Source organism: Paenibacillus sp. p3-SID867, assembly GCF_025142895.1.
Taxonomy (GTDB): domain Bacteria; phylum Bacillota; class Bacilli; order Paenibacillales; family Paenibacillaceae; genus Paenibacillus_AQ.
Genome location: NZ_JAMBDM010000008.1, coordinates 288,358 through 391,544, shown reverse-complemented (window position 1 = coordinate 391,544; position 103,187 = coordinate 288,358). Strand labels below are relative to the sequence as shown.

The 103,187-nt window shown below is 44.6% G+C and carries 102 protein-coding genes, 3 pseudogenes and 1 other annotated feature; of the genes and pseudogenes, 21 read left to right on the top strand and 84 right to left on the bottom strand.

The window, feature by feature from the left end; genetic code table 11:
- Nucleotides 1–91: 91 nt before the first annotated feature.
- A complete protein-coding gene (locus tag M4D81_RS18785) occupies nt 92–871 on the bottom strand; it encodes a GNAT family N-acetyltransferase (protein ID WP_260067607.1) in 780 nt (259 codons plus the stop codon).
- Nucleotides 872–888: 17 nt separating this feature from the next.
- Complete coding sequence (locus M4D81_RS18780) at nt 889–2,061, bottom strand: GNAT family N-acetyltransferase (RefSeq protein ID WP_260067606.1); 1,173 nt, start codon at nt 2,059–2,061, stop codon at nt 889–891.
- 325 nt (nt 2,062–2,386) lie between these two features.
- Between M4D81_RS18780 and M4D81_RS18775 the strand changes: the two genes are divergently transcribed.
- A complete protein-coding gene (locus tag M4D81_RS18775; protein WP_071224141.1) occupies nt 2,387–2,926 on the top strand; it encodes an NADPH-dependent FMN reductase in 540 nt (179 codons plus the stop codon).
- 153 nt (nt 2,927–3,079) lie between these two features.
- Here M4D81_RS18775 and M4D81_RS18770 read toward each other — a convergent pair whose 3' ends face one another.
- Nucleotides 3,080–3,769, bottom strand: a complete 690-nt coding sequence (locus M4D81_RS18770) for an ArsR/SmtB family transcription factor (protein ID WP_260067605.1) — start codon at nt 3,767–3,769, stop codon at nt 3,080–3,082.
- A gap of 97 nt (nt 3,770–3,866) precedes the next feature.
- Here M4D81_RS18770 and M4D81_RS18765 point away from each other — a divergent pair, with 97 nt between their 5' ends.
- Entirely contained in the window at nt 3,867–4,487 is a 621-nt protein-coding gene (locus M4D81_RS18765) for a flavin reductase family protein (protein WP_260067604.1), read from the top strand.
- 235 nt (nt 4,488–4,722) lie between these two features.
- On the opposite strand, the gene M4D81_RS18760 is transcribed toward M4D81_RS18765, so the two are convergent.
- Complete coding sequence (locus M4D81_RS18760) at nt 4,723–5,592, bottom strand: LysR family transcriptional regulator (RefSeq protein WP_260067603.1); 870 nt, start codon at nt 5,590–5,592, stop codon at nt 4,723–4,725.
- A 126-nt stretch (nt 5,593–5,718) separates the two neighbouring features.
- Between M4D81_RS18760 and M4D81_RS18755 the strand changes: the two genes are divergently transcribed.
- Complete coding sequence (locus M4D81_RS18755) at nt 5,719–6,621, top strand: DMT family transporter (protein WP_260067602.1); 903 nt, start codon at nt 5,719–5,721, stop codon at nt 6,619–6,621.
- Nucleotides 6,622–6,903: 282 nt separating this feature from the next.
- On the top strand, nt 6,904–7,728 hold the full coding sequence (locus tag M4D81_RS18750; RefSeq protein WP_071224149.1) for a TerC family protein: 825 nt from the start codon (nt 6,904–6,906) through the stop codon (nt 7,726–7,728).
- 121 nt (nt 7,729–7,849) lie between these two features.
- On the opposite strand, the gene M4D81_RS18745 is transcribed toward M4D81_RS18750, so the two are convergent.
- From M4D81_RS18745 to M4D81_RS18735, 3 genes are all read right to left on the bottom strand, one after another.
- Nucleotides 7,850–9,586 carry an ABC transporter ATP-binding protein gene (locus tag M4D81_RS18745; RefSeq protein ID WP_260067601.1) on the bottom strand — a complete coding sequence of 579 codons (1,737 nt, stop codon included), beginning with the start codon at nt 9,584–9,586 and terminating at the stop codon, nt 7,850–7,852.
- A gap of 239 nt (nt 9,587–9,825) precedes the next feature.
- Nucleotides 9,826–10,737 (bottom strand): NAD(P)/FAD-dependent oxidoreductase, encoded by a 912-nt coding sequence (locus M4D81_RS18740; protein WP_260067600.1) that lies wholly within the window; start codon nt 10,735–10,737, stop codon nt 9,826–9,828.
- A gap of 195 nt (nt 10,738–10,932) precedes the next feature.
- Nucleotides 10,933–11,916, bottom strand: a complete 984-nt coding sequence (locus M4D81_RS18735; RefSeq protein WP_260067599.1) for a phosphotransferase family protein — start codon at nt 11,914–11,916, stop codon at nt 10,933–10,935.
- Between the two features lie 123 nt (nt 11,917–12,039).
- Between M4D81_RS18735 and M4D81_RS18730 the strand changes: the two genes are divergently transcribed.
- The 3 genes from M4D81_RS18730 (at nt 12,040) to M4D81_RS18720 (ending at nt 14,826) form a co-directional block, all read left to right on the top strand.
- A complete protein-coding gene (locus M4D81_RS18730; protein ID WP_260067598.1) occupies nt 12,040–12,780 on the top strand; it encodes a glycosyltransferase family 2 protein in 741 nt (246 codons plus the stop codon).
- Nucleotides 12,777–13,496: a glycosyltransferase family 2 protein gene (locus tag M4D81_RS18725; RefSeq protein WP_260067597.1), complete on the top strand. Its 720-nt coding sequence runs from the start codon at nt 12,777–12,779 to the stop codon at nt 13,494–13,496. Before M4D81_RS18730 ends, M4D81_RS18725 begins: the two co-directional genes overlap by 4 nt.
- Before the next feature lie 412 nt (nt 13,497–13,908).
- Nucleotides 13,909–14,826 (top strand): aldo/keto reductase, encoded by a 918-nt coding sequence (locus M4D81_RS18720; RefSeq protein ID WP_260067596.1) that lies wholly within the window; start codon nt 13,909–13,911, stop codon nt 14,824–14,826.
- Nucleotides 14,827–14,875: 49 nt separating this feature from the next.
- On the opposite strand, the gene M4D81_RS18715 is transcribed toward M4D81_RS18720, so the two are convergent.
- From M4D81_RS18715 to nirB, 6 genes and pseudogenes are all read right to left on the bottom strand, one after another.
- Nucleotides 14,876–16,207 (bottom strand): MFS transporter, encoded by a 1,332-nt coding sequence (locus tag M4D81_RS18715; RefSeq protein ID WP_260067595.1) that lies wholly within the window; start codon nt 16,205–16,207, stop codon nt 14,876–14,878.
- A 91-nt stretch (nt 16,208–16,298) separates the two neighbouring features.
- Nucleotides 16,299–16,379: pseudogene (locus tag M4D81_RS34840) on the bottom strand (FAD-binding protein); the annotation flags it as partial.
- A gap of 164 nt (nt 16,380–16,543) precedes the next feature.
- Entirely contained in the window at nt 16,544–17,299 is a 756-nt protein-coding gene (cobA, locus tag M4D81_RS18705; protein WP_260067593.1) for a uroporphyrinogen-III C-methyltransferase, read from the bottom strand.
- An 8-nt stretch (nt 17,300–17,307) separates the two neighbouring features.
- Nucleotides 17,308–18,183: a formate/nitrite transporter family protein gene (locus tag M4D81_RS18700; protein ID WP_260067592.1), complete on the bottom strand. Its 876-nt coding sequence runs from the start codon at nt 18,181–18,183 to the stop codon at nt 17,308–17,310.
- Nucleotides 18,184–18,249: 66 nt separating this feature from the next.
- A complete protein-coding gene (gene nirD, locus M4D81_RS18695) occupies nt 18,250–18,570 on the bottom strand; it encodes a nitrite reductase small subunit NirD (protein ID WP_071224386.1) in 321 nt (106 codons plus the stop codon).
- Between the two features lie 13 nt (nt 18,571–18,583).
- Nucleotides 18,584–21,016, bottom strand: coding sequence for a nitrite reductase large subunit NirB (gene nirB / locus M4D81_RS18690; RefSeq protein ID WP_260067591.1), 2,433 nt, complete (start codon nt 21,014–21,016; stop codon nt 18,584–18,586).
- 352 nt (nt 21,017–21,368) lie between these two features.
- Here nirB and M4D81_RS18685 point away from each other — a divergent pair, with 352 nt between their 5' ends.
- Entirely contained in the window at nt 21,369–21,992 is a 624-nt protein-coding gene (locus tag M4D81_RS18685; RefSeq protein WP_071224174.1) for an ANTAR domain-containing response regulator, read from the top strand.
- Entirely contained in the window at nt 21,989–23,059 is a 1,071-nt protein-coding gene (locus M4D81_RS18680) for an anthranilate phosphoribosyltransferase (RefSeq protein ID WP_260067590.1), read from the top strand. The genes M4D81_RS18685 and M4D81_RS18680 overlap by 4 nt, the downstream gene beginning before the upstream one ends.
- Before the next feature lie 56 nt (nt 23,060–23,115).
- On the opposite strand, the gene M4D81_RS18675 is transcribed toward M4D81_RS18680, so the two are convergent.
- The 4 genes from M4D81_RS18675 to M4D81_RS18660 all read right to left on the bottom strand — a co-directional run bounded on the left by M4D81_RS18675 (nt 23,116) and on the right by M4D81_RS18660 (nt 25,759).
- On the bottom strand, nt 23,116–23,229 hold the full coding sequence (locus M4D81_RS18675) for a sporulation protein YjcZ (protein WP_194542276.1): 114 nt from the start codon (nt 23,227–23,229) through the stop codon (nt 23,116–23,118).
- 134 nt (nt 23,230–23,363) lie between these two features.
- A complete protein-coding gene (locus M4D81_RS18670) occupies nt 23,364–24,155 on the bottom strand; it encodes a hypothetical protein (RefSeq protein WP_260067589.1) in 792 nt (263 codons plus the stop codon).
- A gap of 117 nt (nt 24,156–24,272) precedes the next feature.
- Nucleotides 24,273–25,238, bottom strand: coding sequence for a hypothetical protein (locus M4D81_RS18665; RefSeq protein ID WP_260067588.1), 966 nt, complete (start codon nt 25,236–25,238; stop codon nt 24,273–24,275).
- A complete protein-coding gene (locus M4D81_RS18660; protein ID WP_260067587.1) occupies nt 25,199–25,759 on the bottom strand; it encodes an RNA polymerase sigma factor in 561 nt (186 codons plus the stop codon). The genes M4D81_RS18665 and M4D81_RS18660 overlap by 40 nt, the downstream gene beginning before the upstream one ends.
- Before the next feature lie 353 nt (nt 25,760–26,112).
- Here M4D81_RS18660 and M4D81_RS18655 point away from each other — a divergent pair, with 353 nt between their 5' ends.
- The gene (locus tag M4D81_RS18655) at nt 26,113–26,550 is read left to right on the top strand and encodes an SgcJ/EcaC family oxidoreductase (RefSeq protein ID WP_260067586.1); all 438 of its coding nucleotides are present in this window, start codon (nt 26,113–26,115) and stop codon (nt 26,548–26,550) included.
- 152 nt (nt 26,551–26,702) lie between these two features.
- Here M4D81_RS18655 and M4D81_RS18650 read toward each other — a convergent pair whose 3' ends face one another.
- From M4D81_RS18650 to M4D81_RS18625, 6 genes are all read right to left on the bottom strand, one after another.
- Nucleotides 26,703–27,200: a hypothetical protein gene (locus tag M4D81_RS18650; RefSeq protein ID WP_071224189.1), complete on the bottom strand. Its 498-nt coding sequence runs from the start codon at nt 27,198–27,200 to the stop codon at nt 26,703–26,705.
- A 34-nt stretch (nt 27,201–27,234) separates the two neighbouring features.
- Complete coding sequence (locus tag M4D81_RS18645) at nt 27,235–28,005, bottom strand: DUF4367 domain-containing protein (protein ID WP_260067585.1); 771 nt, start codon at nt 28,003–28,005, stop codon at nt 27,235–27,237.
- Nucleotides 28,002–28,553, bottom strand: coding sequence for a sigma-70 family RNA polymerase sigma factor (locus M4D81_RS18640; protein ID WP_260067584.1), 552 nt, complete (start codon nt 28,551–28,553; stop codon nt 28,002–28,004). Before M4D81_RS18640 ends, M4D81_RS18645 begins: the two co-directional genes overlap by 4 nt.
- A gap of 202 nt (nt 28,554–28,755) precedes the next feature.
- Nucleotides 28,756–29,292 carry a GNAT family N-acetyltransferase gene (locus M4D81_RS18635; RefSeq protein ID WP_260067583.1) on the bottom strand — a complete coding sequence of 179 codons (537 nt, stop codon included), beginning with the start codon at nt 29,290–29,292 and terminating at the stop codon, nt 28,756–28,758.
- Between the two features lie 459 nt (nt 29,293–29,751).
- Complete coding sequence (locus M4D81_RS18630; RefSeq protein ID WP_260067582.1) at nt 29,752–30,345, bottom strand: DJ-1/PfpI family protein; 594 nt, start codon at nt 30,343–30,345, stop codon at nt 29,752–29,754.
- 182 nt (nt 30,346–30,527) lie between these two features.
- Entirely contained in the window at nt 30,528–31,382 is an 855-nt protein-coding gene (locus M4D81_RS18625) for a manganese catalase family protein (protein ID WP_260067581.1), read from the bottom strand.
- Nucleotides 31,383–31,568: 186 nt separating this feature from the next.
- Here M4D81_RS18625 and M4D81_RS18620 point away from each other — a divergent pair, with 186 nt between their 5' ends.
- The gene (locus M4D81_RS18620) at nt 31,569–32,081 is read left to right on the top strand and encodes a DUF3231 family protein (RefSeq protein ID WP_071224207.1); all 513 of its coding nucleotides are present in this window, start codon (nt 31,569–31,571) and stop codon (nt 32,079–32,081) included.
- Between the two features lie 91 nt (nt 32,082–32,172).
- Here the strand turns inward: M4D81_RS18620 and M4D81_RS18615 are convergent, their stop codons facing one another.
- Nucleotides 32,173–32,523, bottom strand: a complete 351-nt coding sequence (locus M4D81_RS18615; RefSeq protein WP_260067580.1) for a YndM family protein — start codon at nt 32,521–32,523, stop codon at nt 32,173–32,175.
- Between the two features lie 45 nt (nt 32,524–32,568).
- Complete coding sequence (locus M4D81_RS18610; protein ID WP_260067579.1) at nt 32,569–33,591, bottom strand: DMT family transporter; 1,023 nt, start codon at nt 33,589–33,591, stop codon at nt 32,569–32,571.
- Nucleotides 33,592–33,723: 132 nt separating this feature from the next.
- On the opposite strand from M4D81_RS18610, the gene pdxR reads away from it, so the two are divergent.
- Complete coding sequence (pdxR, locus tag M4D81_RS18605) at nt 33,724–35,121, top strand: MocR-like pyridoxine biosynthesis transcription factor PdxR (protein ID WP_260067578.1); 1,398 nt, start codon at nt 33,724–33,726, stop codon at nt 35,119–35,121.
- A gap of 67 nt (nt 35,122–35,188) precedes the next feature.
- On the opposite strand, the gene M4D81_RS18600 is transcribed toward pdxR, so the two are convergent.
- On the bottom strand, nt 35,189–35,848 hold the full coding sequence (locus tag M4D81_RS18600; RefSeq protein WP_260067577.1) for an FMN-dependent NADH-azoreductase: 660 nt from the start codon (nt 35,846–35,848) through the stop codon (nt 35,189–35,191).
- Nucleotides 35,849–35,987: 139 nt separating this feature from the next.
- On the opposite strand from M4D81_RS18600, the gene M4D81_RS18595 reads away from it, so the two are divergent.
- Genes M4D81_RS18595 through M4D81_RS18585 form a run of 3 tightly spaced genes read left to right on the top strand, consistent with a single transcriptional unit; the run spans nt 35,988 to nt 39,493 of the window.
- Nucleotides 35,988–37,322 (top strand): spore germination protein, encoded by a 1,335-nt coding sequence (locus M4D81_RS18595; RefSeq protein ID WP_260067576.1) that lies wholly within the window; start codon nt 35,988–35,990, stop codon nt 37,320–37,322.
- Nucleotides 37,315–38,409, top strand: coding sequence for a GerAB/ArcD/ProY family transporter (locus M4D81_RS18590; protein ID WP_260067575.1), 1,095 nt, complete (start codon nt 37,315–37,317; stop codon nt 38,407–38,409). The genes M4D81_RS18595 and M4D81_RS18590 overlap by 8 nt, the downstream gene beginning before the upstream one ends.
- Before the next feature lies 1 nt (nt 38,410).
- Complete coding sequence (locus tag M4D81_RS18585) at nt 38,411–39,493, top strand: Ger(x)C family spore germination protein (RefSeq protein WP_260067574.1); 1,083 nt, start codon at nt 38,411–38,413, stop codon at nt 39,491–39,493.
- 202 nt (nt 39,494–39,695) lie between these two features.
- Here M4D81_RS18585 and hisC read toward each other — a convergent pair whose 3' ends face one another.
- The 16 genes from hisC to M4D81_RS18505 form a co-directional block, all read right to left on the bottom strand.
- Nucleotides 39,696–40,808 (bottom strand): histidinol-phosphate transaminase, encoded by a 1,113-nt coding sequence (gene hisC / locus M4D81_RS18580; protein ID WP_260067573.1) that lies wholly within the window; start codon nt 40,806–40,808, stop codon nt 39,696–39,698.
- A 33-nt stretch (nt 40,809–40,841) separates the two neighbouring features.
- Nucleotides 40,842–41,147: a Dabb family protein gene (locus M4D81_RS18575; protein ID WP_260067572.1), complete on the bottom strand. Its 306-nt coding sequence runs from the start codon at nt 41,145–41,147 to the stop codon at nt 40,842–40,844.
- Nucleotides 41,148–41,366: 219 nt separating this feature from the next.
- Nucleotides 41,367–42,971, bottom strand: a complete 1,605-nt coding sequence (locus tag M4D81_RS18570; protein ID WP_260067571.1) for an alkaline phosphatase family protein — start codon at nt 42,969–42,971, stop codon at nt 41,367–41,369.
- 127 nt (nt 42,972–43,098) lie between these two features.
- Nucleotides 43,099–44,310 carry a Bcr/CflA family efflux MFS transporter gene (locus tag M4D81_RS18565; RefSeq protein WP_260067570.1) on the bottom strand — a complete coding sequence of 404 codons (1,212 nt, stop codon included), beginning with the start codon at nt 44,308–44,310 and terminating at the stop codon, nt 43,099–43,101.
- A gap of 137 nt (nt 44,311–44,447) precedes the next feature.
- Nucleotides 44,448–45,665: an MFS transporter gene (locus tag M4D81_RS18560; RefSeq protein WP_260067569.1), complete on the bottom strand. Its 1,218-nt coding sequence runs from the start codon at nt 45,663–45,665 to the stop codon at nt 44,448–44,450.
- 26 nt (nt 45,666–45,691) lie between these two features.
- On the bottom strand, nt 45,692–46,102 hold the full coding sequence (locus M4D81_RS18555) for a hypothetical protein (RefSeq protein ID WP_194542257.1): 411 nt from the start codon (nt 46,100–46,102) through the stop codon (nt 45,692–45,694).
- A 110-nt stretch (nt 46,103–46,212) separates the two neighbouring features.
- Nucleotides 46,213–48,720 (bottom strand): WG repeat-containing protein, encoded by a 2,508-nt coding sequence (locus M4D81_RS18550; protein ID WP_260067568.1) that lies wholly within the window; start codon nt 48,718–48,720, stop codon nt 46,213–46,215.
- Between the two features lie 175 nt (nt 48,721–48,895).
- A complete protein-coding gene (locus tag M4D81_RS18545) occupies nt 48,896–49,357 on the bottom strand; it encodes a DUF2269 family protein (RefSeq protein WP_071224228.1) in 462 nt (153 codons plus the stop codon).
- Nucleotides 49,354–49,980 (bottom strand): TetR/AcrR family transcriptional regulator, encoded by a 627-nt coding sequence (locus M4D81_RS18540; protein WP_260067567.1) that lies wholly within the window; start codon nt 49,978–49,980, stop codon nt 49,354–49,356. Before M4D81_RS18540 ends, M4D81_RS18545 begins: the two co-directional genes overlap by 4 nt.
- A gap of 29 nt (nt 49,981–50,009) precedes the next feature.
- Nucleotides 50,010–50,462: a DoxX family protein gene (locus tag M4D81_RS18535; RefSeq protein WP_260067619.1), complete on the bottom strand. Its 453-nt coding sequence runs from the start codon at nt 50,460–50,462 to the stop codon at nt 50,010–50,012.
- Nucleotides 50,463–50,640: 178 nt separating this feature from the next.
- Complete coding sequence (locus M4D81_RS18530) at nt 50,641–51,906, bottom strand: MDR family MFS transporter (RefSeq protein ID WP_260067566.1); 1,266 nt, start codon at nt 51,904–51,906, stop codon at nt 50,641–50,643.
- Nucleotides 51,907–52,245: 339 nt separating this feature from the next.
- On the bottom strand, nt 52,246–52,650 hold the full coding sequence (locus M4D81_RS18525; RefSeq protein ID WP_260067565.1) for an NUDIX hydrolase: 405 nt from the start codon (nt 52,648–52,650) through the stop codon (nt 52,246–52,248).
- Between the two features lie 33 nt (nt 52,651–52,683).
- Nucleotides 52,684–53,142, bottom strand: coding sequence for a DMT family transporter (locus tag M4D81_RS18520; RefSeq protein ID WP_071224238.1), 459 nt, complete (start codon nt 53,140–53,142; stop codon nt 52,684–52,686).
- Nucleotides 53,143–53,181: 39 nt separating this feature from the next.
- The gene (locus M4D81_RS18515; protein ID WP_071224240.1) at nt 53,182–53,883 is read right to left on the bottom strand and encodes a Crp/Fnr family transcriptional regulator; all 702 of its coding nucleotides are present in this window, start codon (nt 53,881–53,883) and stop codon (nt 53,182–53,184) included.
- Between the two features lie 51 nt (nt 53,884–53,934).
- Nucleotides 53,935–54,360, bottom strand: a complete 426-nt coding sequence (locus tag M4D81_RS18510) for a DMT family transporter (protein ID WP_260067564.1) — start codon at nt 54,358–54,360, stop codon at nt 53,935–53,937.
- Nucleotides 54,361–54,576: 216 nt separating this feature from the next.
- Nucleotides 54,577–55,518 (bottom strand): tetratricopeptide repeat protein, encoded by a 942-nt coding sequence (locus M4D81_RS18505; protein ID WP_260067563.1) that lies wholly within the window; start codon nt 55,516–55,518, stop codon nt 54,577–54,579.
- 201 nt (nt 55,519–55,719) lie between these two features.
- Between M4D81_RS18505 and M4D81_RS18500 the strand changes: the two genes are divergently transcribed.
- Nucleotides 55,720–56,583, top strand: coding sequence for a pentapeptide repeat-containing protein (locus M4D81_RS18500; RefSeq protein WP_260067617.1), 864 nt, complete (start codon nt 55,720–55,722; stop codon nt 56,581–56,583).
- 147 nt (nt 56,584–56,730) lie between these two features.
- On the opposite strand, the gene M4D81_RS18495 is transcribed toward M4D81_RS18500, so the two are convergent.
- The 4 genes from M4D81_RS18495 to M4D81_RS18480 form a co-directional block, all read right to left on the bottom strand.
- Nucleotides 56,731–58,413, bottom strand: a complete 1,683-nt coding sequence (locus M4D81_RS18495; protein WP_260067562.1) for a glutamine--tRNA ligase/YqeY domain fusion protein — start codon at nt 58,411–58,413, stop codon at nt 56,731–56,733.
- A gap of 77 nt (nt 58,414–58,490) precedes the next feature.
- Nucleotides 58,491–58,749: a binding site (T-box leader), on the bottom strand.
- Between the two features lie 96 nt (nt 58,750–58,845).
- Nucleotides 58,846–59,334, bottom strand: coding sequence for a translation initiation factor IF-3 (infC, locus tag M4D81_RS18490; protein WP_071224248.1), 489 nt, complete (start codon nt 59,332–59,334; stop codon nt 58,846–58,848).
- A 37-nt stretch (nt 59,335–59,371) separates the two neighbouring features.
- Nucleotides 59,372–60,115: a metallophosphoesterase family protein gene (locus M4D81_RS18485; RefSeq protein WP_311200681.1), complete on the bottom strand. Its 744-nt coding sequence runs from the start codon at nt 60,113–60,115 to the stop codon at nt 59,372–59,374.
- 411 nt (nt 60,116–60,526) lie between these two features.
- On the bottom strand, nt 60,527–60,970 hold the full coding sequence (locus M4D81_RS18480; RefSeq protein WP_260067561.1) for a GNAT family N-acetyltransferase: 444 nt from the start codon (nt 60,968–60,970) through the stop codon (nt 60,527–60,529).
- A 283-nt stretch (nt 60,971–61,253) separates the two neighbouring features.
- Here M4D81_RS18480 and M4D81_RS18475 point away from each other — a divergent pair, with 283 nt between their 5' ends.
- On the top strand, nt 61,254–63,200 hold the full coding sequence (locus M4D81_RS18475; RefSeq protein ID WP_260067560.1) for an elongation factor G: 1,947 nt from the start codon (nt 61,254–61,256) through the stop codon (nt 63,198–63,200).
- 182 nt (nt 63,201–63,382) lie between these two features.
- Here M4D81_RS18475 and M4D81_RS18470 read toward each other — a convergent pair whose 3' ends face one another.
- Both M4D81_RS18470 and M4D81_RS18465 read right to left on the bottom strand, forming a co-directional pair.
- Nucleotides 63,383–64,006, bottom strand: a complete 624-nt coding sequence (locus M4D81_RS18470; protein ID WP_260067559.1) for an MBL fold metallo-hydrolase — start codon at nt 64,004–64,006, stop codon at nt 63,383–63,385.
- Nucleotides 64,007–64,083: 77 nt separating this feature from the next.
- Nucleotides 64,084–64,665, bottom strand: a complete 582-nt coding sequence (locus tag M4D81_RS18465) for a TetR/AcrR family transcriptional regulator (protein ID WP_260067558.1) — start codon at nt 64,663–64,665, stop codon at nt 64,084–64,086.
- 279 nt (nt 64,666–64,944) lie between these two features.
- On the opposite strand from M4D81_RS18465, the gene M4D81_RS18460 reads away from it, so the two are divergent.
- The gene (locus tag M4D81_RS18460; RefSeq protein ID WP_260067557.1) at nt 64,945–65,814 is read left to right on the top strand and encodes a cation diffusion facilitator family transporter; all 870 of its coding nucleotides are present in this window, start codon (nt 64,945–64,947) and stop codon (nt 65,812–65,814) included.
- A 216-nt stretch (nt 65,815–66,030) separates the two neighbouring features.
- Here M4D81_RS18460 and M4D81_RS18455 read toward each other — a convergent pair whose 3' ends face one another.
- From M4D81_RS18455 to M4D81_RS34830, 25 genes and pseudogenes are all read right to left on the bottom strand, one after another.
- A complete protein-coding gene (locus M4D81_RS18455) occupies nt 66,031–66,561 on the bottom strand; it encodes a hypothetical protein (RefSeq protein ID WP_260067556.1) in 531 nt (176 codons plus the stop codon).
- Nucleotides 66,562–66,876: 315 nt separating this feature from the next.
- The gene (locus M4D81_RS18450) at nt 66,877–67,635 is read right to left on the bottom strand and encodes a DUF5694 domain-containing protein (protein WP_260067555.1); all 759 of its coding nucleotides are present in this window, start codon (nt 67,633–67,635) and stop codon (nt 66,877–66,879) included.
- Nucleotides 67,636–67,865: 230 nt separating this feature from the next.
- Nucleotides 67,866–68,015, bottom strand: coding sequence for a P-loop NTPase family protein (locus M4D81_RS34835; protein WP_397376705.1), 150 nt, complete (start codon nt 68,013–68,015; stop codon nt 67,866–67,868).
- Between the two features lie 416 nt (nt 68,016–68,431).
- On the bottom strand, nt 68,432–68,878 hold the full coding sequence (locus M4D81_RS18440) for a hypothetical protein (protein WP_071224268.1): 447 nt from the start codon (nt 68,876–68,878) through the stop codon (nt 68,432–68,434).
- 464 nt (nt 68,879–69,342) lie between these two features.
- On the bottom strand, nt 69,343–70,224 hold the full coding sequence (locus M4D81_RS18435) for a GNAT family N-acetyltransferase (protein ID WP_260067554.1): 882 nt from the start codon (nt 70,222–70,224) through the stop codon (nt 69,343–69,345).
- Nucleotides 70,225–70,566: 342 nt separating this feature from the next.
- Nucleotides 70,567–71,097: a chloramphenicol phosphotransferase CPT family protein gene (locus tag M4D81_RS18430; RefSeq protein WP_260067553.1), complete on the bottom strand. Its 531-nt coding sequence runs from the start codon at nt 71,095–71,097 to the stop codon at nt 70,567–70,569.
- 786 nt (nt 71,098–71,883) lie between these two features.
- A complete protein-coding gene (locus M4D81_RS18425) occupies nt 71,884–73,434 on the bottom strand; it encodes a hydantoinase/oxoprolinase family protein (RefSeq protein ID WP_260067552.1) in 1,551 nt (516 codons plus the stop codon).
- Nucleotides 73,427–74,053, bottom strand: a pseudogene (locus M4D81_RS18420) (DUF917 domain-containing protein); the annotation flags it as partial. The pseudogene M4D81_RS18420 and the gene M4D81_RS18425, both read right to left, overlap by 8 nt.
- A 382-nt stretch (nt 74,054–74,435) precedes the next feature.
- Nucleotides 74,436–74,624, bottom strand: a complete 189-nt coding sequence (locus tag M4D81_RS18415; protein ID WP_074961996.1) for a DUF4177 domain-containing protein — start codon at nt 74,622–74,624, stop codon at nt 74,436–74,438.
- 380 nt (nt 74,625–75,004) lie between these two features.
- Nucleotides 75,005–75,334: a DUF3024 domain-containing protein gene (locus tag M4D81_RS18410; protein ID WP_260067551.1), complete on the bottom strand. Its 330-nt coding sequence runs from the start codon at nt 75,332–75,334 to the stop codon at nt 75,005–75,007.
- Between the two features lie 219 nt (nt 75,335–75,553).
- Complete coding sequence (locus tag M4D81_RS18405) at nt 75,554–76,135, bottom strand: hypothetical protein (protein WP_260067550.1); 582 nt, start codon at nt 76,133–76,135, stop codon at nt 75,554–75,556.
- A gap of 324 nt (nt 76,136–76,459) precedes the next feature.
- A complete protein-coding gene (locus M4D81_RS18400) occupies nt 76,460–76,918 on the bottom strand; it encodes a VOC family protein (RefSeq protein WP_260067549.1) in 459 nt (152 codons plus the stop codon).
- 378 nt (nt 76,919–77,296) lie between these two features.
- Nucleotides 77,297–77,857, bottom strand: a complete 561-nt coding sequence (locus M4D81_RS18395) for a GNAT family N-acetyltransferase (protein ID WP_260067548.1) — start codon at nt 77,855–77,857, stop codon at nt 77,297–77,299.
- A gap of 225 nt (nt 77,858–78,082) precedes the next feature.
- Complete coding sequence (locus M4D81_RS18390) at nt 78,083–78,637, bottom strand: NUDIX hydrolase (RefSeq protein WP_260067547.1); 555 nt, start codon at nt 78,635–78,637, stop codon at nt 78,083–78,085.
- Between the two features lie 179 nt (nt 78,638–78,816).
- Nucleotides 78,817–79,410 (bottom strand): GNAT family N-acetyltransferase, encoded by a 594-nt coding sequence (locus M4D81_RS18385; RefSeq protein WP_260067546.1) that lies wholly within the window; start codon nt 79,408–79,410, stop codon nt 78,817–78,819.
- Between the two features lie 89 nt (nt 79,411–79,499).
- On the bottom strand, nt 79,500–80,075 hold the full coding sequence (locus tag M4D81_RS18380; protein WP_260067545.1) for a histidine phosphatase family protein: 576 nt from the start codon (nt 80,073–80,075) through the stop codon (nt 79,500–79,502).
- A gap of 203 nt (nt 80,076–80,278) precedes the next feature.
- Complete coding sequence (locus M4D81_RS18375) at nt 80,279–80,920, bottom strand: HAD family hydrolase (RefSeq protein ID WP_260067544.1); 642 nt, start codon at nt 80,918–80,920, stop codon at nt 80,279–80,281.
- Nucleotides 80,921–81,371: 451 nt separating this feature from the next.
- Nucleotides 81,372–82,187: a class I SAM-dependent methyltransferase gene (locus M4D81_RS18370; RefSeq protein ID WP_260067543.1), complete on the bottom strand. Its 816-nt coding sequence runs from the start codon at nt 82,185–82,187 to the stop codon at nt 81,372–81,374.
- Between the two features lie 71 nt (nt 82,188–82,258).
- Nucleotides 82,259–82,861: a hypothetical protein gene (locus M4D81_RS18365; RefSeq protein WP_260067542.1), complete on the bottom strand. Its 603-nt coding sequence runs from the start codon at nt 82,859–82,861 to the stop codon at nt 82,259–82,261.
- Nucleotides 82,862–83,007: 146 nt separating this feature from the next.
- Complete coding sequence (locus M4D81_RS18360; protein WP_260067541.1) at nt 83,008–83,844, bottom strand: phosphotransferase family protein; 837 nt, start codon at nt 83,842–83,844, stop codon at nt 83,008–83,010.
- A 210-nt stretch (nt 83,845–84,054) separates the two neighbouring features.
- Nucleotides 84,055–84,525, bottom strand: a complete 471-nt coding sequence (locus M4D81_RS18355; protein ID WP_260067540.1) for a hypothetical protein — start codon at nt 84,523–84,525, stop codon at nt 84,055–84,057.
- Between the two features lie 244 nt (nt 84,526–84,769).
- Nucleotides 84,770–85,327, bottom strand: coding sequence for a class I SAM-dependent methyltransferase (locus tag M4D81_RS18350; RefSeq protein ID WP_260067539.1), 558 nt, complete (start codon nt 85,325–85,327; stop codon nt 84,770–84,772).
- Nucleotides 85,328–85,685: 358 nt separating this feature from the next.
- A pseudogene (locus tag M4D81_RS34700) lies at nt 85,686–86,340 on the bottom strand (lysozyme inhibitor LprI family protein).
- Nucleotides 86,341–86,546: 206 nt separating this feature from the next.
- Nucleotides 86,547–87,326: an HAD family hydrolase gene (locus M4D81_RS18340; protein WP_260067537.1), complete on the bottom strand. Its 780-nt coding sequence runs from the start codon at nt 87,324–87,326 to the stop codon at nt 86,547–86,549.
- Nucleotides 87,327–87,705: 379 nt separating this feature from the next.
- A complete protein-coding gene (locus M4D81_RS34830) occupies nt 87,706–87,948 on the bottom strand; it encodes a GNAT family N-acetyltransferase (protein WP_397376709.1) in 243 nt (80 codons plus the stop codon).
- Nucleotides 87,949–88,118: 170 nt separating this feature from the next.
- On the opposite strand from M4D81_RS34830, the gene M4D81_RS18335 reads away from it, so the two are divergent.
- Nucleotides 88,119–88,256, top strand: coding sequence for a putative holin-like toxin (locus tag M4D81_RS18335; RefSeq protein WP_260067536.1), 138 nt, complete (start codon nt 88,119–88,121; stop codon nt 88,254–88,256).
- A gap of 406 nt (nt 88,257–88,662) precedes the next feature.
- Here the strand turns inward: M4D81_RS18335 and M4D81_RS18330 are convergent, their stop codons facing one another.
- From M4D81_RS18330 to M4D81_RS18305, 7 genes are all read right to left on the bottom strand, one after another.
- Nucleotides 88,663–89,244 carry an O-methyltransferase gene (locus M4D81_RS18330; protein ID WP_260067535.1) on the bottom strand — a complete coding sequence of 194 codons (582 nt, stop codon included), beginning with the start codon at nt 89,242–89,244 and terminating at the stop codon, nt 88,663–88,665.
- 177 nt (nt 89,245–89,421) lie between these two features.
- Entirely contained in the window at nt 89,422–89,925 is a 504-nt protein-coding gene (locus M4D81_RS18325; RefSeq protein ID WP_260067534.1) for a hypothetical protein, read from the bottom strand.
- Nucleotides 89,926–90,148: 223 nt separating this feature from the next.
- Nucleotides 90,149–90,712: a DUF6933 domain-containing protein gene (locus tag M4D81_RS18320; RefSeq protein ID WP_260067533.1), complete on the bottom strand. Its 564-nt coding sequence runs from the start codon at nt 90,710–90,712 to the stop codon at nt 90,149–90,151.
- Nucleotides 90,713–91,144: 432 nt separating this feature from the next.
- Nucleotides 91,145–91,300: an NUDIX domain-containing protein gene (locus M4D81_RS34825; protein WP_397376708.1), complete on the bottom strand. Its 156-nt coding sequence runs from the start codon at nt 91,298–91,300 to the stop codon at nt 91,145–91,147.
- Nucleotides 91,301–91,634: 334 nt separating this feature from the next.
- Nucleotides 91,635–92,204, bottom strand: a complete 570-nt coding sequence (locus M4D81_RS18315; protein WP_260067532.1) for a YdeI/OmpD-associated family protein — start codon at nt 92,202–92,204, stop codon at nt 91,635–91,637.
- Nucleotides 92,205–92,464: 260 nt separating this feature from the next.
- Complete coding sequence (locus M4D81_RS18310) at nt 92,465–93,373, bottom strand: AraC family transcriptional regulator (RefSeq protein ID WP_260067531.1); 909 nt, start codon at nt 93,371–93,373, stop codon at nt 92,465–92,467.
- Between the two features lie 324 nt (nt 93,374–93,697).
- Complete coding sequence (locus M4D81_RS18305) at nt 93,698–94,147, bottom strand: DMP19 family protein (RefSeq protein ID WP_260067530.1); 450 nt, start codon at nt 94,145–94,147, stop codon at nt 93,698–93,700.
- A 371-nt stretch (nt 94,148–94,518) separates the two neighbouring features.
- Between M4D81_RS18305 and M4D81_RS18300 the strand changes: the two genes are divergently transcribed.
- Both M4D81_RS18300 and M4D81_RS18295 read left to right on the top strand, forming a co-directional pair.
- Nucleotides 94,519–95,472 (top strand): tyrosine-type recombinase/integrase, encoded by a 954-nt coding sequence (locus M4D81_RS18300; RefSeq protein ID WP_248551631.1) that lies wholly within the window; start codon nt 94,519–94,521, stop codon nt 95,470–95,472.
- Nucleotides 95,469–96,440 carry a tyrosine-type recombinase/integrase gene (locus tag M4D81_RS18295; protein WP_169284721.1) on the top strand — a complete coding sequence of 324 codons (972 nt, stop codon included), beginning with the start codon at nt 95,469–95,471 and terminating at the stop codon, nt 96,438–96,440. Before M4D81_RS18300 ends, M4D81_RS18295 begins: the two co-directional genes overlap by 4 nt.
- Nucleotides 96,441–96,511: 71 nt before the next feature.
- On the opposite strand, the gene M4D81_RS18290 is transcribed toward M4D81_RS18295, so the two are convergent.
- The 4 genes from M4D81_RS18290 to M4D81_RS18275 form a co-directional block, all read right to left on the bottom strand.
- The gene (locus tag M4D81_RS18290; protein ID WP_169284722.1) at nt 96,512–97,537 is read right to left on the bottom strand and encodes a tyrosine-type recombinase/integrase; all 1,026 of its coding nucleotides are present in this window, start codon (nt 97,535–97,537) and stop codon (nt 96,512–96,514) included.
- Nucleotides 97,538–97,933: 396 nt separating this feature from the next.
- A complete protein-coding gene (locus M4D81_RS18285) occupies nt 97,934–98,992 on the bottom strand; it encodes a hypothetical protein (protein WP_169284723.1) in 1,059 nt (352 codons plus the stop codon).
- Nucleotides 98,992–100,641 (bottom strand): hypothetical protein, encoded by a 1,650-nt coding sequence (locus M4D81_RS18280; RefSeq protein ID WP_169284724.1) that lies wholly within the window; start codon nt 100,639–100,641, stop codon nt 98,992–98,994. Before M4D81_RS18280 ends, M4D81_RS18285 begins: the two co-directional genes overlap by 1 nt.
- A 475-nt stretch (nt 100,642–101,116) precedes the next feature.
- Nucleotides 101,117–102,346, bottom strand: a complete 1,230-nt coding sequence (locus M4D81_RS18275; RefSeq protein ID WP_169284725.1) for a hypothetical protein — start codon at nt 102,344–102,346, stop codon at nt 101,117–101,119.
- Nucleotides 102,347–103,187 lie beyond the last annotated feature (841 nt).

Here is a 103,187-nt window from a genome sequence, read left to right as displayed (position 1 = left end):
GTGTTGAATTAAATGTATAAAAAATAGCTGTCGAGACTTTCTCGACAGCCTGGAAGCCTGATAAATCAGGCTTCTTTCCCCTTGCTCCTAATTATAGACCGAATTCAACGATGTACTGTTTGCACACCGTCACATATCCCAGAGACTGATATAAACGTACCGCGCTTAGGTTATCCTCCAGCACATTCAGATAGACATGGGGAGTGATTGCACGCCCCTTACGGGTCAATTCCGCGCACACCTTTTTGCCGTACCCCTGTCTCCTCCACGCAGCATCCGTGCCGATATTCCCAAGCTCCACATAATCATCGCTATAAATATGGTATCCGCCGACAGCGATGAGCTCCTGATCCTGAACAACCCCATAGAACGGATTATGAAGCTCTTCCCTTGCAAAAGCCATTGAATGGAACTCAGCCATTTTCGACTCGATCATGTCAAAATACGAGGGGTCTAAACGAAACACCTCGTTATCCCCTACAGGCAAATCTTCAAGATGCCGATGCTTCATGAGAAGGATGCCTGCGGGAGGTTTCGTCACATCAACCTCAGGATTTAGAACCTCCCATTCATCCTCACTCACGATAAAGCTCCCTATTTCCCCATCGGGTAATTCCAGATCTCGTTTCATTCGGGTCAGCATGGACCGAAACCGAAACGATGTCTGAAGGGGATAAACCGAAAAGGCGTAGAAAGGCAGACCCTTCAGGAAAGCCGTAACACCCAGCAGCTCTCCGCATTCTGAGAACTGCCCATAGTGAACGGTTTGATTCTTCCGGAACGTTAGGTAGGAATAGTATAAGAAATGCTGCTCTCTATTTATTGTTTCCAAGAGACGCCCCAGTTCTTCAGCCAACAGTCTGCGAATCACCAAGTCTTCTCCCTCTCTCAAAAGAAATCCATGAGGTAGGTTTGACCAGCGGGAATCATCGTCTCCAATTGTGTTAGGGCCTTTGGATTCCCGGATAGCCGGTGAATGGCATGCAGCGCCTGTGGTCTTTTGTATCCCGTAAACAGCGCAGACAACGTCTGAATATCGGTGGTCAGATCAGCCTGCTCCCCTTGATCGGTCGGAAGCTCCGACAGCTCCGCTTTCCCCTCTTGATTAACGGACAACCTCCATCTGCCCGCATTCCAAGGCGCAACGGAATCTTCCACCTCTATGGTCATTACGGCTTCTTGGTGAGCCTCAAAAGCGTACTGCTCCACAAAGGATTTCAAATCTACGATTCGGGCCATGAAGTAAGGGACCACTTCCTGGGTAACGCGTGGATCCGGCAGCATGAATGGCAGCTGATCATCCCCAGGTACCATCGTCATCGTAACCTGCTCAATCCTGGAATCATGGTTTCCAAAAAAGGTCCAGAGTGCGCTTCGGGCTTCTTCATTCAGGTACACAAATTCGTCGCACACGAGATCTTTGTCCTTGAGCTCATATAATGCGTAGCCCGTCGGTTTGCCCTCCGCTGAATAATAAACAACGCTGTGGTTGTCGCCCTGCAGCACGAATCTTGTCCACCACGCTTCATCCCGCACAAGCGTACCGTTATAGCGGCTGGCATAGGCTTGATACATGCCGTCCAGTGTTGGAATATCGGTTACGCCTCTTACAATGCGGCCAGGCACTTCCACCTTACGCGGGAATTTAGATACCGGAATGGTGTACTTTTTGTATTCCGCGTAAAGTTCCCAGCCAAATTTACGATAGAACGGGATCGAAAACGGATGGAGGAAGGAAAGGGTCTGGCCTTTGCTCTTCATCTCTTGCAATGCATGCTTGAGCAAGGTGGATACATGTCCCTGTCTGCGGTTCTCGGGCCATGTTGCCACACCGGCAATACCGCCCATTTCGAATTTGTTTCCATGCACATAAACTTGCAGCGGGATGATGGTCAGTTTCGCTTGCAGCTCTTCTCCATCAAATATCCCCCAGAAGCGTTCAGGTTTAAAATGCTTTTGATTGGATTCTCGCTGCTCCGGTGTTAGCGTATATTGAAAGGCATATTCGGATAATTTGGTGCTGATCTCAAACTCATCGGATCTTAATTGTCTAAGTTCCATACTTGCTTCACCTCTCCAATCTTTATATGTACTTTTGTTTGCGGAATTACCGTTTATCCCGGTTCAGAATGTTGTTCCAGGACATATGATCAGTATAACATTGCTGCTGTCTATGCGGTACAAAACACCGTCTGTTTTCAGGACCATATCCTGCCGCATTGGGACCGTAATGAGAATATAATGGACACAAAAAAATCAGAATATTTTTCACGAACTTTTTGTAAGCTACTTGACAAAGATAACCCCCTGAGATTATGATTAGCTCATGCAAAATAACAAACACATCCAGATAAAATAAATTTATAATAATCAGGAGGTAACAACAATGTCCAAATTGAATATCGGTATCATTCTAGGCAGCACACGTCAAGGTCGTTTAAGCCCGCAAGTAGGTGAATGGGTTAAACGTATCGCTGATGAACGCGGAGATGCAAACTACGAAATCGTTGATATCGCTGATTACAAGCTGCCGCTTTTGGGCGAAGCTGATGCTACAGAGCAAGCTACCGCTTGGAACAATAAGCTGAACAGTCTTGACGGCTTTGTATTCATCGTACAAGAATACAACCACAGCATCTCTGGCGCTTTGAAAAATGCACTCGATTTTGCTCGTGAGCCATGGAACAACAAAGCTGCAGGTATCGTGAGTTATGGTTCGGTTGGCGGCGCTCGTGCTGCCGAACATCTGCGTGGAATTCTGGGCGAATTGTCCGTAGCGGATGTTCGTGTACACCCGGCACTTTCATTATTTACTGATTTCGAGAGTGGCTCTGTATTCAAACCGGCTGATCTGCATCTCGTCAACCTGAATGGCATGCTTGACCAAGTGCTTGCATGGAGCGGAGCTTTGAAAACACTGCGCTAATCTCTAATTCAAGGACTGCCTTTCTTCATCTTCTGATGAGGCGAGAGCAGTTCTTTTTATTTTTCTGCATTCATATTTCTGCATCCTTTTTTCTGCATCCATAAGTATATCTGCATCGTCGATCAGCATCATTCCTATGCCGAAGCCCCGTTCCTACTCCACGTCAATATGGAATATTTCCTTCAATCCCTTCTTGCCTTCGGGCGTGATTTTTATGGCTCTTGTGTTTGGAACGCGTTGTATCCAATGTAACTCGAGCAACCTTTCTAGCAGGGCATGTCCCAATGCCCCGGCCAGGTGATGGCGTCTTTCACTCCAATCCAGGCATCGATGTGTGAAAGAGCGGCGTTTGCGCTTAACACGGCCCAGATCGACCTGAAATGCCTTGAAAAAGTCCTCTCCTTTTTCTGTAACCGTATAATGATCTTCCACTTCGGATAGGACCCCTGCGCTGAGCAGTGAATTCGTCAATTGGATTCCCAATTTCCCCGCAAGATGATCGTAGCAAGTCCTTGCCTGACGTAAGGCTTCATTCTCCGCAGCCTGGTTTAATGATCTTATTTCGACAGGAGGCGTTATCGATAGAAGTGTCTCCATGATCTGGGCAACCTCCTGATTCTGTATCCCATAATAACGATGTCTTCCCTGTTGCTCAACGGTGACCAGATTCGCCGCTACCATTTTCGATAAATGGAAACTTGCCGTTTGCGGTTTGATGTTTGCCATGTACGCCAGCTCGCTTGCCGGATGATATCGCCCATCCAATAAGACGGTTAGAATAGCCGCTCTTGAAGCATCGCTTACGAGTGAGGCTACTTGTGCTATGTTCGAATTCGCATTCATCTCGATCCCTCCTGATGTAATCCATATTTCGATGAGCATCGAACCTTTTCTATTTTACAATGATTTGGGATAGAACAGTTAATGGGAGGAACATTTTATGAAGGAAATGAAAGGCATGATCAACTCGGACGTCATTAAACCGAAAATTCTGTACTATGGAACCCCGGTAATTTTACTCAATACGCTAAATGAAGATGATACCGTAAATATTAGTCCCATATCCTCTTCATGGGCGCTCGGAGATTACATTATTTTAGGAATCGGACTCGGGGGTAAAGCAATAGAGAACTTGGAAAGGCATCCGGAATGTGTCATCAACCTTCCTGATCCTTCCTTATGGGAAAATGTTGAACAATTAGCCCCTCATACAGGAAAATATCCAGTTCCTGACGGTAAGGCAAAGAACGGTTTTACATATGAAAAAGATAAATACGCGATTAGCGGTTTAACTCCTGCGGATTCTGTCACGGTAAAGCCTACTCGCATCATGGAGTGCCCCATTCAAATTGAGGCCGCAGTCAAAAACATTCGGATGCCTGACTATTCTTCCATGTTTGCCATTGTCGAAACACAGGCGATCCATGTACACGCCCATCGAAACATCATGTGGAATGAACATCACATTGATCCCGCCAAATGGAGCCCGATCATATATAATTTCAGGCATTATTATGGCCTTGGCAACCCGTTAGGCAAAACATTCCGAGCCGAAACATAGCGAGAATGATGAAGAATGAGAGAGAGCCCAATGGCTTCTCTTTTTCCTTCCGCTTCCCCGGGGATGGTTGGCTGCAAGCGAGCTCACCTCCTTCTTTGTTTACCTATATAACAATCCCAACAAGCGATTTTGTGACACCCATTATTTTATGTATAGAATGATCATGAACGAAGCTCCTGCCGTGTGATAGAGTCTGGATGTCGGGTATGAGTCACATTTAGCGCCCTTATCGAAGCTACAGCTTGGGATAACTCTTAACATAATTCAAGAATCGCTTCGTAGCGGGAGATATCTCCCGCATGGAGTTTACGGCAATGCCGAGCGATCTGAAGCTCTTCTCCTTCAATTCGATCAGCCGTATATTCCGCAGCTGCCCTCGCAGCACAAGTTCAGGAAGAATGCTAATGCCGAGCCCCTTCTCCACCATGGCCATAATGGCATAATCATCACCAAGCGTATATTTGATATCCGGCTTGATCCGGGCCTTCACCAGCATCCGGTTCACATCATAATCGGAACCTTGGCTTGGCATAATAAACGGTTCATTCTCAATCTGGGACAATGAAATAGAGTCCTCCGAACTGAGCGGATGTTCCAAGGGCAGCAATACAAGCATTGGGTCTTGATGCAGAGGAATCGCATCGAATGTATCCGACGTTGGAAGTGACAAGAACCCGCAATCAATCTTGCCCTCCGCGATCCAATCCTCGATTTCCCGGTAATCTCCTTCGACCAACCGAATCTCGATATGGGGATAATCCCGCTGAAAATCCTGAATAATCCCCGGCAGCCAGTGAACACCGACACTGGTGAAGGTACCGATGTGAATGGTTCCCAACTCGATTCCATGAATGGAAGCTACCTGCTGTTCCAAATGTTCGTTCCATTTCAATATTTCCCGTATCGTCTTCAGAATCTCTTCTCCATTGGTTGTCAGCTTCGCTCCTGATCGGTTCCGAATCAGCAACGAGAAACCAAACTCATCTTCCAGGCTGCTGATCATATGGCTGACACCGGACTGGGTAAATCCCATCACTTCGGCGGCTTGGGTCAAGCTTCCGAGCTCGACAACCTTTAATAAAACTTTGAATTTATTAATACTCAAGGGAATTCCTCCTGATCATTTATACATGAATTTTACTCATATTTATTATTAGAAACATTCGTTTTACTTGTCTATTGTACGTGAGTATACTGATTCTGTTCAATCAGTTGAAGGAGGAAATAGAACTTGAAACCGCTGAAGGCCGATCTCATGATTTTGTTCATCACCATTTGTTGGGGCTCGTCCTATCTTTTTATGAAAATGGGACTGGATTCGCTCGGAGAGTTTAATTTGATAGCCCTACGCTTTGGATTGGCCTTTATACTTGCAGGCGTGATTTTTCTCCCCCGCTTGCGCCAGGTTAACGTAAAGACGATTCGATATGCCATGCTTCTAGGCTTTATATTATTTATCATGTTCACCGCGCTTACCTTCGGTCTGAAGACCACGACAACATCCAATGCCGGATTTCTGGTCAGTCTAACGGTGGTGTTTGTCCCCTTATTACATACGTTTCTATTTAAGAAAAAAATAGAGAACAAAGTGGTTGTCAGTATTGTGCTAGCCTTAACGGGCATTGCACTGTTAACCATCCAGCTTCCTTTTACATTTAAGATCGGTGATCTGTTCTGCGTCGCAGCCGCATTATGTTATGCGCTTCATATCAATATGGTAAGCACTGCCGCACAGAAGGTCGATACGCTAAGCCTTGGCATCCTGCAGCTTGGATTCACCGGATTGTATGCGTTCATCTCGTCTCTGCTCTTTGAAGCTCCAGTATGGCCAAGCACGACCAACTCGTGGATTGCCGTCCTTGTTCTTAGCGTGGTGTGCACCGCGGTCGGGTTCATCGTTCAGACAATTGCCCAAAAATATACGACGGCTACCCGGACGGGACTTGTATTTTCTCTGGAGCCTGTATTCGCGGCGCTGGTCGGATTCTGGTTTGCTCACGAGATCCTGAATCCCAATCAATATTTGGGTGCTGCCCTAGTATTTCTTAGCGTTGTTATATCGAGCGTTAATGTAAACATGAGGAGTCGCTCTAGTCCCGTTCCAATGGAGCCGTATTCTGCTGAATTCAAGTAAAAAAAAAGCTTGACTAATCCCCCAAAAATATATATCTTTATATCACGGCTTAACTGATAACGATATCAGTTATGCAGGAACGTGATTAAAGGGGAGTAGCTGACACAACAAAGTCGTCATTCCGGGAAATTTCCCCGGCTTTGTTGGCAACGATACGTTGTTTGCGAGACCTTTACCACACACTCTGTGGTGAAGGTCTCTTTTTGATTAAGAGGGGCCTTCACCTGCCGGTGGAGGTCCTTTTCTTTTGTGCCTTCAATTAAATAACTGGGAGGAATTGGTATGGAGCTTTTATTGGAGTATGGGTGGGTACTGTTGGTGCTCATCGCACTGGAAGGGTTGCTCGCAGCAGATAATGCGCTGGTCCTTGCCATTATGGTAAAGCATTTACCTGAGGAGCAGCGTAAAAAGGCTTTATTTTACGGATTGCTCGGAGCGTTTGTATTCCGCATCGGATCGCTGTTCTTAATCTCGTTCCTGGTTGATGTATGGCAGGTGCAAGCCATTGGCGCACTCTATCTTCTCTACATTTCGATCAATCACACATTGAAACATGTGATCAAAGGCAAGAAACCGACGGAAGACGCCAAGCCTCTACCGAACAAACCCAAGAAGCAATCCGGCTTCTGGATGACGGTCTTCAAAGTCGAAGTTGCAGACATCGCGTTTGCAGTAGACTCGATACTTGCAGCCGTAGCACTGGCTGTGGCACTGCCTCCAAGCGGTCTGGCGAACATCGGCGGCCTGGACGGAGGTCAATTCATCGTCATCTTCCTGGGAGGATTCATTGGTCTGATCATCATGCGTTTTGCGGCATCCTACTTCGTGAAGCTGCTGCAGCAGCGCCCCGGGCTTGAAGTGGCGGCATTCCTCATTGTCGGTTGGGTAGGGGTCAAGCTTGCCGTCATTACCCTTGCGCATCCCGATGTTGCCCTTATCGACCATCACTTCCCTGAGAGCTCGATCTGGAAGGCATCCTTCTATATTGTTCTTGTGCTGATTGCCGTTATCGGATGGTTTAGTTCTTCGAAGGGGAAAGTCCAAGACGAGGACAATGCAATCAAGGAAGTGGAAGACCAGCAGCCTGGAAAAACGCTTCAAGGGTAAATTCCGATTTTCGATTGGAACAGGACAACGTAACAAACGCAATCAATAGATTGATCCAACAATAGGAAAAGGCGATTTGCTGACGGTGCATAAACCGTTCGCAAATCGCCTTTCTTCCTGCTTATATGGTTAATTGCATATTGTATAAATTCGCATACGCGCCTTGACGTGCAATTAATTCATCATGCGAGCCCTGTTCCTCAATTCCGTCCTCGGATAACACGACGATTCGCTGCGCATTCCGTACCGTTGTCAGGCGATGAGCGATGACAAGCGTTGTGCGATTATTGCTCAACCGTTCCAGCGAATCCTGGACGGCTCGCTCGCTTTCATTATCCAGGGAGCTGGTCGCTTCATCAAATATAAGGATCGGCGGATTCTTCAGGAACACTCGTGCAATGCTGAGCCGCTGCTTTTGTCCTCCGGACAGCTTGACGCCGCGCTGCCCGATATCCGTATCATAACCTTCCGGCAGTGCCATGATGAAATCATGGGCATTCGCTCTTTTCGCAGCTTCGATGATTTCTTCCTCGCTGGCCTCCATTTTGCCATACCGGATGTTATCGAAGACGGTTCCCGCAAACAAATATACATCCTGCTGAACAATCCCAATATGCCTTCTTAACGAGTGCTGCGTGATATCCCGGATATCGCGTCCATCCAGCATGATGCGTCCTTCACTTACTTCATAGAAACGCGGAATCAACGAGCACAACGTCGTCTTGCCGACGCCGGAGGGACCTACCAGTGCCACATACTCGCCAGGCTTGATGTCCAGCGATACCTGTTTCAGCACATATCCGTAGTTATCTTTATATCTGAAGCTGACGTTCTGAAATGTGATATTCCCCTGAACCTGCGTGATCACTGCAGCATCAACGGAATCCTCGATATCCGGCTCTACCTCCAGAATCTCCATGAACCGGTCGAATCCCGTGATACCCTCCTGGTACAGTCTGGCGAAATTAACGAGTCTCTGGATCGGTTCGATCAGAATGCCAATACACAAGAAAAAAGTGAGCAAATCCGCCAGTTCCAGGGAGGCATCCACGATTGCGGCTCCGCCAAACACAATGACCGTTATGGTAATGAGTTGTGTAAACCCAACCAACCCTTCGTAAAAGTAGGTTTCACTCTTATACCCTTCCCTTCTGCTGTCAACGAATCGCTCATTAGCGTAAGCGAACTTTTTCCTTTCTACGTGTTCGTTCGTAAACGACTTCACCACACGGATACCCGATAGAGAATCCTCCACCTGCGCGTTGATATCCCCGATTCGGTCCTTGCTAACACGCAGCGCCACATTCATCTTCTTATTAAAATAAAAAGCAAACACGGCCATGACCGGCAGAAAGAGAAACACAATCAGGGTAAGCTTCACGTCAATATACATTAAGATGATGAATGCACCTAGGAACTTCAGAACGGAAATGACAATATCTTCGGGTCCATGGTGATACAATTCGGTTAGCGACAGAATGTCATTGGTGGTACGTGTCATGAGCTGCCCTGTTTTATTCTCATCATAGAAACCAAAAGACAGCTTCTGAAAATGGTCAAACAGCTCCCGTCTCATGTCACTCTCCATATAAGCTCCCATCATATGTCCTTTATAGGAGATGAACATATCGCAGAAAGTATGAATAAGCACCATGGCCAGCATGACAGCACCCACTGCATAGATTTGATTCAGCGGATTCGGGGAATTCCCTTCCAACACGTTGATGGTGATATACCTTATACACAGCGGAAGCATCAGTGTAATTGCCGAAACAACAAAAGCACATGCCAAGTCAGCAAATAATAACCCCAGATACGGTTTATAATAGGACAAAAACTTCTTGGTTCGTGAATTCAAATATATCTCCTCCATAATGTCGGAGGGTTACATGTTCATATCCCTCCAAACTTGATTCATGATGTAATCCATCGTTTTTCTCATCCTAAACACCCTTCCTTTTACTTGATGATTCCATCATACCCAAAAACGTCACAACCGCGGAGTGTAAGAATCATTTATACTCAAAAAATCCCCTAAGGGCATAAAAAAAAGCAAGCATGGATCATAACCAAGCTTGCCTTTCGCATATTTATGCTTTACCGATTCCAACGTTCGTTAAGCAGCTCACCATTGATGGCAGCCGCTGCCATGGCTCCCATCGAAGCGGCGGCTATGGCCTGATACATTTCCGTGGCTGCATCACCGGCGCTGTAGACGCCAGGCACGCTCGTTTTACCGAAGGCGTCAATGACCACGCTTCCGGCTTCATTGATATCACATCCGATGGCGGACGGCAATTCAGAGCCGGAGACCAGTTTAGGTGCGAAAAAGATGCCTGTGCAAGGAATGATCTTTCCATCCTCCAGCTCGACTTGCCGGACCATACCCTCGTTCGATTCGATGCGATGAATCGGGGAGCTGAATACGGGGATGCCATGCTCCTTCAACTCTTGGCGCTGTTCATCCGTCAGTTCATCCGGCCCATGGGTACAGATCGTATAATGATCTGTCCAACCTGCAATGACTTTGGCAAAGTGCACTGCACCCGCACCCTTGGCAATCACAACAAGCGGCTGATCCCGCAGTTCCCATCCATCGCAATATGGACAGACGAAGGCGCTTTTTCCATAAACGTCTGCCAATCCGTTAATATCCATTGGGCTATCTTTCTTCCCGACGGCAAAGAGCAGCTTTTTACCGCGAAATACCGTCCCTTGTCCTGTTGTAATTTGAAAATCGCCATCAACACCTGTGACCGATGCGGCAGTATCCTCTACGAAACGGACAGAAGGATACGCGCTAATCTGTTCCCTTGCGATGCGCCGAAATTCCGATGGGCTGACACCGTCTCGGGTAAGAAAACCATGAGTCTCGCGGGTAACTCTATTACGCGGCTTCCCTTCATCGATCAGCACCACATCTTTTCTCGCTCTCCCCAATACCAACGCAGCATTCAAGCCTGCCGGCCCCCCGCCAATAATAAGGACATCATGCAATTGCTCACTCATTTATACCAACACCTTTCCGGATCTTTAATATCCATAATGAGAACACAAGAAGACATGACTTCTTGTTTATTTCTCCATGCCCAAGGAAGATTTCCATGGACAAATATTATTATAGACTTATGATATCCATTATAGACAGGCGAAGTCCATATTGCAACTCGAATTGTTATTTTAATTTACGAAGCGAAAATAACCTCAGCCATTCGTAACCTGAACGGTTTCCGCAATTAAACGCTGTAGATCATGCATTCGATTGGGCGTGGCCAAGCTGGAATGGGTTAACATATCGCACAAGGCAACAAGATCCTCAAGCTTGGATAGGATTTTCCAGTGATCATGCAGGACCGCTCCTTCCTCACGATATGCACGAATAAAGTTCTTTTCAAATACAGATCCTTCGCGTTCGTATCGAAGCATATTGGCTATATCTACGTATCGGTTCCATGAAAAAGCGTCCTCCCAATCAAGCACTGCCGAAACCTCACATCCTCCAGCACCATTTTGCATTAATATATTTAAACCGTTATAGTCCGAGTGAACAAGCACGGGCGTATCTTCTAGCTCCGACAATAAATGACTGTACGTTCGACTGAAGGACCATACCGATTGAGCCAGCTCTTCCCCGAGCCATTGGCCGCATGGATCCTGAAAGAGGCTTTGTTCAATAAATGCGAGAAACCGTTCCCCGTCCATCCTCGTCGGATCCTGGACTTTCATGTCCCCATTGAAGAATCCGGATTCCGTAAATGTGTGCTTGTGTATGTTGGCGAGAATGCGTCCAGCGGAGGCTGCAGCGGCAATGAGATCCTGCTCGCTTCCGCCCTGCATCACGTCACGAAGAAGATCGCCTTCCTTCCACTCCATTACCGCCCATGGCTTATCGAATACCCTGCAGCTCGTATCTGCATAGATATAATCGACAACAGGTACGGTTTGACGAACCCTTTGAATGATAGCCAGTTCTTTTTCCGCAATCTTCAGACCTTTCCTGAACAAACGCAGCACGTAAGGTTCTGCACTGCCTTCCAGACGAATTTTGTAGTTGGTGTTGCTAAGTCCGGTACCGATCCGTTCAGCGGCTACTACTTTTTTACGGGGAAATACGGGTGTAATCATGTCATGAATTTGTGTGATGTCTAGTTGCATCGGCGGCACTGTGCGTTCCCATCCCTCTTTCATCTCGATGCCCTCCTATTATAATTTTTTTGAGTTGACCATGCAGTAATGCCGTTACCACTATTTATAGTTTACATATTCTAATGTGATATAGGAATTATCTTCATAGATAAGGAGAGTGATGTAATGGCAGCAAGCTTTAACCATTCATCTAAAGCACAGGGCGTATCCGTTATTACCTGCACCAATCGCCCCAATTATATAAAAAACCTGTTCCACAATTTCACTAGACAATCTCACCCCAAAAAAGAGCTTATTATCGTTATCAACGATAGTTCAATCGCACTCTCTCCTTACCAACAGCTGGCCAATAAGCATCGAAATATACAAATTTATCGCATGCCCGAACATGTCACTCTAGGTGCGTGTCTAAATTACGCTGTAAGCAAAGCGAGATACGGCATCATTGCCAAATTCGATGACGATGACTATTACGCCCCTCATTACTTGTCGGACAGCCTGAAGTCATTAAGAAGATCGAACGCCGATATTATAGGGAAACGCGCACATTATATGTATTTACAAGGCTCCAAAACTCTTATTCTACGTTTTCCTAACGATGAAAACCGCCCCGTAACCAGACTGCCGGGTGCTACGCTCATGTTTAAAAAGAACCTCCATAACAAAATACGATTTCCAAATCAAAACGTCGGTGAGGACGATCTTTTTTGCATGAGAAGCAAGCGTAAGGGCTACAGGATCTATTCCGGTGATAAGTATAATTTTGCGGCAATACGAAGGAAAAATTCATCAAGCCATACGTGGGTCATCAGCGATAAAGAACTTACCGACAAGCACCCTAAAGTTCCGAATGTAAAAGACTACAAAACATTTGTTCAGAGGAAATCCGGAGGCGATCGAACTTGACGAGAACGTCATTATCTCCCTCACAGCCTGCCGTTTCGATCATCACCTGTACCAAAAGACCGGAATGCCTGCACAATCTGTTAGAAAATTACGCCAGACAGAATTACAGGCACAAAGAGTTAATCATCATATTAAATCATGACAGCCTAAGACTATCGGAAGTTCAACAGGCAGCCAAACCATATCGTAACGTGAGAATATATAGGAAGCCAGCTGAATTATCGCTCGGCAGCTGCCTCAATTTTGGTGTAAAGGTCGCTAAGCACAGCATCATTGCTAAATTTGACGACGATGATTATTACGCTCGCGATTATCTGAAGGATAGCGTCGGTCTCATGATCAAGACTCGTGCTGATATTGTAGGAAAAAGGGCACACTTCATGAAGCTTGCCGGTCAAAAGGATCTTCTGTACCGTTACCCCAACATGGCCAATCGATGGGCCCCCCTTGTTCAAGGGGCGACCATTCTGGTTAAACGGCACGTATTCAATCAAGTATCGTTTCCGAACCAAAATCGCAGCGAGTGCGTCAAATTTTGTGCTGATTGTATAACTCGTAACTTTAGAATATACTCTGGTAGTCCCTACCATTTCATAGCGAACCGAAGACGGAACTCCAAGAATCACACCTGGATCATAAGCGACAAGAAGCTATTAACTCAACATGTAAAAAAGCTGAAAGTAGATAACACTAAGAATTTCGTAAGCAAAGGTTAGACCCAGCATCCATATTTAATATACCGAAGCTGAAGAATGGTGACTCGAGCCTTCCCATAGAACCGGAGAGCTCGAGTCATTCATATAAACCGAGAGCCATCTCGGAAATAGGCAGCACGCTCCCCAGCGGTACATATCAAATATTAGGAATCACCGACTGCGCCTGCTTGGTCATCCCCGATCACAAGATCGTTGCCGTCCGGATCCTCTTCCCTCGCTCAATGATTCCCAAGCTCTCTTGGCAAATTTAAGCTTGTACACCTTGCACCTGCATGTCACAATAAACTAGAGACTGTCAGCATAGACAGACCTATTCATCTATATAGTTTTGCTTACAAGTTCTCAGCTGCCCCTGCAACTACAGCGAGGTGGTCGCACAATCAACCTATTTTTGAATGGGAGGACCGTAATCATGAAAACGATGAAGCTTGGAAGCAGTTCACTGGAAGTACCTGTTGTAGCCGTGGGTTGCATGCGTATAAATTCGCTGGAAAAAGCGGAAGCCGAGCGTTTCGTATTATCCGCACTGGAGGAAGGCGCTAACTTCTTCGACCATGCCGACATATACGGCGGCGGAGCTTGCGAGGAAATTTTTGCAGACGCGATACATATGAATGCAGAAGTCCGCGAGAAGATCATTCTGCAATCCAAATGCGGGATTCGTCAGGGCATGTTCGATTTCTCCAAAGAGCATATCTTGAATTCCGTCGATGGTATCCTGAAAAGACTCAAAACCGAGTATCTCGATGTACTCCTTCTGCACCGTCCCGATGCGCTGGTTGAGCCTGAAGAGGTGGCTGAGGCATTCGATAAACTCGAAAGCTCCGGTAAAGTGCGTCATTTCGGCGTATCCAACCAGAATCCGATGCAGATCCAGCTGCTGAAAAAAGCAGTGAAGCAGCCGCTCGTGGCCAACCAGCTGCAGCTTAGTATCACGAACACCACCATGATTCAGAGCGGGATCAACGTCAATATGGAGAATGACGCCGCGGTTAACCGTGATGGCAGCGTACTGGATTTCTGCCGACTTCACGATATTACGATTCAGCCTTGGTCTCCTTTCCAATACGGGTTCTTTGAAGGCGTATTCCTTGGAAGCGACAAGTTCCCTGAACTTAATCAGAAGATCGATGAGATTGCGGAAAAATACAACGTAACCAACACCACGATTGCCATCGCATGGCTTCTTCGTCACCCTGCACACATGCAGCCGATCATCGGGACGATGAATATCAGTCGTTTGCATGACTGTATTAAAGCCGGCGATGTAACGCTCACCCGTGAAGAATGGTATGCCATTTACCGTGCGGCGGGCAACATCCTTCCTTAAGCCCATTACAAAACAGCCTCCTATCGTCTATGATAGGAGGCTGTTTTCATTATATTGCCGCGTTTTTTGAAGATGATGATGGTTTGCGCTTGTTCACCGTGCTTAGACAAACAGGGATCATCACCAGTGACAGTAAACCTCCTGCAATGGAAAGCGTACCATAACTGGTATTGGCAACCACCATACCGGATAAAGCGCCGCCCGATGCTCCCGCCAAAGCAATCAAGACATCCACTGTTCCCTGCGTTCTAGCGCGGGCGGATGGATGGGTTGCATCGATGATGAGCGCGGTTCCGCTGATAAAACCAAGGTTCCAACCCAGCCCCAGCAGAGCCAGCGCCGTTATGATCAGCGCCATGGATTCGGCGGGAGCCACAGCGGCTAGAATCCCGGAGCTCAAGAGCACGACGCCCGAAGCGATGGACATGCTGATGCGGCCGATTTTATCGACAAGAAAACCTGTGATTAACGAGGGCAGGTACATCGCTCCGATATGAATGCCAATCACCAAACCTACCGCTCCTAGATCATGTCCATGATGTTTCATATGGACAGGCGTCATGGTCATGATTGAGACCATGACTACCTGAGTCAATATCATCACGCAGGCTCCAACCATGATCCCCCGTTTGTTTCGTTTTGATCCGTTCACCGTGCCGGCAGAAGAATCACCGGAAATTTTCATTCTAGCTTCCTCAATTGCTTGGGCTATCGCATAAGGATCCGGGCGCAGGAATAATAGCAGGATCATGCCTGCCAGAATAAAAGCCACGGACGCTAAAATAAATGGTCCGGCCAAGGCAGGAATCCCGAAGGATTCGGCAACGTTCCCCATAACCCCCACCAGATTCGGACCCGCAACGGCACCGAAGGTGGTGGAAACCATCGCCATGCTGACCGCTCCTGCACGCTGTGAAGGTTTAGCCAAATCCGTACCTGCATAACGAGCTTGCATATTCGTTGCGGTACCTGCACCGTATATCAACAACGAGGCGAACAACAGATAAATATTATGATAAACGGCAGCCAATATAACTCCGATCGCGGCAATTCCACCCGCCAGGAATCCGGCAGCCAGACCCGGCCCTCTTCCATAGCGCTGGGTAAGCCGACCAATATACCAGGCACCCAGTGCGGAACCGACCGTGATAAGAGCAACAGGGATTCCTGCATAGCTGTCCGTCTTGAGCATATCCTGCGCCAGAAGCGCACCGACCGTCAATCCTGCGGCCAGACCAGCCCCACCGAATATTTGCGAGAGGATCACAACGATGAGGGTTTTCTTATACAGCTTGTTCTGCAAGTCGGGCGAATCGATGTAAGATTGAATATGGGATTGCCGCTTCGTGTTGGTTTCAGCAATATCCTGATCATGGGACATGGACATTCTCCTTTCATGTGCTACCAATCAGAATACCATAAACCTTCCTACGATAAGAGGAAAATTTCATTTGTCTGTCCATATAGAGTCTGCCAACCGCGTAGAGTCCGGAAACCGGCTCGCCATTCGCATTCAGTACCCGCCCAGTTAGATCAGTTTGTAATCCGCCCAGCATTTCCCACTTTCTGCAAATTGGTATCGCGTATAACACATGCCGCTTTCATATCGTGTATGCCTTCCCTGTACTGCAAACCTGTTTCACATCAAAAAAAGTGAACCCCATGTGGATAAGGGTTCACTCCTATTGTCAGCGTATATATATGCGTTTCGTTCCTTTTATCCTGTCCGTTCCTCCGCCTCCGCAGCCAGTTTCAGGAGCTGCTCCCTCACTCGCACAACTTCGCCAATGATCAGAAGCGCCGGATTCTTCACGTTCATTAGAAGAGCGATCTTGTGGATGGTTCCGAGCGTTCCCGTTATGGTTCGCTCCTCTGCCCGAGTCCCCTGTTCAACGATAGCTACGGGAGTCGAGAACGGCTTGCCATGAGCGAGCATCTCCTTGCAGATATCGTTCAACCTGCTGACGCCCATGTATACCACAAGCGTATCCACACTGTGAGTCAGCAAGTCCCACCTGACGCCCCGCTCATTTCCATGGCAGCTCGTTCCGCTGACAAAAGCTACCGAAGTGCTGGCTCCACGGTGGGTCAGAGGTATCCTTGTGGAGGAGGCTGCGCCCAAAGCCGAGGTAATGCCGGGCACGATCTCGAAGGGAATGCCTCGTGCAGCCAATTCGCACGCCTCTTCGCCGCCTCGTCCGAAGATCAGCGGGTCACCTCCCTTGAGCCGGACCACATCATGACCTGCAAGGGCAAAGTCTATCAAGTTCTCGTTAATCCTCTCCTGCGGAACGGAATGGCTGCCGGGTGCCTTACCGCAGTATACAAGCAAAGCATCCTTCTTCGCGTAACTCAACAGCTCATCGTTCACCAGTCGATCGTACATAATGACGTCCGCTTCCTGAATACGCCGAAGGGCTTTCAGCGTGATCAGCTCCGGATCTCCCGGACCTGCGCCAACAATATACACCATGCCCGGCCTCATCGTCTTTTTTCGACCGGAACCGCGGTCGCCTCCATAACTCTGAGTCCATGATGGACCTTCCCAATCGGGTTAACCTCGCTGCGCTTTCCGAATCCGAATTGGGACAAGTGCAACATCGCCCCGGTAAATATCGCTCCGCCAATAAAATTACCTATTAATACGGGGATTTGGTTCCAGAGCCACCAATCGGCCAAGCTTACATCCGCCCCGAGCATCATGCCCGCCGGTATTACAAACATATTTACCACGGCATGCTCGAAGCCTTGACCGAAAAAGACCAGGATGGGCAGCCACATCGCAACGATTTTCCCTATCGTTGAGCTTGACGTAAACGCCATGACAACGCCTAGCGTCACCATCCAGTTGCAGAGCATAGCCTTGATCACCACCAGCAGCATGCCGCTCACGCCCAGCGCCTTATAGCCGATTGTCTTTGTTTCGCTGGTGTCGATGATCATCTGAACAAGCGGATGACTCATATCCGTCCCCATCCTGGTCGCGGTAAGTGTATAGAGCCCCCCATAAATCAGACAGCCTATCACATGTCCGAGAATTACCCATCCGTAATTCGCAAGCATAGAGGCACCTGAAGCCTTCTTTTGCAGGACGGCTAAAGGCAAGAGTGCGAAGCTTCCAGTTACCAGCTCTAAGCCCAGCAGTACAATCATCACAAAGCCAACCGGAAACAGGAGCGCGCCTACCATCGGTATATTCGTTTGGTCCGAAGCGGAAAAAGCCAGCGTGGTGGCGCACGCCAGGATGGCGCCCGATAACATGCCGCGGATGAGCATCTGCGAAGTCTTCAGCCGGGCTTTCGCGGCTCCGGCCTCGATCATGTCATCCATTACCTGATTCGGTTTCACATAATCCATCTCGTGCACCCCCTCTAATGAATCAATCACTCACCTTATGAAATGCCATTCGGTAACTGGTTCGCGTCAAGCCGTACGATCCTGCAGGTAAATCGCGCCGCTTACCGGATCAACTTCAACCTGATAGGTGTTAACATTACCCGTATCCGGCTCTTGAACCCGCCCGCTGCATAGATCGATCTTCCAATCATGCAGCGGACAATGCACCTGCTTCCCGCACACCATTCCCTCCGAAAGCTTTCCTCCTTTATGCGGGCACTTGTTCTCCACAGCCAGAATATCCCCATCCGATAAACGGAACAGCGCGATTTCCGTTCCGCCGACTTCAATGGTCCTTGAGCCTTTATGATCAATTTCGTTTACATATCCTACATGAAGTTTCGTCATCATTGGTTTCCCCCTATTTCGTCACTGGTTCAGCATCAGGCAAAGGCACGAAGTTTTTACGAAGCCCGCTGTCCGACGTAATTTCCTTCCATGGATCCTGCTGCTTGCTTAAAGCCAGCTTTATTCTCGAGAAGAGCGCGACGCGGTCCTCTTTCTTCTCTAATGCTTTTTTCACATGGTCCAAGCCTACTCGCTCGATCCAAACCGATGTACGCTCATTCCACTGCGCGTTTTCCCGATAGTGTTGGATAAATGCCCCGGCCCATTCGAGCACCTCATCTTCCGTTTTCACGATGCACAATAACTCCGTAGCCCGAACATGAACGCCTCCATTGCCGCCGACGTGCAGTTCCCATCCACCATCAATCGCTACGACTCCAAAATCCTTGATGGTCGCTTCTGCGCAATTTCTAGGACATCCGGAAACCGCAAGTTTCACTTTGGCTGGAGTGCTCAGCCGCTCAAACTCTTTCTCCAAGCGTACGCCCATGCCTATGGAATCCTGGGTGCCGAATCGGCAAAACGTGGACCCCACGCAAGTTTTAACCGTACGGAGAGCTTTACCGTAAGCATACCCGGAAGGCATATCAAGCTCCTCCCACATCTTCGGCAGATCCTCCTTCTTGACGCCAAGCAGGTCGATCCGCTGTCCGCCTGTAATCTTAACCATCGGCACATCGAATTTTTCCGCAATCTCCGCGATTTTCTTTAGCTCCGACGGCGACGTCACACCGCCATATATTCTGGGAACAACGGAATACGTGCCATCCTTCTGAATGTTGGCATGATAACGCTCGTTCGTGAAGCGGGATTCCTTCTCATCCACATAGGTCTCTGGAAACAGCATGCCCAGATAGTAGTTCAAGGATGGCCGGCATTTAGAACATCCCTCCGGATTCTCCCATCCCAGCACATTCATCACTTCTTTGACGGTTCCAAGTCCAAGACGGGTAATTTCTGCGATAATTTCATCCCGTCCTAGCGAAGTACACCCGCATATCCCTTCTTTTACGGGTTCCCCTGCTGCATCTCCGGCGTATATCTGAACCAGTCCCTCAACAAGAGGTTTGCAGCCGCCGCAGGATCCCGATGCTTTTGTACAAGCTTTAACGGAAGCAACGGTGTTGCAATTTTTCGTGAGAATGGCATCTTTTATCGTTTCTTTCGACACACCGTTACAACCGCAAATGATCTCATCATCCGCTAGCTGAGCCAGCCGTTGTTCCGTCGATACGGCACCTGCATTACCCGTAAAGCCTAACAGAAGCTCCTTCTCCCGGCCCTTGATGGATTCGCCGCTTTTCATGAGCGAGAACAGCTTTGGCCCATCTCCCGTATCGCCGAACATAACAGCTCCGATGAGCTGGTCATCGCGGATGACAATTTTTTTATATACACCTTCAACTTCGTCCTGGTACCGCATCGACCTGGATCCTTCCGGGTCTGCAAAATGACCTGCCGAGAATACATCTACACCGGAGATCTTCAATTTGGTAGATAGTACGGACCCGCCATAACCACTTGTCTCCACACCTGCCAGATGCTTGGCGAGCACGGCTCCCTGCTCGTAGAGCGGAGCGACAAGCCCATACGCAATCCCACGATGCTCGGCGCATTCACCGACCGCGTAGATCCCCGGGATGCTCGTCTCCATATAGTCGTTCACGATAATTCCCCGGTTGACTTCAATGCCCGCGGATTGTGCCAGCATGACGTTGGGCTTGATCCCGACAGCCATGACGACCAGATCCGTTTCAACGCGCGTCCCATCCGTGAAGCGGAGCTCCTTGACCCGCTTTCGGCCCACAATGGCCTCCGAATTTTTACTAAGCAGGAACTTCATGCCTTGGGCTTCCAATTCCAGCTGCAGCATTTTCGCTGCGGTCTCATCTAATTGCCGTTCCATTATATAGGGACTAAGATGAACCACCGAAACATCCATCCCGAGATGTAGCAGCCCTCTTGCTGCTTCAAGACCAAGCAATCCTCCGCCGATGACCACGGCTTTCTTATATTTTTTGGAAGTCTCCACCATAATCTCGCAATCCTTAATATCCCGAAAGGCGATAACTCCCTCCTTGTCTGCGCCAGGCAGAGGAAGCATAAACGGATTCGAACCGGTTGCGATGATCAATGAATCATACTCGGCCGCAGCTCCCTGATCGGAGTGCACTTTACGGTTCTTGGTATCGATCCGGGTTACGGTGTGGCCGGTATATAGATGGATGTTATTCTCTTTGTACCAATCCCAATCGTTGATTATAATTTCCTGCATGTCGGCTCCGCCTGCAAGAACGGAAGACAGCATAATCCGGTTGTAATTCGGATGCGGCTCAGAACCGAATATCGTGATTTCATACGCCTCAGGCGTAAGCTTAATCAAATGCTCGATTGCCCGTACCCCTGCCATACCATTCCCGATCATCACTAACTTCTTTTTTGTCATGGTTTGCACTCCCCTCCGTCTAACACCTTTGAATATACTTGTTGATTCATCAGAAGCCTTACAGAAACCAAAATAGCCTGCATTCGCTCCAGTAGAGTAGGCACACTCTTACCGGAACGAAAGCAGGCTTCTTTGCCGCTAATGGGATACACCGTTGTATCCAAAATTTAAAGTTCTTGAGGGAAATATACAATACCCTCGGGCCAACTGTCAACATATTTGACATGAGAAGAAGAAAATTTATTAAATATCGACATCCACCTGTGATATATGTTATATAATTTAACATAATATCTATTTTTACTGACAGCTTATATCTGACGACTATCATTTATGAAAGGAGCGTCAATCCATGCGTTCATTGCTGGTTATCCACCATCCGGTCCCTGCTTCAGAGCGAAGTGACACAGATGCCAGGGCGCTTCTTCCGGAGTTTATCCTTCGTTCTTATGGATACAAGGTCCTCCTTGCCCGAAGTGAGAAGCAAGCGCTGGCTGGAATCATGGAAGCAGACGGAACGGTACTCCACCTCCCGGTTGCCGCAATCAAATCGTGGTCCAGCACCCTTGAACAACAAAAGCGCGTTCCGGTTCTGTGGTGGTGCAGCGATCATGCCGCTTCGCAATCTCTCGAAGCATGTGAGGATGATGTTATTATTGATGGACTTTTATTCCCCGCCATGAAGGAGCATGAGCTGCATTGGACGCTGCATTTTAGCTCCAAGCATTTTTACGAACGAGAGCAGTGGCATAACGAAAGAACGCAGCTCCTTGCTCGCATTGAAGAGCGTAAATGGATTGATATGGCCAAAGGCATTCTATGCAAGATGAACAATATTTCGGAATCCGAAGCATACGATGTCCTGCGCAAACAGGCGATGAATGAAAGAAAAAGAATGGTGGATGTCGCAACCTCGATCGTCAAGTTGTATCAATTGCTGCAGGAGACCGGTTCAGGAGGTGCAAAAAAATCATGATCCACTTATTAAAAGAAGTCGGTCGCGGCAAGCGGGGCGCGCGTGACCTGACTTACGAGGAAGCGCTGCAGGCTGCAGAATCGATTCTCGGATTGCAGGCAACCCCTGCTCAGATCGGAGCCTTTTTCATTGCGGAACGCATCAAAATGGAAAGCGTGGAAGAATTGGAGGCATTCGTGCAGGTTTGCCGTGAATATGCGGACCGTTCGTTTATACATGAGGGTGTAGACTGTGCAGGACCTTATGATGGCAGAAAGTCATCATTTTTCTCTACCTTAGCCACCGCGTTCGTGCTGGCTGCTGCTGATCTGCCTGTCACTCTGCATGGAACCGCATCACTGCCCCCGAAGTGGGGGATCACATTATCGGATATACTCGCGGAGAAGGGGATATCCGGATCGTTACTGGCAAAAGAATCATGCATCCGCGCAGCCCATCAATCCGGCGTATTATATGTACATGCTGAGGAATGGTGTCCCCCGCTTAAGAATCTTCGCCCAATCCGGGAGGAGCTCGGTATGCGGACCGTGCTCAATACGACCGAAAAGTTTGTGGATTACTCCCATTCCCCTTTCCTAACGTTTGGCGTATACCATAACACGGTCTTTGACCGTTTAAGCCGACTGATCCTAAAACTCGGTTATCGGAAAGCGATCATCATTCAGGGAAGTGAAGGCTCCGATGAACTGTTCATTCACCGTCCCACGCGGACTTACCGGGTTGAGAACGGTGAAGCCAGCCTCCATATCATCGATCCGGAAGCGTACGGACTTGATACGCCCGTTCCGGACATAAGCTGGACCCCGTCTGAACAAGCTAACGTTACCTCAGAGGTTCTGCAGGGTAAGGGGAATATCGCTTTTATCTACCAGGTACTGCTGAATGGAGCTGTTCGCTTACACTTGGCGGATAAAGTCAGATCCGTCGAGGAAGGCATCTATACTTGCAAGGCATTGCTGGATTCGGGTAAACCGTGGGAGTTATACGACAAATGGTTGTCCTTGCTTTTAGAGTCTGTCCCACATGATGGTTTGACATCGCCAATCGTCAGACATGTTGCACATTAATACAGATAGAAACCCGCACCGGGCAAGCGGTGCGGGTTTCACTCATTTAATACCTATTAAACTCCAAATCCAAATCCGAATGCAGAAACGATGATGACCAAGAGAATGAAGAGTACCAGTACTGCTCCAACGGAACCATATCCTCCGCCATATCCACCAACTTCACCCATTGTTCTAACCTCCTTTACTTTGCCGAACACAACATCCTATGCTCGATATTTCAAAGAGCTTAGACTATAGAGAAATAAAATAAAAACAGACTGGCGTTGAGTCAAAATGAATATGGATTCTTTAGGGTAATAACTTATTTCGCAATCATTTTCTTCGCATAGTTCAGCACATCCGATTTGGCGCTCTCCGCCCAAATGCTGTACCGGATCTGCTGCTCTTCATCCACCCAATCCAGGTGATCCCTTCCCTTGGAGTCAGCTGTGTAGACACATTCCACTCCGTTAATGACGATGGTTTCCTTCTTCTCGTTCGGTTTCTTCTGCGGCACAGGCGTTCCGCCCATTGGCTGTTCAGGGACAATATAACTCGCAACGACTTGAAGCTTTACTTTTCCTTTATCAAAATTCAGAACCACCGCGGACGCTTCATTCGACTTCATGATGTCGGAATATACGAATTTCTCTCCGTTTGCTGCCTTCGCTTTTAATTCCTGCTCAATTTCTGCGTACAAGCTAGACGTTCTTTCAGGACTCTTTAAGTATAAAATCGCGTTCTGGAATGAATAACTCTTCGGCAAGTCAGCAGGCTTGGTAAGCGTAGGAGCGTTCAATGCCTTTGCCTTCGCCACATAGTCCGCATACTTGGTATGAACAAAGCCTATAGACGTAAAGTAAATGTCATCTAACCGGTTATATTCCTGGTCCGCAACATAATACGCAACCATCTGCCCTGCTTTAAGTTTGTTACTGAGCTCCTTGATACGATCTTCATACGAAACGGATGTCTTCTCCGGTTTGGCAGTAGAAGCCGCTGCTTTCGTCTGCGGAACAGACGTACTTGCAGTGCTTGCTGCATAAACATTCGCGGAACCGATCATCATCGTTGCTGCGAGAAATAAAGCGACCTTCATCTTGTTTTTCATCATGGTACAATTCGTGCTCCTTTCGGCGGTAAGGCCTATTAAAATAGTGTTGAAATACATCTCATATAACACCTTGCCGACAACAAAAGGGACATTTTGTAAAAAATAATGGAAAAGCGTTTATTCCGAAACAAGACCGGCTGCAATCTTCGCAAACTCATCCTTGGATAGCGGATCCTTTGGATCATCCGTAATTATATATAGCACCTCTTCACTGTCGCTTAACCAAGTCAAGCTGCGCGTTTCATTTGTCTGATCGGCAGAAAAAATCATTTCTTTCCCATTTACCGTCAGTTTTACGGCTTGATTTGTGAGCACTCCAGCTTTTGGGCCCTTCTCTCGTGCAAAAGCTAAAATCCTGATCCGATTATCGCCTTTACGATATTCCATTCCTGTAGAGGCAATCTTGAACCAAGGAACAATTTTATAGTACAGTCCCTGTTCTTCATCCGACTTCTCCGCCTGCTCTTTAAGTTCATTTAGAAGACTTTCGTACCCCGGTGTTCCCCACACGGGTTCGTTTCTAATTTGAATCCGTCCAAAATCAAATCGATACCCTTCGGGTACATAATCAGGTTTTCGAAGTAGGGGCGCATCCTTCTCCTCAATTTCTTTTGCCAGTTCTTGATAATTCGGATGCTTTGTCGCCATATAAAAATAGTTCAGTGGATATTTTCTGGTTGATGAAGTCAGATGCTGATCCTTGATATAATATACAGCCTGTTCTCCGGGCTTTAACCTCTTGCTCAGCTCCTCTTCCGTCTCTTTTTTACGTTTGGCGTTATATTCCGACTCGGAGTATTTCCATGGCTTTATGGTAGACAGAATAACTTCGCCTTCCTCGTTCTTGATCTGAATCAGGTATTGGCTTGCATAAGCGCTAATTGACGAAAGAATCAAAATCGCAGTAAGCATCGCAATAATCAACGTTTTCTTACGATTGCCGGCATTTCTTCCTTGTTTCTTCTGGTGAATTTGACGCACCTTGTGCATGATGGCGGGGGTCACGTCCACCTCTTCTTCCACGGAGTGCAGTTCCATGCCTCTCAGAATTCGATCTTGGTCCGATTGTCCAGAATCTCGCATAACTCCGTACCCCCCTTCTCCTGAATCAGCTTGATGACTTTCTGTTTCATCCGAGCATACTTTTTCTTCACTGCACTGAGATTCTTATCCAGAATCTGTGCAATTTCCGTGAATGGTTTATCTTCGAACACCCGCAGCACGAGCAGATTCCGCTCCTCCACCGAGAGCTTGGTCATGGCATATTCCAGCGGTTCGCTGAACCACCTGCGCTCCAGCGTCTGTTCCACGCTATCAGCATAACCTGCCGGTTTGATGAGTCGGTTCACTCGCATGCGAACTTGTCTCTTGCGAAGCAGATTAAGACAATGATGATAGGCAATCTTGTATAACCATGATGAGAACGATACCTTCGCTTCATAGGTATGAAGCTTGGTGAACGCTTTGATGAAGATATCCTGGACGGCATCCTGCGCGTCCTGCTTGCAGCCGAGCATCCGGCAGCAATATATGTAGATCTGTTTTTTGTACGTTTCAACGATAGGCTCGAAACAATCGACCTCACCGGCCTTAACGCGCCTCACGCACTCCTCTATCGAATCCAATTCGAAGACGCACCTCCGCGTAAATCTAATTTACGTTTGTATAACACCTCTTCTGCCCAAAAAGGGACATCTGTAACATATATAAAAAAACAACTCATACCTCAAGTATGAATTGTTTTGATGTAATGTCGATCTTTTCTTTTATCAGTAACGAGGTCTTCGAACGTCTGGATGATCCCACATCTCGCTTATATACCTGAGGGCATATGCTCCTGCCATAAAATATATTTTTAATTATATATCTTATCATCTAAGATGAAATCACAGAAATCAATTGATGGGTGAAGAGATCTCGGCCCAAAATGCAGTACAAAAAAAGGAGGTTATTCGCAATGTCCAACATCCAGGAAAATCGCAAGGTGCTAGAGGAGCAGGAAGGACGCATCATTAGACAAACGATTGCCGATATGGAATCGGCATTTAATCAACATGACGCCGATGCCTTGGACCGTCACTTTACCCAAGACTCCACTTGGGTCAATGTGATGGGGGAGATGCTCTCAGGCTGGGATCAAATAAATAACGCACATAAAGTTGTTTTAAAGGGGCCGCTTCTTCATTCATACGCAAAGTATTTCGTTGAGAAACTTGTATTCTTACGCCAGGATGTGGCCATCGCGCATATACGACAGTATCCGGCTACATCGAAGGGGGGACTCATCGAAGACGGACAAGGAAGCCTGGCAATCTATGTGATGCTCAAGGACCAAGACACTTGGCAACTTGCTGCGGGTCAGAATACTTTAATCCAGTTGCACCGTAAAGGATAACCACAATAAGAGTGAGTCTATCATCCATGCAGCATAAACAACAGTTCCCATATGAAAACCCAGATTCTCGATCATAAGATCGGGGACCTGGGTTCAGTGAGTTCATCTATTGCTTCATACGGTTTTGAACGGTTCAACGGTGGTGCAATTTCTTAACTCCGTGGAAACCGTTTTTTTCCGGCGATAAGCAGTCCACCCGCAATCATGACAACCGCCGCGCCGACCCAGATCCATGGATTCGTACCCGCTTCTTCCGCTGCAACCACATCGGCTTCAGCCGCATTCGCTCCATAGAGAATCGCTTGCTCTCCTTCCACCACCTGAACGATATCACGTCCAAACTTCGCATAAAGGAATTCTGCATGCTGTTCATTGTATGGTGTAATGCCAACCTCAACCTTATCACCGACCACCCCCGTGTGAGTCACAGTAAAACCCTGTGCGGAAAGCTCTTCTTGACCTGCACCGGCAACATATTCGTCAATCTCCGCTTGTTTGTTAGTCAGACGATCTTCCGCTGCGGAAGCCAAGTGCCAGGATGATGATACCGCGCTATCCGGCGCAGCCAAGGCAGAACCAGCCCCAAATACGAGCAAAGCGCTCCCCAACAGCAGTATCTTGCCCCAATGCTTCACATTTACCTTTTTCATATCTCTTTACCTCCTGATTTTTCTGTATGATCGATTATGGATCTGGATTCATAACCGGTTCCATGGACCGGGCAATTTGAAGAGCTTCCTCTTGGCTCACAAGACCTGAGATCATAAAGTGAATATGATCTGTGTACCAATGGAGCTGAACATTAGGAACCATCCCTCCGTTGTCTTGAATTGGCTCGCCTCTGATTAAATAGCCTTCGACACCGTTCAAGTCCACTTTTTCATCGAAATGCTGGGGCATATTCACTTTGTCATCTTTGTTTACAAACAAACCGAATGAACGGTCGCCTGCTGTGTAACTGAATACCGCTTCTGTAGCTGCCTCTTCTTTCGGACCTGTTACCGAAATTTGATGAAGGGAGAAGCCCTCGGGAAGATAGGACGGAATACGAAGCTCATCACCAAAGGCTTGCCCTGCCTCATCATAGCTGCCGAGAATTCGCGGTTCGTTATTCGAAATACCCGGTGGATTCTCGATCGGGGCATCAGGACCAGGATCGTTTAGGACCACAGGGGGCTCCAGTACTACAGTAGGCGATTCCGGAGATTTAAGGAAGTTAGGCTCAGCGAAAATGAGGAATAATCCGATGAGCGCAGCAGCGATTGCTGTTCCGGCGAACCATGGATACCATCTTTTTCTCGTTCTTCGCTCCTGATTCTCCAACTGCTTTCGTTCTCGCTCTGCAAGCTGCTTCACCTTCACTTGCATATTCGTATCGAAGTGAAGGTTTCCAAACAGGAGGTCATCCGCTTCGTTTTTTATAAGGTCCCGAAGTTGGTCGTCCTGGGATGTCATTGTGCGAGTCCCTCCTTTATCAGGTATTCGCCAAGAAGCTCTCTTGCCCGGTGAAGCCTCCCGCGAACGGTCCCTTCCGGTGCTCCGGTAGCTTCCGCGATTTCACGAGTTCCCAGGTCAAGATAGTAATACAAGTAAATAACCTCATGATAATGAACCGGCAGTTTGGCAATATATTTAAGAATGGTTGTTTGATCTAGGCGCTCCATGGCTTCCTCCTCCACATTGCGGAGTACGGAGCTTTCCAGCAGCAGCGGGTCCGTCGGTTGCTCTTGTGTCATTTTTAAACCCAGTTTATCCCGGCATGCATTAATTGCAATCTTCGTCAGCCACGTCTTCACACTGCTCTCCCCCCGGAATGATGTCCAATGGCGAAAAGCCCGCAGGAACACCTCCTGGCTAACGTCCTCCGCTAAATGTCGATCACCCAGGTAGAAGTAGGCTGTACGCATTATGGAAGTGCCATACTCGTTCATGAATTGCTCCAGCGCCAGGGAGGGCTCAGACGGAAATCTTGATTTGTCGTTAGGGCCGGCCGGCCTTGCCATCTGTTGACCACCTCCATACCCTTTAGACGGCTAAACTCTCCATTCCGCTACATCAATGGCAAAATAAAAATTTAAAAGCTGAAGAATGCCTGACAAGGTAACAAAAAGCCCAACCGATCGCAATCGACCGGTTGGGCTTTCCCGCTTGCTATTATTTCAATGATGCCACTGTCCCACCCATCTCAGCAAAGTATCTGCTTTTCTATTCCAGCGTTGAGTTAAACTGAAAGATCAGCTTTTCATTGTCGTCCCTCGCAGCCACAAATTCCTGCACGCGTGAGCCCGAAACATAGTTGTTCATCGTCTTTCTCCAGAATGCCTGCGCCCGTTTATTGCGATCCGTGGCATTCGTCTGGACTTCCCAGCTGCCGGGATGCTTGTCGAACACTTGTGATGCAGCATTCTCCGCAACATGTTTGCCTCGGAAGGGTTTCATAACAAAAAACTCATTCATGTAAAATTCACTGCCATATGTGTATGGCGGGGTTGCTACCAGAGCAAATCCTGCCGGGATGCCATCCACTCGGATCAGGTAAGGAAACAAAATCGTTGGCTTTTCCCACCATATATCAAAAACTTGATTCTGGTCATTCAAGGTTCTTGTGTCATCATCCTCATAGATGCCATATCGATTCGGCTTCCATCCCCATATCCCTGATAAATCATGCAAATACAGCGGATATATATTATTAATGATAAATTTGGTGGAAAAATCGGTTAACTCCACGGTAACTTTCATATGCTCTCCTCCGTTCTAGACATATGCCAAACTCTTGAAATACTGCATTTTGCTATCTATAAAACCTTCATCAAAGTCGGCCATGCCCTGCAAACTCCAAATCTTGAAAACATAGACCAAAGAGCCAAAGCTGCCGAATGGCAACAAAAACCGGGACAGCGGCAAGATCATTTTCGCTGAGGGATCTAATGATTTTCACAACGCCTACCGATCTCATAATGATGCTGGATATGTAACCCTACCGCTTGCTTGGACAGAAGCGAGTAGGAGACAGGAAATAAACGCAAATTATATCCCTCCTTGCACTCAAGGGTATCATCCACAACCAACGCTTACATATAGGCTGTATGATTATAATTATTTTTTATATAAACCGCTGTACTTCGTCATCACAAAAAAAAGCAATAAGCCCTGTCTTCTTCCGACAGGCTTACTGCTTAAAATTCATTTAGTCTTTGATCATGCATTCCTTGTAAATCCCATAAGCTCTTTCACATGCAGGGTATTTTCCAACGATGTCAGCTTTTCCAATAAAGTGAATGCCACATCAAAAGCCGTTGCCGGGTTGCATGAGGTGATCAGGTTTCCATCTACTACAATTTGTTCATCCACGACATGGGCACCGAATTCCCGCAGCTGCGATTTTCTGATGCTGGTCGGGTGATCATACGTCGTGGCTTTTCGTCCCTCCAGCACGCCGGCTTTGCCAAGCGTAAGAGCTGCAACGCAGATCGTGGCAATCCACTTGCCCTGCTCATGAAATTCCTGAATAATCTTGGAGAACCTGGAGTCATATCCATCGTTATAAAAGCCAGCTTCCTCGAACCCGCCAGGAATCGCCAGAGCATCGTAATCCTCCACCTTCACCGAGTCCAGCGTGACCTCAGGAATGACGGTAAAATTCCACGTGCATTTCAATCTGTCATGCAGTCCCGCGGTCACTACCTGGGTTGTCCCGTCCCCCTCCAGGTTGTTCCACCCCAGTACATCGGTAAATACACTCGCTTCCACAGCTTCAAATCCATCCGCCAACAACAAAAGCACTTTCTTCATAAGCCATCCTCCCCCGTCCTTTTCACTCTATATGATCTTCAAGATATCCCGATCTTTCGGATTGTGTTCTATCTTAACTATACTTATCTCTAAATTCAACAGATTAATAAAAACAACCAAAAAAAGCAGCCCGATGACTGCCTCTTTTGGTTCAATAGCCTCTGCATATCCAAACAGATGAATCACTGATTTAAATCGTATAACCCAGGTGCATGCTCGTTGGCCAGCTCAGGCATCACAGGTAACGGGAACCCCTCCGGAGGTTGAACCACTTGCAGCTCCCCGCCATTTCTGCTTGGGGTTTGACCGCTAAAGATTTCGCCGATTCGAGTATCATCCAGCCTGAAGTTGAACTGTGCGTTATGGAAGCCCATATCTACGTATTTTTGACATTCCGGATATTTATGGATGTCATAATTCGGAACAGGGAATATTTTACCCCATTCAACGCCCAGCGTCTCCAGCGCTTTGGCAAATGCATTTTGATGCGCATTATCCCGCACAATCAGGAAAGCTAGCGTCTCGCGGAAGGTTTTGTTTGTGCTCATCTCATAGATCCGTGTTTTTTGAAGCACTCCCGTAGATTCAAGCACGACATTATCGAGTAAATTACTAACCAAATTCCCGTGATCGTACACGTAATTTCCCTGCCATGGGTTTCCTGCGGCATCAACTGGCAATGAACTCTGCGCTCCCATAATAAAATGATGCGGATTCGCATGCTTAATCGCTTCATTCAGCGGCGCGCCGTCCGTTCCGGAATTACCTGCGCCTTCTGCGCCCGCTCCGGTCAGCAGCTGGTTGATTGTATGTTGAACCAACTCGACATGGCTTATCTCCTCCAAGAAAACGCCACGGATCAAGTCACGGTATTGAGTTGCGTTCCCTCTGAAATTATTGCTTTGGAAAAAGAACTGCATCAACGTCCGCATTTCGCCGAATCGGCCGCCTAGCGTTTCCTGCAGCACTTTTGCAGCTGCTGGATCGGGTTTATCCGGAACGATCAGATTGATCAGATCCTCTTTGTAAAAATACATTCAACTTCCTCCCGCTTCCTCAATATTGTCACGAATCCAGTTTGCGTTAATGTCCCATTTCCCATGCATCCGCACCTTCAGACAATGATTTCCTCGAATTTGCCTGTACCTGCTTCGAAAGAATTAAAAGATACTCTCCTGCACATAATGACTCTGTTTGTATTAAACACAAAAGGAGAGAACAACTTGGGAATTCTAAGCGGCAATCCTAAAAATGAGCCTATGCATTATGGTGAAATCTTCAGTGTATGGGAAACGTCGATGATGGCAAAGGGCATGGTTTCCTGCTACGAAGCTTATATGAGTCACGCAGGCGATAAAGATCTCAAAAAAATGCTAAAAGATCTGCTCGATCAAGCAAAACTTGAGATTAAAGAATGTGATGAACTGCTTACAGATAACGGAATCGCCCCTGCACCGGGACTTCCCGAAAGACCCCCGGCCAAACTGGAGGATATTCCAGTAGGTGCAAGATTCACAGATCCTGAAATTGCCGCCAAAATCGCTGCTGATACTTCACTCGGACTCGTATCATGCAGTAAAACCATGGGGATGTCCATCCGGGAGGATATAGGAGCTTTATTCGCTAAATATCATCTCACCAAGACGGCGCTGGGTGTGCGGATCCTCCAGATGAATAAGGAAAAAGGCTGGCTCATTCCCCCTCCTCTTCAAATCAAGAGACCTGAAGAAAAATAGCCTAAAGCACAAAAACACTCCGATCTCCGATGAGGTCAGAGTGTTTTTTCATTGTTTAAATTTGTTAATCACAGATTGGCGTTGCCGAAACTCAAGCCCGTTGTTTTTGAACAGGTTCATGGTCCCGAAGAAGCCACATGTGGTAGAAAAATTCAAAGATACCGGCTAACACCGTAATCAGCAGAATCTCCGGGAAGCTCAACGTCCAGTTCGCCGATTCGCTGATAATCCACAGCATGACGAATACCAGTCCCACATCTCCAATGGTAGCCATCATGTTATTCGTCCTCGGCAAAATCAAAAGATCACCCACCAGATAAGCAACAATGCCGATACCCATAGCAGCAATAACCGCTGATGCAAACGTAGCATTCGATAGACCGACTAGGATTGCCGTTATCATGACGCCATGTACCAGAAGCTTAACTAGTAATTTCTCCATCCGGATCACTCTCCTTATCCTTAATGTTATCCTGCTTATCATTTATTACCCAATTTTATCCGTTCTACATTTCCCACCGTCTATATCCATTCGTTCATTCCGAACTCCAGATATAATTCCATGGTCAGAGACAGGCTGCATGGACAATTTACCGGTTTGCGCTTGATTTCTCCCAATCAGAATCATACCTATAATGACCAGAAGTCCCCCGCACCACTGCTCCCAGCCGGCCGATTCCTTTAATAGGATGACCGAGAGCATTAAAGCGGTAAATGGCATCATCCCCGAAAAAGCTGCGGCCGTTGATGCTTGGCACCGCTTGATGCCGGCATACCAACAAATAAAAGCCAGCGCCGTTACAACAGGTCCATACCAAACCAGAGCCAGCCACTCTTTTAGTCCGATCGCTGATAGTGAAGCTACGGGGTTCTCAAACCATGCAGGAACCAGGCAGAGCATGAGGGCCAGTGCAGAGACCAATGTCGTTTGGACTATAGGATGAATAGTCTCATGGTATGTCGTGTTTTGCTTGACTGAACTGATCCGAGACAGGATGTTAAAGTAAGATTCACTCGCTGCTGCGCAGAGGACTAGCGCGTTACCCCATACATGATGAATGGAAAATGAAAGATCCGATGAAAATAACCCCTGGATAACGATAACTCCTCCCACCGTGCTTAGAACACCCACTAGCTTGGTGCGGTTCATCGATTCTTTCAGCATCAAGCCGGCCAGAATAACGGTAAAGGCAGGCGTGGCACCCGTTAATATTCCAGCTTCAGCAGAACTTGTATGTAGTAGGCCGTACAGTAAAAACATCCGAAACAGAAACATTCCAAATAACGCCTGGAAGAATAGAATCCTCCACTCTCTTATCGATAAACGACGGACCGTCTTCATTAGATTCCTCAGACACAGAGGCAGCAAACACAGAAGCGCAAAGAACAAGCTGATTGCAGTAATGGTGAAAACTCCTAATCTTTCGTTCAAAAACCAACCGGTAATAACCGAGGTGCCCGCAAGTGAAAATGCACCCAACAGATACAACATCCCTTTCCAACGCTCCAAACGATCACATCCCCCAAATCATCTTAGGATTAATAGACATTGATATATGCTACAATCATAGAGTGTTAACTGGTACGGAAAAAGAGCCAGTTTAACTAGAATTTATACAGACCAGTTGGAGGTCATGCCCTAATGTGGGGAATTGAACTGGAGCGGAGCAGCGAAATTCCGCTAAAACGCCAGATTTATCTTGCCGTCCGGGACCAGATTATTAAAGGGAAACTCAAGGCAGGTGAAGCGCTGCCATCTACTCGTGTTTTGGCAAATGTGCTGCATGTATCACGAAATACCGTAAATGAAGCTATTGAGATGCTGCTCGTCGAAGGCTTTGTCGTGAGCCGCCAGGGATCACCGACCCGGATTGCCGAAGGTTTGTCTCTGGATGACCCTCCAGTCGAAGAACCGCCGAAGCGGGTAGAGACACCCCTTTCTTTTTTAGTTGATTTCCGGACGGGCCAGCCCGAATTAAGGCAATTTCCGCGGTATCTATGGCAGCAGATCTCGCAGAAAACATTAAGCGAGATGCCTCCTGAGCTGTTAGGTTATACCGGTCCCCAAGGATTGCCGCGACTGCGCATGGAAATCGTTTCATGGCTTTACAGGAGCAAAGGGCTCTCCGTAGATCCTCAGGACGTATTTATAACGGCAGGAGCTACCCATGCACTGCACGTCATTGCTGACTTGTTGTATGAGGATGGAATGGAAATTATGGTTGAAGACCCCTGCAACATCGAGATGCTGCAGACATTTATTAATAAAGGCTACATCGTCCAGCCTATTTCAGTGGATGAACATGGAATACAGCCTGACAAGCTGAAAGGAAAACCATCTTCACCCGTCTATATCACGCCTTCACATCAATTTCCTCTAGGCGGAATCCTGCCCGCTGACCGACGTGCCGCGTTAATCCGTTTCGCACGGGAGAACCAAAGCTATATTATCGAGGATGATTATGACAGTGAATTCCGGTATTATGGTGATCCGGTATCGCCGTTATATGCCATGGACTCGGAGCGGGTAATCTACATCGGTACATTTAGTAAAGTACTCTTTCCTGCTCTTCGGATTGGTTATGCGATACTTCCACCTAAGCTTCAGCAGCGCTGGCGTTTTTCCCGCACTTATACGGATGTTCAGAATCCGCCGTTTGAGCAAGCAGCACTGGCTGAGTTTTTACATACTCGAAAATTTGACAGACATATTAGGAAAATGCGGAGATTATATGGTGAGCGTAGGGAGGTGCTTTTATCATCACTCGAAGAGTGTTTCGGGAAGGCCTGGCACCCCTGGGGAGAGGCGGCAGGACTGCATCTTGCCGTTGAGTTTCCCGGAATTCATTTTGATGAGTCGTTCAGAGAAAAAAGCCGGTTAAACAGAATACGCATTACGCCTGTGGAGTATCACAGTATTCAGAAGGGCATGCATGTAAACAAGCTGCTTTTGGGTTACGGTCATCTGAACCCTGATGAGATTCGCAAAAACATGGCGTTACTGCTCACCTATTTGAAGGAGCAGGGCCACTATGAATGAACGAAGGAAAGGCTGCCATGTTGGCAGCCTTGTTTAATTGATATACAGAGCAGGACACTATCTACCCTTACTTACTTGATGTCTCAACCTTCTTACCTGCAAGACGTTTCGCAGCTTCTTCGGCTTCCTGAAAAGCCTGTGCCAGAACTTGATCCCTATCAAAAAATGCATTTCCTTGTGCCCGGATGATCTGATAATCCATAACCCCCATAAAGTTAAACATGGATTTAAGGTATTTATGCGAATATTCCACCTCGGTATACCAATCGTTATTTGTATAAATGGCGTCGCTCGCCTGAATGACCAGCAGACTACGGCCATCGGTTAGCAAACCTTCCGAACCCTTCTCCGTATATTGGAATGTCTCTCGTGCAATGAGGATGTTATCGATATAATCTTTAAGCTTGGAAGGAACGTTGAAATTGTGCATCGGCATTACGATGACATATTTCCGTGCCGCTTTAAATTGCTGCAGAATGGCGGACATGCGGTCCGTTAGCTGTTGCTCCTCTTCGTTAAGCGGCTCCCCTCTACCCTGTTTGTTCCATAGCTCTAGAACGATATGGTCTATAGCAGGTATAGAATCACGGTATAAATCGATTTGTTCTATAGCACCTGCTTGATTCCATTTCGTGTACGCCTCCAAAAAATGCTGAAGCACCCGCAAGCTGACCGATGTAGCTGATTCCACCCTCGGATGTGCGTTGATGATGAGCATGTTCTCCATCTTATCTCTCTCCTTTTTCGTCTATTTCATAATGTAGACAAATAAGGCCATCCAAGTGTGACATCAACCATGCTTTTATGCATAAATCAAAGGCTGCGATGGAAATGATATCTAATATATGTGTCGGGGGAGTGAAGGTATGGATCTCAAAGAAAGCCTGGCTGAGTATTTCAAAGCGAATGCTGATTTTTTCAATGTTGAAATTCAATTGCTGCAGTATCAAGTTCAAGTGATCGGTTTAGATTCGTTAGTTGATCTGCCCCAGAGTATCGCATCCCTTCAAACTCAAACCTCAAATCTGGTCAAAACCTCCCTGCCGCCCGCGAAACTTCTAAAAATTTTGGGCGAACTTGTCGAACCCAAACTGGAAGCGGTTATTCCTGACATCATGAAGGGCAACCTGATCATCCTGGAACCCTCGTCGGGAACTTGCAGCGCCGTGCTTCCGATATCGAAAAGTGTCACCCGCTCCGTCTCTGCGCCTGAAACGGAAAGTACGGTATACGGCTCCAGCAGCTCTTTTTTGGAGGATATCCATACGAATATCGGCATCCTTCGAAAACACTGCACCGGACCCAGCCTGCAAGTAGAAGCGTACACGGTGGGGTCAAGTCACCCCAAGTCGTTATTATTAATCTATCAGGAAGACAGGATCAACCCCGAGTTACTGCAATCCATCCAAGCGAAGATCAGAGCAGGATTACACCAGGATATTCAACATATACAACAGCTTGAGAACATGCTGGGATTAAACAAGTGGTCGTTCGTAACCAACTTCAACATGACGGAATTACCGCAAAATGCAGCTCACGCCCTTCAACAAGGTAAAGTGGTATTTATGATTGACCGTCATCCTTTTGCGATCATTTTACCCAGTCTCGTCATGGATATGTTCTGCATGAAGGACGATCATAATTACCCTCGTACCTTCATGTACCTTATCCGTCTTTTGCGAATTGTGGGCGTCTTGATCGCAACGATTATTCCTGGGTTATATGTGGCCTTAGTGTCCGTTAACCCTGAGGTACTGCGGCTTCAGCTAGCCTTGTCGATTGCTAACAGCCGGCAGGACGTACCTTATCCCGCCTTTGTCGAAACGCTGCTGCTCCTCATCGTTTTAGAGCTCATTCTTGAAGCAAGTGTTCGACTTCCAAAAAGCGTGGGCCCCACGATTACGATGGTTGGTGGTATTATACTGGGCCAAGCAGCCGTGTCCGCTAAACTTGTCAGCAACCTTCTGATTATCGTGCTGGCAGGTACCACGATCGCTTCTTCTACGGTAGTGGGGTTTCAGAACGCTGTATCTGTTCGCGTGTTCAAATACCTGCTGATCATTTTATCCGCCATCTATGGGATGTTGGGACTCCTTGCTGGAATCGTGGTCATTTGTGCCTATATGGGCCATCAAAAAAGCATGGGCATTCCTTACTTGTCATTTCCAACATTAAATCAGAAGGATGATCGCAATGGATAAGAGTGGTTATCAAGCAGCCATCATGTATGTGGTTTGTCATATGGGTCTTATCTTTTTTCTCTATCCTTCCGATTTGTTTTCGGCCATGGACATGGGGCATTGGATCGGAATTTCCATAAGCTATGGTCTGCATGCGATAGCCCTCTACATGTATGTCAAAGGACTGCAATGGGCAGCGCATCGGAATGTCGTGGATATTTTCGGAAGCGTCGGCAAATTTCTTCCGTGGATACTCCTGCTGCCTGCCTTGCTCTACTTCGGCGTAGCCATTATCATAACGATCCGAGCTTATTCCGAGATGCTCACCTTAGTATTCTTGTCGAGCACGCCGCTGTGGGCGATCCAGTTGTTACTGATATCCATTGCTTTCCTCATGGCTTGGCAAGGAATGGGCAGCATGGCCCGAACCAGTGTCCTGCTGGTTATCCTGTTCACAATCCCCATTATTTTTGTTCTCTGTTTTAGCTTTCAAAATGTGGATTGGTATTACTTGCTGCCGATCATTGACCCGGGTCAATCGTTCCATTTTCTTGCTAAACCTGATTTTCTGGTCAGTTTATTCGTATATGCGGGCGGTTTCTTTTTCCTGGGGCTGTTACCGCCATCTATACAGATCAGCACCAAAAAAATGATGCTAGGCTGTCTCTTGCTGTTTCCCATGTTCTTATTATCCGTTTATTTGCCGCTTCTAACCTTTGGTCACGCAACCGCCGAATTATATGAATTCCCCATGCTAATGACGATAGACACCGTGAACATTACATGGCTTTTATTTGATCGGATCACAATCTTCTTTTTATTGAGTTTGATGGCTTTTGCGTTTCTGTTCCTGGGTGTGACATTATGGGTTCTCATCACGCTGGCCAAGCGGGCCGTCCCGTTCATTCCTCAAAACTTTCTCCTGATTGCGCTGACCATCGGATTGTTTGCCATATCCATCGCCATCCCCAACTGGGACTTCCTTAAGACGCTGCAAGGGTGGATTATTCCACTGAGGCTGTATATGTTCCTGGTCATTCCGCTGATCACGTTTATCATCGGTTGGCGGCACAAGCATAAAGCGAACCGTACTACGGAGGTAACTTAATATGGACAAGCTTGCCACCATCCGAATTACCTTTAAATTCGTTCTCATGCTGGCTGCCCTGGTGCCCTTGCTTACCGGCTGCTGGGATATCAAAGACATTAACCATCGCTCGCTTCCGGTCATTATGGGCATTTCGTTAACCGAGGAGAATCAATACAAGGTGTTTCTGGATATTCCGGCAACGAATGACACAAGCACCGTAAATATCGTTTCGGATACGGGCGATACCATCAATGAAATCATCGATCATATAAGCATGAATATGGAGACTCAGGTCGATTTGCTGCATTTGAAAATCGTCATCGTGGATAAAAATTTTGCCCGTAACGGCATGGAAGACATCATTTCCGCATTTAATCGTTCCAGAGACATCTCCTCCAAAACGCTATTTGCCATCAGTGATCAAGGGCTGGATCAATTCTTCTCAGATATGGCAGCCAAATCGGAACACAGCGGCAATATCATATATGATTATTTCGAAAAAAACGCCGGCTGGAACCCCCAGTTGGCGGACACCCGGATATGGCAAATGTTTCGCAGCATTCATTCCTATACACATGATGTCATCGTCCCGATCATACGTTCAGGAAGATCCACAAGTATTGAATGCTTGGGTTCGGCCATCATCAAGAATGGCAGAATGACGGGTCAAATCGGATCCGATGAAACGCTAGTGGCCAATGCCTTTTATGGAAAAAGCGCATTCGGCAAGGTGGAGATTATGGACAGCGCCACCGTACAAATCATTAGCAACAGGCTTACCCATCATAGCTGGATGAAGAATGATAAGCCTTATCTCCGAAGCCATCTCAGGCTGAAGGTCACCATACTAGATTCCAGGGGGCATCTAACGGAGGAGCAAATTAACGAGAAGCTGGAGGCGCTGCTGACCTCTCGTCTGGATCTAATGTTTAAGAAAACGCAAACAGATCAAGCCGATATCTTTGCCTTGGGCCAATATTTCAGAAACCATCTGACCCGAGAACAGCTGCGGGATTGGAGAACCACTTACTACCCGAATCTGGATTTCAAACTGCGTGTAACAACCATCATTGAGAATCGGGGTAATCTTAAGAATCTGTAAATTCAGGATAACGGATTAGACTGCATCACAATTCATCAAAAAAACTGCACCTCCCATAGTTAGATCATGTCTAACAATGGGGGTGCAGTTCAATCTGGATCCTTTTCGGATGTTTTCAATATCGGCGCTCTTATCGGGATTTTTGACGGATAACAGCATCTCTTTTAACTCTTCATACTTACCATAGGTTACGTGGTATGCCCTAAGATTCACCCAAAGCATCAAGCAGCGCTTGATTTTCTTCCGCGGTTCCTACCGAAATCCGAATATGCTTAGGCAGTCCCCAACCTTTGGCGTAGCGGACGATGATCCCCCGCTCCAGCAGCTTATGATATAGGATCTCCGCCTGTTCTCCAAGCTCTGCCAGAATAAAATTGCTCATGCTCTCGCAGTAAGGAATCGATAACCGACGCAGTCCCTCATAGATTTGCTGTCTGCCTTGTTCATTCATCCGGCATGATGCCTGGACATGCTCCTCATCCCCAAGTGCGGCCGATGCCGCCGCTTGTGCCAGCGCATTGACGTTAAAGGGCTCCTTAACCTGAAGCAGTGTACGGATGATGCCTTCCGAAGCAGCGCCATAGCCGACGCGAATACCCGCAAGTCCGTAGATTTTGGAGAAGGTATTCAGGGTGATGACCGGATATCCCATCTCGATGAAACGGATCCCGTCCGAGTAATCAGGGGCTGTCGCGTAATGACGATATGCCGTATCGATCACAACCAGCACGCGAGTAGGAAGACGGTCCAGAAGCTTTTTCATTTCAAGCTCGGGAATGTAGGTGCCTGTGGGATTATTGGGAGTACAAAGATACACGATTTTGGTACGTTCCGTAATCACGGACAGTATATCTTCCGCAGAGAAGGCATATTGCTCACGCAGCGGTACCTTAATGACCGTACCGGACATAAGAAAAGCGCCAAACTCATATTCGCTGAATGTCGGATCAGGAACCACGATCTCGTCGCCTGGCTCAAGGTATGCCCGAGATATCAGCATGATCAGCTCATCGCCGCCGTTTGTCACAATGAATTGATTCGCCGCCAATCCCAAGTGCTCGCCAAGCGCTTGGGCTAGACCCGAAGAGCGTTCGTCGGGATAACGGTGCAGATCAGGCAGCTGCTCCTGAATGGCTTGCAATGCTTTGGGCGAAGGACCGAGTGAATTTTCATTGGAAGCCAATTTGATGACGCGATCCAAGCCGTATTCCTGCTGTACTTCCCAGATGGGCTTTCCGGCCGTGTAAGGCTTCAACCATCCTAATGCCTGCCGCGGCGTTACTTGCAACTCTTTATCTACCCCTGCTTGATTCAATATGTTCTCCCTCCGTTACCGTGTATTCATCTTCTACACTTCGCTGTAATCGATCTCCAAAAATTGTTCGACTTCCTTCTTCCAGCGGTTCTCGACGAAGTCAATATGCTGCGGGTGCTCATTATAGGCTTCATAATCGCCTTCGTTCTCAAACACCATCGAGAAGCCGAAATCATATGTATTTTTAGGACTGATTTGCTTGAATATCTTAAAGTCTTGAACCGTTGGAATCGTACTGAGGGCAGATCGTCCATCCTCCAAGAAACGCTGCTCCTCCGCTGAGCCTTTCTCATGTTTAAGCGAAAAAATAACGGAATGAATGATTCGGTTGGTCGTCATGTTCGTACAGCTCCTTTATTAAGATTCTTATAAGGTTGAGATCATCTTGGCAGCTAGAAGTGCTGTGGCTAGAGTTACATCATATTATAACGGCAAAAGTCAAATAAATCGCTATGAAAAAGGCACCCTTTTCCATAAGAATCGGAAAAAAGTGCCTAACATCCAGCAAACTGCACTACACTGGCATAGGATAGAACATGACAGTATAGCTTCTGCAAATTATTTTGTTCTCTGAACGTGATTTGTCAACAGATCAAGTAAATAGGCTTTTAGATCAACCATTCGTAGATGCTCAGGCTTTTCGTTAGTTCCAACAATGATAAGCGGGACAAGCGACTCGGTTCGTCGGAGCGAGCCATGGCCTCCGCCCCCCTCATGTGTTGGTGAACTTCGGTCTGCCAATTCGTATCCCGGTTTAGCTGTCACGACCAAAAATTTACCTTTATGAGAATTCAGCGAACCAAACAACCTCTCCAGCACATCGGGATACTGTCCGTACTTCAAGGTTCGATGATCGGCATTTAATGTAAGGTCCAGCACCTTGGCATCCTGCTTCACGGTCCACGTTTGTTTATAGCGATCGATTAGGTTACCTTTCGCCTTATATCGGAGTTCTTTCAAAGTGGAGCCTTGAAGGACATGAATCCATTCATTTTCTTTCCAAGCAACAAAATCGATGCGGTCATCCTTGCTCAGGATTTCCGCCAAGCTTCGCAGGGAACGACTGGGTTTGAAATTATATACATAAGCCATCGTTTCATTGACGGCAAGGGCGACCTCGGTTTCAGCTTTCACCTCTTCGCCCGGCTTTAGAACGGAGATGCCTCTCAGCATAGCTGGCATATCAATCACTGAACGCTGATTCGCTGGAAGAAGCTGTGTCATTCCGCTGTCCCCGGCGATGACGAAAATAGCTTCATTTAACGCTTTTTCCCGCGAACCGAAAGAATTCAATACGGATTGGAGCTGCTGATCCAGTTTTTTGACTCCTTCAAGCGAAGACGGACCCTTCTTATGAAGCTCCTGGTCCATATCCGGTAAATAAACATACATAAAATCCGGCAGCTTGTTCGCTTGAATCAAATAGTTCAAAGCTTCTATTGCATACTTATTGTTTAGCCCCATCCGGTCGGTGAGATTATCAGGCAAATTCTCCGCACCTTCTAAGGGATTAGACAAGGCTCCCAACGTTAGAAAATCAGGCCCCTTGACTTTTATTGTTTTCTGTAGTGATGTCGGACCTTGAATCCAATCCGGTATCGTCAGCGTATGCTCGGTCGCTCCCCGATATATCAAGCCGTTAATCGATCCTGATTTCAAGCCAACACGGGCTAAATCTTCATAGATCGTTCGTGAATTCGAGTTTAAATGTTTCCCGTTCAAATGGATTAATGCATCGGTCAGGACCGGATTGATGCCTTGTCTGAGGATTTCCATCGGTCCAGTACCGTAGTTGATCATTTTTTTATCGTCGGACGAATACCATAGGAGACCCGGTATACCATGGTCATTCGGATTTTTCCCGGTTAACATCGTGCTGTCAATCGTAACGGACATCGTAGGAAATGAGCTGACCAGATCCTTATGGTATTGTCCATGTTCAATCAAATACTGAATGGTGGGCAGCTGTTTTTGTGAAATGCCCTTATCGATCGCCTGTGCCATGAGTGAATCGACCATCAGGAAGATGACTTTCTTATGTGTGGCCCCTTGTTCGGATTTAACCCGCAGCAAATCCTGTTCGGCAGGTTTTTGATGCTGGCAGCCCATAATTGTGATCAATACAAGCGACAGCATGACGATTATAATTCTCTTTATCTGCATTTCCATTCACCACCTTAGTACATTTTGTCACGGAGACGGGAATGTCATTCGAGGGATATTTTGCATATTTCCTCATGCATGCATGTCAACAAAGAGAGGGGCTGTCGCCCTCACACCAATCACAAAATCAGCTTTCCACTGGACTCCCCTGTGGTTTCGTCAATTTGAAGAACGATGCCGCGCCCAACACGGAAGTGAAGAACAATATGGCCCCCATCGGCACGGCTGTGGATTCGTCAATACCGACCAGCGGTGACACAATCGAACCAAGCATCAAGGGCAGCAAACCAATGACAGCACTTGCGCTTCCTGCCCGATGACCTTGTTTCTCCATGGCCAGCGTAAATGTGCTGGTAGCCACCATGCCGATTGTAACCATATACATAAAGATCAAGATGACAATGATCGCGAGAGGCCCTTTGAGCATCGTCATGATCAGGAGCAGGAAGGTTGCACTTACGGAGACGATGACCCCGATTCGAAGCAAATTCCGCTCATGGATGATGCCGCCAAAACGGCCAATGATGAAGCTCCCCGAAATAATGGCGATTCCATTGATTCCGAACAGCACGCTAAATACCTGCGGCGACACACCGTAAATTCCTTGGTATACAAACGGCGTCCCCGAAACGTAAGCAAAGCTTCCTCCGTGAATAAAGCCTACTGTCAACGCATATCCGATAAAAGATCGATCTTTGAACAAGCTTCCCATCGTACGCACAGAATGGGTAAGGGAGCTAGGCGTTCTTCTCTCCCGCGGCAAGGTTTCCTTCAACCGAAAAGCGACGATCAATACGATGACTGCACCGAACAAGCTTAAAAAATAAAAGATCGAATGCCAGCTTGCACCTGGCATAAGCAAAATGGCTCCACCGGACATCGGTGCAACCATGGGGGCAACCGCATTAATGACGGATAATAAGGCAAAAAACTTCGTAAGCTCGCGACCGCTGAACACATCCCTTACAACGGCGCGCGAGATGACAAGGCCGGCAGCTGCCGTAAATCCCTGCAAGAATCTGGCGATGATAAGCGCCGTAATATCGGGTGCCAATGCACAGAATAAGGAAGAAAGGGCAAACAAGGCAAGCGATATGAGCAGCGGTCTTCTTCTTCCTTGCGCATCGCTGATCGGTCCCACAATGATTTGGCCAACAGCAAGGCCGATCAGACAGGATGTCAAGCTAAGCTGTACGAGCGACGCCCGCGCGCTTAAATCATCGGCAATGTCGGGAAAGCTCGGCAAATACATATCGATATTGAACGGTCCTAATATGCCTAGCAAGCTGAGGAGCAAGGCTAATCCGAGGCGTTCTTTTCCTGTCGGGTTATGAAGCATATGTGTCAAACACCTCTACTCTGTCTATTTTTTTATATTCATATAATGTATCAGGTTTGTCCAAAATAGAATAGTGCGCCTGCAAGGTTTATACGGTATACGTGGTAACTCTGGACAAAAGAAGAGCCCGGTTCTAATCAAACCGCGCTCTTTCCGTTTTTATAAAGGATACGGTTAACTTTCTCGGAGCTCAGCAGCATCATCACGGCAAATAATAGAATGACGACGGGGAACAAACCTATCGATATTTGGGCCGCAACGATGCCAAACAGTGGAGGCAGTATCGTGGTACCCGTATAGGCTACAGCCATTTGATAGCCCATGATTCTGGATGAATGGGCTCTGCCGAAGCGGGCCGGCGTTTCATGCAGCAAACAAGGAAATATAGGCGCAAGCCCGAGTCCGATGACAACCAATCCGATTAGGGACAAATAGGGATGCAGCGGCAGCAATAACAGGATGGCCCCTGCAATGGCCGTCATCTGTCCGGCACGGATAAGCGTGAGATTGTTGAACTTCAGCGTTACGAATCCGGTAATGAATCGGCCGACCGTGATGCCTCCATAATACATGGAAACCCACACCGCTGCTGTTTCTAACGGTAAATCTCTGGTCCCGACCAGAAAGCTAGCCCCCCATAAACCGACGGTCATTTCCGCTCCGCAGTAGAATAAGAATGCCATCAAAGTAAACTTGACCCCTTTAATTTGAAGCGGGTTTCCTGGTTTGTCCGCGGTAGCTTCATCACGCTCCGTTGATTCATTTCTCGTATGTATTTCCTCCATGCCTTGGGGCTGATGTTTGCCCGCCACGTTCTTCCAGAGCGGAAGCGTGAGCAGCAGGATGAAGACCAGCGCGAATTGCAGCATCGATACGGTATAATATCCGTCTCTCCATGCATCATTGGTCCCCATGGAATAGGACATGATGATGGGACCTAACGTTGCGCCTACGCCCCAGAAGCAGTGCAGCCAACTCATATGATGGGCCTTATAATGGTTCGCCACGTAATTGTTTAACCCCGAATCGACTGCCCCAGCGCCTAATCCAAGCGGAATCGCCAGCAAAATCAGCCAGAACAGCGATGGCGCAAACGAAAAGCCCAGGAGCGCACTCGCCGTCAACAAACAGCTGACAAACGTAACGATACCCGTCCCGAAGCGTTCAATCAAACTTCCGCTGACCAAGCTGGATACAATCGTGCCTCCGGTTACGACCATGGATAGCAGCCCTGCGGATTCGAAGGCTGCGCCGATCTCTGGCTGCATGGCCGGCCAGGCAACCCCAAGCAAGGAATCGGGAAGCCCTAAACTAATAAAGGCCAAATAAATAATAAGAAGAAAAAAAGTTACCACAAATTAAGGTCCTTTCTACGACGTGATCATTCAGACAATGGGATTGTATAGGAAGTGATCTCCTTAATTTTGGCAGCTTTACCGCTGCTAAACCGGTACACGTTACAAAATGCCAGGCGCTTCCGGTCATCGAATACAAGGATCCCTTCCGCTGCGCCGGTACTGCCATGTGTAATCAGATGATGAATATGCAGTTCGACTGTCTTGCCATACTTCACCTGACATAACGATTCAATCACTTGTTCCTTCCCTTGAACGATTCTTTCCCCAACGTAATTTAGCTGAATCCCATCCGTGAAATTCTCATTCATAAATTGTGCGTCCATGCCAGCCATAGCGATGTGGAGTTTCTTAAGCAGCTCCTTCTTCGGTGCGTTCCCGCAATCCTCAGCGCATGTGATAACGAAATCTTTTTTGCCTGTGACACTATCTGCCATAACCAAACCTCCAAGCCCAGCTTCGTATGTAAGTGGAGTCCTCATCTATTCTAATCCTTGTTTGAAAATATGGAAAGGTTAGGTATGGCTTTTATTCCCGAAATGAAAGCTCAGGAATGAAACGCCCTCCAAAATTCACTCTCCGTATTGATCATGTCCTTGATCTCAGCGAAAGGAATTGTGAATGTCGGAAAACCGGCTGCGTAAGGAGCGATCTCATACGGTGCAAACACCAGATGCAACGCGTCCTCGGTTACATAGAAGGGCTGGTTTGCTGCAATTCCCTTGTAGCTATCCGGGAATACGTACGAATACTGCGGATCCTCTTGTATCTGCTTGCCAACGATACGGCTGAGCTCCTTCACATAATCGATGCCAGGCTTAAACAAGTCCTTCAATTCATACATCCTTCCGTTCTCCAGGTTGATCACGGCGTAAACTTTGGTTGGCATGCCATGTGCGGCACCGAAGGGATAGTTATAACCGTTCAACTCTAGTTCTAGGAGCTTCTGCTTGTAGAAAATGATGTCAAAATCGCCTGTATACGTGTAATCAAGCTGTTGATTCTCAGGAATGAATTTCAACTGTGACATTTCTTTAAGCTTCGTATTCAGCGTTTGCTGAGCTGCCTGATCCCTCATACCTTCGATCTGTGGATAGTAGACCAAGTAATCCGGATTGGGTTTGTACTTTTCCTCCATTACCTTATAAGGTGGTTGCAGCGGAATCACCGTGTTCTGCTTCCAGATGACGTGACCCGACCGGTCTAGGTAAGACAGCCGCTGATCGACAAAAGCCTTAATTAGCCCGCCTGCTTCGAGCGTGAGCGAACCGCTGCCGTTCACTTGAGGATACCCCGGCGCCGGTCTGCCGGTTCGATCAATAAAAAACGTCTGCTGTGCATCGTAAACGGATGCCAATCCGTGCTTGTATTCCGATACTTCACGGTATACAAAATCGGATAACCTCTTTCCATCCCAATCTGCAATGGAATAGATCGAGCCGATATACGGCTGTGCTGGATCGATCGCACGTCCAAGCGCAAACCGGTCTTCATTCAAATCTCGAATATCGTTATATTCCGGCTGGATGACCCACTCTCCCTGCTTATTAATGACGCCATACTTCGACTTGTAATCTTCAGCTGTGTTGACGATGGCTCTGTCATGATGAAAAGGAAATGCCGAAGTATAGGTCGGCGGAATGACGATGTTCCCCTGCTCGTCGATATAGCCGTATTTGCCAGTGCTATCCTTCTGATAAGCAAGCAAGCCATCGCCGGGCGGTCCGACGTAGGCGAATGGATAATTGGCCAATCGGCGGCCATGGAGATCAATGAGCGCGTATTGACGGTCTTGGATTTTCACAACAGCTTTGCCATCGACAAAATCATTCGCTTCCTCAAATTGCGCCGGGATTACCTCTTGGCCTGCGGAATCTAAATAGCCGTATCTGCTGTTCGCGCCATCGCCACTGCCATTATCGGTTACATAATAAACCGCTCTTCCTTCTTTAAGTTCTGCGATATACGGATAACCTCGTCGTGTCAGAACTACTCCTTGTTCGTTAATCATCTTAAAACCTTGATCATCGATCACGGTCGCTCGATGCTCCGAGAACGGGCTGATGAACTGATATATAGGCTTCACTACAAAACGGTCAGACCTGTCGATGAGGCCGTACTTCCCCTTCACGCCTACGATCGCGAGACCATTGTCCTGAAAATCCTGTGCATCATCGTACTTCGGCTCAATGACCATATTTCCGCTGCGGTCAATGTATCCCCACTTCGTTCCGTTCGTCGTTTTCACGGATGCCGGAAATAACCCGACATGCTGCTGAGACTGCCCTCTGCTTGCCAGCATCTCCTTGATCCGTTTCTCAAGTTCAAGCAGCGTTTCACGCGCCGGGTAAGGTTCTGCGAACGTAAGTGCTTTGCGGACCGACACAAAGGCTGCTTCCGGCATTCCGGCCCGATACTGTGCCTCCGCCAGGTAATACCAATAATATGAGTAATCCGGATGTTCTTGCGTCAGTCTCTCGTAGTACCTAACAACGACAGGATAATAATAGGGGTATACATCCGGTGCAGTGGCTAAGGCCCCCTGGCTCCACCTGACGACCTCGACTCGATAAGCTTCGCCTGTATCGTGGATCCAAAGCGCAATTTCAGCCTGACCATCCGGACCTGAAGCACCTGGCATATCGGCAATTTCGATATAACTGTAATATATATCGGCAGGTGCGATATCTTGGAGGCCCTCTGGTGTCCAAGCGTATATCGACAATTTTGACCAGATGGAACCGAGCTGCCATCCCACAATCAATTGATTCATATGAGGGTTCAACACCGGGGCCGCGATCAATAAATTAACCGCATATCCCTGCCCCAAGACATTGGCTACGACCTCATATTCACCGTTTCGGTACTGCAGCACAAATAAATATAGTGTTTCATTGAATCGGGACACACCAGCAATCTCCGGTATGTGATCTCCCGTTACGTCGGCTGCAATAACTGCAGGATGTTCAGCAGATTTATCGATTCGTACAAGTTCAGCACCGTTTGTCAGATAGGCCTTAGCGATTCGTGCCAGCTGCTGATCATTAACGGACATTTGGGCATCCTCCCTTATTCAGAGCTTTCTCGCCTAACTGTATGCAGACGATGGTCAAATATGCACCTGCAGGCGGGCAGGATGGGGCGTCTCACCCCTGTGTTCCATTGTCGGATGAACGCAAATTAAAAAAAACGATCTGATCACGTTAGGCAATCAGATCGTTCTCTTCACTTCAAAATGGTTTGCTGACCATGAAGTATAAAATAACAATCGGCAGCAGCGTGGCTATTGTCCCGCCTACCGCCCAATACGTCGAAGCTCTTTTATAACCGGCGGATATGACCCCATCCCTAATGGATTGCATGCTATGGCGAATCATCCCTTTTTGCAGCGGAATCAAAAAACCTGCCCACAGGATCCCCGTAACGCCAAACAGAATCAATGAGGCCATCAGCCAGTTCATTCCGCCCATTGCATATCCGGCTTGAACAGCCATCATAACGCCTGAAATGATAATTAGCAGCAAACCTGGCAGGGTAAATACCATATCGGCTAACAAAACATTCTTAACCGTATTATGAACTTCGGCCGGATCCCCTTTCAGGTCAGCTCTTATTTTCCAGAATGCCGCCGTAATGATATTGCCGAGAAATAATACGCATCCGGCGATGTGCAGAAATAACCACAGCGTCATAGGCCATCCTTCCCCTCTTCCCCGTTCCCGGGTCGGAGAATATCGATGATGAAATCCGTATAATCCTTCGTGGTGAATACATGACTATTTACGCCGATAAGCCCCCGCATCCGCAGTCCGAACGACAACAGCTCGAACAGCTCGGCGGTGCGTTCCGCATCGATGGATTCCGGTATAACCCCTGCTTCCTGGCCTGTGACAATCCATTGCTTCGAAGTGGCTGTCGCTTCCCTATAGAAGCCAGCCACAATGTCGGCGATTTCGGGCTGATCGCTTTTGCCAATCAGGTACATGAAGATCAGGTTGCTGACATCATCACGACTTTCCAGTCTCGACATGCTGTTGATAATCGTATTCATCGGTCCGTCAAACTGTTTGATGTCCCCTTGCTTGTTCACTTCGCTCATGAACTGCTCGTTCTGCTCGGCAAGCTTAGCACGTAATACGTGCACAAACAGCTCATCCTTACTTGAAACATAATGAAATATGGCGCCTTTAGACAAACCGGAACGCTTCATGATGTCATTAAGGGTGGTTTGGCTGCAGCCTTGCTCCCTAATCAGGTCTTCCGTGGCTTCAAGCAGTATTCGCTTGGTTTGCTCTCGCCTTTCTTCCTGCTTCACTTATTAATTCCTCCTTGATGATAAGTTGATTACCCTTGAGGTGGAAGCCAGCCCGCCATGAGAACCACTGCCAGAAACACGATTTGGAGAAACGTTCTCGGTACGATTGGAGTGACCGGCTTACCGCCAAGTGACAAATGGTGATTCGCTGCGTATACATTGGCGGGAAACATGGCGATCAGCATCAGCGCAAGACCGGCAGAGGCCCATGCTGTTGTAGCCGGAATAAGGATGAGCATCGCGCCTGCAAGCTCCAGCACCCCGGTGATGGTAACCATGAGCGCAGCCTTCGGTATTCCTGGCGGGATCATGGCGATTAAGTCGGGTCTCCGTTTTCCCCAGTGGGCAGAAGCCGTTAGCAGAAACAGGACCGCAACCGCAAATCTGAGTGAGATAACCCAGTCATTCATATACTCCCAGCCTGCAAAGCCGAGCGTCCGAAACAAAAGAAGCGAAACCAACATGGCTATAAACGGAATCATGACCTTCACCAACCCTCCGTATATTTGTAGCTTTATTATATATACCGACCATCGGTTTGTAAATATGAATTTCAAATTTATTCCTTTAAAGACTTCAGTCACGTTCAGCGTCGAATAAAAAGGAAAGCAAGCCTGCGGCTGCGTTCCAACCAGGCTTGCTCTCATTACTACTCTCTTATCATAGGCCTGGCCTCTGTTCTGCTGCGTCTTTTTCTTCTTCGTACATTCGAAATAGCAGGATATACAGCACCACACTGATTAATGCCGATAGTAAGATAATGCTGAATATACCCATAGGCTGCAGCCAAGAAGACAGAAAGACCGTCACCGGTGCCAGAAATCTTCCGATCGTAAACTGTAAGCTGTCAGCTCCCATATACTGGCCTCTTGCATGCTCCGGGGCATAACGGCTGATAAAACTCTGCGTCACGGGGGAACGGACCATTTCGCCGAAAGTGAAAATAATGGTTACGAAGAATAGGAACCAGATGTTTGTGTTCAGCCCGAGTGCAAAAGTGCCTATTCCGGATAACAGGGAAGACAGCACGAAGACGTCACGCTCCTTCCAATCCCGAAACCACTTGGTGACCGGAAGAATAAAGAGAACGAACAAGAGACCGTTTAGCCCCAGCACCCACCCTAGTATCTCCGTGCTCGAAAGCATAAGCGAATGTCCGTTCCAGGAGAACAGCGCCTGGGATGGTACATAATCGATCACATATACAGCCAAATACAGATCCAGCTGCATGATGGCCACAAGGGCAAAAACCCCCGCCAATATGTACACCAAAAACACCTTATCTCGAAAAATGACGCCATATCCGTTCCACTGTTCCTTGAATACCTGAAAAATCGAACCTGTCGGCTTCGTGCGTTTTGCAGGCGCCGGCAGGGTTTCCTGAACGATGAAGAAAATCGCGATAAAATAGATCAGCAAGACGAAGGAACAAGACCACAGAAGCTCCTGCCGATACTGGAAAAAGAAAATGGCCCCAAGCGCCGGACCAAGCACGGCTCCCAAGTTGTTCGCCGTCATGAACGTTGCAAATACCTGCCGTCGTTCTTCAACCGGGACCAGATCGGCTACCATCGCGGAGCTGGCAGGCCTATAGATGGCGCCCCCGAATCCGATGCCGATAAAAGCGGCATAATCGATCCAGTGCGAAGGCGACAGCGCGAACAGCGCAAACATGACCGTCTGCAGCGAGGCGCCAAGCAGCATGATGGGGCGGCGTCCCAGCCGATCGGCTAATGCGCCGCCGAGCAAGCTGCCGATGATGCTGAATATGGGAGGAACCGTCATGAGGATTCCCGCGATATGATTGCCTAAAGCTGCTCCGAAATAAACCGTTATGAAGGGAAAGTACATCCAAAACAGCATATTGAACAGCGCTTCACCCAATAATCGAACCTTTAAGTTATTATTCCATAATCGTATTTGCACAGGACTCCCTCTTTCTATCCGAACAGCACAAGTAAAAAAATGCGATATACCACGTCCCCCGGCCGGGTATTACAAACTATAAAACATTTCCCTGGCAAAATATAGACTTATATTAAGCGCTGAGCTATACTAATAATATGAAAGCCGAATACGTCCGATTCAATTTAGATGACCCACAAAACGAACATTTGTTCCATATATGAAAAGACGCTCCCGCAGGAGCGTCTTTTTTGATGCATGGATGTGTTGATTTATCCTTCCGTTGGACCAGTCTGGACATTGAATATACTCACTCATTAAATTCTGCATCCTGGATGCAGGCTGCTTCTCCAACAGGACTTAGTCAGCCAGCTTCTTCAATTCATGCAGATGATCGAAGATCATCTGGCAGACCTCAGAGACCCGCTCCCGATCCTTGTACGTTAACCAAGCCAATTCATCAATTTCCGAAGCCGGGCTTAGCTCTCCTTCATACTCCGCCGTGTAACAGGACATCGTTACTCGAACGCCCTCCGATTTGCCGTGAGCGCCAGCGCGGAAGCTGCCAGCATGCGCCGCGGTCTCCGGTTTGATACGAACGGATAGTTCCTCCTTGATTTCCCGCACCAGTGTGTCGATATCGGATTCCCCGGGTTCTCGCTTTCCTCCCGGCAAGTAGTACGTATCCTTTCCTTTGGAACGAGCGCCCAATATGCGTCCTTCCGCGATGTGGATCCAGGCGATTTTGTCAATCTCCGTTATCATATGGATTCCTCCCCTCATCAGATAAGCTTAACGCTAAGCCGTCTCTTGTTGTTCCCGTTTCCCGCCTAATTTAAATACCAGAATCCCGCCAACAATGACAAGTACACCGATCAGCTGATTCATGGTAAACGGAACCTTCTCTAACCCTAACCATCCCAAGGAGTCCCACAATAGTGCAAAACCGAGCTGCGAGGTCATGACAATCGAAATGGCGAAGGTGGCACCCAGCAGCCTTGTCGCCTGCACCAGGCAAATCACCACGCCGACCCCAATCAACCCGCTAATCCAGTACCAAGGCTCCATATTATGAAGGGAGAATGTCCCTTTGCCTTCTACAACAAGACTCATGCCAAACGAAGCGACGAAGCCCATGCCTAACACCAACGTCGTTGTAGACCAGGAGCCTGTTTTCTCATTCACTCTATTATTGAATATGTTCTGCAAACTAACCAATGATCCTGCAATTAGTGCCAATACCAATCCTGCTAACATGTTCCATCTCCTTACTTCATGTTTCATCCTCACCAAGCGTCATTCTTCGTAGATGTTGCCTCCCGCCACACTCGTCAACGCTTCCCGATCCTTAATCAGAATGAACCCCTTGCGGCGCTCGATCAGCCCTTCTTGACTGAACTTCAGAATCACCCGGTTTAAATGCCGGTAGCTGGTGCCGAGCAGATTCGCGATATCCGTCAGATTGTAAGCGGCCGGATCGTTTGCAGCGAACGTGCCTGACTCTTCGTCAGAAACGGATAATAGATAGCTGGCCAGTCGCACCTCGACAGGATGCAGCAAATTAAAACTCAAGAAATTGGATTTAATATAAAACTTCCGCGTAATGATCCGGAGCAAAAATTGCAGCAGCGGCGGATGCTCCTGTCCGTATTTGCGAAGCCAGCGATAATGCACGCCGATCATATAGACAGATGATACGGCCTGTACCGTATTGATCAACGGATTGCCTTGAATGTATTCAATATCTCCGATCACCTCAAGCGGTGTTTTGAAAGATAGAACAAGCGCCTTGCCTTCTGCAGAGGTCGTGAAGATTTTAATCTTCCCTTGAACCAGGATATACAGCATCTCGGCTGGCTCGCCTTGCGTGCAGACGATGTCGCCCTGATCGAAGTGATATAACACCAGATATGGCATTAAATCATCGTGAAATACGGACTGGATCTGGTTGCTCAGCAAAAAATGCTGCATGAGCTCCGCATTATGAATTTCCTTCACGTCTCTCTCTCCTTTCCCGACATTTCATCTAATGGATCACTTGCTTCCATATCATAATTTGATTATCACGACACCGGCGATCATCATCCCAATCCCAATGAATTGAGGCAAGCTCATCCTCTTCTTCACCACGCCGAACCATCCGTTGCTGTCAATCAGGAACGTCAAGAATAACTGGGCGATCAACAATGCGGATATCGTTAATGTGACGCCGATATTCTGAATCGCTGTCACCTCACTGAATATAATGGGTGCCCCCAAGGCTCCCCCGATTAGATAGAGCGGCTTCACTTGTCCCAATCCTTGTCTGCTTCCGTCCCGGACGAACAGCAAAATGACCAAAGCCATAATAAATCCGGTCAACTGCGTAACGGTCGCAGCTTGCCATGTGCCCATATCCTGGCTAATCCGGGCATTGGCCACCCCCTGCAGCGTAATACAGGCACCGCCAATGAATGCAAATAAGATTCCTCTCACGATACATACTCCTTCTTCTATAGGTCTGTATACTATTAAAAGTGAATTCCCCAAACTCAGGAAAGGACATATGTCCTGAAATGAAGGAAATTCCAAATATAGCGATGTCCAAAGACACGAATTTCATTATATACTATCGGTCGGCTTGGCATGTAACATACAAAAAAGCTGCCGGATTTTCCTTGGCAGCTTAACGGATTGCCACGATGCGGTGACTTATACATATTCAGGATGCCCATGCCTTTTGCAGCCGAACCAATAACAAGCGGTCAGCATGGAGGGACGATGATCCATGACGGGATATTCCCCTTCTGTGAAACGGGTAATGATCGTTTGGTAATTTTCAATATCGTCCAAGGCGAAGCGGATGCTTGCCTGGTTTTCCTCATCAAACTCATCTTCTTCCGGATCATGCTGAATATCGGCAATCCATGCCCTGTTTTCCTGTACCGCCTCAGCTGCGATCTCTTCTGCTCTTTGATTCTGTCCAGTACGAATCAGCGAATAGATAAACCGATTCACCCAACGAGGATCCTTCGCGTATTCGCGCCAGCCTTTCTCGTAAAAGGTAACGGCGGAATGGTATTGCCCCATCTCCAGATACAATTCCGCGATCTCGACATCTCCGATATAGTCGTCTGTCTCGCTCATCAATTTCTCGATCATCGCAAGCGCTTCGCCATATCGTTTCGTTTCAACTAAACAGGCCGCATATTCATATTTCGTATACTCGTTCTCGCCTGCGGCTGCAGATTGTCCAAAATACGTCACGGCCACTTCCACATTCCCAAGACGATAGGCTGCCACGGCTGCATTATGCAACGCTGCAGGGGCCGGATAAATTCGGAGCCCCCGTTCTAATGCTGCCAATGCTTCTTCCCATCTTTCTAGATTCAGGTATGCCTCTCCTAACAAATGATATGGAAAATAGGATCGGGGCTGAAGCTCGATGCACTCCTTCAACAGCTCAATCGCTAGATCTTCGGCCGCTTCCCAGCAGCCCTGGTCGTTCCTTAATCCCTCGTGAACATAGAAAAACGCCAAGTTATGAAGAGATTGAACATCTCTCGACTCCCTGACAGCCTGTTGAAACAGTAACAATGCACGTTCGTAATCATTCGATTCAATTGCCTCCAAGGCAAGTTGGTTTGTTGTCATGCTATTCCCCTTTATCTATTCGTCCATATGCTTAAGGTGCATTATAGCATCCGGGGCTTCTGATTTTAATCCCTTCACATGGTATAAAACCGTTTAAACCAAGATTGCATCTATGACTCTATGATCATTTTGTTTTATTATAGAAATAATAGATGTCACTTTATTGACGTAACACCGACTGGAAGGAGCTCCTCTAACATGATGCCAGACAAACAAGAACAAGGTCCCGATGGACAGGGTGGATTACAATTACAAGCGGATTGCGAACGCTGCTTTGGATTATGCTGCGTCGCTTTACCTTTCGCCGCTTCCACGGATTTTGCCATAGACAAAGACGGCGGAACCCCTTGTCACCATCTGCAATCCGATTTCCGCTGCGGTGTGCACAGCAGCTTGAGGCAGCGAGGTATGAGAGGCTGCACCGTATACGACTGCTTCGGAGCGGGACAAATGGTTTCACAGGTTACCTATAACGGACGCGACTGGCGGCAGGCTCCTGGGACGGCAAAAGAAATGTATGACGTATTCCCGATCATGCGACAGCTTCACGAGCTGTTATGGTATTTGAACGAAGCCCTGACTTTGCAGCCGGCTCAAGACATTCATACCGAGTTGAGATTGTCGCTGGAAGAGACGAGACGGATGACTCAGCTTCCTCCCGAATCCTTGTTAAGGCTGGATGTTGCAGCTCATCGGGCAGACGTGAATCAGCTGCTTCTTCGGACCAGTGAGCTTGTACGGGATGATGCGCGCAAGAAGCATAAGGGACCGCCCGTGCGTCAAAAGATCGGGGGCCGCGGTGCTGATCTGATGGGAGCTAAACTTAAAGGAGCAGACCTAAGAAACGCCAATCTGAGAGGAGCTTATCTTATTGCCGCGGACCTCAGAGGAGCCGATCTGCGGGCTGCCGATCTGATCGGTGCCGATTTCAGGGACGCAGACCTGAGGGGAGCCAATCTGGCGACCAGCCTCTTCCTTACTCAGTTCCAAGTTAACGCGGCAAAAGGAGACGCCATTACCAAATTGCCTCCATCCTTATCTCGACCGGACCATTGGACGCGTTAACGCTGAATATATCGGGTAGAACAGTTGAAGATTTACTACCAACACCAAAAAGCCGGCAGCTAACTTGCAGCCGGCTTTTTGGTAGGTGGCCGAATCACCTACACTTAACGCCTTTAAACTCTTCAGTTATGGAATTGTATTTTAACTTCACATAGGCTTCTTCCATGAATCCTTCAATGGAACGATACGGTTAAACACCAGTCTGCGTTCGGTCGTATATTTGGAATCCACGCAGAAATAGCCGTGTCTGATGAATTGGTACGTTCGGTTTGGGGTCGCCTCCTGCATCGAAGGCTCCAATATAGCATTTTCGATGCGAATCAACGATGCGGGATTCATTAGCTCCTCCCATACGTTGTTCGATTCAGATAACTCGGCCGATTCCTTCAGCAGCTTATCATACAAGTGAAGTTCGGCCGGGATCCCGTGCTTCGCAGACACCCAATGCAGCGTTGCTTTCACCTTCCGCTCATTAAATCCGCTCCCGCTCTTTGTTAATGGATCATACGTGCAGTGGATCTCCATGATGTCCCCCGTGGCTGGATCTTTCACGACATGTTCGCATTTGATGAAGTAGGCTCCTTTCAAACGCACTTCCTTGCCAGGAGATAACCGGTGAAATCCAGGAACGGGCTCCTCCATAAAGTCCTCTTGCTCGATGTACAGCTCCCGTGAAAAAGGAACCTCCCGTTCACCCAACGTATCATCATTTTCATGATTCGGTATGGCAAGCATCTCGGTGCAATCTTCTGAAAGATTCGTGATGATCACCTTCAGCGGCTTCATGACAGCCATTGCATTATAACACCGCTCCTTCAAATCTTGACGGATATAATGATCGAGCATGCCCGAGTCCACCAGGCTGTTGCCGCGAAACACCCCGAGTTCGCCCAGAAAACGCCGAATGCCGTCAGGTGTCACGCCTCGCCGCCGTAATCCTTTCAATGTTGGCAGTCTAGGGTCATCCCATCCGTCGACAAAGCTCCCCTCCACCAATTCCCTCAGGTATCGCTTGCTCGTAACGTATCCCGAGATATTCAATCTTCCGAATTCCCGCTGCTTCGGCGGCTCGATTACTTCCAGCTCCGTAAGTACCCACTCGTATAGCGGTCGATGATCTTTAAATTCGGCTGAGCATAGGGAATGAGTAATCCCTTCGATCCAGTCCTGGATCGGGTGGGCGAAATCATACATCGGATACACACACCACGTTGTTCCTGTCCGGTAATGCTCTGCATGAATGATACGATACAGGACGGGATCTCTCAGATTCATGTTGGGGGACGACATATCGATTTTGGCTCGAAGTACTTTTTCCGACGTATGGAATGCTCCTGCGATCATTTGCTCAAATAACGCCATATTCTCCTCAATGCTGCGCTCCCGAAACGGGCTGTTGATGCCGGCTTCGGTCAGTGTTCCACGGTATTCCGTCATTTGTTCGGGTGTGAGATCGCAGACATAAGCCTTCCCTTTGGCAATGAGTTTCCTGGCCGCTTCAGCGATTTGATCCGCATAATCCGAACCGAAATAAACGTTCGGCTTAAGTCCAAGCCACTCGATATCCTCCTGAATCGCGTGCACATATTTGATATCTTCCTTCAGTGGGTTCGTATCGTCGAACCGAAGATTGAATGTTCCATGAAACCGGCGGACGATGGAATGATTGATGTAAATCGCATAGGCGCTGCCGATGTGCAGATAGCCGTTAGGCTCCGGCGGAAATCGCGTAGCCACCGGCCTGTTATACACGCTGTTCTCTACATCCTCCTTGATCATCTTGGTCAAGAAATCCACCGTTTCTTCTCCTTTGTTCTTGTCGTCGCTCATACCTGACTCCTCCCTACGTTGTTTGATCTGTCTTATTTCCGTCAAAAACAAAAAAATCCCGTCTCCAAGACATAAGTCTTGGGGACGAGATTGGTTTCGCGGTGCCACCCCTATTCGCCGATATCTCACGATACCAGCCTTATCAGGTACGGCCATCACGCGATCGCTTATACCCTAGCTCTATAACAGGAGCTCCTGTCGCACCATCCCTTATCCATAAGTTCCGATGCGCCGCTCAGAGGCTTGGTTCAATGAATGGCTTCCAACTCCTTTTCAGCTTACCGGAGCTCTCTGTAGGGATTCCTGTTCATTTACTCTTCTCTTCATGGCGTTTACAATTTGATCCATAGTATCATCAAAAAAATAAAAAGTAAACCGTAAAACGTCAACTACAATGAAACTCCGATGCAATGAAAAATTTGTCCCGTTCGATTAGATGGGCAGCAGCTTCACCGTAGCCTGCTTGCCGCTGACTTGTATGCCCGTCTCCTTCTTGCCTACCTCAGCCAGATCTTGCACGAGTCGCTCCAGCAGTTTGCGGGCGGCTTCGCCCTCCTTGCCTTGAATGCGAATAACGGGCTGGACTGCTTTGCCCGCTGCCAGCAGCTTATGCATTTGCGACAGCTTGGTGTCATAATCATGCTCTTCGATATGTACGGACAAGCGGAATTCCTTTACTTTCATCGGACCGGCTGAAGCTTGCTGACCCTTCTTCTCTTTCACGGCCTCCTGCTTCGCCTGCCCCCGGCTTACGAGTTTGCATGGCGGGGGACTGCTGAATAGCGAGGTACACACCAAATCGGCTTTGTGACTTTTCGCCAGCGCAAGCGCCTCATCCCTGGAGACGACTCCCAGATCTTCGCCGTTTAAGCCGGTCAGCTCTACTTCGCGTGCTTTTATCTTTTCATTCATCATTAACATGGATAGATCCTCCTATTAAAAGTAGGTGTTCGTTCATTCATTGCTCTGCCTTTGCGTTCACATCATGGTGCATGAACCGAACAGAATGGGTTCGGTATTCCTGCTCTTCCGTGATTTCCAGACAGTTCAGCTGTTTACCGTACACGCACGCTCCATCAATACCGATTTTGTCCCCTTCTCCACAGAACCAAATGTGCTCCGAGTCATGCAGGTTGACCGCTGGCGTATGCCCGAACACCACGGTTTTGTCGATGCCTGTAGGATAATTGAAGAATGGTTCCCGTATCCAGATAAAATCATGGTGAGGCTGCAACTTCCAGTCATCAACACCCGGATTGATCCCTGCATGCACGAATATGTGAGTGTCTGTTTCATAGAAGAGAGCCAGCGTATCAAGAAAGGATAGATGATGCTCAAACTCCTTCTTAATATAGGCTTTCCCTTCGTTATATCTGGCACGATCCATTTCACCCTCAAAAAAATCGGCGCCGCAGTAGCTTTCAATCGTATGCCGAGCTCCATTGCGAATCCAGCGCGAGTTCGCTTCATCCGTATCAAGCAAAATGGCATCCAGCATCATCTGGTCATGATTTCCGCGAAGAGTGATGGCACCTTCATCCCGCAGTTTCATCACTTGCTCAATGACTTCCCTGCTTCTTAACCCGCGATCCACATAATCCCCAAGCAAGATCAGCTTATCTTTTGCGGGATTGTACTCCACTTCAGACAATAACCGATTGAATTCATCGTAGCAGCCATGAATGTCGCTAATCGCTAATATTCGAATCGTAGTCCCCTCCCTACCCTAATCATAATACCAATCTGTTCTCCAGCAGGTTCTTCAGGCTGATTATGAAAATCAACAAGCTCTTCAACCGATGTTACTCCTTGTCACTTTATAATTTTAGGACATCCAAATCCGAGCTGCTTTGTTATTTAGGTATAATAGCATATTCTCCTTTATTTCAACATCACTTCAACTCTGAGCAACGCCTTGTAAGAAACCGAGCACCCTTTCGCCAGGCGAACCTCCGCTTATAGCGAAAAATGCTCACGTATATAGTCCAAACGGTAAAGTGATGGAATGGTTAGAGGAGGTTCAATTCAATTCGCACACATGCAGAATCCAGCTAAAAAAACCATGTGTTCTGCCATAAGAAATGGTTGAACGCACGGTATTTCTATTTACAGCCTATTTTATAAAACTATATTTAGCCATCACATCTCCCCATGGAGCAATCCCGACTTCTTTAAACCCGATTTGGGAATATAGCCTTTTTGCATGCTCATTCTCGGATTTATAACAGAGCATAACATCGTCTGTTGTATCCGGCGAGTACCGAATCTCCTCGAGAACCAGACGAATCGCAGGTTTGGCATAATGCAGTCCCTGAAACTTGCCGTCGATCATAAACCGGTAGATCCAGTAGTTATCATCGTGCGGGTGCAGGCCATACATCACAAATCCGATCATCTCTTCATCATGGTAGATCGCACGCGTTTTGAATCCCTCCATGAATTGAGCTTCCGCTATCGAGTATAGATTGGGGGCAATCCACTTCTCCTGTTCAGGTCTAGGTTTAAGACGGATGCAATCCTCCCAATTGTCCTTATCTATGGCATGAAGTGTTATCAAATGCAAGACTCCTTCAATATATGGTGTATGCCTTTATCCTAATCCAATGCCGACCATTTTTCACGGTATTAAATATGTAAATTCAAATAAGACGCTGCACGTTACCAGATTTAGAGCAAGATAATGAACGATTATAAGTATTTATTACATATTCCGATCAGCTCTCAATGGATAAACTAGAAGTAACTTTTATTTCACACGGAGGCGATTTACATGCGGCAATTGAACCATAACTTCCAACGGAAAGGACAACTAACTATGAAACGAATGAGGGTTATGATATATGAAGAACATATTGAATATTGGAGTTTTGGCCCATGTTGATGCCGGTAAAACCACACTAACGGAGCAAATCCTGTTCAGATCCGGCATTATTGACCAAGCAGGCTCCGTTGACCAAGGCAATACCATCACGGATTCGCTGGAGATTGAGCGAAGACGGGGCATCACGATAAAATCCGCTGCAGTATCCTTCATGCTGGGCGATCTAAAAATCAATCTGATCGATACGCCGGGACATGCCGATTTCATCTCGGAGGTCGAGCATTCACTGAGTGTGCTGGATGGCGTCATTCTGGTGATTTCCGCGGTTGAGGGCGTACAGGCCCAGACGCGGGTGCTCATGCAAACGCTGAAAGAACAACGGATTCCCACCCTTCTATTCATGAACAAGATCGATCGAATGGGCGCGAATTACCATAATGTCTTTACCATGATACGGAATCTGCTGGATGAACATATTTGCGAGATGAGCTCTGTAACTCATGAGGGCAGCGCAACCGTTCGGGTAGACGTGGCCGATCCCCATAACGCCGGGTGGGTCGAAATGTTGGCTCTGTCCAATGACGATCTGCTGAACGACTATGTCCAGGATATTCCCATATCACGCGAGCGGCTGCAGGGAGAATTACGCAGGCAAACCCAGCAAGGTAAAGCTTACCCTCTATTTGCAGGATCAGCAGCCAAAGGGATCGGCATCGAGCCGCTGCTTCATGCGCTTAGCGAATATTTCCCTGTTAATAACGCCTCGGAGCTTCAGCATGAATCGTTATCCGGCCTGGTGTTCAAAGTAATCAAATTTCCGAACGGAGAACGGAACGTATACCTCCGGCTGTTCGCCGGCAGTATCCAGGCGCGAGACGAGATTACGGTGATAACGCAGAATGGCAACATCACCATGTTCAAGGTAAAACACCTACATGCTCTGCACCACGGCAAATCCATACCGGTGAATCAGATCGATGCCGGAGACATTGCGATTCTCATGACCGATGAACTCAAGGTGGGCGACGTCATCGGTGCTGTTTCCGACAGGATGAAGAGGGTCCACTTTCAGAAGCCGCCGATTCAAATCCAGGTCTCGGCCAAGAATCCCGCGGAGGAGCATCAGCTTCACACGGCCTTAAGCGATCTCACCGAAGAGGATCCATTCCTGCAATATATCCAGGATTCGAAAACCAAGGAAAACATCATCCACGTATTCGGTAAAGTCCAGCAGGAAATTCTGCTGGAAACGATCCAGCAGCAATACGGCATCGAAGCAGTATTTTCAGCTCCGCGGGTCATTTGTATCGAGAAGCCTGTTGCTACCGGAGAGGCTGTTGAATTTATTGGCGAGTGTCCATTTTATGCAACGGTTGGCTTACGGGTTGAGCCTGGCGAGAGAGGAACCGGAATTCAGTATCGTCTGGAAGTGGAACTGGGCTCTCTCCCCTTATCCTTTCAGAAAGCGATCAAAGATACGGTGATTGAGGTGCTGCAGGAAGGTTTGTATGGATGGACCGTGACCGATATTATCGTGACGCTGACGCATACCGGTTACGCAAGTCCGGTTTCGACGGCAAAGGATTTTCGCAGCCTGACCCCGCTCGTCCTCATGGCTGCGCTGGGCAAAGCCGGAACGGAAGTCTACGAGCCTATCAACGTCATCCAATTCATTCTGCCTGAAATCAGCCTAAGCAAAGTATTGTCCAAGTTGGCGGCACTGGAAGGGACCTATCAGGAACCAACATTCCACAACCATGCTGTCCACGTTCATGGTACCATCCCCGTACGGACGACCGACTTGCTGAAAGCCGAAGTCCATTCCCTGACAAGCGGTGAGGGGATGCTCTCCGTTAAACCAGGAGGCTACGTGAAGGTGCAAGCCACCATCCCTGTGAATAAACGGCGACAAGTCAACCCGCTGAACCGCGGTGAATATATGCTTTATTTGAACAAGATCATGTAAAGAACGTACGTGTCAATCCATAGCGGTGTCGAGAGATCATCTCGCCCGCTATTTTTTTGTTCGATCCGTTTTCCTTCTAAAGGATAGTCTCTGGCATTCAATTCCGAACTGGAGGTATATACCGGGGATAAGGGCTGTAAAGCCGTTATCATGTGGTTGTTTACAGTGAAAGCAATCAAAGACTACCGACTGCCATGACCTTTACGAAGCAGCTTGGGATATTGCGATGACGCATGTTTAACAACACCGCAATGGGCGCAAGCCGTAAGCTTAGGGTCCAGTCGTTCAAGAATCCTCCCGCTCCGAAGTGACTCTTCCATATCAGGCGTAAATTTCGCAATGGGTCTGCGGAGTTTGCCGGAGAATGCTGTGAACAGATCGCCTGCGAGAAGAATTTGGTCGTCAGGATGATAGAATACCACATGCCCCGGACTATGTCCCGGTGTATGATAAGGGATTAACCCGCCATACTTATGGTCCAAATCCAGGGATTTGATTGGATTAGAGGAGATTTCAGATATCCGGTCCGCTTCTAATGGGTGTACTACAATCGGAACCTGCAAGGTCCGAGTCAGGTTCGGCAGCATCCCCACATGGTCCCCATGACTGTGCGTAAGCAGCACCCGTACTAAGGGCTTATTCTTGAAGCGGACGTTTAACGCTTGATACAACGAATTCCACATGGACGGTATCCCTGCGTCAACCAGCGTTAATCCGTCCCGATCTTCAACGATCCATACCATGACAGGCAATGGCCAATATACATATCCGCCCCACACGTGACGAGTCAGCTGCTTCCATCGCATTCCAACCATCTCCTTACAAAAGTTATAATATGCGCTAGCACTTTTATATACCAATTGGTATATAATGATCAAAAAAATTATCTCAATACACCCAAAGTAACTTCTATACTGTGTTTCAAAACAACCGGGGCGGGTTCTATTTTTACGACCACGAAAAGTCCAACCAATGCCAGCATTAGAAAGTGTGCCGTGGAATGAACGTCGATGGTCTGCGCAATGTCTCCCGCTTCCTTTCCTTCGGTCAACACGTTTGCCAGAAACTGTGATACCTTATCCTGATACTCACGGCCTTTTAACGCGATTTGCTCATCATGTGCGGCAAGCTCCGTCATTGTGTTTACGAACAAGCAACCGCGCTTTATTCCACGGTCATCGACCGATTCAACAATATCTCGAAATAATGCCTCAATCCCCTTGTACCCCGATCCATTAGCAGCAAGAATAGACTCGAGTTTCCGAAGAAACTGGTCCATATAAATGTCCAATACCTTCATAAATAACGCACGTTTATCTCCAAAAGCCATGTATAGGCTCGGCCGGCTAATCTCCATCCTGGTCGTTAAATCTGTAATGGAGGTCGCTTCGTAACCCTTTTCCCAAAATAACTCCAACGCATTGTTCAATGCTTTATGCATATCGAATTCCCGCGGACGTGCCAACCACTCTCACCCCAGTTATGTACCATTTAGTATATAACTGATCTTACTCTCCTTGGATATTAATGTCAATCGTCATCTAATACTATCATCCATCCAGTATTCAGTTTCATATGCCAAGACCATAGCCTCGAACTATCTTTCTTAGTCCAGTGCAACTCTTTTTGCCCCTTGTCACTTATTAAGTGATAGGAAAAAACGTTGCTCTAGACCCACCCCTACTCGGCTTGGTAATATAGTCAGGTACTATTTTTTGGGGCGTGTGGAAGGAGTCGGCTAGATTTGGAACAACAACGTTATCATGATTTAAAATTGGGTGAAAAAGGTGCCATCATCAGTATCATTGCGTATATCTGTTTATCTGCAATCAAATTATTGATAGGTTACACCGCGAACTCCGAGGCTTTGAGGGCGGACGGATTAAATAATGCTACAGATATCGTGGCGTCCATTGCTGTATTGATCGGACTGCGTTTATCACAAAAACCTGCGGATCGGGATCATCCATACGGCCACTGGAAAGCGGAAACGGTAGCCTCCTTGATCGCCTCTTTTATTATGATGGCCGTCGGGATCCAAGTCCTGTTCGGGGCCGTTTCTTCCATGTTTGAAGGCAACCATGAATCGCCTGATCTTCTATCCGCGTGGACCGGTATTGGCTGCGCCATTGTGATGTTCTTGGTCTACCGCTACAACAAGCGCCTAGCCAGCAAAGTAAACAGTCAAGCCGTTATGGCAGCGGCCAAAGACAATCTCTCGGATGCCTGGGTCAGCATCGGCACGGTCGTGGGGATCATCGGCGCCCAATTTCATGTGCCGTGGCTCGATCCGCTGACCGCTGTATTGGTAGGCTTCCTGATATGTAAAACCGCTTGGGATATATTCCGGGATGCCTCTCATCATTTAACCGACGGCTTCGATGAGAACATTGTCAAAAGCTACAAAGAAACCGTAAAGCAAGTGGTTGGCGTTAAGGGAGTCAAGGACATTCGGGCAAGGAATTATGGCAGCAACACGGTTGTCGACATCGTCATCCTGGTCAGGTCGAATCTGGATATCCGGGTCGCCCATGATATTTCAGACCAGGTGGAACATGAATTAAAAGAAACACACGGCGTTTATGACGTACATGTTCATATAGAACCAAGTTAAGCCTCCAGAATTACCAAGTGTTATAAGCAACGAAGAAGGTCCGGCCACATTCTAATTGGCCGGACCTTTCACTTTATTCCTCTCACTTCTTGCTCTGCTATATGTTCTGGCAAATCACATAGCTGACAACCTAAAGCGCTGCATCATTTATCAATAACTTTTAACGAAACATAGGCCCCAGCGTGAATATTGTTATACGACCTGCTCTTCTTACACTCAATAATGCTCTTTAAATCTCTTAATCCACCAATCTTTCTTCAATAAATACTCAGCTTTAATGGGCATTATTATGAATTGGTTATTCACTTCAATTGGTTCTTTCAGTCCTGTATATACTAAATCGACATGTAACTTAAATGGTTTTATTTCTCTTCCGGCTTGATTTTCGAATTCTTGCACAAAAGCTATAAGATCTGGTTTAGCTTCCCAATAATTCATCGCAGTTTGACCGCCTGCAGGCATGCTCCACCAATTAATAAATGACGGCCACATATTTATCAGCATATCCTTTAGGCCTTCTTCTCTAATCATTGAAAAATCAGGGGGATCTAAAACTAAATATCTCTGGTTACTCATTTTCAGAAGCCCTTTTTTATAAATGCTTTGATTCCACAACTTTTTCCATTGCTCTTGAAGTTTTTGATTACTTCGCCCAACACTTGAAAATTGACTAGAGGGCCAGGTACTTTCTTCGAATTCTTCTGTTAATAGTCCATGTACACTAGCTACAAACATTAGAAAATTCAAGTCATATTCTCCTGACATACAAATAGACCAAGAATTATACATTGCAATTAAGTCCTTTCAATCAGCATTTAGAGCATGTAGGTAACGTTTTATATCAGATTTCATTCATTATTATCATTTTGGTCAGTTTGTATTAACCGATTTCAACTAACGTTTTCGTATTCACGAACCCGAGAGGCTCATAGCGCCAGCGACTGGGTTCGACGGACCACCCCCCAGCGAAGATACTATGTTATAGGATGTCAACAGCTTCGACGTGACACATAAATCGTCAGCTATTTGAAGTATTGTCTTACATTAGTTAAGGTCTGTTATCTAACGGTCTCCTAGATATTTTTCTACAGATTCAAGTAAAAAAAGACCACTCTCTTTAATAAATTGGGTTAGTAAGTGGATATGTCCGGAGCCATAAATCACAAGAATTCTATCTTGATGAGATGAAATTCGTGAAATATTAGAATAGATAATTAAATTTCGACGATACCAGTAATTACAGAGCCAATCAATTCCTATATTGTTTTTACCATCCCCAACTCGAGCAACAGTCATATACGTTTCATGGTCCCCTTGTATTGCACTAGGAGTATTACCTGTCATCAGAAGTTCCCTTACTGTTTTTTCTTTCATTGACTTTTGAAGAGCCTCTGCTTTTTCCTGGTTATTAGAATTTAACCGTTGATAGAGCTCAGGCATGTTTGATTGTGCATATTCATAAACATGTCCTAGTGCAACCCCTCCATACCATTCATTCCAATCGATAGGGTAAATTCTATCATGACCAAGATCAGCCGCAGTACGGAAACCTAATTGATGAATTTCATTTGCCCCGAGAGTAAATTCACCTGACAAATATGAGAGATACTGATTATTATATGCCTCATGTTCATCAGCGAGAGCTTCAACTGCGATTTTCGTTGGATTAAATCGTTTAAGTCTATCGACAACCTCATAAATCTCCTTTTGTCTATTTAGTGCCAAGACGTCATCAGACTTAACATTGTGCATATCTAGTCCAGGATTGCCCATATGATATGTGCCAAGTAACAAAATGGTGCATTTGTTAGCAGAATCCATAAAGAACCTCCATTATTTTAGACTTTATTAATTTTTGCCCCAAATAACTTCCCTCCATCGTAATAAAGTTCAACATCAACACAATGATGATGACTATGATATAAGTGTTTCCCTTTGTCATTTTTATTCCCTTTCATATGGCTCTGCTGAATATGCTTCATCGATCTCTCATGCAGACCAATAGACTCCACCCCCGGAGCGAAGATACAATGTTAGAGGATGTATTGCCTTTATTCAAATTTATTATTTAATTTGTCTATTAGGTTAGTTACTTCCCTTGGTGTTTTAAGTATTATTATATTTTTTTCTTTTTCATATTTTTCCAACTTTTCAAGTATTCCTGGTCTTTTATGTTTTCTAAAATTCCATACCCACTTCATGAATTCCCAATCTAATTGCTCAGGACATCCCTCATTCAGATCAGGTCTTGTTCTTCCATGGTATTTAATTCTTCGTTTAATAACTCTATACGTAGTTATACGCATCTAAATGATACAATGGTAACCCTAAGACTTCAGAGAGTTTACTTGAGAATGGAGATTTCCCTGATCCTCCAGATCCAATTATCATGATTCTTTTCATTTTGTTCTCCTGGTTATTAAAATAATTTCCACTAACGCTCTTGTAACAGCGAACCTTCACCAACTTAATTCCGGGGGGCTGCTGATACGGTTAGTCGGCGAATGGTGGTCTTCTGCTTTTATGAAATTCATCGGCAGCAATGGGCGTATGTCCGAAGAGTAGATACGAGGTTACCGGCTGGCAGGCAAGACTCCCTTAATTACTTTCAGGATATCTATATCCATCTGAATATTCTTCCACTAGTTACTTTTATCCTGTTCCTATTTGCCCATTGCTTTAATTCTTCAATATTAATTTCCTCGTTATTCTTAAATCTAAAATGAAAATCCATTGAAACTAATTTTCTTCCATTTAACTTGATACCGATACTCTGTACAAAATAACCTTCTATTATAATCTTTTCGATTTGTTGAATTGGTACTTCAGCTTGATTAAGCCTAATTGTATTTTCTGTAATTTCTAACTCTTTATTTTTTCTTAATATCCTCTTCAATAGCATTACTACTCGGATTAGGTTACCTAATAATAATATAACCACACAAATAACAGATAATAAATCATCTATTCGAAGCACTTGTATTAGTATTGAAGTAATTAAAATAGAAATTATCACTTGGACATACTCTGATCTAGGATACTTAATTTCATACTTCTTATACATATTCTGGTTTATTTCCTTTCTCACTGGTTTCAGTTAATATTCTCGTGTTCACGATGCGTCAATATATTGTTATCTGATGCCCTCGCTCCCTTATTGCTTTGATAACGATGGTTACTGGAAACATCTTCGCTCTTTTTACGAAAATATTATTTCATCTGCATTTTGTTATTTCATGCTCGGTTTCCTCAATCATTTGTTCAATAACAAACCCTGCTTTCGCCAAGCCCCATGATATTGCAAGGATAGACCGTTCCCACAGCCTATTTCTAACATCTTTTTCCTGAAACATCGCCAAAAAATTTGCATTTTACTTCATTTCCTGTTGTATCCCAATAATAAATCGATCCTCTCGTCCGTCCATTCCAACAAGCCGATCTCAAAGGGAGGAGGCTTGGCCTCGTTGATTCACTTCTCTAGCATGCTCTTAAACATGTATGAACAAGCATAAATCCATGATTGAAATATCAGATGTGGTGCCAATAGAAAGTATAATGTGAATGCTGTTGAAAGCCTAATGACTTATAAAAAGAACTATCAGAAATAACATATGCTTTTTCAGCACCTAAGGAGCGGCCTCTCTTCAAGGCTTCTAAAACCACTGCTTTTCCAAGTCCCATTTGCCGATACTCCGGAATTGTACATACAGGTTCAACATAGACATAATCCGTATTCTGCCTATACCATAAGCCGCAGTATGCAACATATTCCCCATCTGCATTTTCTGCAACAATATGTAGGAATGAATTTAAATTTCTTGCTGACAACATTACTTTTTGCTTACTCATAGTAGCTTCATCAACAGGTACAGATCCTTCGTTGTCAAATGCCCTCCATAGCAAATGATGAAGCTTATATAAATCATTTTTTATATCAATATTTTTTACTATTATCCCTTCAGGAGTTGTAAAATCAAGGCTAACATTCTCTAATTTAAGTTCAAGTATGTTTTCAGTCAGATCATTCTCCACAAACTTCTTACTGGGCAATAAATTTAGAGTGTGAGTATCCTTGTCATTCACCGCAATCCCAAGGCCATTTTCATTACTGAAAGTAGCAATGGCATATTCCAATATATCTTTTTCTAATTCTCCAAACCCTTGTTTAGTTGCAAAAAATGCTTCACCGAAATAGTGGTCATAGGTTGCTATACCTACTAACTTCTCATTACAATACCACAAGCCAATCTTATCCATTAAGTCTCTATTAAATTCAGGATGAAAAAACATCCACTCCCACCTGGCCCAATTCCAATTTATATGATTACGGTCATATTCTGATAATTCAATCAAAAAATCGCAAACATTATCATAACAAGAATCATCGAATCTTCTAAAAATAATATTCATTTTAAGCCCCCCAGAAATATAATTAATTTTTATGTCATTAACCTTAAGTAAACTATATCCCTTACCTCCAATCGTTTGGTGGTAAAGATCAATTATAACTAAAGGGGTTCACTCCGTTTGATAGAGTAGAAACAATTATGATGTCTTGCTGCTATTTCTTGTAACGTTCATGTATTCACGACGCGACCCGGCTTTAGATAGTCTTATCTTAGGGAACCGGTCGTCTACCTTGATCTACTTCCATGATACTCCTCGAGAGACCGAGTGACGATAGCCACGAAGCTAGATCACGTTGTTATCCGATGAGCCCGACTCCTGCGAGTCGCTATCAATAATACTCATTTACGATTGTTTATCATTCTTTTTGAATAATGATGTAATAATAATTTCTGCACATTCTTCTGGTGTATTCAAACTCGTGTCCACTGAGCAGCTATAACGAATGTTTTGTGTCATTATATTATTTTGCTCATCTGATTGTTCTTCTCTTCTATCACCACGTACTATATTTCGCTTACGACAAAGATCTAGAGGACAGTACACCTCGACTATCTCCAAAGGGTACCCATTAAAAATCTCTTTGACTTTATCATAATGCGGCTTTAACTCGGGCCTTTCAACAAGTATCCCATCGATTATTACATGCTTTCCACTATCCGAAAATAATTTTGCTGTATGATACATTATAATTATTACTTCACTTAAATACTTCCAGTAGTCTATCTGTAGATGTTTATCACCAATCGTATTTTCAAAAAGATCATTGGCAACTACATAAAAAAATGGTTTCGAGTAAGATTGCATAGCTTCTACTATTGAAGTTTTACCTGAACTTGTAACGCCATTCAAAAATATAATTCTCCCTTTATCCAAATTTCTCAACTTCCTTCGCATGGGTTTAATGTACATATACTCTTTATATTGTCATCAGCCTTATATATTTTTTCTTCGGTCTGTCGTATAACGTTCTCGCATCTACGACGCGACGCGACCCGACCTTAGATAGTCCTATCTTAGGCCGGGTCGTGTGTTGTCAGAATATTTCCCCTCGTAAAATCGTCCAACAACCAAGGGGCGAAAGCCCCTCAGCGTAGATGCATTATTAAGTGATGTTACTGCCTATCTTGTGATTCCTACAATACATACTTTGTTATTCAATCTTCTATTTTTCTCAATTCATAATTCATGATAATATCAGTATGTTCATTTTGGCTTTGCTCACCTACATGAAAAAGAAATAGACCGCCCTCGCTAAGGTAACGGTCTGTTTCTCGACCAGACTCCTGTGGCCGACTGCTCTTTATGCAGTTATTGTGCTTTGGAGTCGTGTTCCAGCACGGCCCCTTACTTATTTTTACCTCAGTATAACTCAATTTATAACACTTTTATAGGTTTTGTTTGTTTATTTTTATTTATATAAGATCTGTAATGCTGTCTGCTATAATTTCAGTTAACGTTCTTGTATCTACCGAACCCGAGAGACTTAAGACGCGAATGTGCCGGGTCCGACGATCTTAGCCTCGCAGGGTAGTGAGCTGATTCAGCTTCACTGTCCCCTCATCTTGCGACCCAAGGGACAAGGCCCGCAGCGTGGATACGATGTTAAGTAACAAAAAAGGGCCTCACACAAGTTGCATAAACTTATGTGAAGCCTCTCTTCTACTTCATGTTTCCTACGACTTTCACTCTCAGTCTCGTCGCATTTCCCGGATGATAAGCCAGCGGGGTTTCTTCCACTTCCACGAGCTCCACCGTAGCCGGATCAGCGCCAGCCAGCACCGCCTGCTTCACGGCTTTTTCTTGCGCATCTTTTAATGAATCCTCACGGGGCTCAGTAGAATAGATATAAATTTGTTCATATTGTCCACTGATTTGAGCAATACATGCGCCAATGGCGTTGGCTACGCCCCCGTTCTCAGGCTTAATCATATGGGATACCCCGCGAATCGTGTCCGGTATAACGACACTGCCACCGCCTACCAATACAAGCTCAACGTCTCCCGACGATGTCTTCATTTTATCAATGGCCTGCTCAATGATGGTTGCAATTTCAGCTTGCACCTTTTTAGCGAAGTCCTCATCCAGATGCGCTACCAAGCTCTTATCCCCGACATCCGCGAGACCCAGCCTAACGGCAATGTCTGTTGTAGTCAACGTTTGTCCGCCAAAGACCAGCGCTTCCTGTCCAATCTTGTATCCTACGCTGTCAGGTCCCACCGTAATTTTGCCGTTGTCCGAGCGCACGATGCTTCCGCCGCCCAGTCCAATGGAGATAATATCCGGCATGCGGAAATTCGTGCGGATATCTCCAACCTCGACTGCAACCGAGGATTCTCTTGGGAACCCGTCCTGCAAAACCCCGATGTCCGATGTAGTCCCTCCCACGTCGAGAACCATCGTATCTTTAATCTTCGCCAAATAAGAGGCACCGCGTATGCTGTTCGTTGGCCCGCATGCAATGGTTAGGATCGGAAATTGTTTAGCGTAATCGATCGACATTAAAGTACCGTCATTCTGGCATAAAAACACCGCTGCGTCTGTAATGCCTTCTTCTTCTAACGCTTGCACAAATCCTTGGGTTGTCGTTTCAATAACCTTGCACAATGCTGCATTGAGTATGGTCGCATTTTCCCTCTCAATTAATCCTACCGAACCGATCAGGGAGGAGCAGGAAACAGGGAATTCCGGTCCATATACTTGATGGATGAGATCGCGAACCTGAAGCTCCTGATCATTTTTAATGGATGAAAACACACCAATAACCGCGATGGACTCGACACGGCTCCCCCATTCCTCTAAAAGAGCTCTAATTTCAGCTTCATCGACTTCTCCAAGCACTTGTCCGTCATATTCATATCCGCCATGAACGAGAGCATATTTACCCGACAGCGACTGAACCATGTCCTCTGGCCAGGACGTGTACGGCGCAACGGAAGCGGTTGCCGGGTAACCCAGACGAATGACGCCGACTTGGGCCAGCTTTTTGCGTTCAACAATGGCATTCGTGCACTGGGTTGTACCTAACATGGCATGCGTGATTTGGGTTTTATCCATATTCGATTCCTGCAGCAAATTCCGAAGCGAGGTTTCAATACCCGTTTTAATATCTAGACTTGTTGGTGATTTCACCGCATGAACCAGATGATAATTCTCATCCAAAATGATGGCGTCTGTGTTGGTGCCGCCTACATCGATCCCGATTCTATACATTCTCAGCCACCGCCTTTTTCACCATTTCCTCAATAGGAACATAATCGTAATCATATCCGAAGTATCTTGGTCCTGCCGTCTGGATTCCCTTTTCCGTTCTCCACTTATCATGAGCGGGCAGCCCAATAACCCGTACGCGTTTTCCGTATTTCAGGCTCTCCGTAGTTACAGGCGACAAGGTTTCGTAATCAACCAGACAGATCAAATCAGGGGTCATCGCTACCACTTGACCGTTCTTTTCAGCAATCAGGTTTTCATTTTGAAAATGAACCTTCATCTCTCCGCCTTTAAACGCCTCGATTCCTTCAAGATGCATCTGGCCGAGGTTAAATCCGCCCTTGGTTTCCCGGATAACGTCCACAATTTTACCTTGGAAAAGTTCATAGCCGGACACAAGTCTCAGCAGTTCTTGAAGCTTATCGCCTGCGTCCCGATTCTTCGATGTAATGATGGCTCCGATCTGTTCGGACAGGGTCACGATATGATGAACGCCGCTCTGCTTGATTTGAGCACCCGTTGCCGGGTACAGGCTTACTAAAGCACTGGCACCCATTTCAACCGTGGCCGCTCTGGCGAGCCGTTCCGTCCACTTATTATCAATGGTCTCAAAGATGCCGATGTATAACCCTCGTTATGATAAGCAACCAAGTAAGTTCCTTTGCCAACTATGAATTTTTTGCACACTCGGCCAGGTTCACAAGATGCTTCCGTTAAAATTCGACTCGTACCAATATTCATCCCCTGTTAAGGTTTTCTTATAACGCACCCGCATTCATGACGCGCCCCGGCCTTAGATAAGTGCTATCTAAGGCCGGGGCGTGTAACGTCTGTATATTCTTCTATGCTTGAACTTTTGACAACCAAGGGGCGAATGCCCCGCTGCGTAGATGTAATGTTATGTGAGGTGGGACCAAGGCAACACGCCTGACGCCTGCGCGAATACGCAGTTAGATGAAATGATGTCCTCTTTAAGATGCTCTCACTTCATAAACTTTAAATTTTCAACTATTTTGTACTGGTCTTTCAAATATAATCTCGTAATGAGTTGGCTTTCCATATCCATTATAATTAGTGGGAAGTACTTGAACTAACCGCCACCCCTCTCTTGCATATTCAATAATTGTCTGTTGATGTGTTGCATCTGAGAAAAATCCACCCAATGAAGTGTCAACAAAGGTATATTCGTACATATTATCTCCCTCCGTTCTCAGTTTGTTTAGTACTGTGGTTTGTAGATACGATCAATGTCTGTATCACTAATATGTCAATTCAAGGCCTTCAATCTCTTCTTTTTTTCATTTATTATGTAACTCTTGCTAGATTCTAAATCTAAACAAAGGATTGGTTTGTGCAAAATATCCATTAATTTCAATAATAAATTGTTCATGACCCTTCTGTTTTTCATGGTTTTAATCTCATTAATTTTATCTAACGTTTCCGTATTCACGACGTCCAACGAAGGCGGATGTGTCTGCTGAAATTTCTCTCCGAAATCCATCCAGCAGACCAAGGCTCCGCAAGGAGTCGCTTCTTGAATATTATGTTATGAGATGTCATTGACCAGTTGGAGCTAACCCCAAAACATTCCGTTATGCCCTTCGTCCACGATCTTTAACTGTATTTCAAAATTTTCATTCGGTTCTATATCATCTATGAAATGCCATTTCCCTTTACTGTCTTGCCAATATATATTCCATTCATTCTCATCTAATCTGAACTGAGCTACTGGCTGCTGCACCCATTGCTCGCTTTTGTATCCTTGTCTTTCTTCAATCAATGTCACATGATTACCTCTGATCTTGTAAGTGATTCTAATCTGGCTTTTCACATGTTCTGGTACTGCATTTTGGGTGTATTGGTCCATGATTTTCATAATCCGCTTCTTCGTAAAATCATCCATGGATTCTATCTCTCCTGCCCTAATCGGTTTTGCTTTGATTATATCATGATGATGTCTCATAACGTTCTTGTATTCACGAACCCGAGAGGCTTAAGGCGTGTAGCGCCGTGGTATCATGGTATGACTTATTTTGGTTCGAGCGCACCGTACCTCGGTAAATTGTAGCTCATGCTCCATGAGATTCTTTTGCACATGTGATGGTCTTCGATGGTTAACTTTTTACCTCTTTAACTCTAAATAATTCATATTATAATCCTCGCCTAAGAAATTCATCACTCCAGAAAATCCATTTAATTCCCATTCTCCATTTTTGTTTGGAGTAAATATGTATTCTCTTTTCCAATCCTTTAACTTCTCATCATCACCAACATATTCTTCCTTAATGCTTAAACTAGTTTGATTAAAAAACTCATTCTCGAAGTAACTCTTATAGATGACCGCATTTGTTATAGTTATTCCTTTATGAAAGACAGTTGGGTATAATGTGTTCTGTTGTACATACATATCTGACTCGGGATCGGAATCCATATTATGGATAAATAATATAGATAGAATATCCTTAGCATGGACTCCAAACTCTTCGGTAAAGGATTTCTCTAATTCCTTATACTCCAGTTTTGACACCTTTTCTCTCAATGCTAAATCAATGATCATTTTTTCCTTCTTCTCAACCATTTCAATTGCAGTGTTTATGTTGAAATCAATGGTTTCTTCTTTTATCGGCTTTAATTGTTCTGATGATTGACAAGCCGATAAAAACAAAATAACCAGAATAAATGAAAATAGGTAGAATCTCCTCATATTCAGCTACTCTCCCCTACAATAACACCCTTCTTTTAATGTATATAAATTATAGTTTTTACTAAGTTTGGCCGTAATCGCGTAATTCTTAATTTATAAGTTCTCCGTAATCAGTATTCACGACATCCGACGAATGTCGGATGTGTCCGCAGCCTAAACTTCCCTGCCAATAACTTCTGCGGACCGAGGGCGAATGATCGATGCGTGAATATGCTGTTATATGACGCACTCTACTTCTTTGAGATACTTTCACAGAGCTATTCTTTTTTATTTTTACCTATTAACTTATATTTCAATAGAGTCTTTTTTTAAAAAAACCGTCACTTACTTATTTGTTACGAGTTGTTCCGCCAAACCGATTAGAAGTCCTTCGGTTCCACGAATGTAGCAGAGCCGATACGAATCCTCGTATTGAACCATTTCGCCAACGAGTTGCGCACCATGCTTAGTAGTGAGTCTGGATACCATCTCATCAATGTTTTGAACTGTGAACATGACGCGTAAATAACCAAGGGAGTTTACAGGAGCCGTCCGGTGATCGGATATCGTAGGTGGGGTGAGAAATCGCGAAAGCTCAAGCCGGCTGTGGCCATCTGGGGTAACCATCATAGCAATCTCTACACACTGAGAACCTAGTCCGGTTACGCGACCAGCCCATTCCCCTTCGACAGTGGTTCGCCCTTCGAGGTTTAAGCCGATCTCCTCGAAGAAAGAAATTGCGTCATCAAGGGATTCTACAACGATGCCGACATTGTCCATTCTTAGTAATTTATTTTTTTCCATAGTTTTATTTCTCCTTGTGTACAAATTTCTTACCTGATTATTTTCAAGGTTATTTCATTAAAGAGTCACTATTTCCTTCTAAAGTAACACTTTCTCATAATTCATGAGAACAATGAAAAATCATGGTATAGGAAAATGTGAGATTGGGTTTTCGGGTATGTCATATAACGTTAATTACGACATCCCACCACCTTAAGCCTGAAGTGCGGCCGCGACGCGGTTAGGTGGTGGGATGTGTCCGGCTGATTATCTTTGTATACGTGAAATGCTCTCGTCGAATCTACAGCAGACTCCTGCCGGACCGAGGGCGAATGCCCGAAGCGTGAGTATGGTGTTATAGTTGTCAAAGCCTTCTCGAGTCACTAACAAGATCACTCTTTACTGAATCTTTGCAAATATAAGTGTAGATCTTAATCTACTTCCATCGGCTGATAAATCATCATTTCTAAGGGTTCCTTCCAACTGAAAACCTAAGCGTTCCGGGATTGCCTTGCTCTTTAAGTTTAAAGAGTCACATCGAATTTCAACTCTTCTCGCCTTCAAATTAGAGAAAGCAAAGTCCGTAATCCCTTGCACAGCTTCCGTCATAAAACCACTTCCACTGAATCTCGAATCAATCCAATATCCGATTTCGAATTTAGGAACATTCCAATCTATCCTATGCAAACCAGAAGATCCAATAAAATGGTTTGTTTCTTTATGGAAAATCAAAAGTCTAAGATCTTCTCTAGATAAAAATTTCGCATGCGCATCTCTAATATTGGCTTCAAACATTTGTTCCGTTTGCTCATTCTGAGCAAACGGCATCCATTCCTTCAGCTCGTTTATTGATACCTTAATGCTTTCATACACAATCTTTCCATCACCTGGGAGTGGCATTCTTACTAACAACCTGTCAGTTGTAAAACTTGTCGGAAAGTCTAGCAGAATTGGATTCATGTTTGTTCTCTCCGTTCTATAATTTATCTTTATTCGATTGTGCGTTGATTTCCTATAACGTCATTGTATTCAGTGAATCCTCACCGACTAAGGCTCTGGAGGAGCCGGCCGGAATGCGGTTAGTCGGTCAGAGTTGTCCGCCTGATTCAGCTTCCATGAAATGCCTCGGGCGGACCAAGGGACGACGTCAGTCGGCCCGCTACGTGAATACTTTATTATAGGAGGTTAGGCCTTCTTCGAGTTACCCCAAATATTTTTTTCACTCTTTGTTATTATTTCGTAAGCAATTTCAAGGATTGTCTTATCTCGTATAATCATGAATTTTGTTGAGTACTCATTACAATGTATAAGTGACTCACTCATTACTTCTAATGCCTCATCTAATGTCATCCATTTAACCGTCATACCGAGTTGTTTTTCACTTTCACTTAGGTTTAAACTGCATATCCTTTTCCTTACATTTGCTATCCAACAATAAGATATCTGCAAAAAGTTATTTTTTGCTTTATGTTCTTCAATATACCCCAGTTCATAAGTTGCTTCTGCCTCATATCCAGTCTCTTCTTTAATCTCCCTTAAGAAAGACTGCTCTTTTGTTTCTTTTTCTTCGATTCCTCCTCCTGGCAATTTGTATAAATCAAGTTTTGACATGTACATCATGGCTACATTCAACGCTCCATCAATTAACACACCTCTTGAAGCAAATCGTGACACTGGCTCTATCAATTTAATAGGGCCTCCGAGAATCTCATGATCAGTAATTTTTCTAATCAACTGCATTTAAGCTTCAATTCCTTTATCGAGTTTTTTATAATGGCTGGCTATTGCCGTAATTGAACTGAGTCGTTTTTAATATGTTTTGCCCGAATTAGCTGATGCCATTGCCCTCTTGGGAAACTATCAAATTCTTCTATTTAATTATCCATCGTTCACCATAAGCTCGCCGCGTAGATAGATTGTTATCTGATGCCCGGGCCATCCTCGAATCTGCCTTCAAATTCATCTCTTATGATTGAATACAGTTTTACATCTTGCAATTCTTCTTTCGACCATAAATATTTCCTTAATATCCCTTCGAATTTCATTCCGCTCTTCTCCATGACTCTTGCAGATCCTACATTTTCCGGGTGACATTTCGCTTCTACTCTAACTAATTCAAGATCTTTAAATGCGGATTCAATAATTCGGTTTACTACTTCCGTCATGATACCCTGATTCCAATATTCATTAGACAATACATATCCAAGTTCAGCTCTTAGGCATCGATTATTCCATCTCACGAAACTGCAACTTCCAATTAATTGCTTGGTTTCTTTATGTTCAATTCCCCATGGACCTACCTTCTCGGTTTCATACCGATTAAGAACAAAATCAATAAATCCTTTCGTGTCCTCTTTACTCCTGTGATAGTTCCATGTTGTATACCTCGATACTTGGGGCACGGCACAATATTGGTACATATTATCGATGTCTGCATATGTAATCGGTCTTAACAATATTCGATCAGTTTCAAGTATAGGAAAGGTTTCAAAATGGTCTTCTACACGCTTCATGAATTCGCCTCCCAAAATATATTTAAGGGGCTTGTCCCCCGCAGCGCGAATACTCTGTTATGTAATACCGCAGTCCTCTTCGATAAAACTTAAGAAATCTGATCATTCCACATTCTTGTTACTTCTTCTAATTCTAAGTCCTCAAATTGCATTTTATAAATATCCGGTTTCTTTAATTGATTCAAAAACTCCAAGCCAAAAGCTGAATCAAAATGATTCATCATCAAAGTCATTACAAGACCATGAGTCCCGATTGCTATTTTCTTCCCTCTGTGCTCTTTTAATATGGGTTTTAGAACTGAGATTGCTCTTTTCTGACAATCAGCATTAGACTCTCCACCCGGCAAGGTATAATCAGGGTCATTAAAACTCTCTCTGATACAAGACATTAACTCTGTATTTTCAATAATATAAGATGCAAAATGACGTTCTCTAAGATTTTCAAATACTTCAATATCTAACTTTAAGTGCTTGGCCAATCCCTCAACACTAAGAATTGTTCGAGTATAAGGACTTGATATAATCTTATCTATTCCTTCACCTATAAGTAACTTCGTTACTTTTTCAATATCGATCTTTCCTTTTGGGGTAAGCCCTCTTGTTCTTTCATTTCCTTCATTGTATGGTGATTCTCCATGCCTAACCATATAGATAATTGTCTTCATACAGGACTCCTTGAGATACTTTCATTAAATATCACACTGTGATTTCACATAACGGTTCTTATTGTTCACGACGCCCCACCACCTTAAGCCCAAAGGGCGGACGTGTCGCGGTAGGTGATCCATTCCTAACCGTTCATGAATGCTTGTAACCCAATCACCAATATCATTTAAAGTAAGTACGGGACACGCTGGCGAATGCTCTTTCAGGTTACATTCAGAATAATGTCCTTTAGATCAATCAGAGTCTTGATTCGATAGCTTGCCAGTGAGAAGTCATGTGTTTTGGTGAAGTCGTTATGGACAATAGCACAGTCGATACCAGCCGCCACGGCTGAGTTCAACCCTCTGTTTGAATCCTCTACAACCAGGGTCTCTTCTTTGGTAACGTCCAATCGCTTTAGGCCACTCAAGTATGGTTCCGGATGCGGCTTAGTGCGCTCGTAGTCTTCGCGAACAAGGACGAAATCCATGAATTTTCTAATCTGGCGCTTTTCGTGAATAAGTTGAAAATCCGCACGTTTTGCAGTCGTCACGATGGCCATGCGGACGTACTTTGACAGTTCGGCTAGAGTTTCAACTACGCCTTCAATCTCTATGGCTTCTGTTCTTAGATATTCCTGATAATAGACGTTGCGGACCTCACGCTGCTTGCTTATGGTCTGTTCATCAATACCTGCTGCCCTAGCTTGGGACCAAGTGCCCAGCGACTGGGTCATGTCGCGGAGGTATTGATCTTTATCCAAGGTAAATCCAATGTCAGCCAGAGCACGTTCTCCCGCTTTGTAATACCAGTATTCAGTATCAACCAGAACACCATCATGATCGAAGAGTATGTACTTTTTCATTGTTTCATTCTCCCTTACATATTCTTCATGAGTTCTTGAGTTATCTCGAACTAATAAATTGAATTGTTCTTCAATCAGATCTGCCTAGGTTTTAAACAATCTTTTAAGTATTGTATATGTCTTTGAGTTTCAACCATATTTCGCACCAAAATGTTTTTTGATTTAAAGGCTTTATCACCAAAGTTTGTCCTTCTTTTCTATTCAAATAAACAGCGTCATCTTGCTGTAAAAGCTCATCATCGAACTTAAACACAATATCTCTACAGTCTTGCTGTTACTTTTTTTCTCTTGTTTCTGACCACTCTGCTTTTTCAATAGAATATCTTCTTCTCATCAGCAGGTCCCTTCTGAAAATAGTTCTTCTGTTTGAACAACATAGTGTTATCGAATGTCAATGGCTTCCTCGATACCTCTAAAGTTCTTTATACATGCTTCGCTTTTTCATCAGATATTATAGTTTTCTTGCCTTAATCACTAAAGTTACAGGAAGTATCTTCGCTCTCTTGGCCAAATCAATTTTATCGTCCCGCGATTGCATAATCTCATCATCAGTTTGCTCAATCAATTGCTCAATTACAAATCCCGCTTTCGCCAGAGCGTTCACATAGGTTGATAGCTTACGGTCCGCTAATAATAGCTCACCTTCATCAACAGCTACCGGATACCAAGCTTCATCGAAATAACTCTTTCTAAAAACAAACCTACCATTATCATCAGTAACGCATCTGTGTATAGGATGAGACCAACTGAAAATAAATACACCATCTTTTTTAAGATACGTAGCGATACGGCAAAAGGTACCTTCAAGGTCGGTTGTCCAACCGATGGCATAAATCGAATAAACATAGTCAAAATAATCCGCCGGTATGCCGCATTCTTCTTCCATGGGAGAACAGATGAATTTTGCCGATAGACCGAGTGACTCCAAATGCTGCATTGCCTTTTCAATTTGTTTTTCCGATATATCCACAGCCCATAATTCAGATGCGTTGCGTTCCCCTTGATATTGCAAGGATTGGCCGTTGCCGCAGCCGATCTCCAGCAGTTTTTTTCCTGAGATATCGCCAAAGAGCTGGTATTTTTCTTCTGAGATAAACCATCCATAATAAGGAAGTGAAATTGCTCTTAAGAAGTCATTGCCTTTTGTATCCCAATAGAGCCTGTTTGTCTTATGAACAACATTCTTATCCATGTTTTCCGAAATAGTTACGCCAACTTCGCCAGCGCCAATAAGGATTGATCCTCTATTTACAGACTTCTTGTCCATGAAGACACCTTCCCCAGAATAGTTTCTATTTCAGATTTGCATTAATATCTATGAACAACCTAAAAATGTTCTTAATATAAGTCCCATACGCTAAACTTATCAGAGAACCCGATAATAACTTCAAGTTCATCAGGTATATAATCGTTTTCTAAATGATAAGCCGTTAACCGCGCGTGACCTTCTAATACAACTACTCGCGAATTCTCATTCATAGACACAAATATTAATCTTGGAAATACTTTACCGTTCTTGAGAGCTAAGTTGATATCTAGAAATCCTTGGTTACTAATTCCAAAGACTTCAATTTGATTCATGATATTTTTCGATGCCTGTAAAGGAAGTCTAGTATTACTTGATAATTCATTCCAATAACTATAGTTGATGTACATTACTTCGTTTAGATCTTGCTTCTTAAAGAAAGCTTTATACCATTTAACTTCTGTAGGAAAATTCTCAAACAAATCCGTATTGCGACCGAACCCCCTTGTCTGACCAAGAATATCTCGTCTAATTTGGTTCTCGGCTTGATCATTCAAATTAGGTTTAATAAGTAAATTCAAATCATGGTCTCCAAGTGCATGTAAGATTCCTTCCTTAAATCTATCTGAGTTAACCTCTGCAAATAAGAATTCTGCTATTACTTCATCTTCTTGAACTTGACTAACTATCTTCAATTGTTAATCCTCCATAAATATGTTTTGTGCTGATTCCCTATAACGTTACTGTATTCACGACTATGCTGGGTGTCCGGCGAAGACCGGACCAAGGGCGTATGCCCGATGTGTGAAGAATATGTTATATGAAGGACTCTCTTCGCGACTCATCCTACAAAATTCGTATTCAATGTCCATTCTAATCTTCTAATCCACTCGGTTTTTACATTTATATTTGCGTACTGAATTCGATTCAAAATATTAAGGACTCTAGAAATCGCAAATGCTTTTACCGCTTCCTCTGATATGTGTAAGGTTGAATGTAAACGGTATGTACTTAAGAAAATATCAGATAACTCTTCACAAAAATCCGGATAATGAAGATGAACAAACCAAACTGTCCATGCGATATCTTGAAGAGGATGTCCCCATCCTCCCCATTCCCAATCAATCACAACCATCGAATTATCGGATACAATCGTGTTATGAGGACCGAAATCACCATGAATTAAAGTTTTGTCTTCCTCAATATGAATATCCAGAAAATGTTTCACTTTATCTTTTAAACCGCTTGGTACGAAGTCAAGTGAATCGATACCATTCATTAGCTCAATTATCGGTAAATCCGAGTGACTATTTTTGTGTTTTATTGTATGTATTTCACTTGCTAAACGAACACCTAGCCACTTATAGATTTGTCGAGTCTTATCCATATCGCCTTGATCTAGAAATCTCTGTCCGTTTATCCCGTGTATGTAATCCATAATGATATACGAAGACGTGTCGTCCTCAAAATAATCATGAATTCTGGGAGACACGCCTGAATCGTTTAATAGAGTCAATGTATGCAATTCACTCTTAGCGTCACCATTGTTTTTATTAAAAACTTTCGCAATAACCAGTGGATCTGACCCTTCAAGGAGAAGGGTATAGTTAGTATATCCTCCTGTAAGTTCTGTTAATTGGGTATTTGGATACTTAAGCAACAAAATGTTGTTGTCCATAAGCTGAAACCTTCTTTCTTTGTACTTAGTCTTTCACATAACGTTCCGTACTCACGACGCGAGCCGGCCTTAGATAGCTCCTATCTTAGGTCGGCTCGTGAGTCGTTCGAGTTATCTTCCATGATTATACATCGGGCGACCAAGCGGTGTAAGCCCGCAGCGTGAATCTTATGTTATTTGATGCTCAGTCATCTTCGAGTTACTTTCTTATCAGTCCTTTTTTAAATGTAATTTATAAATCTTTAACATATATTCTTTATCTTCTGAGTCATCATTATGTCCTTCTATTGGTAACCCATTACGAAATGGGGTCCCTAAAAAATCATCAAGTATTTCTCTTGGATTATTCAATATTTGTATTTCACAGCTAAATGGTAATTTCTTGTTTATGTCAGATATCAGATTGAATCTTAATTGACTTGCCATAATATCAAACCATAAATAAAAATACATACCTAGATTTGAACTAGAGCTTTCTATTTGATCTTTCCGATTCTGTATAACTTTATTTAAAAATTCATTGAAGTCGTCCGTTGTAATTTGATTAATCAGATCTGGAGAAAGTGATATCCTCCACATATTTGTTTCAATTTCCACTTGAAGATCAGCTTCAGAGGAACCGATATAAATCAAATCGTTTATTATATCTTGAAGATCTTCAAAATATTGTTCCTTACTCATTTGTTGTTCCTTCTTTCTTACAATACCGAGGTTTCATTTAACATTCCCGTATTCACGAACCCTCACGGCCTTAAGCGACCAGCGGGAGTGGCCGCGACGCGGTTAGGTAGTGCAGGGTTGTCCGTTGTCTTCACTTCTCAGAAATGCCTCTTGCGACAGAGGTGCCATAAGGCTCCATAACGTGAAAATATTGTTATACGATGTCATAGCCTTCTTCGAATGAAGTGAAGTTCCCATTTTATTTCTAGGTTTGATTTCTTATTATTAGAGGTTTTTTTGCATCAATAATAATAGATACCATTCCTAGCCCTTCAATCGAATTCCTTGTATCAAATCGAAACGATCTACCTATTCTACCATCCATTTCATTCCAATAGCTGAAATGAAAGTCCCCGTTTTCATCACAATATTCCAACAACGATACTTCAAACCCCGCGATTTCAAATAATGATACGAAGGTTTTTGCATCATAAACTATTTTGTGAGACGCTGCGGGATGATCCTCTGGTCCAGGACCACCGACTTGAACCATCTGTTGATACCAATCATTACGGAAATTCTTATCGGGAACTGCACAACGAATATACCCACCAGGTTTTAAAAATTGATAACAATGCTTCGCAGCCATAATACCTTCTTCATACGTTAAGTGTTCCCATACGTGTTCAGCTAAGAGCACATCAATACTCTCAGGCTCAGATAATTTGTTCCAACTTTCTAATGATAGTAAATTCAACTCATCTTCCTGCGTACTGACCCAACCATCAAATGTTGTTTGTCCAGCTCCAATGACCACTTTCATATAGTTCCACCATCCAATCTTGAATTGACTTACATCACTTAGAAAGTATACTTGACGTTAAATCATTTCATTTACTGTAACTATACTTCCGTTGAACTTCTTCTTTTGAAATTGCTTAAAACAATGTTTGCATATGATTTCCCATAACGTTCCCGTATTCACGAACTCGAGAGCCTTAAGTGACCGTAGGGAACGGGTCGTCAGACTTAGGCTCGCTGGGTTGTCCGGCTGACTCTGCTTCGCCGAAGTTCCTCGGCCCGGATCAAGGGAGCTTAAGCTCCCGTAGCGTGAATACAGTGTTATGCACCGTTACTGTCTTCGAAACATCACCTAAAAACCTTTGATCAAGATTCCAACTCTATTTTTTACTTTGGTATAAAAACTCAACTTCACCATCTAGCAAATATCGATATTCAAATAATTGCATTGTTCTTTCCCTGATTCTCTCCATTATAACCGTGGCTAGGCTTACCGATCCTTGTGATCCAAGGTAACCATTATTAATAAATGTCTTCTCTACAAATTTGGTTTCCCTTAAGTGATACTGTAACCATTCTTTCTGCGATTCAATTAGTGCTTCTCTTGGTTCTTTATCCAACTTAGAAAGAAGCTTCTTATATATTTGATTCAACTCTTTATCCCAAATCTCGGTATATTTGCTTTCCAACGCCCCCCATCCCAATGTTGTAATCTCTTCGGAATTTTGAAATTCATTAAATTCCACTTCATAATCATGATCTATAGGATTTCGAAGCATTTCATCATAAAATTCTCCAGTCAAATCATAGTTCCCCAATGTTCATAGATAACACTTCATTGTTAGAAGGATCTGATCGACCTTCAGTTATTTCTTTCGATTCTGTTCCATTACCTGTACTCACTACATCGGGAGGCAGTTCAGAAATCTTTATTGATTTAGTTTCGCTGTTCAAAGTAGTCGATTGACTAATATTTTGACAAGATGACGACAACATTATCGTAATAAAAAATAAGAAGAGTATCTTACCTTTCATAAATTATCTCCTTAAATATTAGCTAAAATATTTACCTGAATGGTGCATAACGTTTTTGTTTTCACGAAACGACCCAGCCATAGATAGCTCTTATCTTAGGAGAATGGATGTATCTTCCTGATTCAATCTTCCTCAATATGCTTCTGGCAGATCAAGAGCCGAATGGCTCGCAGTGCGAATATTGTGTTAGATGATGTAACCTTGAGTTACCCACACAATCTTTCTAAGATTATTGCTACTCCATCGTTTTCATTAGTTTCTGTTATTTCATCTGCAATATCTTTCAATTCAACTACTGCATTCCCCATTGCTATTGAATATCCAGCTGACTTGAACAGTCCTAAATCATTGTGATCATCACCAAATACAATCAGTGAATCCAGTTCTTCATTGTATATATTGCAAAGTCTAGTAATTGCTGACTCTTTCGATGCTTGAAGTGGCATTATTTGAATCAATTGATTATTATCCGTAATCAGTATATTTACTTGCTGTCCAAACTTCGAAATAAGTCCTGGAATCTGATTTTTGCCGGAGAGCAATATCTTTGTAGCTTCATATTGTTTTAATTCTTCCAATGATTTAATTATTGGGTTAGACCTTGCATTCATTGTGGTAGTATAATCATATTCGCGTAAGCCAAACCATTCATCTTTTACTTCCATTGTCATATCTAGTTGCGGATAATGATGTAAGCAATAATCGATGATTTCAGAAGTTAAATCAGATGGAATTGATTCACAAAATTCGGTCTTGGATTTATTACATATTGTTTGTGCTCCGTTATAATACACAAACGCTCCAATCTCCAACAACTCTTTTGGAAGAAAAAACTTTACAGTTCTAGGAGGGCGTGCTGTTGCAAAGATTATTCTCATCCCCCTTTGATAACAGGAAAGTACGGCTTCAAAGTTTCTTTCAGAGACTTGCTTTTTAGAATTTAAAAATGTGCCATCCAAATCTAAGACAACGGTAGAATACTTCAACGAAACGCCTCCTATATAAAATTCATCGTTATTTCATCTAACGTTTTTGTATTCACGAACCTTCACTGCCTTAAGTGACCGGAGGGAACGGCCGCGACGCAGTTAGGCAGTGTAAGGTTGTCCGGCTGACTATGCTTCACTGCTACTGAATTATCTTCCCTGAACCCTCTTCTTCATACTTCGGTCGGACCAAGGAGCGATATAGACACAGCGTGAATACGTTGTTATCGGATGATTAAACCTTCCCCGAAATACCTTCAAAATCTCTTTCAATGTTCTTATATACGCATTTAAAACGCTCTATCTCAGGATAATTCTCTCCAAGATTTATAATCATAAAGCCGACTTTCTTATAAAAACTCACTGCGTCTTTATTCGTTTAAGCAATTAATTCTAGATCAGGATATAACTTTGAAATTGCCCTTACTAATTCTTCTCCAATTCCTCTATGTATATATTCAGTTTCGATCGCAATGTGTTTAATTTCAATTTCATCAGGGTTATGAATTAAACCAATGATTCCAACTAATATGTCTTTCAAATATATCCCATGAAGCGATCTATCTTCACTAGTCTTATAGAGTTCGCATTGTTGAATTATTCTTTCTTCATTCGGAAACATGCAATAGGTGAGGAACTTACATAGCTCTTGATCTGACAAATCAATGAAATGCTTAATTGATCACTTCCTAATCCTTAAATAGCTTAGCTTTGCACGAGTCTCGATAACGTTCAGGCATTCACGAACCCTCATCGGCTTAAGAGCGTAGCGCGGGCCGTCAGACTTAGCCGGTGCAGGGTTGTCCGCAGAAACAACTTCTCCGAAAATACTTATTACGGACCGAGGGGCGTAAGCCAGATGCACTTTCCTTAATGTTCATGTTCGGCATGTTCATTTTGGCATTGCTCACCTACATGAAAAAGAAATAGACCGCCCTGGCTAGGATAACGGTCTATTTCCGACCCATCTTACGTGGCCGACTGCTCTTTATGCAGTTGTTGTACTTTGGAGTCGTGTTCGCGCACGGCTCCTTACTTATTCTTACCTCAGTATAACTCATTTTATAACGCTTCTATAGGTTTTGTTGATTATTTTTATTTATATAAGGTCTGTAATGTTGTCTGTAGTAATTTCACTTAACGTTCCCGCATTCACGAACCCGAGGGGCTTAAGGCGCGGAGCGCCGGGTCCAACGGACTTAGCCTCGCAGGGTTTTCCGCCTAAATCAGCTTCCTCGAAATGCCTCGAGCGGACCAGTGATCAGCTTGCCGGTCCGCCACGTGAATGCATTGTTATAAGAAGTTTATGCCATCTATGAATACACTGTCAAAATCCTTAGACACTTAGTTTTGAAGCAATAATCACAGCTTCCCTAGGGTTCAAAAGTAATTCCGATGCAGCAAGTTTAGGATGATTCAACCAAAAATTTCTTATCTTATCTGGTTTCCCCTTCCAATCATCCGGCCAATATTCTTCTGGAGTCAGGTCATCAAGTATTAACAAGCCTCCTATTGACATGCTTTCAAATAATAATTCTGCATTATCCTTTTTCGCATCTTTGACATCTGCAAATATTAAATCAAAGGGTCCCCTTTTCAATGCATCCTTCCAGTCACCGCATAAAAACTCGACATTCTCCCTACCCAATATCTCTATAGCACTTTTCACTTGACTCTGGTCGATGTCTACAGTAACTAATTTGGCATCCTTTGACATTGCAGAAATTATCCAAGCTGTACTTACTCCGAATCCTGTACCAATCTCAAGTATATTCTTCTTTTCCTGTCCCGCCAGAGTATATAGAAGTCTTCCGAAATCATCAGTGCAAGATTTAGTAAATCCAGCTTTCTCAGCAAAATCTTTGCTTAGGGTAACAAATGTAGGTATAAACGTATTGGATCGATATGTTGTCATCATCTTGACTCTCCTTTCAAATAGCAGGTATTTCATATAACGTTGTTATATTCACGACGCCCGACAAAGTCGAATGTGTCCGGTTGCTCCCGCTTCCAGGAATATCGCTGCCGGACCGAGAGCGTATGCCCGAAGCGTGAATATTATGTTATCTGCTGTTGCTACTACTCGAATCTGCCCTCACTTATCAATCTTCTGTTTATTTTCTGATAGTTCTTGTATATAATTTCTAATAATATTTACGCCTTCAACTGAATTTAAAAATTCCTTGATCTCATTTTCTTTTGCCTTTTCCCTAATGAACGAAATTGATTCATCTCTTTCAGATTTAAATCCTATTAATGTTATCGCTATGCCCAAACTAATTAACGTAAATGCATCACTAAGAGCATTTACTTGTTTGACAGAAAGATCGATTTTTATATTAGGCAAGACAATTATAGCCAGCACCGCTAATCCAATGAATAAAGAGCGTAGGCTAACTAAAATTCTATTTGGCTTCTGGTCTTTCTTTGCCAATGCTCTTTCAATCACAAATTGCACCAAATCGTATAGAATAAGAAAAAACGCAGCAATGGAAATATATAATAACCACTTTCCAGTAACATTAATAACAGAAGTGAATCTCAAAATTGATAATATAATAAAGCTTACTCCAGCAACTTTAGTGAAGGTTACAGTCAAATCATGTCCCTCCTAATACAGTTTTTAATATTTTGGCAATTGCAGATAACGTTCTCATATTCACGACGTCCAACCGACTTAAGCGGCCGCGAATGCGGTTAGTCGGTGCGGATGTGTCCGCTAGAACACGCTTCAATGTCTTCTCCTCGGGTGGACCGAGGAGCCGCCAGGCTCCGATGCGTGAAAATAATGTTAACTGAAGCCAGTGCCGTCTTCGGGTTCTCTAATTCTCATTTTTAAATCTTCTTTCAAGCTCTTTAACAAATACATCAATTGGATATTTATAATCGATTGGTTTGTAAATAAATCGATTATTCCACTTGTGTCGTAGAGCTTGATCTCTGAAATCTTCGTTTTCGCTCTCTAGTGTCTTCATAACAAGCATAATTTCATTCATTGTACTTATAACACTTCTACTATCCGTTTTGGTAATAGCCTTTTCGCTACATCTTTCTAAATAATATTGCGCTAGAGTATCAGGGATTTCTTCAACGGCAAAATAAGCTTCCAAATTATCTTTAAAGATTTCTCTTAGTTTATTTGCTTGATTTGTTCTAATTCCAGTGACAGTTAAACTTAATCTAGAAAAGTCATTCATAAACACATAGTGCTTTCTACCATATAATTTAAAAAGGTTTACATGCCAACTAAAGAAAGAATCCGTATGTTCAATTGTTTCTGGTTTGGCATTTAGATCTTTTAATGTGTCTCTCGTTGTTTTGAAAATAATCATGATTTTTGTTCCTTTCGTTCTTGCACTGGATTCAGATATCGTTCGTGCATTCACGAACCCTCACTGGCTTAAGCTGCCGGCCGATCCCCACGGGATTAGGCAGCCGGGTCGAAGACTTAGCCAGTGCAGGGTTGTCCCCTTAAATTGGCTCCCAGAATCCGCCTCGGGGGACCGAGAGACGCTAAGGCGGCCCGATGCGTGAATGCTACGTTATACGTCGGTCTCTCTTCATTGAACTGCTTACATAGTTGTTCTTTTTGATTTTATGTAGTTCTAATGCGCTCAACTTTGCTAATTCTCCCTGAATAATTCGCAAGCAATAGGTCCAATAATCCATTCGGTACTAGTTTTTCCTGTTTATTATTTTCGAATCCATTAATTGATTTCCAAACTGCTTTATATGGATTTATTCCTTCTATGCCTTCGATAACTTCTCTTTTGTATAATTCATGATCAACAAGATCGGCTTCATAAATGAAATCTACTTCATGACCTATCTGATCCAAGTATGTAAATAGTAAATAGGTTTTCGATGACAAACTTTAGCTTGGGTTCTTGTATTTCAGCATTTAATTCTTCTCTTACTTCTCGAATTATCGTCTCTTTACTACTCTCTCCATACTCAACCGTTCCACCAACCAGCCGATAACAAGTCTTGTTTACGGCTTTATCATATATTTCTTCAACTAATTTGATCGCCTCTTCGAATTAGATACAATGAAACGGTCCTAATGATCATTCAATGATTCCTTTCTATGTTTTTCTATGTATTTTAGAAGACTATAGTATAACGTCACTTGTATCTGCGAACCCTGAGAGCTTAAGGGAGCGCAGCGAACGGGTCCGACGGACTTAGCCTCGCAGGGTTGTGAGCTGAATTTACTCCACTGCTACCTCATCTTGCGAACCAAGGGCGTATGCCCGCAACGTAGATACTCTGTTATAAGATGTCCCCGCCTTCAGAGCTGATCCCCACTTACCTCTTAAGTTCTGTCAATCTCTTCTCAATGTTCTTTTTTCTTGTCTCTGGTTTTTTAAAGTGGCTAATCCCATATATAAATTTTGATTTTTGGGGATAAGGTAAGTTCTGATATAGTTCATATGCTACTTGATCTTTTTCAAATGCTTCTTTAAAATCTTGTGGGATCTTGATTTTTATTTCTTTTTTTCTATAGATTCCATCAATGTAAAGTTCCATAAAGTGCGTAATTTCCCCTTTAGGCTCATACTTCGATTCAAACACACCAAATTCCGGATCATAAAAAGTTCCATCGTAGTAAAGCACACTATGTGTATATGTTGGAAATTTAACGAGTAATACGCAAAGTGGTGGAAGTTCATCAACCAGATCAATATCACGCCAACTCAAGTAATCAATCTTATATTTTTTTAGAGCTTTATAAAAATCCGAAGTTCCTGAACCTTCCTTTCCTCTCATCGCAGCCATTGCTTCTTCAATAGGAATTTGTGCTACCATTGCTAAGCATGCCTCATCACACGATGAAAAATCTGGTTGGGAAACATAATTAATCTTAAATTTATTCATCTTCCAGCACCTCATGTAATTGTCGTTTTTAATTATTTTGCCTGGATTTCTTATAACGTCCCCGCATTCACAAACCCAAGAACCTACAGCCCCCAACGGGGGCGGCCGCGAGCCCGCAAGGTTGTCAGCTGAAACCGCTCACTTGAAATGCCCCATGGCTACCAAGCAGCCGTAAGGCTGCGATGCGTGAATGCATTGTTATGTGAGGTTCGAGGCTTCCACGTACTACATACAAGATGTTCTTTATTGAAGTCTATTCGCTATTTAATAACAGGCACTAGATAATCAAGAATAATTTTTTCTCCCTTTTCTAGTGGGTTGCAGTATCTATCGTATGTGTAAACATCACACCAATAAAAGTTTTCATGATCAATCCTATATCCTGTTTTCTCAATCGCCTCAGAACAAAGTAAATATGCAGAATCAATAATATCGTTAAGATTATCTGCTTCAATCCATACTTTAGCTACTGTACCTGCTGAAATATTCTGAAAATACATATTTTCTGGAATTGGTGCATCAGGTTGAACTAATTTACCTATGATATACTGGAAACTATCCTTTCCGATAAATTTACTCATGTGACCAAGCCCAACATAATTATCAATGTCTTTGCAGATCCAATTTTCAATTTCGGTGAATCTGTTAAACAAACCTTCATTAAATGCTGAACCCCAGCATTCTTCTCCCGCTTTTTGAAATGAAGTAATATTCATCATTCCTACAACTTTTCGAGGACCATATTCCACGTATTCAATTCTTTTAAGATCTGCCATAATTCGTTTCCCTCCTACAATTCTTATATTTGTGAAGGAGGCCCTAGGATAATCATTAAGCTTAACTCCTCCCTTTCTAATACTGGAGGGCGAAAACTTATGGTGCTGTTTGAATGCTCTAGTAAACGAAGAATGAGAGTTAAACCCGTATTTCATAGCTATGTCAATTATTTTTCCCTTGCTATTTTTTATATCATACCCTGCCAATGTCAATCGACGACGCATTATGTATTCGGATATTGTTATTCCGGTAATATATACAAAAATTCGTTGGAATAAAGGGGCAGGGCAACATGCAATTTTTGAAATGATAGTAAAGTCAACTTCATTTGAGTCGGAAATTTCATTCTCCAGATATTCAACTACGCTTTCAAAGGCTTTAAAGTTATCCATTAGCCACCTCCTTCAACTATAATTGTAGGATTTTTTCGTAGTAGATCTTTACAATTGCTGTGCAAAATATGTAAAGAAAACTAATATGTTGTTAATTTTCCGCACATGTATGCTAAATTCCCGGTGTATTCTTTACTAGATTTTACCGAATTTCACGTAACGTTGTTGTATTCACGATCCCTCACTGGCTTAAGGCGCGAATGCGATGGTTCGACGGACTTATTGTCCGGCTGTCTCCGCTTCCCTGAAATGCCCCTGCCAGGCGGAGGGACGGATGGCTCGATCCGTGAATATGATGTTATATGAAGATGCTTTCTTGTTCTGCTAACCTATAAAATTGTCTTTATGCTCCTTTATGAAATTCAATTGAAGTTCTAATAGATCTTCTTTGTACTCATAAAACTTGTCATCCAATACATTTAATCTCTCACTTTGTATATCTGTATTTTCATCATCCTTCTCACCTTGAAGATTCGGATCCTCTACAACTCTTATAGCCTCTTCCAGTAAACTCGCAGTATAACTTGCATTAATTCTTCTTAATGAATCCAATGTTTCGACTTTATACTTACTACTACTATTTAAGAAAAACTGATCAAACCCACCATTATTAACTTCTCCCTCAAGTCCCATCATGCAAAATATTACTTGTTCACTTTCTGTAAGTTCTTGAAATCCTGTTTCATAGTACTTTTCATGTATTTTATCTCCTACTGCAAGCAATAGTTCTAGATCTTCCTTTGTTTTCATAAACTCTTTGACGTATTTCTGCATTGATAGTACCTCCAAAAATGTTAAATGACTTTCATATAACGTTCTTGTATTCATGACGTCCGACTAAGTCGGATGTATCTGCTGAAATGCCTCTTAGAAATTCATCCAGCAGGTCAAGGCTCCGACGAGCTGCAGCTTGAATATGTTGTTATACGAACCGGGAGGAGGTGAGCACTCCCCCTAAAAGTGCCGAAAAACCCTTATATATCAACGGATTTTCGCGTTTGTAAAACCCTTCCAAAAGGCTGTAAATAACCCGAAATTTCGTGGAAGTTAAACGCAGTCGTACATCCAAATGTTTTACGAACCTCCCCCTGCTCACTTCGTATATCTGCTTTGCTTCGCATATCCAATAAGGGAGGAAATGCGAAGTGTCTCAACCTAATATGATCGATTGGTCAAGCCTGGTTCATTTGTTCCTCATGGACTGCAAGTCCAGAAACTTGGCCAAGACGACTATTCGCCGTTATCGGGACGGATTGAAAAACATCGAACAGCACTTAAAAACCCAAAATCTCGAATGGTTTGATTTGACTTCCGATTTGTTAAAACATCGCATCATCCCCAGTATGCTTGATGGGGCATTGTCCCTGAGAACCGTCAATTGCAACCTGGCTATTATCAAAGAACTTTTCGCGTTTCTCGTGGCTGAGAAACAAGCTGATTGCAATATTGCGGATGGACTAAAGCCTTTTAAAGTCCAACCCTCTTTGATGCATACTTTCACGGATGCTCATTTGACGCGACTGTTCACTCAACACGATCGTTCAACATTTACTGGCTTCCGTAATTACATGATGATGTTGATTTTGCTTGAAACCGGCATACGCCTGAACGAACTCACTCAACTCCAAATCACAGATGTTCTATTAGATGAAGGAATGGTACGTGTTCGGCATGGGAAAGGCAGAAAGGCCAGAATGGTGCCGATTCAGCGAATTGTATCTCATGAGTTACATCTTTATTTGCTGGAGCGAGGAACGTTGTACACGGATCGGCTGTGGATCACGTTGGACAATCGCCCATTCGATGAAGGTGGCATTCGAACCATGATTTCGCGGATATGCAAAACCGCAAACATTCAGGATGTTCAATGTTCCTGCCATACTTTTCGCCATACCTTTGCAAAAAAGTATTTATTAAACGGTGGCGATATTTTCTCGTTAAAAAATATTCTCGGGCACTCACGGATAGAAACAACTGAAATGTATGTTGAACTTTTCTCGCGCGATTTGCAGATCCAACATGAGAAGTTTAGTCCGCTGGAACAGATCATTCAGGAATTCCCCTCTATCTTCACCGAAAGCGAGGTGCATGGGGAATGACTATCGGACGCAGACAAAACAAATTAACAAAGGTCGATAAGGCGAGCGACGCCAAGCAACAGTTAAGCTATAGCGATCTGCTTCACTCTTTTATTCTCGATTGCAAATCAAAAAAACTTTCGCCACTCACGATTCGTTTTTATCAGGATAGCGCAAAACAATTGGAAGCTGCCTTCCGGGACCAGGAGATTGTACTGGATATTTACTCTGTCACTTCCCGAGATATTAAGAATCATTTTATTGCCTATCTATTCGAACAAGGAAAATCGGACAATACCGTAAATGGACGCATAAAGGCCATTAAGCAATTCCTGAGATATTTATTTGAGGAAGGCTGGCTCCTTCAGAATCTTGCAAACGAGATTCATGCCACCAAAGCTGAAAAGTTGATGATTCAAACCTTTACCAAAGAACAAGTCGTCGCCTTGTTGGAGCAACCGGTGCGAAATACGTTCTCGGGCTTTCGGGACTACACCATGATGCTGGTTCTTTTTGAAACGGGAATGCGAATCAGTGAATTATGTAATTTGAAGATTGGCGATGTCTTTTTTAAGGAACAAGAAATTCGTATTACAAAAGGAAAAGGGGGAAAAGCCCGCCGCGTGCCTATGCAACAAACGTGTGCTAAAGTGATACGCCGTTACCTGGATATACGTGGAGACTTGGAGACGGAAGCGCTGTTCGTAAACTTGAACAATGAAAAGATCAGCACCCGAGCGCTACAGGAGAAAATGCATGATTACGGTCTTGCTTCGAGCATTAATGGGGTAAGGGTATCCCCTCATACCTTCCGGCATACGATGGCCAAGTTCTATATCTTAAATGGCGGTGATCCGTTCACGCTCCGGCGAATATTAGGCCACGCCACGCTTAAAATGGTCGAATACTATGTTGAGCTATTTAGCAGCGATATTAAGCAACAGCACAAAAAGTATAGCCCGGTTGAAAACATGAAACGTATTATTTGAACCTTGCCATAAGCAGCAGCGAAGGCCATTCACAACGGAATGGCCTTCGCTCTTCAACCTGATTGAAATATTTAAATCAACCTGTTTTGATACAGTCGGCGCACGGGGGAAGATTTCGCATGCTTCGATTTCATTTCTGGACGCCACAAGTTAACGTAACGCTTCACCATATCCTGAGAAGTATGGCCGAGAATATCTTGCAAGCTATACGGATCGCCCTCATTGATAATGTACATTTTGGCGAAGGTATGCCTTAACGTATGAGGACTTACCCGAACGTTAGTGATTCCGGCATCTTTACCGTATTGATGTAGAGCTCCTTGAAAAGAGCGAACACCGAGCGGACGACCATCCAGTGTGACAAAAAAATGAGATGAGTGGATGTCCCCTCTTGCTTTGATATATCGGATTAAGAGCTTACGCACATCATCACAAAAAGGGATGTCCCGCGGCTTCTTGCTTTTCCCAATGACACCAAGAAGCTGATTCTCTTTAATATCGACCTGATTCATTTTGAGTTTTGTGATTTCGCCGACGCGCAGTCCACTGTCGCAAATCAAGGATAGAATGACAAAATCACGAAACCCCGTAAACGTGTTTTGATTCGGCTGCTTGAGCAGGGCTACAACTTGCTCTTCGGTGAAGGATGGAATGGTTGGTTGATGACCTTTGCGTGTTCGTAAGTGTTCTGCCGGGTTGTCTGGAATCCAGCCTTCTTCGTATAAAAATAAAAAGAAACGCTTGATGGATTTAATTCGATTATTGATCGTATTGAGCTTGTAGCCTTTTTTCTCAACCATAGCCATAATAAACTTATTTCGCAGCAAGTCAGTCGATACATGATAGATGTCGGCTTCGATCTCTTGCTCTCGCAAAATTCGCTCATAACATTTCAAAGTGCTCATTTCAAACTTTACGGTATCCTCGCTTGATGTTTCAGCGCGGCGGGCCTGAACAAATAATCTCACGGCTTCTTCCCACGTTAGCCGATAACCCGCGTTGGAAAACGATTCTACATCGTATAAATCATTTCTGCGTCGTTTATTCGATCTATCACTCTGACTTTGCCGAAACAGGCTTACAACATTTCCGCTCATCCTCGTCCCTCCAAACAGATGTACTCTGAAATCCCCCTCACTATTCGTTTCATTTTCCGGACAAAACCGGACCCTCTAAAAATCAATTTGTCAGCGTTCTATAGCCTCAGGCGAAGCAGATTGTCAGATTGAAATGCTCCCAAAGATCCGATCACAGCGTTTTCCAATGATAAACTTGTGCGGTTACTGCGACAACCAGATCAATCCACTTTCACCGGGCCTCGATTAAAACTAAGTTTTGGTTAACCGGCGAGGCCCGGATTTATTGCTATCCCTTCCCGCCGGGTCTGTCCGAAAGTACACACATGAAAGTCGCTTAAAGAGAAGCATATTGAAAGTGCCTTTATTACATGGATAAGAAGCAACAAATTCTCCCACAGCAAGCTGCGGGAGAATTCATTTGCTTCCATGTTCTAACTCCTGTACCTTATTCAATATGTCCCCTCCCGGATCACAATCCTCCGCAGCTTCTCGCACCAATTGGATATAAGTGGAGAATGACTTCTTGGTTATCTCATCCTCACATGTTACAACAAATCGCTCTAACTCCTCGGCGTAATCGCGCAACTTGTTCGCTTTAACCCAATTCTTCATTTGATTCTCAATGTTTTGTTTTAGTTTCTGTTTGCGAAGAATGTACTCTTCAAGTCGCTGAAGCTCCTGCTTCTTGGATTCTTCTATGGCTTCAAGACGTTCCTTCTCTTTTTTCTTTACTTCATATTCGCGCTCAGCTATATGTCTAGATACGCTTATCCCAATGGCATTTTTCAAACAATCTATGAGAATCTCACCTATTTGTTTTTCAAACGGTCGATCCAGGGTTTCATTAAAACAAAGGGATTGGGCCGTTTTATTTCTGTGTGCGTAACCGAAAATCTCTGTGAACTCCATCCTGAGCAAACCACTGGGGATCTTTTCATACATGGGACTTAAACCCGTCATACTTCCAGATTGTAAATTCGACAAAAAAGAACGTCTTTTGACCATAATTTCGATCAATGAGGCGGAATACTCATGGTCTAGTAATCGTATCCGGATATTGTCCTGTTCTCCTGCAAATACGTCCACCCTCCCACCCAATTCACTAATTGCATCAATTAAGCTATTCATAATTCCATATGTCCGATTGGCTTGCTTATCAGATACGTCTATGAACAACACAGCTTTGTTCCTGCGGTTTTCAACCTTTGAATTCCTTAGCGAATATGGATCAATCTCTTTATAAAATTGATGTTCTTCGTCACGTGCCTTGCGGTAAGCAATCTCTTCCTGATATTCTATGATTAACGGATGTAGGTACTTATTGTGCTTCACAGCTTGAATATCCTTGCACCATTGATTAAACTTGGTCATTGATTCCGGTATTAGCAGTTCAATTTTATCAAGCTCTTTTAGCTGATTTATCGGATAATTGTTCATGTCCTTTAGTTCTATAAAACCATGTCGCCACACCACTATTCGACCTCCTGACCGGAAAAAGAGAACCCGCCTCTTAGCAGATCATCAACTAATTCTTCAAGCTCAGCTTCAGAAGTCATCCCCTCAGGCACTAAGTAACGGCTCAAGTTATCATTTAGCAATGCTGAAAATGAGCCTAAGAAATCCGAGTTCTCAGGATAATCATATTTATATAAATACCTATTTCCATCTTTATAATGTCTATGAGAAAATCCCGTTCGGCTAGGAAGCCTTGACAAATGAATTCCAACAATGCCCGATCTAATCTCAGTAAGTCGATTGAAGTCCTCCTCGAATTCCCCCTTATAATTCTTCCGCTTGATCAGCCTTGAAATATCTATAGTAAACTTTAATTTATATTTCATTTCTTTCACTATTTTATGGATATTCACAACATCCTCTGCTGTTTGCATCAAATACTTTGACTTTCCACTTTGCTTCTGAGGTCCATTAACTAAAGCAATTTTTATGGTTTTATATTTTTTTAGGCTTTTTTCGAGAATCGAGTACTGCTTGAAAAACTCCTCTTCACCATAGGTTTGAGAGCGTAGAGGGGATAACAATTCCAGTGTGTCAGGCATACCATACTTGGAGAATGTATCCATCAGATTCTTTAAAACAACATCAAGTCGTGCTGCGTCTTTCCATAACAAATCATTGTCTTTCTCATAGCTCAGGCGCAAAATGTACGCTTCATTTGGAGCAACCTTTAAAGCACCTGTTGTCGTTTCTAGAAAGGTCATATTACTCTTGATATCTACAGGGTACATCATGCCTTTCGTCGTTACCGGCACTAACACATTAATCCGTTTTACCAGGCTCACTCTTCCTGTAGAAATACATAGATTTACATACTCAGGCCAGTAGCCCTCATCACTTGCATCATCAAATACCCATACATACATGATCAGCATTTCCAACTCGCCTTTATGACCATTAATAAAAGGACGATGTTCGTTCTCTCTATAAAGAACATCCATATTAAACGGATTATCATTGTATCTATGGTTGTAACGATTGATATAATAGAAATGCTCTGATTCCCTGGTATAAATGCGTTCAATGTACTCATCAAAAAAAGCACCTGTATAGCTTTGAGCAAACTCGAATAAATTTACGCCATAACTGCGGTACGTCTCTTTTACCCAACCAACCAGATTGTCATCCAAATACTTAAATCCGGAAATGGATGGTTTTTCTGTCTCTTTTGCTTTTATCTCTTTTGCCAGAATGATCAATTGATCTCGATACTGCTCAATTTCTGTTCCTTTCATTTTTGTACTGCTACAGAACTTATGAATCGTATCCTCATAATCCTCGGCACTGTAAATAAGATGAACGTATTTTCGTTCATACATCCATGACTTCAGTAATCGATCTATCCGGCTCTTTGTTTTTTTGTAGTATTGAATAACAAAGTCCTTACTTTCAGGAAAGAAGCCTTCTATCTCTTGGAAGATTTTTAATGCTGATTGTTCTGTTTTGATGTTCTCATAATCGTATTCTTCCGGATTCAGATAATGATTAAAATAATCCATGACATACTTCAGAACCGCGGACATATTTTCGGAATGATTTTTAAAATTGAATTCATCAAGGTTATCTTTTTTCTTCATCTTTATTATGTATTGTTCAACTGTAAGCATATAGTCCCCTCACTTTCAAATCGTCAGGATTCAAATACATAAAATTTCAAATCCATAGGCAACTTATTAATGATTTTCGACAGACGATAGGAATTTCCTGTGATAAAGTGTGTATAGTTAGTAAAAGTGGGGAATTAGGCATAAATAAAAACCCTTCCGAAGAAGAGTTTGATTTGAGTATATGGTACGGTCGAGAGTGCTCGAACCTCCACGGGGGGTTAGCCCACACGAACCTGAATCATGCACGGTAAAGGGAACCGAGCGGAAATCATGTCCCTTTAGGGGAACCAAAAAACTGCAGAAAGCCTACAAGATCAAGGGATTTCGGCGTTTCACATACCCTTTCCTAGTGCCACAAGGCGTCTCGGGAAATCATCAAAAAGTGAGCGAAACTGGACGTTTGAGAGAACTCGGAGAGAACGACACTCGAATCAGCCCTGCTCCACTACCATCGACAAATTTTAGCGGAGCAAAATTAATCGTTTAGCAGGAGTAAGTAGTCCTGTTTAACATTCTTCAAAATGAGGGAATCTAAGCTATCTTCAAAATCATAGTATCCCCACTCTTGAAGAGTGTTCCGAACAAATTCTTTAATGACTTTATCAATATTAACATCTTCATCTACAGTTGACGTCCAAATCGAATTACGGGAGTTAAAATGTACATCTGACATTGATGATGAAAAAACAACATCAGTATTTATACCCTCTTCTGGAGAATTACTTAACGTAATCCCTAGCTTTCTTAATCTCTGGCCTGAAACAATCGGACTATTTACGACTTGAGCTACTGAAACTAAACAAAGTGTTATTAACCAGTTAAGCGGAATGAAAGGGTTTATCGCCCTCCATTGGATCATTGCAACACCAACGTTATCATATCGAACTTGAAACACTGGGGCAGTTGTATCTTGCGTTTTACATGTTACTGAGACAAAATCTTTGCCATAGCGTTTTGAACCCACGTTTTCTGGATAAACGGACTGTAATACTGTGGTCGCCCAGTCAAATATATATTCCTTTTCATTTGTATTGAAGCTAGAGTAACCATCATCGTAACCGGCTACAATGCTCAACCAGAATCCATCTGCGTTAGCGTGACTTGCCAACGAAAGATAGCTATGAAAGTCATCTAATGAATTGGGTTTCGATTTTTCATTTTCTTGTATATCAATTAACAGATTACTTTCTTTTTTTTTAGTTATTTCTGAGGCAGTTACATTGAGATACTTTAATACCAGCTCTTTTATTTCACTAGTACTTTTGAACACATTGTAGTAAGAATTGTCTCTAATAGAACTTTGGTAAGCTCTCAGTGCTTCGAGTTGCATTGGGTCAATGGTAGATGGCGAATATTTTTTGTCTGAAAAATATAATGCTACTGGTTTTTCTGAGGATATAAACTGATTGATTTCCTCCACGGTTCCTGATTGGTCTTTACCCGTCGGACTACCAAGCTTTGTCCAAAACATGGCTATCATAATATCGGAATTGTGGAGGATCTGTTTATTTATGCTTTCTTGCGGACGTATATTTATTTCAGGAACAGTATCTGTCTCCCACATCCTGGGCATATAGATTAGATTAAAAAATTTTGAATGATCCCTGTTCCATTGAAGAACACAATCTCTGACTATCTCTCTCTCTTTCTTCAAATCACCCGGTGATGCAATTACTATTTCATAAACTTGCGCTGAATAAGCCAACTAACTCACTCCTAGAGTTATCATAATATAATAGTATCAGATATCCTAAACACCTGCATAAAATTATCAAACTATACTGAATACTCAAGAGGGTGTCTCCGATATCTCCGATATGCCGTACTTGACCTGGCTTTTGACCTTTCCTTTTGTTCTTGTTCTTTGTTTTAATCGTCTGCACTTCCGGAATGGCTTATCATTTCAAACTTCCTGGTCTTTGAAAAAAATCGGAACGCAAATAAGGAAAAGTGCGTCAATGTAACCTAAGACCACTTAGCTGCAGCTCTCGGCTCTTAGTAGCCATCGTTCGCTTACTCCGTATGACTGAACGAGCCTGGGGAGCCAAATAGTATCTTTTTATGAAGGACTAGAAAATAGGGGATATGGTATTATTGGAGAAAAACGAGAGGCAGCGTTAATAGTTCCTTAATCTAATGATTCGCATTAGCCTTATCGCTGGAATGTCGCCGTTCACGTACTTTGTCGGTGCATTATTCACCGTCAATGACGTGAGCGTAAACACTGGAATTTTTTCCGCCGCGATTCAATAAACGCGCCTTCCATTGAATCGCTCCACTGCAAAGTTTGGCTTCTTCGCTCCATAACGCCTTTAACCCACCAGCAGCATCTTATATAATGAAAGCCAGCTCTGCTAGGCTGTGTATTCTAACCTCATGACAACAAAATCATGGAGGAAGCTAACTTTAAAAAGCAACAAAAGTACACGTTAATTTATCGTAACGTGTAGCCAGTCGCCGATTATGTTTCAGTTTATTGAAGAGGCATTCGACCAAGTATCGCTCTTTAAACAACCACCAGTCGGTCGATCGTTGAACGGTACGAT

What these genes read in the sequence shown, in the direction of transcription:
- M4D81_RS18380 (WP_260067545.1), bottom strand. Translation starts at nt 80,075, where the DNA reads ATGAAGACAATTATCTATATGGTTAGGCATGGAGAATCACCATACAAT.
- M4D81_RS18385 (WP_260067546.1), bottom strand. Translation starts at nt 79,410, where the DNA reads ATGAAGCGTGTAGAAGACCATTTTGAAACCTTTCCTATACTTGAAACT.
- M4D81_RS18415 (WP_074961996.1), bottom strand. Translation starts at nt 74,624, where the DNA reads ATGTACGAATATACCTTTGTTGACACTTCATTGGGTGGATTTTTCTCA.
- M4D81_RS18570 (WP_260067571.1), bottom strand. Translation starts at nt 42,971, where the DNA reads ATGCAGATAAAGAGAATTATAATCGTCATGCTGTCGCTTGTATTGATC.
- M4D81_RS18740 (WP_260067600.1), bottom strand. Translation starts at nt 10,737, where the DNA reads ATGAGTGAGCAATTGCATGATGTCCTTATTATTGGCGGGGGGCCGGCA.
- M4D81_RS18475 (WP_260067560.1), top strand. Translation starts at nt 61,254, where the DNA reads ATGAAGAACATATTGAATATTGGAGTTTTGGCCCATGTTGATGCCGGT.
- M4D81_RS18665 (WP_260067588.1), bottom strand. Translation starts at nt 25,238, where the DNA reads ATGCGAGATTCTGGACAATCGGACCAAGATCGAATTCTGAGAGGCATG.
- M4D81_RS18595 (WP_260067576.1), top strand. Translation starts at nt 35,988, where the DNA reads ATGGATCTCAAAGAAAGCCTGGCTGAGTATTTCAAAGCGAATGCTGAT.
- M4D81_RS18395 (WP_260067548.1), bottom strand. Translation starts at nt 77,857, where the DNA reads ATGAATCCAATTCTGCTAGACTTTCCGACAAGTTTTACAACTGACAGG.
- M4D81_RS18405 (WP_260067550.1), bottom strand. Translation starts at nt 76,135, where the DNA reads ATGAGGAGATTCTACCTATTTTCATTTATTCTGGTTATTTTGTTTTTA.
- M4D81_RS18500 (WP_260067617.1), top strand. Translation starts at nt 55,720, where the DNA reads ATGCCAGACAAACAAGAACAAGGTCCCGATGGACAGGGTGGATTACAA.
- M4D81_RS18680 (WP_260067590.1), top strand. Translation starts at nt 21,989, where the DNA reads ATGATCCACTTATTAAAAGAAGTCGGTCGCGGCAAGCGGGGCGCGCGT.
- M4D81_RS18545 (WP_071224228.1), bottom strand. Translation starts at nt 49,357, where the DNA reads ATGACGCTGTGGTTATTTCTGCACATCGCCGGATGCGTATTATTTCTC.
- M4D81_RS18450 (WP_260067555.1), bottom strand. Translation starts at nt 67,635, where the DNA reads ATGGATTCTGCTAACAAATGCACCATTTTGTTACTTGGCACATATCAT.
- M4D81_RS18670 (WP_260067589.1), bottom strand. Translation starts at nt 24,155, where the DNA reads ATGATGAAAAACAAGATGAAGGTCGCTTTATTTCTCGCAGCAACGATG.
- M4D81_RS18315 (WP_260067532.1), bottom strand. Translation starts at nt 92,204, where the DNA reads ATGAATAAATTTAAGATTAATTATGTTTCCCAACCAGATTTTTCATCG.
- M4D81_RS18470 (WP_260067559.1), bottom strand. Translation starts at nt 64,006, where the DNA reads ATGCGATGGAAGCAGCTGACTCGTCACGTGTGGGGCGGATATGTATAT.
- M4D81_RS18615 (WP_260067580.1), bottom strand. Translation starts at nt 32,523, where the DNA reads ATGGAGAAATTACTAGTTAAGCTTCTGGTACATGGCGTCATGATAACG.
- M4D81_RS18310 (WP_260067531.1), bottom strand. Translation starts at nt 93,373, where the DNA reads ATGGATAACTTTAAAGCCTTTGAAAGCGTAGTTGAATATCTGGAGAAT.
- M4D81_RS18645 (WP_260067585.1), bottom strand. Translation starts at nt 28,005, where the DNA reads ATGACATCCCAGGACGACCAACTTCGGGACCTTATAAAAAACGAAGCG.
- M4D81_RS18780 (WP_260067606.1), bottom strand. Translation starts at nt 2,061, where the DNA reads ATGGAACTTAGACAATTAAGATCCGATGAGTTTGAGATCAGCACCAAA.
- M4D81_RS18505 (WP_260067563.1), bottom strand. Translation starts at nt 55,518, where the DNA reads ATGACAACAAACCAACTTGCCTTGGAGGCAATTGAATCGAATGATTAC.
- nirD (WP_071224386.1), bottom strand. Translation starts at nt 18,570, where the DNA reads ATGACGAAACTTCATGTAGGATATGTAAACGAAATTGATCATAAAGGC.
- M4D81_RS18425 (WP_260067552.1), bottom strand. Translation starts at nt 73,434, where the DNA reads ATGTATAGAATCGGGATCGATGTAGGCGGCACCAACACAGACGCCATC.
- M4D81_RS18720 (WP_260067596.1), top strand. Translation starts at nt 13,909, where the DNA reads ATGAAAACGATGAAGCTTGGAAGCAGTTCACTGGAAGTACCTGTTGTA.
- M4D81_RS18390 (WP_260067547.1), bottom strand. Translation starts at nt 78,637, where the DNA reads ATGCAGTTGATTAGAAAAATTACTGATCATGAGATTCTCGGAGGCCCT.
- M4D81_RS18410 (WP_260067551.1), bottom strand. Translation starts at nt 75,334, where the DNA reads ATGGATGATTTTACGAAGAAGCGGATTATGAAAATCATGGACCAATAC.
- M4D81_RS18735 (WP_260067599.1), bottom strand. Translation starts at nt 11,916, where the DNA reads ATGAAAGAGGGATGGGAACGCACAGTGCCGCCGATGCAACTAGACATC.
- M4D81_RS18550 (WP_260067568.1), bottom strand. Translation starts at nt 48,720, where the DNA reads ATGTCCGTTAATGATCAGCAGCTGGCACGAATCGCTAAGGCCTATCTG.
- nirB (WP_260067591.1), bottom strand. Translation starts at nt 21,016, where the DNA reads ATGACAAAAAAGAAGTTAGTGATGATCGGGAATGGTATGGCAGGGGTA.
- M4D81_RS18775 (WP_071224141.1), top strand. Translation starts at nt 2,387, where the DNA reads ATGTCCAAATTGAATATCGGTATCATTCTAGGCAGCACACGTCAAGGT.
- M4D81_RS18700 (WP_260067592.1), bottom strand. Translation starts at nt 18,183, where the DNA reads ATGGATTATGTGAAACCGAATCAGGTAATGGATGACATGATCGAGGCC.
- M4D81_RS18355 (WP_260067540.1), bottom strand. Translation starts at nt 84,525, where the DNA reads ATGAGTAAGGAACAATATTTTGAAGATCTTCAAGATATAATAAACGAT.
- M4D81_RS18520 (WP_071224238.1), bottom strand. Translation starts at nt 53,142, where the DNA reads ATGTTAGCAGGATTGGTATTGGCACTAATTGCAGGATCATTGGTTAGT.
- M4D81_RS18440 (WP_071224268.1), bottom strand. Translation starts at nt 68,878, where the DNA reads ATGTATAAGAAGTATGAAATTAAGTATCCTAGATCAGAGTATGTCCAA.
- M4D81_RS18630 (WP_260067582.1), bottom strand. Translation starts at nt 30,345, where the DNA reads ATGAAGAAAGTGCTTTTGTTGTTGGCGGATGGATTTGAAGCTGTGGAA.
- M4D81_RS18640 (WP_260067584.1), bottom strand. Translation starts at nt 28,553, where the DNA reads ATGGCAAGGCCGGCCGGCCCTAACGACAAATCAAGATTTCCGTCTGAG.
- M4D81_RS18625 (WP_260067581.1), bottom strand. Translation starts at nt 31,382, where the DNA reads ATGTATTTTTACAAAGAGGATCTGATCAATCTGATCGTTCCGGATAAA.
- M4D81_RS18590 (WP_260067575.1), top strand. Translation starts at nt 37,315, where the DNA reads ATGGATAAGAGTGGTTATCAAGCAGCCATCATGTATGTGGTTTGTCAT.
- M4D81_RS18435 (WP_260067554.1), bottom strand. Translation starts at nt 70,224, where the DNA reads ATGAATATTATTTTTAGAAGATTCGATGATTCTTGTTATGATAATGTT.
- M4D81_RS18675 (WP_194542276.1), bottom strand. Translation starts at nt 23,229, where the DNA reads ATGGGTGAAGTTGGTGGATATGGCGGAGGATATGGTTCCGTTGGAGCA.
- M4D81_RS18575 (WP_260067572.1), bottom strand. Translation starts at nt 41,147, where the DNA reads ATGACGACCAACCGAATCATTCATTCCGTTATTTTTTCGCTTAAACAT.
- M4D81_RS18370 (WP_260067543.1), bottom strand. Translation starts at nt 82,187, where the DNA reads ATGGACAAGAAGTCTGTAAATAGAGGATCAATCCTTATTGGCGCTGGC.
- M4D81_RS18525 (WP_260067565.1), bottom strand. Translation starts at nt 52,650, where the DNA reads ATGATAACGGAGATTGACAAAATCGCCTGGATCCACATCGCGGAAGGA.
- M4D81_RS18350 (WP_260067539.1), bottom strand. Translation starts at nt 85,327, where the DNA reads ATGAAAGTGGTCATTGGAGCTGGACAAACAACATTTGATGGTTGGGTC.
- M4D81_RS18585 (WP_260067574.1), top strand. Translation starts at nt 38,411, where the DNA reads ATGGACAAGCTTGCCACCATCCGAATTACCTTTAAATTCGTTCTCATG.
- M4D81_RS18305 (WP_260067530.1), bottom strand. Translation starts at nt 94,147, where the DNA reads ATGCAGAAATACGTCAAAGAGTTTATGAAAACAAAGGAAGATCTAGAA.
- M4D81_RS18280 (WP_169284724.1), bottom strand. Translation starts at nt 100,641, where the DNA reads ATGCTTACAGTTGAACAATACATAATAAAGATGAAGAAAAAAGATAAC.
- cobA (WP_260067593.1), bottom strand. Translation starts at nt 17,299, where the DNA reads ATGGTGTATATTGTTGGCGCAGGTCCGGGAGATCCGGAGCTGATCACG.
- M4D81_RS18290 (WP_169284722.1), bottom strand. Translation starts at nt 97,537, where the DNA reads ATGAGCGGAAATGTTGTAAGCCTGTTTCGGCAAAGTCAGAGTGATAGA.
- M4D81_RS18655 (WP_260067586.1), top strand. Translation starts at nt 26,113, where the DNA reads ATGTCCAACATCCAGGAAAATCGCAAGGTGCTAGAGGAGCAGGAAGGA.
- M4D81_RS18650 (WP_071224189.1), bottom strand. Translation starts at nt 27,200, where the DNA reads ATGAAAAAGGTAAATGTGAAGCATTGGGGCAAGATACTGCTGTTGGGG.
- M4D81_RS34835 (WP_397376705.1), bottom strand. Translation starts at nt 68,015, where the DNA reads ATGAAGTGGGTATGGAATTTTAGAAAACATAAAAGACCAGGAATACTT.
- M4D81_RS18360 (WP_260067541.1), bottom strand. Translation starts at nt 83,844, where the DNA reads ATGGACAACAACATTTTGTTGCTTAAGTATCCAAATACCCAATTAACA.
- M4D81_RS18495 (WP_260067562.1), bottom strand. Translation starts at nt 58,413, where the DNA reads ATGAGCGACGACAAGAACAAAGGAGAAGAAACGGTGGATTTCTTGACC.
- M4D81_RS18565 (WP_260067570.1), bottom strand. Translation starts at nt 44,310, where the DNA reads ATGCTTCATAACCCGACAGGAAAAGAACGCCTCGGATTAGCCTTGCTC.
- M4D81_RS18400 (WP_260067549.1), bottom strand. Translation starts at nt 76,918, where the DNA reads ATGGAAAAAAATAAATTACTAAGAATGGACAATGTCGGCATCGTTGTA.
- M4D81_RS18535 (WP_260067619.1), bottom strand. Translation starts at nt 50,462, where the DNA reads ATGATTCCGTTTATAGCCATGTTGGTTTCGCTTCTTTTGTTTCGGACG.
- M4D81_RS18330 (WP_260067535.1), bottom strand. Translation starts at nt 89,244, where the DNA reads ATGATGACAACATATCGATCCAATACGTTTATACCTACATTTGTTACC.
- M4D81_RS18295 (WP_169284721.1), top strand. Translation starts at nt 95,469, where the DNA reads ATGACTATCGGACGCAGACAAAACAAATTAACAAAGGTCGATAAGGCG.
- M4D81_RS18600 (WP_260067577.1), bottom strand. Translation starts at nt 35,848, where the DNA reads ATGGAGAACATGCTCATCATCAACGCACATCCGAGGGTGGAATCAGCT.
- M4D81_RS18715 (WP_260067595.1), bottom strand. Translation starts at nt 16,207, where the DNA reads ATGTCCCATGATCAGGATATTGCTGAAACCAACACGAAGCGGCAATCC.
- M4D81_RS34830 (WP_397376709.1), bottom strand. Translation starts at nt 87,948, where the DNA reads ATGTTTCCGAATGAAGAAAGAATAATTCAACAATGCGAACTCTATAAG.
- M4D81_RS18765 (WP_260067604.1), top strand. Translation starts at nt 3,867, where the DNA reads ATGAAGGAAATGAAAGGCATGATCAACTCGGACGTCATTAAACCGAAA.
- M4D81_RS18770 (WP_260067605.1), bottom strand. Translation starts at nt 3,769, where the DNA reads ATGAATGCGAATTCGAACATAGCACAAGTAGCCTCACTCGTAAGCGAT.
- M4D81_RS18685 (WP_071224174.1), top strand. Translation starts at nt 21,369, where the DNA reads ATGCGTTCATTGCTGGTTATCCACCATCCGGTCCCTGCTTCAGAGCGA.
- M4D81_RS18555 (WP_194542257.1), bottom strand. Translation starts at nt 46,102, where the DNA reads ATGGCAGATAGTGTCACAGGCAAAAAAGATTTCGTTATCACATGCGCT.
- infC (WP_071224248.1), bottom strand. Translation starts at nt 59,334, where the DNA reads ATGTTAATGATGAATGAAAAGATAAAAGCACGCGAAGTAGAGCTGACC.
- pdxR (WP_260067578.1), top strand. Translation starts at nt 33,724, where the DNA reads ATGTGGGGAATTGAACTGGAGCGGAGCAGCGAAATTCCGCTAAAACGC.
- M4D81_RS18635 (WP_260067583.1), bottom strand. Translation starts at nt 29,292, where the DNA reads ATGAAAGTTACCGTGGAGTTAACCGATTTTTCCACCAAATTTATCATT.
- M4D81_RS18730 (WP_260067598.1), top strand. Translation starts at nt 12,040, where the DNA reads ATGGCAGCAAGCTTTAACCATTCATCTAAAGCACAGGGCGTATCCGTT.
- M4D81_RS18375 (WP_260067544.1), bottom strand. Translation starts at nt 80,920, where the DNA reads ATGAAAAAGTACATACTCTTCGATCATGATGGTGTTCTGGTTGATACT.
- M4D81_RS18750 (WP_071224149.1), top strand. Translation starts at nt 6,904, where the DNA reads ATGGAGCTTTTATTGGAGTATGGGTGGGTACTGTTGGTGCTCATCGCA.